Annotated in this window: 98 protein-coding genes, 1 tRNA gene and 1 pseudogene (2 of these 100 cut by a window edge); 55 read left to right on the forward strand and 45 right to left on the reverse strand. The window is 52.8% G+C overall.

The features are described 5' to 3' along the window. Positions 1–340 carry the 5' portion of a response regulator transcription factor gene (locus X965_RS10130; RefSeq protein ID WP_004236009.1) on the reverse strand. 290 nt of this gene lie to the left of the window's left edge, so only the first 340 of its 630 coding nucleotides appear in the window; it begins with the start codon at positions 338–340; the stop codon falls past the left edge of the window. A 144-nt stretch (positions 341–484) separates the two neighbouring features. Beyond that, positions 485–829, reverse strand: a complete 345-nt coding sequence (locus X965_RS10135; RefSeq protein WP_004236008.1) for a YacC family pilotin-like protein — start codon at positions 827–829, stop codon at positions 485–487. A 213-nt stretch (positions 830–1,042) separates the two neighbouring features. On the opposite strand from X965_RS10135, the gene cueO reads away from it, so the two are divergent. Both cueO and hpt read left to right on the forward strand, forming a co-directional pair. Next, entirely contained in the window at positions 1,043–2,647 is a 1,605-nt protein-coding gene (gene cueO / locus X965_RS10140) for a multicopper oxidase CueO (protein WP_015422487.1), read from the forward strand. 153 nt (positions 2,648–2,800) lie between these two features. Further along, positions 2,801–3,340, forward strand: coding sequence for a hypoxanthine phosphoribosyltransferase (gene hpt / locus X965_RS10145; RefSeq protein WP_015422488.1), 540 nt, complete (start codon positions 2,801–2,803; stop codon positions 3,338–3,340). 58 nt (positions 3,341–3,398) lie between these two features. Here hpt and can read toward each other — a convergent pair whose 3' ends face one another. Then, positions 3,399–4,058, reverse strand: coding sequence for a carbonate dehydratase (gene can / locus X965_RS10150; protein WP_004236004.1), 660 nt, complete (start codon positions 4,056–4,058; stop codon positions 3,399–3,401). A gap of 184 nt (positions 4,059–4,242) precedes the next feature. Here can and X965_RS10155 point away from each other — a divergent pair, with 184 nt between their 5' ends. The 7 genes from X965_RS10155 (at position 4,243) to X965_RS10185 (ending at position 12,506) form a co-directional block, all read left to right on the forward strand. Then, positions 4,243–5,169, forward strand: coding sequence for an ABC transporter ATP-binding protein (locus X965_RS10155; protein ID WP_004238932.1), 927 nt, complete (start codon positions 4,243–4,245; stop codon positions 5,167–5,169). Next, the gene (locus X965_RS10160; RefSeq protein WP_004236001.1) at positions 5,166–5,936 is read left to right on the forward strand and encodes an ABC transporter permease; all 771 of its coding nucleotides are present in this window, start codon (positions 5,166–5,168) and stop codon (positions 5,934–5,936) included. The genes X965_RS10155 and X965_RS10160 overlap by 4 nt, the downstream gene beginning before the upstream one ends. 295 nt (positions 5,937–6,231) lie before the next feature. Further along, positions 6,232–7,686: a serralysin family metalloprotease gene (locus X965_RS10165; RefSeq protein WP_032097810.1), complete on the forward strand. Its 1,455-nt coding sequence runs from the start codon at positions 6,232–6,234 to the stop codon at positions 7,684–7,686. Between the two features lie 52 nt (positions 7,687–7,738). Next, on the forward strand, positions 7,739–8,083 hold the full coding sequence (locus X965_RS10170) for an AprI/Inh family metalloprotease inhibitor (protein WP_036408608.1): 345 nt from the start codon (positions 7,739–7,741) through the stop codon (positions 8,081–8,083). A gap of 70 nt (positions 8,084–8,153) precedes the next feature. Next, positions 8,154–9,860 (forward strand): type I secretion system permease/ATPase, encoded by a 1,707-nt coding sequence (locus X965_RS10175; protein WP_036417967.1) that lies wholly within the window; start codon positions 8,154–8,156, stop codon positions 9,858–9,860. After that, positions 9,850–11,157 carry an HlyD family type I secretion periplasmic adaptor subunit gene (locus X965_RS10180; protein ID WP_015422490.1) on the forward strand — a complete coding sequence of 436 codons (1,308 nt, stop codon included), beginning with the start codon at positions 9,850–9,852 and terminating at the stop codon, positions 11,155–11,157. Before X965_RS10175 ends, X965_RS10180 begins: the two co-directional genes overlap by 11 nt. A 5-nt stretch (positions 11,158–11,162) precedes the next feature. Then, complete coding sequence (locus X965_RS10185) at positions 11,163–12,506, forward strand: TolC family protein (protein WP_036417969.1); 1,344 nt, start codon at positions 11,163–11,165, stop codon at positions 12,504–12,506. Here the strand turns inward: X965_RS10185 and panC are convergent. The 6 genes from panC to sfsA all read right to left on the reverse strand — a co-directional run bounded on the left by panC (position 12,478) and on the right by sfsA (position 17,844). Further along, positions 12,478–13,365: a pantoate--beta-alanine ligase gene (gene panC / locus X965_RS10190; RefSeq protein ID WP_036413930.1), complete on the reverse strand. Its 888-nt coding sequence runs from the start codon at positions 13,363–13,365 to the stop codon at positions 12,478–12,480. The genes X965_RS10185 and panC overlap by 29 nt on opposite strands. Before the next feature lie 34 nt (positions 13,366–13,399). Then, a complete protein-coding gene (gene folK / locus X965_RS10195) occupies positions 13,400–13,900 on the reverse strand; it encodes a 2-amino-4-hydroxy-6-hydroxymethyldihydropteridine diphosphokinase (RefSeq protein WP_036417971.1) in 501 nt (166 codons plus the stop codon). Continuing rightward, positions 13,897–15,432 (reverse strand): polynucleotide adenylyltransferase PcnB, encoded by a 1,536-nt coding sequence (pcnB, locus tag X965_RS10200; RefSeq protein ID WP_370686020.1) that lies wholly within the window; start codon positions 15,430–15,432, stop codon positions 13,897–13,899. The genes folK and pcnB overlap by 4 nt, the downstream gene beginning before the upstream one ends. A 100-nt stretch (positions 15,433–15,532) precedes the next feature. Then, positions 15,533–16,435 (reverse strand): tRNA glutamyl-Q(34) synthetase GluQRS, encoded by a 903-nt coding sequence (gene gluQRS / locus X965_RS10205; RefSeq protein WP_032097904.1) that lies wholly within the window; start codon positions 16,433–16,435, stop codon positions 15,533–15,535. Positions 16,436–16,490: 55 nt separating this feature from the next. Beyond that, positions 16,491–16,946, reverse strand: coding sequence for an RNA polymerase-binding protein DksA (gene dksA / locus X965_RS10210; RefSeq protein ID WP_004238923.1), 456 nt, complete (start codon positions 16,944–16,946; stop codon positions 16,491–16,493). Between the two features lie 187 nt (positions 16,947–17,133). After that, positions 17,134–17,844, reverse strand: a complete 711-nt coding sequence (gene sfsA / locus X965_RS10215) for a DNA/RNA nuclease SfsA (protein ID WP_004235992.1) — start codon at positions 17,842–17,844, stop codon at positions 17,134–17,136. A 92-nt stretch (positions 17,845–17,936) separates the two neighbouring features. Between sfsA and hrpB the strand changes: the two genes are divergently transcribed. The 3 genes from hrpB to X965_RS19555 all read left to right on the forward strand — a co-directional run bounded on the left by hrpB (position 17,937) and on the right by X965_RS19555 (position 23,322). Continuing rightward, on the forward strand, positions 17,937–20,387 hold the full coding sequence (gene hrpB, locus X965_RS10220) for an ATP-dependent helicase HrpB (RefSeq protein WP_015422493.1): 2,451 nt from the start codon (positions 17,937–17,939) through the stop codon (positions 20,385–20,387). 134 nt (positions 20,388–20,521) lie between these two features. Beyond that, the gene (gene mrcB / locus X965_RS10225; RefSeq protein WP_036417973.1) at positions 20,522–23,029 is read left to right on the forward strand and encodes a bifunctional glycosyl transferase/transpeptidase; all 2,508 of its coding nucleotides are present in this window, start codon (positions 20,522–20,524) and stop codon (positions 23,027–23,029) included. A 122-nt stretch (positions 23,030–23,151) separates the two neighbouring features. After that, positions 23,152–23,322, forward strand: coding sequence for a hypothetical protein (locus X965_RS19555; RefSeq protein WP_004235989.1), 171 nt, complete (start codon positions 23,152–23,154; stop codon positions 23,320–23,322). 23 nt (positions 23,323–23,345) lie between these two features. Here X965_RS19555 and X965_RS10230 read toward each other — a convergent pair whose 3' ends face one another. From X965_RS10230 to X965_RS10255, 5 genes are all read right to left on the reverse strand, one after another. Further along, entirely contained in the window at positions 23,346–23,936 is a 591-nt protein-coding gene (locus X965_RS10230; RefSeq protein WP_004235988.1) for a Fic family protein, read from the reverse strand. 129 nt (positions 23,937–24,065) lie between these two features. Further along, on the reverse strand, positions 24,066–24,722 hold the full coding sequence (fdnI, locus tag X965_RS10235; RefSeq protein ID WP_004235987.1) for a formate dehydrogenase-N subunit gamma: 657 nt from the start codon (positions 24,720–24,722) through the stop codon (positions 24,066–24,068). Further along, positions 24,715–25,605 (reverse strand): formate dehydrogenase subunit beta, encoded by an 891-nt coding sequence (gene fdxH / locus X965_RS10240; RefSeq protein ID WP_004235986.1) that lies wholly within the window; start codon positions 25,603–25,605, stop codon positions 24,715–24,717. The genes fdnI and fdxH overlap by 8 nt, the downstream gene beginning before the upstream one ends. 9 nt (positions 25,606–25,614) lie before the next feature. Continuing rightward, positions 25,615–28,662: a formate dehydrogenase-N subunit alpha gene (fdnG, locus tag X965_RS10245; protein ID WP_139144829.1), complete on the reverse strand. Its 3,048-nt coding sequence runs from the start codon at positions 28,660–28,662 to the stop codon at positions 25,615–25,617. A gap of 271 nt (positions 28,663–28,933) precedes the next feature. Next, on the reverse strand, positions 28,934–29,719 hold the full coding sequence (locus X965_RS10255) for a helix-turn-helix domain-containing protein (RefSeq protein WP_004235983.1): 786 nt from the start codon (positions 29,717–29,719) through the stop codon (positions 28,934–28,936). A 388-nt stretch (positions 29,720–30,107) separates the two neighbouring features. On the opposite strand from X965_RS10255, the gene X965_RS10260 reads away from it, so the two are divergent. The 5 genes from X965_RS10260 to X965_RS10280 all read left to right on the forward strand — a co-directional run bounded on the left by X965_RS10260 (position 30,108) and on the right by X965_RS10280 (position 35,003). Beyond that, the gene (locus X965_RS10260; protein WP_036413944.1) at positions 30,108–32,528 is read left to right on the forward strand and encodes a DMSO/selenate family reductase complex A subunit; all 2,421 of its coding nucleotides are present in this window, start codon (positions 30,108–30,110) and stop codon (positions 32,526–32,528) included. After that, positions 32,525–33,166: a DMSO/selenate family reductase complex B subunit gene (locus X965_RS10265; protein WP_004235981.1), complete on the forward strand. Its 642-nt coding sequence runs from the start codon at positions 32,525–32,527 to the stop codon at positions 33,164–33,166. Before X965_RS10260 ends, X965_RS10265 begins: the two co-directional genes overlap by 4 nt. Further along, positions 33,163–34,065 (forward strand): DmsC/YnfH family molybdoenzyme membrane anchor subunit, encoded by a 903-nt coding sequence (locus X965_RS10270; protein ID WP_004235980.1) that lies wholly within the window; start codon positions 33,163–33,165, stop codon positions 34,063–34,065. The genes X965_RS10265 and X965_RS10270 overlap by 4 nt, the downstream gene beginning before the upstream one ends. A gap of 11 nt (positions 34,066–34,076) precedes the next feature. Then, positions 34,077–34,649: a molecular chaperone TorD family protein gene (locus X965_RS10275; protein WP_004235979.1), complete on the forward strand. Its 573-nt coding sequence runs from the start codon at positions 34,077–34,079 to the stop codon at positions 34,647–34,649. A gap of 117 nt (positions 34,650–34,766) precedes the next feature. Further along, positions 34,767–35,003 carry a hypothetical protein gene (locus tag X965_RS10280; protein WP_004235978.1) on the forward strand — a complete coding sequence of 79 codons (237 nt, stop codon included), beginning with the start codon at positions 34,767–34,769 and terminating at the stop codon, positions 35,001–35,003. A gap of 57 nt (positions 35,004–35,060) precedes the next feature. Here X965_RS10280 and hemL read toward each other — a convergent pair whose 3' ends face one another. After that, positions 35,061–36,341, reverse strand: coding sequence for a glutamate-1-semialdehyde 2,1-aminomutase (gene hemL, locus X965_RS10285; RefSeq protein WP_036417975.1), 1,281 nt, complete (start codon positions 36,339–36,341; stop codon positions 35,061–35,063). A 239-nt stretch (positions 36,342–36,580) separates the two neighbouring features. Between hemL and erpA the strand changes: the two genes are divergently transcribed. From erpA to X965_RS10320, 6 genes are all read left to right on the forward strand, one after another. Continuing rightward, complete coding sequence (erpA, locus tag X965_RS10290; protein ID WP_004235975.1) at positions 36,581–36,925, forward strand: iron-sulfur cluster insertion protein ErpA; 345 nt, start codon at positions 36,581–36,583, stop codon at positions 36,923–36,925. A 714-nt stretch (positions 36,926–37,639) separates the two neighbouring features. Continuing rightward, the gene (locus tag X965_RS10300) at positions 37,640–38,989 is read left to right on the forward strand and encodes a radical SAM protein (protein WP_004235971.1); all 1,350 of its coding nucleotides are present in this window, start codon (positions 37,640–37,642) and stop codon (positions 38,987–38,989) included. Beyond that, complete coding sequence (locus tag X965_RS10305; RefSeq protein ID WP_015422495.1) at positions 38,979–39,665, forward strand: molecular chaperone; 687 nt, start codon at positions 38,979–38,981, stop codon at positions 39,663–39,665. Before X965_RS10300 ends, X965_RS10305 begins: the two co-directional genes overlap by 11 nt. 32 nt (positions 39,666–39,697) lie before the next feature. Continuing rightward, positions 39,698–42,277 (forward strand): molybdopterin-dependent oxidoreductase, encoded by a 2,580-nt coding sequence (locus X965_RS10310; protein WP_036417977.1) that lies wholly within the window; start codon positions 39,698–39,700, stop codon positions 42,275–42,277. Positions 42,278–42,288: 11 nt separating this feature from the next. Then, the gene (locus tag X965_RS10315; protein WP_004235968.1) at positions 42,289–42,831 is read left to right on the forward strand and encodes a DMSO/selenate family reductase complex B subunit; all 543 of its coding nucleotides are present in this window, start codon (positions 42,289–42,291) and stop codon (positions 42,829–42,831) included. Positions 42,832–42,842: 11 nt separating this feature from the next. After that, positions 42,843–43,697 carry a DmsC/YnfH family molybdoenzyme membrane anchor subunit gene (locus tag X965_RS10320; protein WP_036417979.1) on the forward strand — a complete coding sequence of 285 codons (855 nt, stop codon included), beginning with the start codon at positions 42,843–42,845 and terminating at the stop codon, positions 43,695–43,697. Positions 43,698–43,747: 50 nt separating this feature from the next. Here X965_RS10320 and X965_RS10325 read toward each other — a convergent pair whose 3' ends face one another. The 3 genes from X965_RS10325 to mtnN form a co-directional block, all read right to left on the reverse strand. Next, positions 43,748–44,575: a macro domain-containing protein gene (locus X965_RS10325; protein ID WP_371257983.1), complete on the reverse strand. Its 828-nt coding sequence runs from the start codon at positions 44,573–44,575 to the stop codon at positions 43,748–43,750. Between the two features lie 347 nt (positions 44,576–44,922). Next, positions 44,923–45,729, reverse strand: coding sequence for a vitamin B12 ABC transporter substrate-binding protein BtuF (btuF, locus tag X965_RS10330; protein WP_036417981.1), 807 nt, complete (start codon positions 45,727–45,729; stop codon positions 44,923–44,925). Then, positions 45,726–46,427 carry a 5'-methylthioadenosine/S-adenosylhomocysteine nucleosidase gene (gene mtnN / locus X965_RS10335; RefSeq protein WP_004235964.1) on the reverse strand — a complete coding sequence of 234 codons (702 nt, stop codon included), beginning with the start codon at positions 46,425–46,427 and terminating at the stop codon, positions 45,726–45,728. The genes btuF and mtnN overlap by 4 nt, the downstream gene beginning before the upstream one ends. A 115-nt stretch (positions 46,428–46,542) precedes the next feature. On the opposite strand from mtnN, the gene dgt reads away from it, so the two are divergent. The 8 genes from dgt (at position 46,543) to X965_RS10375 (ending at position 59,187) form a co-directional block, all read left to right on the forward strand. After that, positions 46,543–48,054, forward strand: a complete 1,512-nt coding sequence (dgt, locus tag X965_RS10340) for a dGTPase (protein WP_036417983.1) — start codon at positions 46,543–46,545, stop codon at positions 48,052–48,054. Between the two features lie 209 nt (positions 48,055–48,263). Beyond that, positions 48,264–49,385, forward strand: coding sequence for a glutamate-cysteine ligase family protein (locus X965_RS10345; RefSeq protein WP_004238890.1), 1,122 nt, complete (start codon positions 48,264–48,266; stop codon positions 49,383–49,385). A 347-nt stretch (positions 49,386–49,732) separates the two neighbouring features. Further along, complete coding sequence (rlmD, locus tag X965_RS10350; protein WP_004235960.1) at positions 49,733–51,115, forward strand: 23S rRNA (uracil(1939)-C(5))-methyltransferase RlmD; 1,383 nt, start codon at positions 49,733–49,735, stop codon at positions 51,113–51,115. 9 nt (positions 51,116–51,124) lie between these two features. Next, a complete protein-coding gene (gene relA, locus X965_RS10355; protein WP_004238882.1) occupies positions 51,125–53,359 on the forward strand; it encodes a GTP diphosphokinase in 2,235 nt (744 codons plus the stop codon). 86 nt (positions 53,360–53,445) lie between these two features. Next, positions 53,446–54,234, forward strand: a complete 789-nt coding sequence (gene mazG, locus X965_RS10360) for a nucleoside triphosphate pyrophosphohydrolase (protein ID WP_004235958.1) — start codon at positions 53,446–53,448, stop codon at positions 54,232–54,234. Positions 54,235–54,457: 223 nt separating this feature from the next. After that, positions 54,458–56,095, forward strand: a complete 1,638-nt coding sequence (gene pyrG, locus X965_RS10365; RefSeq protein ID WP_004235957.1) for a glutamine hydrolyzing CTP synthase — start codon at positions 54,458–54,460, stop codon at positions 56,093–56,095. 73 nt (positions 56,096–56,168) lie between these two features. Continuing rightward, complete coding sequence (gene eno, locus X965_RS10370) at positions 56,169–57,467, forward strand: phosphopyruvate hydratase (RefSeq protein WP_004235956.1); 1,299 nt, start codon at positions 56,169–56,171, stop codon at positions 57,465–57,467. 334 nt (positions 57,468–57,801) lie between these two features. Then, positions 57,802–59,187 (forward strand): DASS family sodium-coupled anion symporter, encoded by a 1,386-nt coding sequence (locus tag X965_RS10375; RefSeq protein WP_036413963.1) that lies wholly within the window; start codon positions 57,802–57,804, stop codon positions 59,185–59,187. Positions 59,188–59,414: 227 nt separating this feature from the next. On the opposite strand, the gene mltD is transcribed toward X965_RS10375, so the two are convergent. Together mltD and gloB are read right to left on the reverse strand one after the other, a co-directional pair. Then, complete coding sequence (gene mltD / locus X965_RS10380; protein ID WP_004238878.1) at positions 59,415–60,812, reverse strand: murein transglycosylase D; 1,398 nt, start codon at positions 60,810–60,812, stop codon at positions 59,415–59,417. 83 nt (positions 60,813–60,895) lie between these two features. Then, a complete protein-coding gene (gene gloB / locus X965_RS10385) occupies positions 60,896–61,651 on the reverse strand; it encodes a hydroxyacylglutathione hydrolase (RefSeq protein WP_036418042.1) in 756 nt (251 codons plus the stop codon). Between the two features lie 40 nt (positions 61,652–61,691). On the opposite strand from gloB, the gene X965_RS10390 reads away from it, so the two are divergent. Continuing rightward, the gene (locus tag X965_RS10390) at positions 61,692–62,423 is read left to right on the forward strand and encodes a methyltransferase domain-containing protein (protein ID WP_004238874.1); all 732 of its coding nucleotides are present in this window, start codon (positions 61,692–61,694) and stop codon (positions 62,421–62,423) included. A 3-nt stretch (positions 62,424–62,426) separates the two neighbouring features. Here the strand turns inward: X965_RS10390 and rnhA are convergent, their stop codons facing one another. Next, positions 62,427–62,897 carry a ribonuclease HI gene (gene rnhA / locus X965_RS10395; RefSeq protein WP_004238873.1) on the reverse strand — a complete coding sequence of 157 codons (471 nt, stop codon included), beginning with the start codon at positions 62,895–62,897 and terminating at the stop codon, positions 62,427–62,429. A gap of 61 nt (positions 62,898–62,958) precedes the next feature. Here rnhA and dnaQ point away from each other — a divergent pair, with 61 nt between their 5' ends. The 8 genes from dnaQ to fbaA all read left to right on the forward strand — a co-directional run bounded on the left by dnaQ (position 62,959) and on the right by fbaA (position 71,802). Beyond that, on the forward strand, positions 62,959–63,693 hold the full coding sequence (gene dnaQ / locus X965_RS10400; RefSeq protein WP_024472710.1) for a DNA polymerase III subunit epsilon: 735 nt from the start codon (positions 62,959–62,961) through the stop codon (positions 63,691–63,693). Continuing rightward, a complete protein-coding gene (locus X965_RS10405; protein WP_172794089.1) occupies positions 63,675–63,947 on the forward strand; it encodes a YkgJ family cysteine cluster protein in 273 nt (90 codons plus the stop codon). The genes dnaQ and X965_RS10405 overlap by 19 nt, the downstream gene beginning before the upstream one ends. A gap of 166 nt (positions 63,948–64,113) precedes the next feature. Then, a tRNA-Asp gene (locus X965_RS10410) sits at positions 64,114–64,190 on the forward strand. Positions 64,191–64,444: 254 nt separating this feature from the next. After that, positions 64,445–65,782, forward strand: coding sequence for a uracil-xanthine permease family protein (locus X965_RS10415; RefSeq protein WP_036417985.1), 1,338 nt, complete (start codon positions 64,445–64,447; stop codon positions 65,780–65,782). 349 nt (positions 65,783–66,131) lie between these two features. Further along, positions 66,132–68,126 (forward strand): transketolase, encoded by a 1,995-nt coding sequence (tkt, locus tag X965_RS10420; RefSeq protein ID WP_015422500.1) that lies wholly within the window; start codon positions 66,132–66,134, stop codon positions 68,124–68,126. Positions 68,127–68,390: 264 nt separating this feature from the next. Next, the gene (gene epd / locus X965_RS10425; protein WP_004238866.1) at positions 68,391–69,413 is read left to right on the forward strand and encodes an erythrose-4-phosphate dehydrogenase; all 1,023 of its coding nucleotides are present in this window, start codon (positions 68,391–68,393) and stop codon (positions 69,411–69,413) included. Positions 69,414–69,482: 69 nt separating this feature from the next. Continuing rightward, positions 69,483–70,646, forward strand: coding sequence for a phosphoglycerate kinase (gene pgk / locus X965_RS10430; RefSeq protein ID WP_004238864.1), 1,164 nt, complete (start codon positions 69,483–69,485; stop codon positions 70,644–70,646). A gap of 79 nt (positions 70,647–70,725) precedes the next feature. Beyond that, positions 70,726–71,802, forward strand: coding sequence for a class II fructose-bisphosphate aldolase (gene fbaA / locus X965_RS10435; protein ID WP_004235943.1), 1,077 nt, complete (start codon positions 70,726–70,728; stop codon positions 71,800–71,802). Positions 71,803–71,857: 55 nt separating this feature from the next. Here fbaA and X965_RS10440 read toward each other — a convergent pair whose 3' ends face one another. From X965_RS10440 to X965_RS10465, 6 genes are all read right to left on the reverse strand, one after another. Beyond that, positions 71,858–72,340, reverse strand: a complete 483-nt coding sequence (locus X965_RS10440) for a hypothetical protein (RefSeq protein ID WP_036417986.1) — start codon at positions 72,338–72,340, stop codon at positions 71,858–71,860. A gap of 163 nt (positions 72,341–72,503) precedes the next feature. Next, the gene (locus X965_RS10445) at positions 72,504–73,451 is read right to left on the reverse strand and encodes an HpcH/HpaI aldolase/citrate lyase family protein (protein WP_036417987.1); all 948 of its coding nucleotides are present in this window, start codon (positions 73,449–73,451) and stop codon (positions 72,504–72,506) included. Beyond that, positions 73,448–74,527 carry a cysteine protease StiP family protein gene (locus X965_RS10450; protein WP_036417989.1) on the reverse strand — a complete coding sequence of 360 codons (1,080 nt, stop codon included), beginning with the start codon at positions 74,525–74,527 and terminating at the stop codon, positions 73,448–73,450. The genes X965_RS10445 and X965_RS10450 overlap by 4 nt, the downstream gene beginning before the upstream one ends. Next, the gene (locus tag X965_RS10455; RefSeq protein WP_036417994.1) at positions 74,520–75,305 is read right to left on the reverse strand and encodes a hypothetical protein; all 786 of its coding nucleotides are present in this window, start codon (positions 75,303–75,305) and stop codon (positions 74,520–74,522) included. The genes X965_RS10450 and X965_RS10455 overlap by 8 nt, the downstream gene beginning before the upstream one ends. Next, complete coding sequence (locus tag X965_RS10460) at positions 75,295–76,437, reverse strand: phosphoribosyltransferase domain-containing protein (protein WP_036417996.1); 1,143 nt, start codon at positions 76,435–76,437, stop codon at positions 75,295–75,297. The genes X965_RS10455 and X965_RS10460 overlap by 11 nt, the downstream gene beginning before the upstream one ends. A 7-nt stretch (positions 76,438–76,444) precedes the next feature. Then, positions 76,445–77,503 (reverse strand): ATP-grasp domain-containing protein, encoded by a 1,059-nt coding sequence (locus X965_RS10465; protein WP_036417998.1) that lies wholly within the window; start codon positions 77,501–77,503, stop codon positions 76,445–76,447. A 294-nt stretch (positions 77,504–77,797) separates the two neighbouring features. On the opposite strand from X965_RS10465, the gene X965_RS10470 reads away from it, so the two are divergent. From X965_RS10470 to X965_RS10495, 6 genes are read left to right on the forward strand one after another with little or no spacing between them, the layout of a single operon-like run. Then, positions 77,798–78,385: a TerD family protein gene (locus tag X965_RS10470; protein ID WP_004238857.1), complete on the forward strand. Its 588-nt coding sequence runs from the start codon at positions 77,798–77,800 to the stop codon at positions 78,383–78,385. Then, entirely contained in the window at positions 78,385–79,548 is a 1,164-nt protein-coding gene (locus X965_RS10475; RefSeq protein WP_004235934.1) for a TerD family protein, read from the forward strand. Before X965_RS10470 ends, X965_RS10475 begins: the two co-directional genes overlap by 1 nt. A gap of 19 nt (positions 79,549–79,567) precedes the next feature. After that, entirely contained in the window at positions 79,568–80,023 is a 456-nt protein-coding gene (locus X965_RS10480; protein ID WP_004235933.1) for a tellurite resistance TerB family protein, read from the forward strand. Positions 80,024–80,045: 22 nt separating this feature from the next. Then, the gene (locus tag X965_RS10485; protein ID WP_036418001.1) at positions 80,046–81,080 is read left to right on the forward strand and encodes a TerC/Alx family metal homeostasis membrane protein; all 1,035 of its coding nucleotides are present in this window, start codon (positions 80,046–80,048) and stop codon (positions 81,078–81,080) included. Between the two features lie 42 nt (positions 81,081–81,122). Next, positions 81,123–81,701 (forward strand): TerD family protein, encoded by a 579-nt coding sequence (locus X965_RS10490; RefSeq protein WP_004238854.1) that lies wholly within the window; start codon positions 81,123–81,125, stop codon positions 81,699–81,701. A 60-nt stretch (positions 81,702–81,761) separates the two neighbouring features. Next, positions 81,762–82,337, forward strand: a complete 576-nt coding sequence (locus X965_RS10495; protein WP_036418003.1) for a TerD family protein — start codon at positions 81,762–81,764, stop codon at positions 82,335–82,337. Positions 82,338–82,420: 83 nt separating this feature from the next. On the opposite strand, the gene ggt is transcribed toward X965_RS10495, so the two are convergent. The 4 genes from ggt to X965_RS10515 all read right to left on the reverse strand — a co-directional run bounded on the left by ggt (position 82,421) and on the right by X965_RS10515 (position 88,451). Further along, the gene (gene ggt, locus X965_RS10500; protein ID WP_036418005.1) at positions 82,421–84,184 is read right to left on the reverse strand and encodes a gamma-glutamyltransferase; all 1,764 of its coding nucleotides are present in this window, start codon (positions 84,182–84,184) and stop codon (positions 82,421–82,423) included. A gap of 244 nt (positions 84,185–84,428) precedes the next feature. Continuing rightward, complete coding sequence (dtpB, locus tag X965_RS10505) at positions 84,429–85,898, reverse strand: dipeptide/tripeptide permease DtpB (RefSeq protein ID WP_015422504.1); 1,470 nt, start codon at positions 85,896–85,898, stop codon at positions 84,429–84,431. Between the two features lie 408 nt (positions 85,899–86,306). Continuing rightward, positions 86,307–86,831 (reverse strand): 4-hydroxyphenylacetate 3-monooxygenase, reductase component, encoded by a 525-nt coding sequence (gene hpaC, locus X965_RS10510; protein ID WP_015422505.1) that lies wholly within the window; start codon positions 86,829–86,831, stop codon positions 86,307–86,309. A 147-nt stretch (positions 86,832–86,978) separates the two neighbouring features. Then, positions 86,979–88,451, reverse strand: coding sequence for an NAD-dependent succinate-semialdehyde dehydrogenase (locus X965_RS10515; RefSeq protein ID WP_036418007.1), 1,473 nt, complete (start codon positions 88,449–88,451; stop codon positions 86,979–86,981). A gap of 238 nt (positions 88,452–88,689) precedes the next feature. Here X965_RS10515 and hpaR point away from each other — a divergent pair, with 238 nt between their 5' ends. Continuing rightward, a complete protein-coding gene (gene hpaR / locus X965_RS10520) occupies positions 88,690–89,121 on the forward strand; it encodes a homoprotocatechuate degradation operon regulator HpaR (RefSeq protein WP_036418009.1) in 432 nt (143 codons plus the stop codon). Between the two features lie 42 nt (positions 89,122–89,163). Here the strand turns inward: hpaR and X965_RS10525 are convergent, their stop codons facing one another. Together X965_RS10525 and X965_RS10530 are read right to left on the reverse strand one after the other, a co-directional pair. After that, entirely contained in the window at positions 89,164–91,164 is a 2,001-nt protein-coding gene (locus X965_RS10525) for a choline BCCT transporter BetT (RefSeq protein WP_004235923.1), read from the reverse strand. A gap of 429 nt (positions 91,165–91,593) precedes the next feature. After that, positions 91,594–92,103 (reverse strand): hypothetical protein, encoded by a 510-nt coding sequence (locus X965_RS10530; RefSeq protein ID WP_004235922.1) that lies wholly within the window; start codon positions 92,101–92,103, stop codon positions 91,594–91,596. Between the two features lie 310 nt (positions 92,104–92,413). Between X965_RS10530 and X965_RS10540 the strand changes: the two genes are divergently transcribed. Beyond that, positions 92,414–93,091: a DUF421 domain-containing protein gene (locus tag X965_RS10540; RefSeq protein WP_036418011.1), complete on the forward strand. Its 678-nt coding sequence runs from the start codon at positions 92,414–92,416 to the stop codon at positions 93,089–93,091. An 11-nt stretch (positions 93,092–93,102) separates the two neighbouring features. On the opposite strand, the gene X965_RS10545 is transcribed toward X965_RS10540, so the two are convergent. From X965_RS10545 to X965_RS10595, 11 genes are all read right to left on the reverse strand, one after another. After that, positions 93,103–93,858, reverse strand: coding sequence for a DeoR/GlpR family DNA-binding transcription regulator (locus X965_RS10545; RefSeq protein ID WP_004238842.1), 756 nt, complete (start codon positions 93,856–93,858; stop codon positions 93,103–93,105). Positions 93,859–93,901: 43 nt separating this feature from the next. After that, positions 93,902–94,711 (reverse strand): Cof-type HAD-IIB family hydrolase, encoded by an 810-nt coding sequence (locus X965_RS10550; protein ID WP_036418013.1) that lies wholly within the window; start codon positions 94,709–94,711, stop codon positions 93,902–93,904. A gap of 42 nt (positions 94,712–94,753) precedes the next feature. Next, the gene (locus tag X965_RS10555) at positions 94,754–95,596 is read right to left on the reverse strand and encodes a hypothetical protein (RefSeq protein WP_004235917.1); all 843 of its coding nucleotides are present in this window, start codon (positions 95,594–95,596) and stop codon (positions 94,754–94,756) included. A 123-nt stretch (positions 95,597–95,719) separates the two neighbouring features. After that, a complete protein-coding gene (locus X965_RS10560; RefSeq protein WP_036418015.1) occupies positions 95,720–97,294 on the reverse strand; it encodes a PTS sugar transporter in 1,575 nt (524 codons plus the stop codon). 356 nt (positions 97,295–97,650) lie between these two features. Beyond that, the gene (lldD, locus tag X965_RS10565; RefSeq protein ID WP_004238839.1) at positions 97,651–98,793 is read right to left on the reverse strand and encodes an FMN-dependent L-lactate dehydrogenase LldD; all 1,143 of its coding nucleotides are present in this window, start codon (positions 98,791–98,793) and stop codon (positions 97,651–97,653) included. 46 nt (positions 98,794–98,839) lie between these two features. Further along, positions 98,840–100,420, reverse strand: coding sequence for an L-lactate permease (locus tag X965_RS10570; RefSeq protein ID WP_036418016.1), 1,581 nt, complete (start codon positions 100,418–100,420; stop codon positions 98,840–98,842). Positions 100,421–100,744: 324 nt separating this feature from the next. Next, a complete protein-coding gene (locus tag X965_RS10575) occupies positions 100,745–101,668 on the reverse strand; it encodes a LysR family transcriptional regulator (RefSeq protein ID WP_015422508.1) in 924 nt (307 codons plus the stop codon). Positions 101,669–101,759: 91 nt separating this feature from the next. After that, entirely contained in the window at positions 101,760–102,677 is a 918-nt protein-coding gene (gene rnz / locus X965_RS10580) for a ribonuclease Z (RefSeq protein WP_036418017.1), read from the reverse strand. Positions 102,678–102,719: 42 nt separating this feature from the next. Next, positions 102,720–103,283, reverse strand: coding sequence for a YiiX/YebB-like N1pC/P60 family cysteine hydrolase (locus X965_RS10585; protein WP_036418019.1), 564 nt, complete (start codon positions 103,281–103,283; stop codon positions 102,720–102,722). Continuing rightward, entirely contained in the window at positions 103,283–103,684 is a 402-nt protein-coding gene (locus X965_RS10590; protein ID WP_004235910.1) for a DUF4878 domain-containing protein, read from the reverse strand. The genes X965_RS10585 and X965_RS10590 overlap by 1 nt, the downstream gene beginning before the upstream one ends. A gap of 194 nt (positions 103,685–103,878) precedes the next feature. Continuing rightward, a complete protein-coding gene (locus tag X965_RS10595; RefSeq protein ID WP_004238832.1) occupies positions 103,879–105,087 on the reverse strand; it encodes an ROK family protein in 1,209 nt (402 codons plus the stop codon). A gap of 169 nt (positions 105,088–105,256) precedes the next feature. Here X965_RS10595 and X965_RS10600 point away from each other — a divergent pair, with 169 nt between their 5' ends. Further along, positions 105,257–106,075: a purine-nucleoside phosphorylase gene (locus tag X965_RS10600; RefSeq protein ID WP_004238831.1), complete on the forward strand. Its 819-nt coding sequence runs from the start codon at positions 105,257–105,259 to the stop codon at positions 106,073–106,075. Between the two features lie 129 nt (positions 106,076–106,204). Next, positions 106,205–107,458, forward strand: a complete 1,254-nt coding sequence (locus X965_RS10605; RefSeq protein ID WP_004235905.1) for a nucleoside permease — start codon at positions 106,205–106,207, stop codon at positions 107,456–107,458. Between the two features lie 63 nt (positions 107,459–107,521). On the opposite strand, the gene X965_RS10610 is transcribed toward X965_RS10605, so the two are convergent. Beyond that, positions 107,522–110,293: an autotransporter outer membrane beta-barrel domain-containing protein gene (locus tag X965_RS10610; RefSeq protein ID WP_036418021.1), complete on the reverse strand. Its 2,772-nt coding sequence runs from the start codon at positions 110,291–110,293 to the stop codon at positions 107,522–107,524. Positions 110,294–110,883: 590 nt separating this feature from the next. Between X965_RS10610 and X965_RS19750 the strand changes: the two are divergent. From X965_RS19750 to X965_RS10630, 5 genes and pseudogenes are all read left to right on the forward strand, one after another. Further along, positions 110,884–111,052 (forward strand): annotated as a pseudogene (locus X965_RS19750) (IS3 family transposase); the annotation flags it as partial. A gap of 157 nt (positions 111,053–111,209) precedes the next feature. Then, on the forward strand, positions 111,210–112,244 hold the full coding sequence (locus X965_RS10615) for a Fe(3+) ABC transporter substrate-binding protein (protein ID WP_032097909.1): 1,035 nt from the start codon (positions 111,210–111,212) through the stop codon (positions 112,242–112,244). Then, positions 112,228–113,928 carry an iron ABC transporter permease gene (locus X965_RS10620; protein WP_004237798.1) on the forward strand — a complete coding sequence of 567 codons (1,701 nt, stop codon included), beginning with the start codon at positions 112,228–112,230 and terminating at the stop codon, positions 113,926–113,928. Before X965_RS10615 ends, X965_RS10620 begins: the two co-directional genes overlap by 17 nt. A 21-nt stretch (positions 113,929–113,949) precedes the next feature. Beyond that, on the forward strand, positions 113,950–114,648 hold the full coding sequence (locus tag X965_RS10625; RefSeq protein WP_004238813.1) for an ABC transporter ATP-binding protein: 699 nt from the start codon (positions 113,950–113,952) through the stop codon (positions 114,646–114,648). A 256-nt stretch (positions 114,649–114,904) separates the two neighbouring features. Beyond that, a protein-coding gene (locus X965_RS10630) for a beta/gamma crystallin-related protein (protein WP_123805119.1) crosses the window boundary here: on the forward strand, positions 114,905–115,343 show its 5' portion. 140 nt of this gene lie beyond the right edge of the window; only the first 439 of its 579 coding nucleotides appear in the window; it begins with the start codon at positions 114,905–114,907; the stop codon falls past the right edge of the window.

Genomic DNA, 115,343 nt, shown 5'->3' on the forward strand with positions numbered 1-115,343 from the left:
CCTGAACCAGCTCTTCCGGGCCGCAGCGTTTGGTGAGATACGCACTGGCACCGGCGTCCAGCGCGCTCTGCACAAAGGCCGGGGTATCATAAATACTGAGAATGATGGTACGGAAGGAGGTTTTGCGCTCCCGCAGGCGGGCGAGCAGCTGTAATCCGTTTTCATCCGGCATGGAAATATCCATGATCACCACATCAATATCCGGACGGGTCAGTGCGGGCCAGGCTTCCGCGGCACTGGCATATTGTCCGGCGATGGTAATATCCGGCTCCAGTGTCAGGAGCTGGGCGAAACCGGATCGCACAACTACATGGTCATCGATGAGCGCTATTTTTATCATGTCCGGACAGCGTATTATCAGCAGAAAGGGATCAATTATTGACAGAGGTTATATCAATATAGCGGGTGATAATCGAGGATATTCATACAGAAATCCGCTCCCCGGCTGTTTTTTTACCGCTTAACCGATTCGGTTGCAGGTAAATTATTTCACATAGGCAAGCAACGGCAGTGAATCACGGGCCAGTGCGGTGCATTTGTAGTTTTCCGGCAGCTTTATATGTTTGATGTCGAAATAGTTCTCTTTATTCATTTCCGCCATCTGCCGGGTATCATAATTGCTCATATCCCAGCGGTTACTTTTGGCAAACAGTAAGATCGCTTTTTCGATGCGGGCATTCGGTAAATCCCCGTAGCCGCAATCATTTTTCAGATAAATAAAAACCGCAGTCAGTCCGGCGAGGTCTTCAGCCTGTGACGGCGTCAGCGCTTTCGCGGGCAGGGAAAGCAGCAGGGCACAGCTGAATAAAGCGTGAATGAATATTTTCATAGTAAGTAGTTTACCGGTGGCGCCTGTCAGTTTATGTGAAGATTTTAATAGTTTTGTCGCGAATGTCATCCGCTGACTAAAGTGGTGTAAAGCCCTTATTCCGGAGAAGGGAATACATTGACCTTGCCCTTAGGGCAGGGTTTAGCCTGCGCTATAACAGAACCCAATCATTTTGTCATAGCATATCACCACTGATGATAAAGGAAGCATATCATGCAACGACGCGATTTTTTGAAATATAGCGCATTCCTAGGTGCTGCCACGATGCTGCCGGCATGGAGCCGGTTTGCTTTTGCGGCACAGGAACGCCCGGCTCTCGGTATTCCGCCCCTGTTAACAGCGGATAATGCCCAAAAAATCACCCTGAATATTCAGCAGGGGAAAATGGCGTTTATTCCCGGCAAAACCACCCAAACCTGGGGATATAACGGTGATTTACTGGGCCCGGCACTGAAACTGCGGCGCGGTAAACCGGTGACGGTGGATATCGTCAATAAACTGCCGGAAGCGACCACGGTTCACTGGCACGGTCTGGAGATCAGCGGAGAGCAGGATGGCGGGCCGCAGGCCATTATCGCCCCGGGCGGCACCCGCACGGTCAGTTTCACGCCGGATCAGCCGGAAGCCACCTGCTGGTTCCACCCGCACACCCATGGCAAAACCGGTCATCAGGTCGCGATGGGACTGGCCGGGCTGGTGCTGATTGAGGATGACAATACCGCCTCAACCGGTCTGCCGGGGGAGTGGGGCATTGATGATATCCCGGTGGTACTGCAGGATAAGCGTCTGACTGCAGACGGCGAAATTGATTATCAGCTGGATGTGATGTCAGCGGCGGTCGGCTGGTTTGGTGACACTATGCTCACCAACGGTGCGGTTTACCCGCAGCATATGGCTCCGCGCGGCTGGTTGCGCCTGCGGCTGCTCAACGGCTGTAACGCCCGCAGTCTGCGGATGGCCGCCGGTGACGGACGTCCGCTGTATGTGGTCGGCAGTGACGGCGGTCTGCTGGCCGAACCGGTAAAAGTGCAGGAACTGCCGATGCTGCCGGGGGAACGGTTTGAAGTGCTGGTGGATACATCGGACGGAAAAGTCTTTGATATTGTCACCTTGCCGGTTCGTCAGATGGGGATGACCCTGGCACCGTTTGACGGCCCGCTGCCGGTGCTGTCCATCCGCCCGACTCTCGATGCCGCGCGTGGTAAGCTGCCGGATGTGCTGGCCGCCATGCCTGCCCTGATCGACACCTCCCGTCTGCCGGTGCGTGAGTTCCGTCTGATGATGGATATGCGCCTCGATATGCAGGGCATGATGATGCTGACCGACAAATACGGCCCGCAGGCGATGGCCGGGATGGGCATGCACGGCGGCATGGGTGGCCATATGAGCGGCGGGCATATGGGCGGAATGAATAATAATGGTATGGGACGCGGTATGCGCGGCGGCCACTGCGGCTCCGGTGAGGTTGATCTGATGAACGCCAACAGCATCAACGGCATCCCGTTCTCCATGACCGAAAGCGCTTTTGATGTGAAACAGGGACAGGCGGAGCGCTGGATTATCTCCGGTGTCGGCGACATGATGCTGCACCCGTTCCATATCCACGGCACCCGTTTCCGTATTCTCAGCGAGGGCGGACGTACACCTGCGGCCCACCGGCAGGGCTGGAAAGATATGGTGCGGATAGAAGGTAATGTCAGCGAAGTGCTGGTGAAATTCGATCATCCGGCCACCAATGCGCATCCGTTTATGGCGCACTGTCACCTGCTGGAACATGAAGATACCGGTATGATGACCGGCTTTACTGTCACTGCCTGAATATAAAATTAACCGGTGACAATCCGCGTCAGTCATGGCGCGGATACTGTTTATCTGTCCGTGGTATGCTAAACTAACGCGCTTTCTGACCGGTATTAAACCGGGTTTAATGCCGAACCACTGAAACAGCGTACCGTTGACGACAAAAAAATCATGAAGAAACACACCTTAGATACAATGATCTCCGAAGCTGAGATTCAGCAGCGCGTTGCCGATCTCGGCAGCGAAATTTCCGCACACTATCGTCACAGCAACAAAGAGCTGGTCTTAGTCGGGTTACTGAAAGGATCTTTTATTTTTATGGCCGACCTGTGCCGTAAAATTGATGTTCCGCATGAAGTCGATTTTATGACGGTATCCAGTTACGGCAGCGGCACCTCGTCCACCCGTGATGTGAAAATTGTCAAAGACCTGGACGAAGATATCCGCGGCAAAGACGTGCTGATCGTGGAAGATATCATTGATTCCGGCAATACACTGCACCGCGTGCGCGACATTCTGTCTCTGCGCGGCCCGAACTCTGTGGCTATCTGCACCCTGCTGGATAAACCGTCCCGCCGTGAAGTGGATGTGCCGGTTGACTGGGTCGGCTACGCAATCGAAGACAAATTTGTGGTCGGTTACGGCATCGACTACGCCCAGAGCTACCGCCACCTGCCGTATATCGGCCATGTGACACTGCTGGAAGAGTAATGTGTCCGGTTGTGAATATAAAAACGGCACCCGAAGGTGCCGTTTGCTTTTACGGTGATCAGGACGACGGCATATTTGAAAGTTTGGCCACGGCCTGGCGGTAAGCCAGTTCCATTTTTTCGCGGCTGTCAGAGCTGATATCCAGATCATGCAGCAGGCCGTTGTTAATCCCGTAGATCCAGCCGTGGATCATCACACGCTGGCCGCGTTTCCACGCTGCCTGCATAATGGTGGAGTGACCCAGGTTATACACCTGTTCCACCACATTCAGTTCACACAGACGGTTGATGCGGTCCTGTGGTGCGAGTTCGCCCAGCAGGGAGCTGTGCTGATACCAGATATCACGGATATGCAGTAACCAGTTGTTGATAAGCCCCAGTTCGGTGCCCTCAATCGCGGCCTGAATACCACCGCAGTTGTAGTGACCGCAGACGATAATATGTTCAACCTGGAGCACATCCACGGCATACTGGATGACGGACAGGCAGTTCAGGTCGGTATGGATGACAAGGTTTGCCACATTACGGTGAACAAACAGATCGCCCGGTGCTGCTTCGATCAGTTTTTCAGCGGGAACACGGCTGTCGGAGCAGCCGATCCAGAGAAAACGCGGCTTTTGAGCCTGTGCTAACTCTTTGAAAAATTCCGGATCTTTTTCGTTTACAGATTCGGACCACTGTTTGTTATTGGCAAACAGCTCTTCGATTTTTTTCATCATGACGGATAGCCTGTTGCAGATCCTTTAGCTAGAATCTTTTGTATAAAAAATTTAAATTTTAATAAATTGTTATTAAATAATTTCAGCAAAGAAGACAAATTGTCAAGAACCGATTCCGGTTCGCAGGTATTATTTCGGTTTATATTGCACCCAAATTTCTAAATTAAAAAGGTATTTTTCTGTTATGACCTATGCACTGGAAATATCACAATTAACCAAGCAGTATGCCGGAGGCGTGCAGGCTTTACGGGGAATTGACCTGAAAGTCAGTGCCGGCGATTTCTACGCCCTGCTGGGTCCGAACGGCGCGGGAAAATCCACCACCATCGGGATCATCAGTTCACTGGTGAACAAAACCGGCGGCAAAGTCTCCGTGTTCGGTTATGACATCGATACCGACCTGGTTTTAGCCAAACGTCAGCTCGGCCTGGTACCGCAGGAGTTTAACTTCAACCCGTTTGAGACCGTACTGCAGATTGTCTTACAGCAGGCGGGCTATTACGGGGTGCCGCACAAACTGGCGCAGGAGCGGGCGAAAACCTACTTAACGCAGCTGGATTTGTGGGAAAAACGTGATGAGCGCGCGATGCGTCTGTCCGGCGGGATGAAGCGCCGGCTGATGATTGCCCGCGCACTGATGCATCAGCCGAAACTGCTGATCCTCGACGAACCGACCGCCGGGGTGGATATCGAACTGCGCCGCTCCATGTGGGGGTTCCTCAAAACCCTGAATGCGCAGGGCACCACGATCATTCTCACCACGCACTATCTCGAGGAAGCGGAAATGCTGTGCCGCAATATCGGGATTATCCAGCACGGTGAACTGGTGGAAAACACCAGTATGAAAGCGCTGCTCGGTAAGCTGGAATCGGAAACCTTTATCCTCGATCTGGGCTCGAAAAACCCGCTGCCGCAGCTTGAGGGTTATACATTCCGGCTGACTGACACCTCAACGCTGGAGGTGGATGTCCGCCGTGAACAGGGGCTGAACGGTGTTTTTGCCCAGCTGAATGCGCAGGGCATTGATGTGTTAAGTATGCGCAACAAAGCGAACCGGCTGGAGGAATTATTTGTGCATCTGGTGAATCATGATTTGGAGGCTGCAAAATGATGTCGCTGTACTGGGTGGCGCTGAAAACAATCTGGCGCAAAGAAATCACCCGTTTTATGCGGATTTGGATCCAGACGCTGATCCCGCCGGTGATCACCATGTCACTCTATTTTATTATTTTCGGTAATCTTATCGGTAACCGGATCGGTGAAATGGGCGGTGTCGGTTACATGCAGTTTATCGTGCCCGGCCTGATTATGATGTCAGTGATTACGAACTCCTATGCCAACGTATCCTCTTCTTTTTTCGGGGCAAAATTCCAGAAAAGTATTGAGGAACTGCTGGTGGCTCCGGTGCCGACCCATGTCATTATCGCCGGGTTTGTCGGTGGTGGTGTGGCGCGCGGTGTACTGGTCGGGATCCTGGTCACATTAGTATCTCTGTTCTTTGTGCCGTTACAGATCCACTCCTGGTTTATGATCATTGCCACGCTGCTGATGACCTCGATTCTGTTCTCGCTGGCGGGGCTGCTTAACGCACTGTTTGCGAAAAGCTTTGATGATATCAGCATTATCCCGACGTTTGTCCTGACGCCGCTGACCTACCTGGGCGGGGTGTTTTACTCCCTGACGCTGTTACCGGCGTTCTGGCAGGCGGTGTCCAAACTGAACCCGATTGTCTATATGATCAGCGGCTTCCGTTATGGTTTCCTTGGTATCAGTGATGTCTCCCTGACCACCACTCTCGGGGTACTGAGCCTGTTTATTGCCGTATTTTATCTGCTCACATGGCGCCTGATTGAGAAAGGGCGCGGACTGAGAACCTGACCCTGCTTTCTGATAAAAAACCCGGCATATGGTTGCCGGGTTTTTTGTATCTGTCCTGATAATTTTCCTGCGCTATGTAATTATTTTTCCTCGGTTTATCCCCGATTAATACAGACCTTCTCCCGTTCCTGCGCCTGCCAAAGCTAAATCACAGAATTAGTATGCGTTTATCCTCCGGAATATAGATTAATTAAATTAATGTGTTTATCGTGTGCGGGCCGGTAAAAACCGGCTGTGTACTGATGTTTAAGGATAAATTTCATTCTGTTTCATTATTACATTCGGAGATATTTTTATGGGTATCGCTACATACGGCAGGGAAGACGGATGGTCGTTTATCGATGATGTGTTAAGCAGTCCGGGGCGGGGTAACGGACGCTGGATTAATAATAAAATTTCATATGATGCCTTTGAGGCCGGAGATTACATTGCCAGATCCAATACCGGCTGGAATGGTGTTGGTGTGACCGGGCAGCCCGCGGAAGTAACCTATTCATTCCCGACATGGGAGGGGATGTATTATAACGGCGCAGGAAACACCGGCCTGACGGGCTTTAATGATTATCAGAAAGATCAGGCCCGTTTATCACTGCAATCATGGGCTGATGTGGCAAATATTACCTTTAAGGAAGTGGACGCCGGCCGGGGGGAAATCTATACCAATATCACCTTCGGTTATATTAATGATAAATATACACAGGCTTACGCCTGGCTGCCGCACACCAAAAATTATTTTGGTGATCCGTACACCGACTCACGGGGCTTTGATGTTTCCGGCCAGTCCTGGTACAGCTCAGAACCCGGGGCACTGAATGTGACACCGGTGACCGGAAACTACGGCCGCCTGACATTTACTCATGAAATCGGTCATACCCTCGGGTTAAATCATCCGGGCAACTATAACGCCGGTCAGGGGCGTCCTTCCTATAAAGATGCGGATTATGCCGAAGATACCCGTCAGTACAGCGTGATGAGTTACTGGAGTGAGAAAATCACCGGTGCAGACCACAAAGGCTACTACGCTTCCGCGCCGCTGCTGGATGACATTACGGCGATTCAGAAACTGTACGGTGCAAATTATAACATCCGCACTGATGACACTGTTTATGGGTTTGGTTCCAATACCGGGCGCGATTATTACACCGCAAAGAGTATCACAGACAAGCTTATTTTCACCGTCTGGGACGGCGGTGGCAATGACACCCTGAATTTCTCCCGTTATAAGCAGGATCAGAAAATTTCCCTGCGCGAAGGGGATTTCTCGGATGTCGGCGGCCTGAGCGGAAATGTGTCAATTGCACACGGTGTGGTGATTGAAAATGCCTTCGGCGGGTGCGGAAATGATGTGATCATCGGCAATGATGCGGACAATATTCTGAAAGGCAATGCCGGGGATGATGTGCTGTACGGTGGTGCCGGGCAGGATCAGTTGTGGGGCGGTACCGGGAACGATATTTTCGTGTTCTCGGCGGTGACGGATTCCCTGTATGACCATCCGGATCATATCCGGGATTTTTCAACCGGCCTGGACAGTATTGATTTACAGGGACTGAATCAGAACAGCGCCGGGGAAAAATTCATTTATTTCACCGATGAATTTACCGGTGCGGCCGGTGCGGCCGAGCTCCGGTACAATGAAGGGCTGAACCTGACAGAGTTGCTGATTAATATCAGCGGAGATCCTTACAACTATGATTTCAGAGTGGATATCACCGGCCAGGTGAACGTTCACACTGACTTTATCGTTTAACACAGCAGGCGGGCGCGGCCGGTGCGGCGTCCGCAGTATTCAGGAATTCACTATGCAAATATCCCGGCCATTATTGTTTTCGTTGTTGCTATCTGGGCAGAGCGCGGCAATCAGCCAGAAAATTCCCGCTGCAGAAGCGCTTCAGGGGCCCTGGCAGTTTACGGAGGACGGGCAGACGCTGCCGGTCGGACTCACGGCGGTTCCCGACAGCACAACAGACGGGTTTCAGCTGCATTTCACGGCACAGCCGCAGATAACGGCCTGGCGTCCGGCGCCGGACGGCATTGCGTTTCTTACTGCAGACGGCACCACACGTTATTTCTTTTCCGCCGAAGCCCCCGGCCGTTACCGCGCGGAAATCTGGCATGAAAATGGCGCCTGTCTTCTGAAAGAGTAATTACCTCTCTTTTTTACCTGGTGAACAATATTATCAATCCCGGCAGACATGCCGGGCGGAGTCCCTGTATATGCTTTCCGGGAAAACCAGAAATGATATTACGGCATTTATTGCCGCCCGCAAGTCCCTGTTTACCTCACTGGCATTATTCAGCGGGCTGATTAATCTGCTGATGCTCGTGCCGTCTGTGTATATGTTGCAGGTGTACGACCGCGTTCTGCCCTCCGGCAATGAAATGACGCTGCTGATGCTGACGCTGATAATGGCCGGATTACTGGCACTGACCGGCGGTCTCGATTATCTGCGCAATATGCTGGTGATCCGCATGAGTAACCAGTTCGATCTGGCGCTGAATACCCGTGTTTATGACGCGGCGTTTCAGGCAAAACTGCACCGTACGCCGGGGCATCTGCCGTTACAGGCACAGACCGATCTGATGATCCTGCGCCGTTTTATCACCGGCAACGGTATTTTTGCTTTTCTCGATCTGCCCTGGTTCCCGCTTTATCTGCTGGTGATCGCCCTGTTTAATCCGTGGCTGGGATTGTTTGCCTGTGGCGGTGCCGTCGTGCTGATCGCGCTTGCGCTGCTCAATGAACGGCTTTCCGGGCCGCCGCTGACCGCTGCAAACCGCTCTTCCGCCGCCGCACAGGGCATGCAGGGCAGCCATTTTGCCCATACTGAACCCGCAGAGGCGATGGGAATGCAGCAGTATTTGCGTCAGCGCTGGCTGAACCGGCACTGCGACAGCCTGAAGAAACAGACACAGGCCAGTGATTATTCAGCAAAAATCATGACAATCACCAAAACCATCCGCCTGATCCTGCAATCCCTGATGCTGGGGCTGGGCGGCTGGCTGGCGCTGGATAATACCATCTCGCCGGGCATGATGATTGCCGGGTCGATTCTGCTGGGACGCGCGCTGTCACCGGTCGAACAGGTCACAGGCGTATGGAAAAGTGCCAAAGAGAGCAGGCTGGCGTATCAGCGGATTACTGCGTTGCTGGCGGCTCACCCGCAACCACCGCAGAAGCTGGCACTGCCGGTTCCGCAGGGTAATTTGTCCGTCTCCGTGATGCAGGCGGGTTATCCCGGCGCTGACACACCGCAGCTGCACAATTTGCATTTCAGCCTTGTACCGGGGGAGGTGCTGGGGATCATCGGTCCGTCAGGTGCCGGAAAATCGGCACTGGCAAAACTGCTCGCCGGGTTATGGCCTGCAACACGCGGGGCTGTCCGGCTGGACGGGGCAGATCTCTGTCAGCAGGACAAAGCGGTGTCCGGCAAATATATCGGTTATCTTCCCCAGGAAATCGCGCTTTTTCCCGGCACAATCGCCGATAATATCGTCCGTTTCGATCCTGATGCTGATCCGGAAAATATCATCCGTGCGGCGCAACTGGCACAGGTACATGAATTGATCCTGCAACTGCCGCAGGGCTATGAAACCCTGACCGGGGCAGACGGTACCGGCCTTTCCGGCGGTCAGCGGCAGCGGATCGCCCTGGCGCGGGCACTGTACGGCTCACCGGCACTGATCATTCTGGATGAACCCAATGCCGCGCTGGATGATGCCGGGCTCAGTGCGCTGTTAGCTGCCATGGATACGCTGAAAAAACAGGGAAAAACCATTGTGCTTATTACTCACCATAAACCGCTGCTGTCCGTGACGGACAAGCTGTTGCTGCTTGCAGGCGGACGGATGCAGCTTTTTGGTCCGGCGGAGAAGGTCATTGAAACACTTAATAATCAGGCGGGTAAAAATAATGATCACTAAATGGTTGTCCGCGGCGCCGGGGGTAAAAACCGATACCGGCGGGTATCAGCGCGCGGGGAAATATGGGGTTGTCCTGGGCCTTGCCGGTTTTTTGTTGTGGGCGGGATTTGCACCGCTTGATCAGGGCGTTGCCGCATCAGGAACGGTTGTGATTGCCGGTAATATCAAGCAGGTGCAGTCTCCGGCGGATGGCGTGATTTCTGAGATTTATGTGCAAAACGGCCAGCGGGCGGAAAAAGATCAGGTGCTGGTACGGCTGCGTCCGGTGCAGTCTCAGGCTCAGGCAGTATCGCTGGCAGAGCAGCTCGACAGCACACTGCTGATACAGCGGCGGCTGGAGGCAGAGCTGCGTGGTGAAGCGGCATTTACCCCGGCGGCGGATGATGTCTTTTATGCGCCGCCCGCGTATGGCCGGGCACAGTTACAGGCGCAGAATGCACTGCTTACAGACCGGCGGCTTGAACTGGAGAGTGAGATTCAGGCCCGCCGGGTCACGGTCGACGGCCTGACGCAGCGGCTTATCACTCTGCGGGAGATTGCCCGCAGCACTGCGCAACAGGCGGACAGCCTGACGGCACAGGCGGCAAATCTTAAATCGCTGGCGGATGAGGGGTATCTGCCGCGCCATCGCTATCAGGAAATTCGCCGGGAAAGTGCGGCACTGCGCAATCAGGCGGATGACACCCGGTTACAGATAAGCCGTGCAGAGGAAGAAAAAGCCGCGCAGACAGAGCAGATCACACAGCGGCGGGCAGCTTTTCACAGCGGGATCCGCGAGGAGTTATCGCGCCTGTCAGTTCAGCGCAGTGAGCTGAAAAAACAACAGATTATCGAAAACGATCGGCTGGAACAGCATGTTATCACCGCGCCGGTGACCGGCACTGTTATGGATGTGTCCGTGTTTACCGCAGGCGGTGTGGTGCAAGCCGGGGAAAAACTGATGTCAGTGGTGCCGGCGCAGCAGACGCTGATTATTGAAGGCAAATTATCACCACAGTGGATAGATAAAGTCGCTCCCGGTCAGAGTGCTGATCTGCTGTTTACTGCATTCAATCAGAACCTGACCCCAAAACTGCGCGGCGAACTGACAATGATCTCCGCCGATCGTCTGATAAATCCGGCAAACGGGGAACCTTACTATCAGATCCAGATCGCGGTGCCGGAAATGGCGGCGGCTCAGGTGATCAAACCCGGTATGCCTGCTGAGATTTTTATCCGCACCGGTGAACGGTCACTGCTCAGTTATCTGTTTAAGCCTGTGACTGACCGGTTCTTTTTCGCGCTGACCGAGGAGTGATCCGTATGCATTCTGCAAAACACCTTTTTGCGGCACTGTTGTGTCTGTTGTCCGCCGGTGTGCAGGCGGTGACCTTGTCTGAACTCGGTCAGTCCGCACTGAACAATGATCTGTCATTCCGTGCTGCGGGTAAGGCTTATGAGGCGGAACAGGCAGAGGCTGCCGCCGGGAAATCGCACCTGCTGCCGTCCGCCGGGCTGAGTTATCAGAACACGCCGTATAACCGGCTGACACAGCGGGCACCGGTGACCTCTCAGCGACATTACAGCAGCCATTCCCTTAATCTGGTGGTGACGCAGCCGCTGTTTGATTACACAGCATACCATCAGTACCGGGCAGCACAGATACGCGGTACTGCCGCAGAGAGCCGCTTGCAGATACAACAGGCAGAGCTTATCAACCGGCTGGTTTCTGCGTATCTGAACCTGGCTTGTGTTCTGGAAATACAGAAAACAGACCGGCTCCGGCTGGCGCTGAATACCGCTCAGCTGGCGGCTGCACAGCGCCTTTTGCAGCTCGGGGAAGGAACCGTGACGGAGGTTGAATCCGCCCGTGCCCGTCTGCGGCAGCGTCAGGCGCAGATCGCGGAAACAGAAGCGGAAAGTCTGAATGCGTTGCTGATATTGTCTGATCTTACCGGCCTGGCGCAGTTGCGGATGCAGGATCTTCCGGCACTGAAAGCGGGGGATTTCCGGCTGCCGTACCTGAATGACGGCGACTATGCGGATCAGGAACAGCAGATGCTGGCGGTGCATCCGGAAATCAAAGCGGCACAGCAGGAAACCGCGCTGGCAAAAGCGGCGGCAGAGGTACAGCGCGGGGCATTTATGCCATCAGCACAGCTCTTTACCGCCTGGTCGGATACCCAATCGGACAGCAATGATACTGTCGGTCAGCGCTACCGTAATCTCAGTGCCGGGATTCACATTTCCGTTCCGCTGTTCAGCGGCGGAAAAGATCTGGCGGGGATGCGTAAGGTATCTGCTCAGATTCAGCAGGCGCAGTATGAACAGGATGCACTGATACAGACACTCCGGCGTGACCTGGCACGTCAGTATCAGGTGTTCCGCCACAGCGGCATACAGCTGGCGGCGCTGGAGCAGGCCGCAGCGGCTGCGCGGTTACAGGTAACGGCGGCGGAAAAAGGGTATGCGGCGGGGCAGAACAGTCAGCCGGAGGTGGCACATGCCCGGGATCAGTATTATCAGGCGGAGCAGGAGCTGATAAAAGCCCGCTATGACGGGCTTCTGGCCTGGTTCCGGCTGCGTCATTACAGCAGCGCGCCGGAAACCGGGCTTTTCAGGCAGATTGAGGACTATTTTACAGTGACGGAGAGGCCGTCTCACTGACCGCCGGGTTCGGCATGTTGACATGCAGGCAGTCGATCAGGCGGATATTTCCCAGCCAGGCGGAGGCCAGAATCACGGCTTTTTCGCTGTTGACGCGCACCGCTTCTAGGTCATCAGCATCACAGATTTCCAGGCTGATATCGCGGAATCCGGCACGGCTTAAATCGTCACGGGCATTATCCAGGCTTTCGGCAATAGCACTCGGGCGTTCACGGATCATATCCGCGAGGGTCTGCATAACCTGATACAGACGTGGTGCCGCCTCTTTTTCCTCTTTATTCAGCAGGGTATTGCAGGAGCTGAGTGCCAGCCCGGTTTTTTCCCGGACGGTCGGAATGGTGGCCAGTGCGATATCATAATTCAGGTCACGGATCAGACGGCGGATAGTCAGGAAACGCGGATGGTCATTGGTGCCGAAGAAAACGATATCCGGCTGCACCAGATTGAACAGCTTGCACATCACGGTGGCGATACCGCGCAGACGGGTGCGCTGATGCGGCTCATCACACTGACTGAGCAGCGGCGGTACCATCACCTGAGTCTGGTGAGCCAAACCGTGCGGATAGACATCACTGACCGCCGGGGCATACACCAGATCCACCTGCGCTTTGCTCAGTTTTTCGCAGTCTGCCTGGAGAGTGCGCGGGTAGCGCTGCAAATCATCTTCGCGGGGGAACTGGAGCGGATTCACAAAGACAGACACCACGACAACATCCGCCTGGTTACGGGCTTCTTTTATCAGTGCCAGGTGGCCGTCATGCAGGTTTCCCATTGTCGGGATAAACGCAACACGTTTGCCGTCAGTCCGCAGACGGGCAATCTCTTTGCGCAGGATCAGCGCAGTTTCAATAATCCGCATCAGTGTCTCCTTGTCTGTCTGTTGAGCAGAAAGTTCAGCGTACCGGCTCTGATGATGACCAGAGGCCAAGCCCGTTTTCCGGGGTGCGGGCAACAACCGCCGCAAGTGGTTCGCCGTCCGGCAGAATCAGCCCGGGGGCGATTTCGGCCAGCGGGTACAGCATAAATTCACGCACTTTCAGGCCGTAATGCGGCACGGTCAGCCGCGCATCACTGATGACCATATCACCAAACAGCATGATATCTAAGTCTAACGTGCGGGGACCCCAGCGCTCATCCTTGCGGATACGGCCGTGCGCCAGTTCGATAGCCTGGGTGGCATCGAGCAGCTGGTGCGGTGTCAGGTCAGTTTCCAGCAGAACAGCCGCATTAAGATAATCAGGCTGTCCGGCAGGTCCCATCGGCGCGGTGCGGTAAAAAGCGGAGTGGCGCACCAGGCGGCTTTGCGGGACAGCTCCCAGCGCGGCAATCGCCCGGTTGACCTGGTCAAGCGGATCGGCAAGATTACTGCCGATCGCAATATAGACCGGAATCATGATTCACTGTTTCCGTTACCCTGACGGGCACGCGGATGACGGCGGCGCGGGCGCGGACGGCGTTTGACCGGATCACTGCCCAGTTCAGTCACCATTGAGCGCTGCTGCGGGGCATTCGCCTGCTGGAAATCCGCCCACCAGTGAGCCAATTCCTGTAACTCATGACGGCCTTCCACATTCGCACGCAGTTCGAGCAGATCAAAGGCGGCGCGGAATTTCTGATTTTCCATCAGACGGATCGCGCGTTTACCCTGACGGCGCGGCAGACGTAACTGTAACTGCCAGATATCACGCATGGTGGTGGTCAGGCGTTTCGGAATAGCAATCGCGCGGCACTGTTCATCCAGGATGTCATTAATGGCAATCGCGAAGGCTTCGTAATAGGCGAGCCCGCTCTCCTGGGTCAGTTTTTCCGCATGTTCGCACAGCGGATACCACAGCATCACGGCAAACAGGAAGGCCGGATTGACGCGCTGATCGTTATGAATACGGTAGTCGGTATTTTTCAGTACCTGATCCACGATACGGGACAGCGGGGTGTCCGGGTTCTCTTTCAGCGGCCCGGCAACCAGCGGGAACAGCATATCCAGCAGATCGTATTCACGTAATAATTCAAACGTACGGTGTCCGTCACCGGCCTGTAATAACTTGAGAACTTCCTCGAACAGACGCGCAGGCGGGATATCACGCAGCAGTGTGCTCAGCGTGCGGATAGGCGCGGCGGTCTCCGGTTCGATGGTCATATCCAGTTTTGCGGCAAACCGGATGGCGCGCAGCATACGCACCGGGTCTTCGCGGTAACGGGTTTCCGGATCGCCGATCAGACGGATAATGCGCTGCTGTAAATCCGCCAGCCCGCCGACGTAATCACGGACGGTAAAATCAGCCACGCTGTAATAGAGGCTGTTAATGGTGAAATCGCGACGGACGGCATCTTCTTCAATGGTACCGAAAATATTATCGCGCAGCAGCATGCCGTTTTTGCCCTGCTGAGAGCGGGCTTTGCCGTCATCAGCCGGTTCGTTATTGTCATGTGGGCCACGGAAGGTCGCGACTTCGATAATATCTGGGCCGAACATAATGTGAGCCAGACGGAAACGGCGGCCGACCAGACGGCAGTTGCGGAACAGTTTTCTCACTTCGTCCGGCGTGGCATTGGTCGCGATATCGAAATCTTTGGGTTTGCGCTCCAGCAGCAGATCACGGACACCGCCGCCGACCAGATAGGCGTCAAAACCTGATTTATTCAGGCGGTACAGAACCTTCAGCGCATTCTCGCTGATGTCCTGACGGGAAATAGAGTGACTGTTGCGGGGAATTACCGTTGCGCTGACTGTCCCGCTGTTATCCATATTTTTTGCCGGTTTTTTGCGTTTAGCGGCAGGACGCGCGGGGGAAGCCTCACGGGGTGACGGATTCTGCGGCGTATGGTCAGCATTCGGGGCCGGCCTTTCACTGGCAGCCTCTGTGCAATCTGCCTTATTCTCGCGGGAAATCAGACTGCGACAGAACTTTGCGACTCGGTTTAAAATGGTACACCTCTGTATAACAATTAAATGATCTAAAAAATAAGCGACTAATAATATCGTACACTTGGTTTTTTGAGAATGCCTTAGCCCGGATATTGCGGAATTATTCCCTGTCCGTCACCACATCATCACGCGGTACGGCCGTAATATCCCAGTTCCGTACACTGTATGCCAGCAGTTCAGTCAGGGAAAGCGACAGCGGGTCCGTTTCCGGCAGCGGCTGCCGGAGCACCTGCAACGCCTGCCATAACAGCGGGCGCGGATCACTGAGCGGCACCGGGGTGGCATGATTTTGCTTGGAGAGTTTACGCGCCGCCGGGCCCAGCATCAACGGCAAATGCAGATAATGCGGCTCCGGCAGCCCGAGCTGGCGGTATAATGAGAGCTGATGTGAGGTGGGATACAGTAAATCCGCGCCTCTGACCACCTCTGTCACACCCTGATAATCATCATCGAGCACCACCACCAGGTTATAGGCAAACAGCTTATCTTTGCGGAAGATAATGATATCTTCCTCTGCCGTGGCGTTATCCGTAAACACATCGCCCCGCAGGCCATCGGTAAAATGGTACACCGGATGCGTCCTGATAAGCCGCAGTGCGGCGTTATCCGGCGGCAGTCCGCGCTGACGGCAGGTGCCGGGGTAATGGCCGCCGCTGTCATGGACATCATGCCGTGTGCAGGTGCAGTAATAACACAGCCCGGTGGCTTTCAGTTGCTCAATCACGTCACGGTAAGCATCATGGCGGCGCGACTGATACAGAACACCGCCGTCCCAGTGCAGGCCGTAATGGTCAAGAATACGCAGAATGGCATCCGCAGCACCCGGGACTTCACGGGGCGGGTCGATATCATCAATACGGAGAAGCCAGCGTCCGCCGAGGTGACGGGCCTGAAGATAACTCCCCAGTGCGGTCACCAGAGAGCCGAAATGAAGTGCACCGGAAGGTGAGGGTGCGAAGCGGCCGGTATAACCGGGCGCTGAGCCGGCAGAATATTCCGTCATCTGTAGTGGCATAAAAACGGACGGCGCTGTCAAAGCGCCGTCTGTGGTGAATCTGTCAGCCCGCCATCTGCTTTTCGCGGATTTCAGCCAGCGTCTTACAGTCGATACATAAATCTGCGGTCGGACGCGCCTCTAAACGGCGGATACCGATTTCAACCCCGCAGGACTCACAAAAACCAAAATCGTCGTCCTCAACCTTTTTGAGGGTTTTTTCGATCTTTTTGATCAGTTTGCGTTCGCGGTCACGGTTGCGCAGTTCCAGGCTGAATTCTTCTTCCTGAGCGGCACGGTCAACCGGGTCCGGGAAGTTAGCTGCTTCATCCTGCATGTGCGTGACAGTGCGGTTTACTTCATCCCTGAGTTGGTTGCGCCATGCTTCAAGTATCAGCTTGAAATGGGCCAACTGGGCTTCGTTCATGTATTCTTCGCCTGCCTTCTCGTGATACGGCTCCACGCCGGCAATGGCAAGAATGCTCAGGGACGAGGTTTTACGTTTTTGCCCTTCTTGCATAATGCTTCTCCTACACACGCATGTCTGACAATATCCCTTAGAGGGGAAAAATAGGCCGCTATAGATAGCAGATGATTATGGATAATGCAACCCTTGCTTTCATTAGTTTTGTAAGGTGTGAAGAACAGCGTGTTTATTCACCCCGCAACTCACAAAACATCCTATTTATTATTAAAAAAATTGATATTCACCCCATGAATGCAAAGGGTATCTTTTCTCCGGCAGTGATGCCGTCCGGTGTCATCCGCATTCTGTAACAAATTACTTCAGTTCCGGACTGTGATGCCTGCTGCAAAAGTGATGAATATTTTTTATCAATGTGTGCTGCGTCCGATACGGCCTCAATCCCTGAATGCAGTACAGCAAAAAACAGAACAGCACGATTTCCCGCTTCAGCAATTGCTTGTAACTCACGTAAGTGTTTTTGTCCACGTAAAGTTACGGTGTCGGGAAAATAACCGTGTCCGTTTTCCAGCAGCGTGACGGATTTCACCTCGACATAACAGGGCTTTTTCTGCGGATCGGTCAGTAAAAAATCGACCCGGCTGTTTTCACTGCCGTATCTTACTTCCTGTGCCAGCGTCTGATACCCGGCAAGTTCCGGGATTCGGTTCTGCGCAATCGCCTCAGCCACCACCCGGTTCGCCTGCATTGTATTCACACAAATCAGATGCCCGGCCTGTGTCTGCGTCAGTTCCCAGCTGTGCGGATACTTGCGCTTTGCATTGGCGGATTCGGAATACCAGACGGTATCACCCGGCGTGGCACAGCCTGTCATCGCGCCGGTATTAGCACAATGAATGGTGATGGTGCGCCCGTCCTGCGTGATAATATCCGCCAGAAAACGTTTATAACGCTGCACCAGCGTGCCCGCCTGTAACGGGGGATGAAATTCCATCGTAACTCCTGTCAATGTGACTGCACTTTTCAGGGGGCGGCAATGCTACAATGTTGCGCGTCGAAAGTTAAGCAGATAATGATGAGGTTTTTGTGACATATTCCCCCGTTTGTAACATTTATCCGGCACTCAGTACGGCACTGAAAAGTGCCCCGCAGGTGTTGTTACAGGCTCCGACCGGCAGCGGGAAATCCACTATTCTGCCGTTGCTGATGCTGAAAGACGAATCTGTCACCGGACGGATTATCATGCTGGAGCCCCGCCGTATCGCGGCCCGCAGTGTGGCGCACCGGTTGGCATCGCAGCTCGGGGAGCGTCCGGGGGAAACCGTGGGTTACCGGATGCGCGGTGAAACCAGGATCAGTGCAGCCACCCGGTTTGAGGTTGTTACAGAGGGAATTCTGGTCAGAATGTTACAGCAGGATCCGGAATTATCCGAAGTAAGCATCATTATTCTGGATGAATTCCACGAACGTAATTTGCAGGCTGATCTCGCCCTTGCACTGCTGCTGGATGTGCAGTCCTCACTGCGTGATGATTTGCGTCTGCTGGTGATGTCCGCGACCTTAGATAATGAACAGCTGCTGTCCCTGCTGCCGCAGGCGGAGGTGATCACAGCGGAGGGGCGGGCTTTCCCGGTGGAGAGACGGTATCAGCCGCTCAGTGCGCATCAGCCTTTTATCAGTGAGGTGGCCCGGGCGGTGTTGCAGCTGTATCAGCAGGAGGAAGGCTCTGTGCTGGTGTTTCTGCCGGGACAGGCGGAAATCTGCCGGTTACAGGAACAACTGACCGGTAAAACGGATGCGGATACTCTTATCTGCCCGCTGTACGGCGCACTTTCCCTGAAAGAACAGCAGCAGGCGATTGAACCGCCGCCGCCCGGTATGCGCAAAATCGTGCTGGCGACCAATATTGCCGAAACCAGCCTGACGATTGAAGGTGTGACGCTGGTGGTGGACAGCTGCCTGGAGAAAACCGCGCAGTTTGATCCGCGCAGCGGACTGACCAGGCTGGTGCGCAGCCGCATCAGCCGCTCATCGATGACACAGCGTGCTGGTCGCGCCGGACGTCTGGCGCCGGGGATCTGTCTGCATCTGTGCGGACAGGCGGAAGCCGAACGCGCTGCGGCTCACAGTGAGCCTGAAATCTGTCACAGTGATCTCGCCGGGCTGGTGCTGAACCTGGCGCAGTGGGGCTGCCGTGAGGTCTCACAGCTTGCCTGGCTTGATACCCCGCCTGCCGTGGCGGTACAGGTGGCGAAAAAACTACTGACAGAAATGGGCTGTCTTCTGCCTGACGGCGGACTGACTGCCAAAGGTGAGGCAATGGCCGCTTCCGGGACAGAGCCGCGTCTCTCTGCGTTGTGGCTTTATACCCTTAATGAAGAACCGGCACAGATATACTATGCTGCCCGGCTGATTGCCGCGCTGGAAGAGCCTTCCCGCGAAGGTAACGGTAATCTGCTGCATGATCTGACACATCCGTCCGCACGATGGGATAAGCGGGCGCAGCAGCTGTTACAGGCTGCCGGTCAGCCGGTCAGAAAACCGTCTCATGATCCGGACAACGGCTGGCTGTGCCGCACCTTATTACAGGGCTTTCCGGACAGAATCGCCGGGAAGCGCGGGCGCTCCGGCACATTTTTACTGGCAAACGGTACCGGTGCGGTAACAGATGAAAGCAGCCCGCTCAGCAATGAAGCCGGGCTTATCGCCCCGCTGATCCTGCAAAATGAGCAGCAGGCTAATGCACGGATCCTGAAAGCGGTGCCGTTTGAATTATCACAGCTGACAGAAATGGCACCGCACCTGCTGAAAAAAGAAAACCGCCTGACCCGTGATGAAAACAAAGGCAGCTGGCAGGCGTGGCAGGCGGTTACCTGCGGGCAGCTGATTATTGAGCGGAAACCACTGGCGGCACCGTCTGATGAGGTTGTCCGCGACGCGCTGCTCAGTTGGATCCGCGAACAGGGTTTATCCGTTCTGCCGCTGAATGAAGCCTGTGAGCAGTTACTTATCCGCCAGCAGCTGGCAAATGATCTGTTTCCGGAACAGCCGCTGCCGGCGGCGGATAATGATACACTGCTCGCCGGGCTGGGATCCTGGCTGTCGCCGTATCTGACCGGTGTGCGCAATCAGCAGCAGCTGGCAAAACTGGATTTATACGGCGCGCTGCGTCAGCGGATGGACTGGTCGCAGCAGCAATGGCTTGATGCACAATTCCCGCGTCATTTTGAAGTACCCACCGGCACCCGGATCCCTGTAGAATATGCGGCGGATAAACCGCCGGTGATGGCAGTCCGCATTCAGGAGATGTATGGTGTGCGTGAAACGCCGGTGGTGGCGCAGGGACGGCTGCCGGTGACGGTCAGCCTGTTATCGCCCGCACACCGCCCGATACAGGTGACAGCAGACCTGAAAGCCTTCTGGGGCGGGAGCTACCGGGAGGTGCAGAAAGAGATGAAAGGGCGCTATCCCAAACATTTCTGGCCGGACGATCCGGCAAATGCACAGCCGACAAAGCGTGTAAAAAAGTTTATGTAAATGCAAAGATAGTCTTTGTTTAACGGATTTTTACTGTGTCTGTTGCCGGAATCGGCGACAATAGCAACTGATGAAATAACCGCCTGTCCCGCCCGGCACATGATTGTGCGGCAGACAGACTGACGGGAGAGACCATGTCTGATTTTGATCGTGAACCCACCGGCCGCAGGGGCAGCAAGGCTTCTGCCGGCAAAAAAAGAGGGCGCTCAGACCGCCGTCGCCGCCGGGATGAGGATTATGACGATGATATTGAATACGATGATGAATTCGGTGATGACGAACCGGATGATGATGATTATGACGATGAAGAGGATAGTCCGCGCATGAGTAAAAAAGGGCGCAAAAACAAGCCGCCCAAACGGCGCTGGCGCTGGTTCTGGTTCCTGGTCAAACTCGGCATTGTGATGGCTATCCTGCTGGGGATCTACGGCGTTTATCTGGCCGGAAAAATCAGTGACCGCCTGGACGGTAAAGTCTGGGATCTGCCTGCTGCGGTCTACGGACGTACCGTAAACCTCGAACCGGGCATGGATTACAGCCTGAATGAGATGGTGAAACTGCTTGAAGGTATGCAGTACCGCAAAGTCACCAAAATCACCCGTGCCGGCGAGTTTTCTGTGACCGGTAATACTATTCAGATGCTGCGCCGCCCGTTTGATTTCCCGGACAGTAAAGAAGGGCAGATTAACGCCCGCCTGACTTTCGGCAGCAGCGGACTGGAAAAAATTGAAAACGTGGATAACGGTCGTGAATTCGGTTTCTTCCGCCTCGATCCGAAACTGATCACTATGCTGCAATCCGCAAATGGTGAGCAGCGCCTGTTCCTGGCCCGCAGCGGCTTCCCGGATGAGCTGGTCAAAGCCCTGCTGGTGACCGAAGACCGCAATTTCTATGAGCATGACGGTATCAGCATCACCTCCATCGGGCGTGCCCTTCTGGCAAACCTGACGGCGGGACGTGCGGTTCAGGGCGGCAGTACCCTGACACAGCAGCTGGTGAAAAACCTGTTCTTATCCAATGAACGGACACTGGTGCGTAAAGCCAATGAAGCCTATATGGCGCTCATTATGGATTACCGTTACGACAAAGACCGTATTCTGGAACTGTATCTCAACGAAGTGTATCTGGGACAGAGCGGGGATGAGCAAATCCGCGGCTTCCCGCTGGCGAGCCTCTATTACTTCGGCCGTCCGGTGGATGAGCTGAGCCTCGACCAGGTGGCACTGCTGGTGGGGATGGTAAAAGGTGCGTCGGTCTATAACCCGTGGCGTAACCCGCAAAATGCCCTTGAGCGCCGTAACGTGGTGCTGAAACTCCTGCAAACCCAGGGCGGTGTGATCGATCAGGAAATGTATGATGTCCTGAGTGCGCGTCCGCTGGGTGTGAAAGAGAAAAGTGGCGTGATCACCCCGCAGCCTGCATTTATGCAACTGGTCCGTCAGGAACTGCGCGAGAAGCTCGGCGATAAAGTGGATGATCTGTCCGGCGTGAAAATCTTCACCACACTGGATCCGGTTTCCCAGGATGCGGCTGAAAATGCCGTTGAGGAAGGCGTGAAAGCCATCCGTGCAGAGCGTAAAAAACCGGAGCTGGAAGGGGCGATGGTGGTGGTTGACCGCATCAGCGGCGAAGTCCGCGCGATGGTCGGCGGCTCCCAGCCACAGTTTGCCGGGTTTAACCGCGCTATGGCAGCGGAACGCTCTATCGGCTCGCTGGCAAAACCGATGACTTATCTCACCGCGCTTGGTATTCCGGACACTTATCGTCTGAACACCTGGCTGGACGACCAGCCGCTGACCATTAATGTTCCGGGCGGCGGCGGTACCTGGTCACCGCGTAACGACAGCAAAACCTTCAGCGGCCGTGTGATGCTGGTGGATGCGCTGGCGCGCTCTATCAACGTACCGACGGTTAACCTCGGTATGGCGGTTGGTCTGGATGCGGTGGCGGATACCTTTGTCCGTCTCGGCGCGCCGGCGAAAAATATCCAGAAAGTCCCGGCGATGCTGCTCGGTGCGGTAAACCTGACACCATTGCAGGTCTCTCAGCTGTTCCAGACCATCGGCAGCGGCGGTAACCGCGCGACACTGTCCGCACTGCGCTCGGTGATTGCGGAAGACGGCACGGTGATTTATCAGAGCTTCCCGCAGGCACAGCGCGCGGTGGCTCCGCAGGCGGCTTATATGACGCTGTACGGCATGCAGCAGGTGGTAGAACGCGGTACCGCGGCCCGCCGTCTGGGATCGAAATTCGGTAAATACCATCTGGCCGGTAAGACCGGGACTACTAATCTGATGCGCGACAGCTGGTTTGTCGGTATCGACGGCAAAGAAGTCACCGTATCCTGGATGGGGCTGGATGATAACAGCCCGTCCGGCCTGTACGGCGGCTCCGGTGCCCTGGTGCTTTATGGCCGTTATCTGGACAATCAGCCGCCGCTGGCACTGAACCTCACTCCGCCGGAAGATATCGCAGAGATGTCTGTCAATGCGGACGGCAATTTTGTCTGCAACGGCGTGGGTGTCACCCGGGCATTACCGGTCTGGACAACGGACGCACAGGCGCTGTGCGGACAGCAGGCACCGGCTCAGCAGCAGGGCGAAGAAGCCCCCGGCTGGCTGAAAGAGATGTTCGAACAGTAATCCCCTGTTCTGCGAAAAGCACTGAAAACCCGCCGCAAGGCGGGTTTTGTTTTTTTAGTGACCATTGCGGATTAGGTGTAATGGCATTATGATCAAGTATGCGATATAGGTCCGGAGGAAAAATGAAAAACAGTAAGAAAACGCCACAGACGCTGATAATGCCTGATAGTGAACAGTTAATCCGGGCTGTTGTAACATCTACAGCGGTTGAAACCGGACAGGAGCCTCAGAAACTGGCTGAGGCTCTGAAAGAAAAACGTGAAAAATATGCCCACCTCAGACTGGCTGTTTAGTTTTTGCTGAGTGCCTGATTAACCTAATATTTCATTGGTTCATAATTCAGATTTAATGCTGCGTGGATAGCAGCAATATAATGTGCCGGATGTTGTTTCCAGCAGCTGTAATCCAGAGGCGGTAACCCACTCTGAACTGCCATAACATCAGCGATAAGGCGGGACAAACGGCCATTTCCTTCACGAAACGGATGAATCAGAATAAACTCAGTGTGTACGACTGCGATGGCTTCAGTTAGTTGTTCTCTGGTCATTCCTGTACAGGGCGTGTACCTGCTCAGAAATTCTTTTTCGAATTGTGAAAGCAACCCCGCAATTCTGCCTGCAGGCGCGAAGATGAAGTTATCTTTGCTGATATTAACAGTCCGGATTTGCCCGGCCCAGTCATAGATATTCCCCAGCCACTGACGGTGCCATTGTTTTATTAGTGGTACGGTAATTTTTCCGGCAGGAAATGCAGTACTGAAAACAATCTTATAAAGCTTTTCCAGCAGTACTAATTCGGCATCATTAATATCATTGGTTTCAGACAACTGAAGCTTGTTTTCCAAAACATCATCACCTGAACCGGCAGCAAATTTCCCTTCACTGTTTGATACATGATACTTATTCATTCTGCTGATTTATCCGTTTTACTGTGTGGTATGTTTTATCCCGGACAAAAATTAAACCATAAAAAAACTGCGCCGAATTCGTTGCATTGAACGTTTGCGGCGCAGTTCACAGTTAAAAGCCGGTGACGATTACTTCTTCTGCTTCGCTTCCTCAGCAGCTTCTTCGGCTTCCACTTCTTCATACCAGCGCGGGTGATGTTTCTTCGCCCAGCGGCGGCTGACTTTACCTTCCACCATACCTTTGATCGATCCTTTCACCCAGAAGGCCATATACATATGGATCAGGATGGCGTGGATCAGGACGATAGCCGCCGTTGCGTGGATCAGCAGACTCCAGCGGATCATCCACATCGGGAAGTAGTGTGCAAAGTACGGACGCCAGATGATGATCCCGGTGGCAAGCAGGACGAAGATCATGCTCATAATGCTCCAGAACATCATTTTCTGTCCGGCGTTGTATTTACCGACACGCGCCACATGATGCTCATTGCCTTTCAGCACTTCGATAATGTTTTTAATCCAAGGCAGATCTTCTCTGTCCGGGATGTTGTGCTTAACGAAGCGGAAAAACATAAACATCAGCACGACGAAAATCAGCACACCAAAGAACGGGTGCAGAATACGCCCCATTGCCGGCGTCCCGAAAGTTTCCGTCAGCCATTGCAGTGTCGGGAAGAACAGCGCAATACCGGATAAGGAGACCAGGAAAAAGCAGATCACCACTGTCCAGTGACAGGCACGATCAATAAACTTCGTGCGGACGATCATTTTGCTTTTCTTACTCATGGTGAGTTTCCTCCTCTTCCTCATCGTCCGTCTCTTTGTTCGGGCCGATCCCCACATAGTGGAATACCAGTCCGGCAAAGGTAGCGATGAACCCGATAGCTGACAGCGGTTTCAGTACCCCTTTCCAGAGATCAATCGGTGTATCAATCTGCGGATCTTTCGGCAGCCCGTGATAGAGCTCCGGATTATCCGCGTGCTGCAGCACATACATCACGTGTGTGCCGCCGACACCGTCCGGATTGTAGACTCCGGCATTGGCAAAGCCGCGTTTTTTCAGCTTCTGTACGCGCTCGTCCGCCACTTCCAGCATGTCTTTTTTGGTGCCGAAATGGATAGCACCGGTCGGACAGGTTTTCACACAGGCAGGCTCCTGGCCCACGCTGACCCGGTCAACACAGAGTGTGCATTTGTACACCCGGTTATCTTTCGGATTCAGACGCGGAATATTGAACGGGCAACCCGCAATACAGTAGCCGCAGCCGATGCAGTGTTCTGACTGGAAATCAACAATACCGTTGGCATACTGAATAATCGCACCGGCAGACGGACAGGCTTTCAGACATCCCGGATCCGAACAGTGCATGCAGCCGTCCTTGCGGATCAGCCATTCCAGTTTGCCGTTCTCTTTGGTTTCGCTGAACCGCATGACAGTCCAGGATTTGGCGCTGAGATCAGTCGGGTTATCATAAACCCCGGTACAGAACCCGACCTCATCACGGATGTCATTCCATTCGGAACAGGCCACCTGACAGGCTTTACAGCCGATACAGGTGGACACATCGATCAGCTTGGCGACTTCAAACTTGTCGTCACGGGCCTGAGGAGGCGGCGTTATGCTGTTGGTCGCAGAACGTTTGATAATGTCTTGAGATTGCATGGACATAATTCCTCCTTACGCCTTCTCGATGTTGACTAAGAACGCTTTGAATTCAGGCGTTTGCGAGTTGGCGTCACCGACTCCCGGCGTCAGTGTGTTGGTGATAAAGCCTTTTTGGGCAGCACCTTCAAAACCCCAGTGGATCGGGAGCCCGACCGTTTCGACCGGTTTACCGTCCACCATCAGTGTCTGAAGGCGCGGTGTCACTACCGCAACCGCGCGGATAAAGCCGCGTTTACTGCTGACTTTTACTTTATCGCCGCTGCGTATCCCTTTGGCTGCGCCCAGGGTTTCACTGATTTCCACAAACTGTTCCGGTTGTGCGATAGCATTGAGCCGCGCATGTTTGGTCCAGGTATGGAAATGCTCGGTCAGGCGATAGGTTGTGCCCACATACGGGAATTCCGTGTGACTGCCCAGACGGTTTTTGTCGTCCTCAAAGATACGGGCGGCCGGGTTGGATATCACCTCCGGATGCAGCGGGTTAGTACCAATCGGCGTTTCAAACGGCTCATAGTGTTCCGGGAACGGTCCTTCCGCCATTTTATCGATGGCAAACAGACGGCCTAAACCTTCCGGCTGCATGATAAACGGCCCGGTACCGGCTTCCGGCGCAGAGGCGTTGAAGTCAGGGATATCGTTACCGACCCACTTCTTGCCGTTCCACTCGATAAGCACGCGGTTTTTATCCCACGGTTTACCCTGCGGATCGGCTGAGGCGCGGTTATAAATAACACGGCGGTTCAGCGGCCATGCCCATGCCCAGCCGAGGGTGTTACCGATGCCGGACGGGTCACTGTTATCCCGTTTCGCCATCTGGTTGCCCTGTTCCGTCCAGCAGCCGGTGTAGATCCAGCAGGAGGACGCAGTTGAACCGTCATCACGCAGCAGCGCAAAGGAGCTGAGCAGCTCGCCTTTTTTGGCCTGTAAATTGCCGTTGGCGTCATACAGATCTTCAAGGGCCACGCCGTTGTTCTCTTTGGCGACTTCATCGGATTCCGGATTGAACGGCTGCTTGTAATCCCAGGACATTTTCATCAGCTGGTCAACACCCTGACCGCCTTCCTGCTGATACAGTTCGCGCATTTTCCACAGAATACCGGCAAGGATCTGACCATCGGTACGGGCTTCCCCCGGGGCATCCGCTGCTTTCCAGTGCCACTGTAACCAGCGGCCGGAGTTGGCAATCGAGCCGTCTTCTTCCGCGAAACAGGTGGACGGCAGACGGAACACTTCGGTCTGAATGGATGCCGGATCCACATCATTCATATCACCGTGGTTCTGCCAGAAACTTGCGGTTTCAGTGCTCAGCGGATCAACGGTTACCAGGTATTTCAGTTTGCTCAGGCAACTGACCACTTTGTTTTTGTCCGGGAAGGACGCGACCGGGTTAAAGCCCTGACAGATATAACCGTTGATTTCGCCTTTGTTCATCATGTCGAAATACTTCAGCACGTCATAAGCCTGATCCCATTTCGGCAGCCAGTCATAGCCCCACTGGTTCTCTTTGGTTGCTTCATCGCCGTAGAAGGATTTCATCAGGCTGACGAAGAACTTCGGATAGTTGCTCCAGTAGTTGACCTGGCCCGGCAGCGTGGCTTTCGGCGTATTGGCTTTCAGATAGCTGTCGATATCAGTCTGTTTCTCAGACGGCAGGGTCAGATAACCCGGCAGACTGGTGGAGAGCAGGCCCAGGTCTGTCAGACCCTGAATGTTGGAGTGACCGCGCAGGGCGTTCACGCCGCCGCCTGCCACACCCATGTTACCGAGCAGCAGCTGGATCATTGCCATGGTACGGATGTTCTGCGCGCCGACGGTATGCTGCGTCCAGCCGAGGGCATACAGGAAGGTTGCCGCACGGTTGGCCGGGCTGGTGGAGGCCAGAATCTCACAGACTTTGAGGAAATCCGCCTGTGGCGTGCCGCAGATTTTTTCCACCATCTCCGGCGTATAACGGCTGACGTGTTCTTTCAGCTTATTCCACACACACTGCGGGTTCTGCAGGGTGTCGTCACGCAGCGCATAGCCATCTTCACCGAACTGGTAATTCCAGGTGGTTTTGTCGTAACGGCGTTTTTCAGCATCGTAGCCGCTGAATAAACCGTCTTTGAATGTGTAATCCTCACGCACCAGTAACGGTGCATTGGTGTAATGGCGCACGTACTCGTCGTGGAATTTTCCGTTTTCCATCAGGTACAGGATCACGCCGGAAAGGAACGTAATGTCGGTCCCGGAACGGATAGGGATGTAGTGATCCGCCACGGAAGCGGTCCGCGTAAAGCGCGGATCGATAACGATCAGTGTGGCATCATTGTTGTTTTTCGCTTCCATCGCCCAGCGGAAACCGACAGGATGTGCTTCCGCAGCATTCCCGCCCATCACCACAACGACGTTGGCGTTTTTGATATCAACCCAGTGGTTGGTCATGGCACCGCGACCAAATGTCGGAGCAAGACTTGCTACCGTTGGTCCGTGTCAGACACGCGCCTGGTTATCGACTGCCAGCATCCCGAGGGAACGGGTAAATTTCTGGGTTAACATCCCGGTTTCGTTGCTGGCGGCAGAGGCGCAGAGCATCCCGGTGGTCAGCCAGCGGTTTACCGTGGTGCCTTCGCTGTTTTTCTCAATGAAGTTGGCATCACGGTCGGCTTTCATCAGACGGGCGATACGCTCAAAAGCGTCATCCCAGCTGATGCGCTGCCATTTATCCGAGCCCGGCGCGCGGTACTGCGGATAACGCAGACGGCTTTCACTGTGAATATAATCAAGCAGACCGGCACCTTTCGGGCATAACGCCCCGCGGTTGACCGGGTGATCAGGGTCGCCCTCGACGTGGAAAATCGCTGATTTGGCATTCATGGCACCATCACCCATGCTGTAAATCAGTAATCCGCATCCGACGGAGCAATAGGTACAGGTGTTACGGGTCTCTTTTGAACGGAGTAATTTGTATTCCCGGACATTAGACATTGCTACTGACGGCATAAAGCCTAAAGCGGCGGCAGTTGTTCCGGCGAGACCGCCGGCACAAACCTTAAAGAACTGTCTGCGGCTGAAATTCATCGCATCCTCTTTTTTATTTATTTGTAAAAAATCGTGAGGAGAATATCAGCAAAGGTTGAATTTATATTGCCTGAAATCAATGAAAGTGAACTTTGATGTTTAATAATTATCAATTGGGGTTTTTAGTGTTTTGTAAATAATCACAAAGTGGTAGAGAAAATTAAGAATATTGATTCAGATCAATTAAAAAAATAAGCGTCCGGAGAAAAAAGAAAAATAAGTCAAATTTCACCGGCGGCACATAATAAGATTATATTTGTTAAAAAACAATTTAAAAATGGCGGATATCCGAATCATCATTTTTAAAATGGGAAGGGGATTGCCCCATCTGTTTTTTAAACATAATTGAGAATGCCCCCGCACTGTTGTAACCCAGCTCATACGCCACTTCGGTAATCGATTTTCCGGACAGAATATGAGACAGCGAGTTCAGAAGACACGCCTGCTGCCGCCATTCTGAAAATGACATCCCGGTCTGGGTGCGGAAAAAACGGCTGAAAGAGCGCTCGCTTTTGTGCAGCTGTTCCGCCCATTCCCCCGGTTGTGAGGTGATAACCGGTTTGCGCATAAACTCACGGCACAGACGACCGAGCTTCTCATCACGCGGGATCGGCGCGAAAAACGGCAGCGGGGGCATACGCGCCAGCTCGCAGAGGATCAGCTGCATAAGCACACCGTCACGCCCCTGAATATCATATTCCGCCGGGCTATCCACCGCCTCCAGCAGCAGCTGGCGCAGCAGCGGGGAGACACTCACAACTTCACAACTGACGGCGTGACGCGGCTTTGCTGCCGGTTCGATATACAGACTGCGCGTGCTGACATTCAGCATCCGGGTTTCATGAGCGACCTGTTCCGGGATCCACACACCACAGGACGGCGGGATCACCCACTCGCCGTCTGCGGTACTGACTTCAATCAGCCCGGTGGCCGGATATAAAAACTGTGCCCGGCGGTGAGCGTGGTATTCCAGCAGGGTATCGGGCAGATAATCGGTGCCGAGCGCAATGACATCCCGCGCGATATTATCCACGCTTTTTAACGGAATATTTCTCATGAGTGCTGTGCTCCGTATCTGACTGAAAGTAAAAACCGGCGGGTGTTATATCAGATCCCGCCACCGCAAAACAGGGCTTTTGTGACAATAACAGACGCGGATGCCACATCTGTATTATTACGGTAACAAACATAAAACGTTCAGTTAACAGTAACCGGAAACAGGCCGGAATTCAAATGTCGTTGTCTGATTTGCGCATGGCGGCAATATATTAATCCATTACTATTTTGCTGCCGCCATTCTGTTTATACAGATTTTAATTATTTCCGGTTATTAAGCGATTACCGGTGGCGTGAAGTTATTTCCGGTCATTTAAAATTAAATAATATTTATTATTTCCTGATGTTTTAAATACCGCACTCTGTTTCTCACCCGGGGTAAATCCATTATGAGTCATCAATCCGGCCACGATAATGAAAAATCCGGCGCTCCCGGCGAAATAAGCCGCCGCCGCTTTATACAGGTCAGTTCTGTATTATCTGCGGTGCCGTTTCTGGCATCCGAAAGTATTGCATCCGCGCCGGCTGATCCGGCACATATTCCGGTTCATCAGACGGATGACGGCGTGCGCATTGTACCGACCTGCAGCAGTTTTGACTGCGGCGGGAAATGTGATATCCGCGCTCATATCAAAGACGGAAAAGCTATTCGCATCACGACCCGGCCGGATGCGGAACTCAATGAAGAGATGCCGATCATGCGGGCCTGCGTGCGCGGACGCGGCTACCGGAAATTTATTTATCATCCTGATCGCCTGAAATACCCGATGAAGCGGGTCGGTAAGCGCGGTGAGGGTCGTTTTGAACGCATCAGCTGGGAAGAAGCGACCAGCCTGATTGCCGCCGAATGGCAGCGCATCAGTGACAAATACGGCCCGGCATCACGGTTTGTCAGCCTGAGTACCGGGGTGACCGGCGGGATTTTTTCCGGCGCGAATATGCTGCGCCGCCTGTTTAATCTGACCGGCGGCTTTCTGGAAAACTATCATTCCGTCAGTAACGGCAACACCATGGCGGCCACGCCCTATACCTACGGCACGGCGGCCAGCGGCAGCACACTCGATACCCTGGAAAATACGCCGCTGGTGATCCTGTGGGGACATAATCCGAACGAAACGATTTTCGGGCACAGTAACCACTATTTCCAGAAGATGAAAAAAAACGGCACCAAATTTATTGTCGTTGATCCGCGCTATTCCGATACCGCCTCTTCGCTGGCGGATCAGTGGATCCCGCTGCTGCCGACCACCGACAACGCGATGATGGATGCGATGATGTATGTCATCGTGACAGAAAATCTGCACGATCAGGCATTTATTGATAAATACACCCTGGGTTTCAGTGAAGATCAGATGCCGGAAAGCGTGGCGGATAATGAATCGCTGGTGGCGTATCTGACCGGCCGCAAAGACGGCATGGCCAAAACCCCGGAATGGGCAGAGAAAATCACCAAAGTCCCGGCGGACACTATCCGTCAGCTGGCGCGTGAATATGCCACAACCAAACCGGCGGTGCTGATGCAGGGCTGGGGGCCGCAGCGTCATATCTGCGGTGAGCGCAGTGCGCGCGGGGCCACGCTGCTGGCAACGATTACCGGTAATGTCGGTGTGCGTGGCGGCTGGGCAGCGGGTTACGGCATGGCGCTGAATCCGGAATTGCGTAAAACCATCGCCGGACCGGTGCTGTTTGATAACCCGGTCAAAGCCAAAATCAACATCACCAACCAGGTGCAGGCGTGCGAAGACAAAAACCTGGTGACGCCGGATAACGGACTGAAAAATGCAGACAAACTCGACACCGAAATCAAAATGATTTTCTCGATGGCGGGTAACTACATGACCAACCAGAACACCGATATTCTTCATGCCGCAAGCGTGCTGGAGGATGAATCAAAAGTCGAATTTATCGTCTGCAGTGACCTCTATCTCACTCCGAGTGCGAAATATGCTGACCTGCTGCTGCCGGAAACCAGTTTTCTGGAACGCTGGAATATCGGCGGCACCTGGAGTTACGGCGATTATCTGATCCTGTCTGAAAAAGCCATTGAGCCGGAGTTTGAACGCCGTACTGATTATGACTGGCTGTGCGAAGTGGCAGAGAAACTGGGTGTCCGTGATGCTTTCACCGAAGGCCATGAAACAGATCGCGACTGGATAGAGTTTCTCGTCAATGACGCGGCACAGAAGCGCCCGGAAGATAACATTCCAACCTTTGATGAGCTGCTGGTCAAACGCCGCCATTTATTAACGCATCGTCCGCATACGCAGAATGTCGCGTTTGAGCAGAATATTCAGGATCCGGAAAACAACCCGTTCCCGACCCCGTCCGGCAAAATCGAGATTTTCTCCAAACGCCTGTATGACATGCACAATCCGGAGATCCCGGCGCTGTCTCACTATGTTCCGGCAACAGAAGGACCGGAAGACAGTCTGACCGCGAAATATCCGTTACAGCTGATCACCTGGAAAGGGCGCAACCGCGCGAACTCCACGCAGTTTGCCAACCCGTGGTTACAGGAAGTGCAGCGCCAGGAGTTGTGGATCAACCCGGCGGATGCGGCTGATCGCGGCGTCAGTGACGGTGAGAAAGTGAAAGTGCATAACGATCGCGGTATCACCATGATCCCGGTGAAAATCACACCGCGCATTATGCCGGGCGTGGTGGCATTACAGGCCGGCGCCTGGTGGCAGCCGGACAGCAACGGCATTGATCAGGGTGGATGTGCCAACGTGCTCACCTCGTCACGCAGTACCGCGCTCGCCCACGGCAACGCGCACCAGACACTATTAGTTGAGGTGGAAAAAGCATGAGTAAATTCATTGTTTATCCGGCAGTCAGTGACAAACAGTTAGGTTTCTATATTGATTCCGCCCGCTGCTCCGGCTGCAAGGCGTGTCAGGTGGCGTGCAAGGACAAAAATAATCTTGATGTCGGCCGCCGTTTCCGTCGCGTGTATGAAATGACCGGCGGCGGCTACAGCCGCAATAAAAACGGTGCGCTGATTAATAACGTGTTCGCCTGCACACTCTCCATCTCCTGTAACCACTGCAAAGATCCGATCTGCGTGCGCAACTGCCCGACAATCGCAATGCATAAGCGCGAAGGGGACGGCATTGTGATGGTCAATACCGATAAATGTGTCGGCTGCGGTGCCTGTGCGTGGTCGTGTCCGTACGGCGCACCGCAGATGAATCCGGAAACGAAACAGATGTCGAAATGCGATTTCTGTATTGATCTTCAGCAGAAAGGTGAGCAGCCGGTATGTGTCAGCACCTGTCCGCTCGGGGCGATTCAGTTCGGACCAATTGAGGAACTGCGGGCGAAATACGGCTCACTCGATTACGTGACAGGTTTGCCGGATCCGTCAATCACGCATCCGAATCTGGTGATCAATCCGCATCAGGGCGCAAATTTTGATGACATGAACAGTGAGAGAAAAGAAAAATGAATGAGTGGTCACTTTTAATTTTCACTTACATGATGAATGCGGCGGCGGGGCTGTGCGTTATGAGCGGGGTGTTTGCCGTGCATCTCAGCCGCTGCCTCCCGGCGGACAGTTTCAAACGCTTTATGATGCTGACGATTTTTATTATCTGCACCATTGCGGGGGCTGGCTCGGTCGCATCAATTACCCACCTCGGCGTGCCGCTTAATGCGCCGAATGCCGTTAATAATGTGTTCAGTGCCTGGCTCAGCCGTGAAGTGGTGGTAACGGCCGCGTTTGTCGGTGCGCTCGGTGTCAGTTTTCTCTGGCTGTGGAAGACAGGAAAATTCTCTTTTCTGTTATACGGTGGCGCCATGGCTGTCGGGCTGGCTGATATTTTTTGTATGGCATCGATTTACCGTTACACCTCGATTCTGACCTGGAATGACATCAACACCTATCTGATGTTTTACGGCACAACACTGACACTCGGTGCCGTCCTGTTTGTGCCGGTGGTGATGGTGATCCGGAAAGCCGGACACCGGGCCGGGATTACACTGCCCGCAGACACATTATCATTATCACAGCTGTGGCTGCTGTGGGGAGTGATGGCGGTAAGTCTGATCGGGCGCCTGCTGTATCAGCCGTTTTATGCGCATTACCTGACCCGTACACAGCTGACACACAAATCAATCACATTCCCGCTGTCACCCATTGAAGCGTATGACAGTATTGCCGGGCTGCGGATTGGTGTCTGGGGTGCGGCGGTGATTGGTGTGGCACTCTGCGGTATCTCTCTGGTGCGGGCACAGAAAAAAGCACGCAGCGGTTTACCGGTCTGCGCCGGGTTTATCAGCGGCTGTCTGCTGACCATCGCGGCAGAGTTTATGCTGCGTTATGTGTTCTATTACATTCATATCTGACGGGGGATGTAATGAGTAAAACAGCTCACTATGCGGCCGCGTTTAACGTACTGGGGATCTGCTATCTGTTCCCGCCGGATGATGACAGCAACCGGGCCGCTATGCGCCTGTTTACCCTGCCGGGATTTGCACAGCAGTGGCCGTGTGAGGTGGACAATACACTGTGTTCACAGCTGAGCCGCACGGCTGCGGAGGGCACAGAGGTACTGAAATCCGCATGGCAGTCTCTGTTTGCCGGGCCGGGAGCGTTACCGGCTCCGCCCTGGGGCTCAGTGTATCTGGATGCGGAGGGATTACTGCAGGGGGATTCGACCCTTGCACTGAGCGCATTCTTAAAACAGGAGCGGCTGAAACTGAAGACGCCGTATCCGGAACCGGCTGATCATATCGGGCTGATTTTATTCCAGGCGGCGGTACTGGCATCTGAAATGCGGAGCGCGGCGGTTAACACACTGCTCAGTCAGCATCTGATGAACTGGCTGCCGCGTTATGCGCAGCGTCTGGATACACACGGACACAGTCCGTTTTATTCCGCGCTGACCCGGCTGGCGCTGACCACCGTGCAATCATTTATAAAAGCATAATATTCACAGTTATAAGGTTTGATTACATTGCCCGTATCTTATACGCCTCTTTCTCCGGAGTCGTATTTTTTTATCTGTTGTATTACGTATTTCTTTCTGCATCCACCGGCCGGGGAATTGCTGATTTCTCAGCTTGCACAGGAAACCTATGATTCCCTGACAGATAAATCCAAAAGCTCACCGGAATCCTATAAAAAACTGTTTTCTGTTAATCCGCCGTATAACCTGGTTTTGCGGATCACGTATGTGAATAAAGATAATAAGAAGAATATCTTTATCGCCTCCGGACTGGCTGACAAAGATGAGTGCTCGGTGCACTTTAACGGCTGGCTGACAGAGCAGCGGGAATTCTGAGGCCGTCATAAACAAAAACACCCGGACCGATGCCGGGCGTGACTGGTTATGCGGGCATTACAGCTCAGAGAAAGCGTAAGCGGCCGCATCAATGGTTTTGCGGATATCTTCGTCGCTGTGCGCGACAGACATAAATCCGGCCTCAAAGGCGGATGGCGCCAGGTAAATACCCTGTTGCAGCATCAGGTGGAAGAATTTCTTAAAGCGCTCAACGTCGCAGTTCATCACATCCTGATAGCAGGTGACCGCCGGGGCATCGGTAAAGAACAGGCCGAACATCCCACCGACATGGTTAACCACAAACGGAATACCCGCTTCACGGGCTTTTTCGCACAGACCGTCTGCCAGCATATCCGTCAGTTCGGTCAGGCGCTGATGCACACCCGGCTGGGCGATTTCATGTAAGCAGGCAAGACCCGCCGCCATCGCGATCGGGTTACCGGACAGCGTTCCTGCCTGATAAACCGGGCCGGTCGGAGCGAGTTTTTCCATGATTTCACCACGGCCGCCGAAGGCACCTACCGGCATTCCGCCACCGATAATTTTACCCAGGCAGGTCAGGTCCGGCTCAACATCATAATGTGCCTGAGCACCGCCGAGGGCGACACGGAAGCCGGTCATCACTTCATCGATAATCAGCAGCGCACCGAACTCATCACACAGAGCGCGCAGGCCCGGCAGGAAATCCGCTGACGGCGGTATACAGTTCATATTCCCGGCGACCGGCTCGACAATGATACAGGCGATATCGTGCGGATGTTTTTCAAACGCCTCACGGACAGAGCTCAGGTCATTGTAGGTGCAGGTCAGTGTGTGTCTGGCAAAATCTGCCGGCACACCCGGTGAATTTGGCTGGCCGATGGTCAGTGCGCCGGAACCGGCTTTGACCAGCAGGCAGTCTGCGTGTCCGTGATAGCAGCCTTCAAATTTGATGATTTTATCGCGGGCGGTATAGCCGCGTGCCAGACGAATGGCACTCATGGTGGCTTCGGTACCGGAGTTCACCATACGCACCATATCCATGGACGGCACCAGTTCGGTGACAAATTTCGCCATTTCCACTTCGTCGGCAGTCGGTGCGCCGAAACTCAGCCCTTTTTCCACCGCTTTGATGACGGCGGTGCGGATGGCCGGGTGATTATGCCCCAGCACCATCGGTCCCCAGGAGCCGACATAGTCGATATAGGCTTTGCCGTCGACATCATAAATATAGGCCCCGTTGGCGCGCTCGATAAACAGCGGCGTACCGCCGACACCGTTAAAGGCACGAACCGGTGAGTTCACACCACCCGGGATAAAATGTTGTGCTTCAGTATAGAGATTTTCAGAACGGCTCATGCAGGACTCCTGTCAGTCGGTGAGCGGGAAATTGCGGCTATTGTAAAGGAGAGCGGCGGTGAATCCAACTTATCGCATTATCCTCATGATAACTATATCCTTATTAATAGTGTGGACACTGTGCTTTCTGTGTGGCGAAACTTGAACGATTGCCGGAGGTGGTGGATAATCAGCAGTAGTGTCCGGAAGCGGTCAGCTTCTGCGTGTGTTTACTGGTTGCGGCCAGTCTGGAGTAATAAATGAGCGATGATTCAGCAATGCCTCTGCAATTTACTGATGCGGCAGCTAAAAAAGTAAAAATCTTAATCGCGGATGAAGAAAATCCGAACCTGCGTCTGCGTGTGTATATCACCGGCGGCGGTTGCAGCGGTTTCCAGTATGGCTTCACGTTTGATGATGCCATCAATGACGGCGACATGACCATCGAAAAAGAAGGCGTGGCGCTGGTGGTTGATCCGATGAGCCTGCAATATCTGGTCGGCGGTTGTGTGGATTATACCGAAGGGCTGGAAGGTTCGCGGTTTATCGTCACCAACCCGAATGCCAAAACAACCTGTGGCTGTGGTTCTTCTTTCAGTATCTGATTTATCCGCAGACAAAAAACGGGCGCTTTTGCGCCCGTTTTGTTTTTATGCCGATAAGTATCATTAAAGAAAGAAGGGTTATTTTCTGCAACCTGTATCACATACAATAAAAGAGGATAATTGTGTATATCCGGCCTCAGATAGAGAAAATCGGTCATTCAGGATGATTTTATTCCGCTGCACTGCAAAAACCAGGATCTCCGGCTGAAACAGGAGCATATAAATACGGCGGACTATATTATATAACGGTGTAATACTAATATTATTTGTCAGATAAACTGATGAGTTAATAAAATGAAACAAAAATATATTATTTAATATTTTTAATCCAGGTTTTTTATTGTCATATAGTTTTTAATTTAATTATTTATTAAATATCAATCGCATTTACGGCATTTTAACATAGTGCTGAGGTTGGTTTATTTCTTTGATTTGTAATGATTTTTATTTATTCGCTCAGCTCCATTATATTCATCATTGTCTGATTATATTATCGCTGCATGTTTATATATATAGCGGCAAGTTGATTTCATCTTGATCCCGCTCAATATGCCGGTATTTCACTCATTTACACTGAACATGTAAAAATATTACCTGTTCACATCGGTCACACCTGAAATATGAGAAATAAATGCAGGAATATACCGGACTATTTTATCTCAGCCAGTGATACCCGCCGGAGAGTTTCCGGCAGCGTACGTTAAGGAATCTTCTATGATTTACCCGCTGACAGAACAGACCCCGGTTTTACAGCATAATGCGGCGTTGCAGCGGTATGTCCGGCGTTATGCCGATATTGAAAAACAGACACAGCAGGCCATCGCACAGTACGGATTGTCTTTTGAATCGCCGTACCGGCGTCAGGCCGAAACGGACGCGCTGCGCCTTGAGGTGAAAGCACTGGGTGCGGTTTTTGCCAACAACGGTAAAAGCATCCACAGCCGCTGGCTGTCATCCGCCTGTGTGCAGTGCCGCACCGGCGAGGGCAGTTACACCACGTTTTTATCCCTGAAATGTCACCGTGACTGCTATTTCTGCTTCAATCCGAATCAGGAAAATTACGACGGTTTTCAGAATGAGATGCGGGATGCCATTGGTGAGGTGAATGCGATTGCCGCAGAAGGGTATCCGCTCACCCATATTGCCCTGACCGGCGGCGAGCCGTTGTTGTTTCGTCAGGAGAGTATCCGCTTTTTTGAAACAGTGCAGGCGAAACTGCCCGGCGTTCATACCCGGCTGTACACCGCCGGTGATCCGCTGGATCGCAATACTGCGCTGGCACTGGCGAAAGCCGGTCTGAAAGAGGTGCGTTTCAGTATCAAAATTGATGATCCGCCGGAGAAAATTGAAAAGGTTCTCAGCCGGATAGCGCTGGCACGGGAGATTTTCCCGGATGTGATGGTGGAAATGCCGGTGATCCCGGGTAGCGAGGAGCAGATGTATGACCTGCTGCTGAAGCTGGATGCTATCGGCGTGGACGGCATCAATCTGCTGGAATTCTGTTTCCCGCTGACCAACAGCCCTGCCTATCAGGAACGGGGCTTTGCCCTGAAAAATCCCCCTTATGAAGTCTATTACAACTACTGGTACGCAGGCGGTCTGGCGGTGGCAGACAGTGAGCTGGCCTGTCTGCGGGTGCTGAAATTTGCCCTCGGAAATCAGCTTTCCGTTGGTGTGCATTACTGCTCGCTGGAGAACAAACACACCGGCCAGGTGTATCAGAGTAATGCATTTATCAGCGCGGAGCCGTATTACCTGTTTTCTTCCCGTGATTACTTTTTCAAAAGCGCCAAGGTGTTCGGTGAGGACTGTGCTGCCGTCGCGGCAGCATTGCGTAAGGCGGGTGTCCCGTTCCGTGAGGATCTCCTGCACGGTTTTTTACAATTCAGTCCTGAATCGATTATGCGCCTGACAGACATCCCTGAACTGCCTGTTCTGCTGACATCCCACATTGCGGAAGCCGATGAACAGGGCAATCCCCTGATTAAAGAAGTGCGGGTGGAATTCACCACACCCGCTGAATTTTCGCCCGACGATATCCACGGAGGTATGTGTGAACAGTGATAACCGGGATCCGGATTATCTGTATGCGCGTCAGTTTGCTTATGACGTCCTGCGCCGTCTGCTGACGGACGAACCGACAGCGGAACTGCTGGTTTATCTGCGTGATGAGGGGCTGTCACTGTTTCCGGCAGATGACGCACTGCCCGCCATGCAGAGTGCGCTCGATGCCATGCAGGATGATCTGAATACCCGCATGCTTAAACGCGGTGCCGCCGATTTTGAGGCGCTGCACTGGGATTTCACACGCCTGTTTATCGGGCCGGAATCGCCGCCTGCACCGCCGTGGGAGTCAGTTTATGTCTCCCGCGACAAACTGCTGTTTCAGGAAAGTACCCTGAATGTGAAAACCTTTTATCAGCAGAACGGTTTTCATCTGCCGGAAAAGGAGTATGAGGCGGCGGATCATATCGGCTATGAGCTTGATTTCCTCTGGAAACTGAGTGAACAGGCGTCACAGGAGCTCGACCGGGAACAGGCGATGTGTGAGCGCATTACTGCGCCGCTGGCCGTTTCCTCTGACTTTATGCAGGCACATCTGCTGGCGTTTATCACGCCGTTTTGCCGTGAACTGAATAATCACGCGGAGACCGCGTTTTATCGTCAGCTCAGCACACTTCTGGAAGTCTTTGTCCGGAGTGATTATAAGAAAATCAATGAATTAATAAACTTACAATAATAATTTAAAAACCTGATGATGAGGTAAGAGCAATGTCAGACAGACAGAAAACCGGCGTAACCCGCCGTTCATTTCTGAAATGGACGTCGGCGGCATCCGCCATGGCGGCACTGCCGTTAAGCAGACAACTTCACGCGGCCACCCCGGCACCGGCACAGACCACCCCGGCGGCGGCACCTGCCGCCAAAGGGCAGTGGAAACCTGTCGCCTGCTGGCATAACTGCGGCGGGCGCTGTGTTAACAAAGCATTGGTGGCCGATGGTGTGGTGGTCAGACAAAAAACTGATGATGTGGTGGCGGATTCCCCTGACTTCCCGCAGCAGCGCGGGTGTCTGCGCGGGCGTTCCCAGCGTAAACAGGTGTTCGGGGCCGACCGCCTGAAATACCCGATGAAACGCAAAAACTGGGCGCCGGGCGGCGGGGACAAAACCCTGCGCGGACGTGACCAGTGGGTGCGTATCAGCTGGGATGAGGCACTGGATATTGTGGCCTCCGAAACCAAACGCATCACCGGACAATACGGCAATGAATCCCTCTGGGTTACCGGCGGTAACGGTACGGATTTCCAGAGTGTGTTCTCCGCCGCCGGGGGCTTTACCGGTGACTGGGGCACCACCTCCTGGGGCGCATGGTTTGAAACCCCGGCCCATCTGGGCCTCCTGGAAGGGTTCTACACCTTCGGCACCAATGACCGTTTTGATATGCGCAACTCACAACTGATTGTGATGTGGGGCGCAAACCCGGCGTGGTCCAGCCCGGGCAGCCCGACTTATAACTATTATCAGGCGAAAAAAGCCGGGGCACGTTTTATCAGTATTGACCCGAGTTATACCGCCACCGCAGAGCTGATGGATGCGGACTGGTATCCGATCAACCCGGGTACAGACCACGCGCTGGCGCTGGGGATTATGCATGCACTGCTGGAGATGGACAGCCCGGAAAATCCGCTGATCGATTGGGAATTCCTGCGCCGCTGCACTGTCGGTTTTGATGAGAGCAATATGCCGTCAGGGGCGGATCCGAAGAAAAACTTTAAGGATTATCTGCTCGGCACCTACACCGGCAAACCGACCACGCCGGAATGGGCGGCGGATATCTGTGGTATTTCTGCATCGGACATCCGCTCGCTCGCGCGTCAAATCGGCGGCACACAGCGTGTGGCGCTGTTAACCGGCTGGGCACCGGCGCGTATTCATAACGGAGAGGGATGGGTTCAGGCATTCTCAACACTCGGATTTATGACCGGGCACATGGGCCGTCCGGGCCGCATGACCGGTGCGTGTTGTCACTATGCCGCCGGGAACAACGGTACCCGTCTGGTGATGGCCGGTGCGAACGGCTTACCGGCAGTGAAAAACCCGGTCACTCTGAAAATCAACCACAACGAACTGAACCGTGCCCTGCTGGAGAAAAAATTCCGTCAGCGCGGCGTGGGGGATGTGGACGCTAATATTCAGATGATTTTCCATCCGTTTAACGCCACTTTACAGACCCGCGCCAACATTATGCAGGGAATTGAGGCTTACCGCAGCGGTGTGGAATTTATCGCGACCGCAGCGTATGTCCCGCATACCTGTGCGAAATATTCCGATGTGATCCTGCCGGTGACAACCGAGTGGGAGCGCGAGGGAACCATTCTTAACCCGAGTAACCGTGAAGTCATCATTGCTGCGGTGAATGTGACTCAGCCGCTGTATGAAGCGAAAAGCGACCAGTGGATCGCCAAAGAGCTGGGTAAACGTCTGGGTGTCAATGTGGATGAGATCTTCCCGATCTCCGAAAAACAGCAGTTCTTCAATAAACTCAACGGTGCAACCATCATTACTGAGGATGGTGTCACCAAAGCGCCGCTGTTTACCATCACTCAGGCGGATATTGATGAGTGGCAGGTGACCGGTACGCCGCAGGAAGGGCGCATCACGCTGAATGAATTCCTGACCAAAGGGAAGTATCAGGTGGAGCGCACGCCGGATGATAATTACGGCTATATCGCGTATGAGGACTTTATCCGCGATCCGGCGGCGAATCCGCGTCCGACGCCAAGCGGTAAGTTTGAAATCTACTGCGAAACCCTAGTGGAGAAAGCGAAAGAGTGCGGCTGGACAGAATTACCGCCGATCGCCGAATACATCCCGTCAGCGAGCGGCTATGAAGCCAGCTTTAAAGATTTCAGCAAAAAAGAGAAAGGGGATTATCCGTTCCAGGTTTATAACCCGCACTATCTGCGCCGTTCACACAGTACCCTGGATAACGTGCCGTGGCTGCGCGAACAGTGGCCGAGCCCGATCTACATTAATACCTCTGATGCGAAACGTCTGGATATTAAACAGGGCGAAACCGTTCTGGTGACCAGCCCGCAGGGTAAAATTCTGCGTCCGGCGCTGGTGACCCAGACGATGAAACCGGGTGTGGTTGCACTGCCGCACGGCAGTTGGACCAATGTGGATGAAACCACCGGGATTGATATGGCCGGGGCGGATAACACCCTGACCATTCAGGTACCGACCGGACTGGGTACCTCCGGGTGGAACACGATGCTGTGTAACATCGAAAAATGGCACGGTGAGCAATTAACTGACGATGCGCGTCTGCCGCAGCGGATTATCGGATAAGGGGCACAGACATGGATAACCAAGTTGGATTTTATATAAATGTCGCCGCCTGCATCGGGTGCAAAACCTGTGTTGTGGCGTGCAAGGATAAGAACGATCTCGAAGTCGGGCGTAATTTCCGCCGTGTGTATGATATCGAGGCCGGGGAATATCCGCGCCCGCGCCGCTGGCATCTCTCCATTGCCTGTAACCATTGTGACGATCCGCAGTGCGTCAGTCATTGCCCGACAACCGCGATGCATAAGCGGGAAGAAGACGGAGTGGTGCTGGTGGATCATGATAAGTGTGTGGGCTGCCGTTACTGTACCTGGGCCTGTCCGTATGAAGCACCGCAGTTTGATCCGGCGATCGGTATGATGACCAAGTGTGATACCTGTCTGGATCTGCGGGAGCAGGGCGGCAATCCGATGTGTGTGGATTCCTGTCCGATGCGCGCCATTGAGTTCGGCCTTATCAGCGAACTGCGCAAAAAATACGGCACCAATGCCGATATCGGCGGTCTGCCGAGCTCATCCATTACCCGGCCGAACCTGGTTGTCGGCACCAAAGGATAAGGAGAATTATCATGCATGAACTGCCTCTTGTTATATTCACCTTATTTATGCAGGCTTCGGTCGGCTGCCTGGTGATCACGCTGCTTTGTTATTTCCGTCTGTTCGGCTGCACGGATGCCCGCACCGGGATGAAATGGGTGCGTGTTCCGCTGGTTGCTTCTTTCCTGCTGGGCTGTGTCGGGTTACTCGGCTCCCTGTTCCATATGGGGAATCCGTTCCATATGTTTTACACCATGCTGCACGTCTCGACCTCGTGGATGAGCCGTGAAGTCTGGGCGACTGCGATTTATATGGCGCTGCTGTTCTTCAGTGTCGCGCTGCTGCTGTTAAAACAGAAGGTGAACGGTTTCCTGCTGCTGTTAAGTGCGGCGGCGGGGCTGGTATATATGTATGCGATGTCCGCACTGTATGCGAATACCCTGTTTAACCTGTGGGGCGGGCTGTTTACCTATGCCGGATTCTTCGGCACAGTGCTGCTGACCGGCGGGATGATCGCAGGTCTGCTGCTGGTGACAGCGCTGGGCTTTGCCCGTGAGGATGTGCTGATTCAGCGTGTGGTGAAGATTTCCCTTGCCGCCGGTGTGGCCGGGCTGCTGCTGATGCTGCTGGGCGCATTATCTCTGCTCGGTAATATCGGTGAGCCGATTTACGCCGGGATGACACCGCGTACCATGCCGGAAGGGCTGCTGAACCTGAATATCATCCGCGTGGTGCTGATCGGGCTGGGGATGTTCTTTGCCGGTCGTCTGCTGTGTCAGAAAAACGAACAGGTCACTAACGGTACACTGATGATGGCTCTGGCGGCCATCTGTGTATTTGCCGGTGAAGCGGTTGGTCGTGTGGTGTTCTTCTCACTCGGCGCATAACACGCAGTATGAAACAGAAAATCCGGACGTGAGAGCGTCCGGATTTTTTATCAGCGGGTCAGAATCACATCCCCTAAGATATTGTCTTTCAGCAGGCCGCCGTTTTTCGCCCGGAACAGCACAAAATCAATATCCCGCGCCTGATAGCGCTCACGCAGAATGGTGGTGATCTCTTTGAGCGCCTTACCCTGCAGTAATCCGTCAATCATCATCGCCGGCAGCAGCGACTGGTCACTGTAGGTCAGCGGATTGAGCGATCCCATAACCCGGTTGAGATAGTGATCAAAGACCGGCAGCGAGTTTTCCGGATGTTCGCGGTTCAGTTTAATCTGCACGTCGATCACGGTATTAAAATCAATACCATAATGAGCAATCCGGTCGCGCAGATCATTAACATAGCGATCAACATCATCGGAATAGAGGGTACTGATGGTGCCGCTGAAATTAAACAGATTCATGTCGTTCAGGCGTTGCAGAATATAAATGGCAATATAAAGATTGTAGCGTGACGGGATCAGCAGACAGTTATCAATCCACCAGACCAGCACATGATGCGGGCTGATGCTGTCATCAATATATTTGACCGGCGGATAGATCATTATTTCTGTATCACTTAATTCACCGAGGTGCGTCTGGATCAGATTATCCACTTGACGCCACTCCAGTCCGCCGCTGCCGCAGCCGAGTGCCGGAATTGCCACGGATTTCAGCCCCTGTTTTTTAATCAGAGCTTTCAGTTCACGCAGACCACTTTCGATAAATTCATAACCGGAAGGTGAATCCCATTTATTCCGGGTCGGGAAATTAATAATTTTATGGCCGTGTTCATCGGTCACTGATAACTGGCCGGCACCTATTTTCTTTGCATAAAGCTTCATAGGCGCGCGCATTTACCGGATAATCCAGTCTGAACTGATAGGCAATTCCTTTTCCCATAACGCCCTGACAATTAACGGCATTTACCAGCGCCTGAGCATCAGATCTCAGTAAATCACCTTTGAGGTATTTAATCATCGTTACAGTCCGTTTCTTTATTCAGTCTGTAACATTGTCGCCTGCTCCGGCGCTGACGGGTATCGGAATCTTCTCGGGTTTACGGAATAATAATAGTCGCGGGGAAATAAGTAATAATAACAGGAAAAATAAAGCTGAATTAAATACAGAAAAATAAAAAAAAGAATATGCCACATAATAAGCGGCATATTATTAACATGATATATTCATATCAGGTGTTATTTATTTTCTCACATAATTCTTCCGCAGCTTTTAACAGCCGGGGCGTGCCGCGCTGGAACCAGTCGGCATTAATCGTAATCACCGGCACATCAAGCTGCGGAGACCAGAAGCGCTTTACATTCTCCACTTCGCGGTTATCCCCGGAGATAAGGATCATGTCCGGTCTGCGGGTCAGTACCTGCTCACGGTTGACCTGCGGCCAGGGCACCGGGCTGTCGGCAAACACGTTTTTACCCCGGCACAGGGTCACCACTTCACTTTGCAGGGTGGTGCCGGACGCGGTGAAAATCGGGTTCTGACCAAACTGGAGAAAAATCAGTTTCTCCGGTTTATCGCTGTAGCGGGTTTTCAGGGCGTCAATCCCGCTGCGCATATCGGCAGCCGCTTTTTCCGCCAGTGCCGGTTGCGGGCTGTAAGGCGCGAGGCGATCCAGATCATCCGCAATTTCATCAAGATTGCGCGGATCGAAATACTCGACTTTGATCCCGAGATGCTCCAGCTGGCTCAGCGGGCGCTGCGGGTTGCCGCCGCGCCAGGCCATGATCAGATCCGGTTTCAGGGCAATAATGCGCTCAAGGTTCAGTCCCTGCCAACTGGACACCTGCTCGATGTTTTTCGCTTCCGGCGGGTAATCAGCATTGGCGCTGACACCGACCAGGTTCTCCCCCAGACCGGCGGCATACGCCATCTCCGCCAGTGACGGGGAGAGTGCGATCACCCGCTGTGCCGCGGCCTGAGCCCCGCAGGCTGCCAGCAGAAGCAGTAGTCCGGCGAGGCGCAATGACGATTTTATCATTTCAGTGAATCAATATTGGCGAGGATTTCCGCCACCATCAGAGATGATTGCTTTGCTGCCAGCGGCAGAAACTCATCAAAGCTGAGGTGCGAGGCTTTATCCGCCACGTCAGAGATAGCGCGGACCACCACAAACGGTACCTGATACTGATGGCACACATGGCCGACAGCCGCACATTCCATTTCCACGGCTATTACTGACGGGAAGGTGGTACGGATACGCGCCAGCGGCTCTGCGCCGTTGATAAAGGCATCACCGCTGCAAATCAGGCCGCGCACGGCGTTCAGTCCGAGGGTCTGAATGCATTTTTCAGTCAGTGCGATAAGACCGGCATCAGCAATAAAGGCCGGCGGGCATTGTGCCATCTGGCCCGGTTCATAACCGAAGGCAGTAACATCAGCATCGTGATAACGGACTTCCGAGGAGACAACAATATCGCCGACATTCAGATGCGGGGCGAGGCCACCGGCAGAACCGGTATTAATCACCACGTCCGGTTTGCACAGCTCCAGCAGCAGAGTGGTACCGATCGCTGCGGCGACTTTGCCGATACCGGATTTGAGCAATGCAACATCAACACCGTTAATCTGACCGGTATAGATTTCGCAGCCGCCGTGGCGGAGGGTCTGCATGTTGGTAATCTGATCACGCAGCAGGGTTACTTCCTGCTCCATCGCACCTATGATACCGACTTTCATTATGTCATACTCCCTGAATAGAAATTGAACTGCATATTAACGGATTAGCAACAGTTTATCACCGAATCCCGGCGGGTGGTGTCTTTTCCCGTGCGGATAAGAAGACGGAGGCGACGTGCCGGTTATTGATTTTAAAAAGAAGCTGAATTTTCACCGCCAGTTTGGTGCTTCTGCGGAGGAATCTGCACAAGAGTTTCTGGTGAATCAGGCATTTGAAAGTGATCGCGGCCGTATTATCAATTCTGCCGCTGTCCGTCGTCTGCAACAGAAAACTCAGGTGTTTCCGCTGGAGCAGAATTCCGCTGTCCGCAGCCGTCTCACACACTCCCTGGAAGTGCAGCAGGTCGGGCGCTATATCGCCAAAACGATCCTCAGTCAGCTGAAACAATCACAAAAACTGGAAGAATACGGCCTGGATGAGCGTACGGATGCCTTTGAAAGTGTGGTTGAAATGGCGTGTCTGATGCATGACATCGGCAACCCGCCGTTCGGGCATTTCGGGGAGGCGGCGATTCAGAAATGGTTCAGTAATCTGCTCGGCGAGCCGCAGACCGGAGATGAGGATAACTGTCAGATTGCCGCACTGCGCCTGACCGGCTCACCGCAGGCGGATCATCTGCGCCGTCAGCTGCGCCGGGATTTGTGCCTGTTTGAGGGCAATGCCCAGGGAATGCGGATGGCACACCATCTGCTGAAACTGAATCTGACATTTGCTCAGATAGGCAGTGTGCTGAAATATACCCGTCCCGCATGGCAACTGGAGCCGGTGCCGGAGGAGTTCGATTATCTCACCAAAAAACCGGGCTATTACTGGTCTGAAAATACCCTGATTCAGCGGCTGCGTGATGAATTACAGCTCGGCGAGTTCTGCCGTTTTCCGCTCAGTTATATTATGGAAGCGGCGGATGATATCTCGTATTGCATTGCGGATTTGGATGATGCGGTGGAGAAAGGTATTCTGACCCCGGATACCCTGGTGACCTATCTGCGCCAGGAGTGGCAGGCGCTGGAAGGCTCTGCGGATTCCGCGCTGTTCCGCGATACCGTTGAGCAGGCGTATCAGTCGCTTACCCGCAGTCAGCACCGCAGCCCGCAGGATCAGTTTTTTATGTATCTGCGGGTCTATATCACCAATAAACTGGTGCCGTATACCGCGCAGCGCTTTATCGATAATCTGCCCGCCGTGTTTGCGGGTACTTACAATCAGGCGCTGCTGGAAGATAAAAGTGAAGAGCACCGTCTGCTGAAAACCCTGAAACGGGTCGCGTTTAAATATGTGTTTACCCATCACGAAGTGGAAGAGCTGGAATTACAGGGATTCCGGATCATCAACGGCCTGCTGGATTTTTACCGGCCGCTGTTAATGATGCCGCAGGCGGATTTCGCCGATCTGGTCCGTGAAAACTTTCACAAACACTATTTTATCGAAACGCGGCTGTTACATAAGCTGTCACGCAAGCAGCGGGCGGCTTACGGGGAAGCTGTTGCCGCACTGGCAGATAAACCGCAGGAAGAGCAGACCATCCTGGAATTTTATTACCGCGCCAGGCTGATTCAGGATTATATCAGCGGTATGACCGACCATTACGCTTATGAAGAATTCCGGCGTTTCTCCGTTTGTCAGTAAGCTGCTGATTAATGACAGCACTTTCGCACAAATGACATGACAATTCCGGTTCAATATTACCGGAATTGTTGCTACGATTAATCCGCAGGTGTTGCTGAAATAGATTCACTGTATTCGGCGGCGGATCTGTTCATCATATTGTCGCAGCCTGAATTCGTTTCAGGGGCTATACCGTCGCACCAAAAGTATTAACCGGGATTACATCACGTATGCAAAAAGAGTATCGGGTCGGGATTGAATTTGAATATTGGCTGACACAGTACCGGAATAAAAGTGCCGCCGGTATTAAATCCTTTGACAATATTACCCTGTCAGAGCTGGCACCTGCACTGAATAACCGCCCGGGGATGGATGATGCCTCGCTGCATAAGGGTGATGCGGGTATTAAAGCCGGTTACTGGTATGTTGAGGGCGATGAGCGGTTTTCACCGGAAGGCAAACTCATTGCCCAGGTTATCAAAGGGATAGAAATCCGCACGCCACCGGCAAAGTCGGTGACAGCGGCACTGGATTCCCTGCAGATTATTGAAGCGCAGCTGAGTGAACGTCTGAAAGCGTGCGGGCTGGGGCTGGCAATCAGTGCTTATCATCCGGTTTCGCCGCGCTATCAGTTTAATCCGCCGCTGAATGCATGGGAAAAAGCGTTCCGTGAGGAGCACGCTGCTTTCCGCCACGCGGATCTGGTAATGCAGACCTGCGGGCCGGATATCAATATTTCCGTGCCGGAAATGAGTGACGCCCGTGTTGTGCACGCGGTTGAAAAACTGACGTTCTTTGCACCGTACCTGGTGGCGCTTTCGCTGAACGGTCCGCTGGAAAACGGGCAGTTATGGGGCGGTTTATCCCGCCGTACCGCACTGCGCAGTTGTCACCGTCCGGCCTGTAAAGGGTTCCTGACCAACTCGGCGGTGTATCCGCATGACTTTATTTATCCGGCACGTAACGAGGGTGAGCACGGTCGGATTGAATTCAAAGCGTTCGATGCGGTTCCGGACCCGGCGCTGATGGGCGCATTCTGTGCGTGGATCCTCGGGCTGGTGCTGGATGACACCATTTCCTTTAATTACAGCGTGCAGCCGGACGCCCGCTTTAATGCGATTGCCCGCGAGCCGTTTGCCGACCTGACTGTTTCCACGGTGGTTGAGACACTGCTTATCGCCGCCCGGCGCGCGCTGGAGCAGCATGGCCTGCTGAATGAAGCGGCGCGGCTGCAGTTACTCAGTGAACGTCTGGCAAACAGAATGACCCCGGCGGATGAAATGATCACCCGTTTCCTGGTCAGCGGGGAGTTAATGCATTTCGGCGGATTGTGGCCGGAGCAGGATGCATAACGCTGTCATATCAGGATACATTTTTATTGCCGGTAACAATAAACCGTTATTTTTTAAATAACGGTTTTTTTTGTGCCAAAAAAATCAGCACCGGTAAGTTCATGTAAATTTATTATTTATCAGTGGCTGATATTGCGTATTATTCAGCGGGTGGTGCGGTATCAGGCATTATAAATAATGAAACCGGCAGCACTGATGTGTAACGATAAATATCATTTATCCTTTTAACAAATAGTGCTGAGGCACTATCCGGCAGTATGGTATAATCAGCGCCATGCATTTTTTACCGGTCCATGACGTGTTATTTGCAGTGTATCCGAAGAATCCGTTGGTCAATACGCTGCTTTATGGGAAAATCACCGGCCTCACAGACAACGTTTTTTATCATTATGGCGCAATTTTATTCTCAGCCCCGTCAGACCCCGCGGCAGTCCCGGACTGTCACAGTCACCGCTGACTCTCTCGATGCCCTCGGGCAGGGCATTGCCCGCCTTCAGGGAAAAACTGTTTTTATCCCGGATCTGATGCCGGGTGAGTCCGCACAGGTCAGGCTGACGGAAGAAAAGCGTCACTATGCCAAAGGCAGTGTGGTGAAACGCCTGTCTGATAACCCGGCGCGCCGCAAACCAGCCTGCCGTCATTACGGACAGTGCGGCGGCTGCCAGCAGCAGCATATTCCGGTTGCCATGCAGCGGGAAACCAAAGCGGCGTATCTCGCGTATCTGCTGACCCGCGAAACAGGTGAGGCGTGCGGGGAGATCCCTGTTCTGAGCGGGGAAGAGTACGGCTACCGCCGCCGGGCGCGGCTGGCGCTGGTGTATTCCCCGAAAACAAAACAGCTGACCATGGGATTCCGTCAGGCGCAGAGCAAATCAACGGTTGCTGTCACACAGTGTCCGGTGCTGGTTCCGCGTCTGGAGGCATTACTGGTACCCTTACAGCGCTGTCTGTCGTCTCTGGCCGCCGCACCGGAACTCGGTCACGCGGAACTGGCAGATACCGAAAGCGGACCGCTGCTGGTACTGCGTCATCTGGCACCGCTCAGTGATGCGGATTTGTCCGCACTGACGGCGTTTTGTGCTGAACACAATACCGCGCTTTATCTGCAGGGCAGTGCCGGTGCACCGCCTGTGGCAGTTTGTGCGCCGTATCCTCCGCATTACGCGGTAGCCGGGTTAAAATTACAGTTCAGTCCGCAGGATTTTATCCAGGTGAACGGTGCCCTGAATGAGCTGATGGTGGCACAGGCGCTGAACTGGTTGGAGCTGACAAAACACGATCGCGTGTTAGATCTCTTCTGCGGGATGGGTAATTTTACGCTGCCGGTGGCGGAACGCGCCGGTGAGGTTGTCGGGGTGGAAGGCGTGGATGCGCTGGTCCGCACGGCACGGGAGAATGCCCGTCTCAATAATCTGGCGAATGCCGCATTTTATCACGCGGATTTGTCGCAGGATATTACCGGGGAGCCGTGGGCGGCTTCCGGGTTTAACAAAGTATTACTGGATCCGGCGCGTGCCGGGGCGGCTGAGATTATGCCGCATATTGTTGCGCTTTCCCCTGAGCGCATCGTTTATGTTTCCTGTAATCCCACAACACTTGCAAGGGATAGTCAGGTTCTGCATGGTGCCGGGTATCACCGGAATGCTGTCCGTATGCTGGATATGTTTCCGCAAACCGGCCATTTGGAGTCGATGGTGCTTTTCACAAAGACACCACCGGTCAGTCAGTAGGGAGAATGTATGGTCGCGGTAAGAAGTGCGCATTTAACACCGGCCGGTGAGTTTGACCCGGCACACTGGATTAACAGCCTCGGGCTGCATAACCCGGTGACGGGTGAAAAACTGGAAGAGGTCTGGCATTACTGTCATCAGAAGGTTGATGGACATCAGGATGCGGCGCTGTTGCTCGGGCGCGGTATTGAGATGGTGGAGATTTTATCCACCCTCAGTATGGATCTTGACAGTCTGCGCGCAGCGTTGCTTTTTCCGCTGGCCGAAGCGGAGATCCTCGGAGAGGAAGAGATAAGCGAAGCCTTTGGTTCCGCTATCTGGCTGCTGGTCAAAGGTGTGATGGATATGGATGCTATCCGTCAGCTGAAAGCCACCCATAACGACGAAACCAGTTCGGTGCAGGTGGATAACATCCGCCGTATGCTGCTCTCCATGGTGGAAGATTTCCGCTGCGTGGTTATCAAACTGGCAGAGCGGATAGCCCATCTGCGCGAAGTGAAAGATGCCGGTGAGGATGAGCGCGTTCTGGCCGCCAAAGAGTGTTTCAATATTTATGCCCCGCTGGCGAACCGCCTCGGGATCGGGCAGCTTAAATGGGAGCTGGAGGATTACTGCTTCCGTTATCTGCACCCGGATGATTACAAACGCATTGCCAGCCTGCTGCATGAGCGCCGTCTTGACCGCGAAGAGTATATTGATAACTTTGTCACGACCCTGCGCAACGACATGAAAGAAGAGGGCATTCAGGCCGAGATCTACGGACGGCCGAAGCATATCTACAGTATCTGGCGCAAGATGCAGAAAAAATCGCTCTCCTTTGATGAGCTGTTTGATGTCCGTGCCGTGCGGATTGTGGTGGAGCGTCTTCAGGACTGCTACGCCGCGCTGGGGATTGTTCATACCCATTTCCGTCATCTGCCGGATGAGTTCGATGACTATGTGGCGAACCCGAAACCGAACGGCTATCAGTCGATTCATACCGTGGTACTGGGGCCGGCGGGTAAAACCCTGGAGATTCAGATCCGCACCCGGCAGATGCATGAGGATGCGGAACTCGGCGTTGCCGCGCACTGGAAATACAAAGAAGGTACCGCAGGCGGCGGCAAAACCGGCAGTTACGAGAACCGTATCGCCTGGCTGCGTAAACTGATCGCGTGGCAGGAAGAGATGGCCGATTCCGGCGAAATGCTGGATGAAGTGCGCAGTCAGGTATTTGATGACCGCGTTTACGTTTTTACCCCGAAAGGGGATGTGGTGGATTTACCGGCAGGCTCCACGCCGCTCGATTTCGCCTACCATATCCACAGCGATGTGGGTCACCGCTGCATCGGCGCGAAAATCGGCGGCCGTATTGTGCCGTTCAGTTACCAGTTGCAGATGGGCGATCAGATTGAAGTGATCACCCAGAAACAGCCGAACCCGAGCCGTGACTGGCTGAACCCGAACCTGGGGTATGTCACCACCAGCCGGGGCCGCGCCAAGATCCATAACTGGTTCCGCAAGCAGGATCGCGATAAAAATATTATCGCCGGGCGGCAGATGCTGGACAACGAACTGGCCGCGCAGGATATCAGCCTGAAAGAGGCGGAAAAACTGCTGATCGCCCGTTATAACGTTCACTCGCTGGATGAAGTGCTGGCCGGTATTGGTGTGGGTGATATCCGCATCAACCAGCTGTCGAACTACCTGCAAAGCAAACTGAACAAGCCGACTGCGGAAGAAGCTGACCGCGAGGCCCTGAAAACCCTGGAAAAAGCCCCGCCGGCCAAACCGGCACCGGCTCACCAGAGCAGCGGCCGTATTGTGGTTGAGGGCGTCGGTAACCTGATGCATCACATCGCCCGCTGCTGCCAGCCGATTCCCGGGGATGATATCGTCGGCTTTATCACCAAAGGCCGGGGAATTTCTATCCACCGCGCGGATTGCGAACAGCTGGCGGAATTGCAGGAGCAGGCACCGGAACGTCTGGTGGAAGCGGTCTGGAGTGCGAGTTACTCCAGCGGCTATTCCCTGGTGGTGCGGGTGGTGGCAAATGACCGCAGCGGCCTGCTGCGCGATATCACCACCATTCTGGCCAACGAGAAAGTGAATGTTCTCGGGGTGCGCAGCCACAGTGATGTAAAACAGCAGATTGCCACCATCGATATGGATATGGAAATCTACAATATCCAGACCCTCAGCCGTGTGCTGGCAAAACTGAACCAGCTGCCGGATGTGATTGAGGCAAAACGTCACACTCAGTAAAACGGCCGGAAATCGGTTACACTGAAAAGCAGACTCCGGTCTGCTTTTTTTATCACTCCCGGAAATCATATTCAGGAATTAATCACATGTCTGTATCAGTTGAGCGCCTGCTGGCGATCATGTCGCAGTTACGCGACCCGGAAAACGGCTGTCCGTGGGACAAAGCGCAAACCTATGCCACTATCGCCCCTTACACCCTGGAAGAGACCTATGAGGTTCTGGACGCTATTGAGCGGGCGGATTTTGACGATCTGAAAGGTGAGTTAGGTGACTTATTATTCCAGGTGGTGTTTTACGCGCAGATGGCGAAAGAAGAAGGGCGTTTTGATTTTGAGGATATCGCCGCCGCTGTCAGTGACAAACTGACCCGCCGCCACCCGCATATTTTTGCCCGTGAGCAGGGGATCGGCGCGGAAGCGGCCATTTCCGGCTGGGAGCAGCGAAAAAGTGCCGAACGCGCTGAAAAATCACAGTATTCCCTGCTGGATGATATCCCGGCAACACTGCCTGCCCTGATGCGGGCCTATAAAATCCAGAAACGCTGTGCGTCTGCCGGATTTGACTGGGACACACTTCCGCCGGTGCTCGGCAAGGTGTATGAGGAACTGGATGAGGTGATGGAGGAAGTGAATCAGCCGCAGGTGAATGATGAGCGCGTGGCTGAAGAGCTGGGTGATTTGCTGTTCGCAGTGGTGAATTTTTCCCGTCATCTGGGACATAAACCGGAAATGGTGTTACAAAAAGCCTGCCGTAAGTTTGAGAACCGTTTTCGTCAGGTGGAGAGCGATATTGCCGCCCGCGGACTGACCATGGAATCAGCAACACTTGATGAAATGGAGAAAAGTTGGCAGGATGTTAAATCCCGTGAGGGGTAAGCTTAATGCTTTCAGCTAATGATTTTACCGGAGAATGAAAAGTTTTTTATAAAATGTAAGACGTTGATTAGTTAGTGTAAAAAGGCGGTTTTTACCGCCCCGGGAGCGACGGATAACCGAAAAGAGGTGACGAGATTATTTGTCGCCAAAATAAGGTTAGGGTATACTATTTTCCCGTCCTGTTATATCCATCATCTATTACACCTAAACTTTCAGGTTCAGCATGAAAACTAATTATATTTTTGTGACCGGCGGGGTCGTATCCTCTCTGGGTAAAGGCATTGCCGCAGCCTCTTTAGCGGCTATACTCGAAGCCCGTGGACTCAATGTCACCATGATGAAACTGGATCCGTACATCAACGTCGATCCGGGAACCATGAGCCCGACCCAACACGGGGAAGTTTTCGTCACCAACGACGGCGCTGAAACTGATCTCGACTTAGGTCACTACGAGCGCTTCATTCGCACCAAAATGACCCGCCGCAATAACTTCACCACCGGACGTGTTTACTCTGAAGTTCTGCGCAAAGAGCGCCGCGGCGACTATCTCGGTGCCACCATTCAGGTTATCCCGCACATCACCAACGAAATCAAAGATCGTATCATCCGTGGCGGTGAAGGTCATGACGTGGTGCTGGTGGAAGTCGGCGGGACTGTCGGTGATATCGAATCATTGCCGTTCCTGGAAGCTATCCGTCAGATGGCGGCGGAAGTCGGCCGTGAACACACCTTATATCTGCATTTGACTTTGGTTCCGTATCTGGCGGCTGCCGGTGAAGTAAAAACCAAGCCGACTCAGCACTCAGTGAAAGAATTATTATCCATCGGTATTCAGCCGGATGTGCTGATTTGCCGTTCAGACAGAGTGATTCCTGCTAACGAACGCGCCAAAATCGCGCTTTTCTGTAACGTTCCTGAAAAAGCAGTGATCAGTCTGAAAGACGTAGATTCCATTTATAAAATCCCCGGCCTCTTGAAATCCCAGGGATTAGATGATTATATCTGTAAACGATTCAGCATTAATGCTCCTGAGGCAGATCTCTCAGAATGGGAGCAGGTGATTTATGAGGAAGCCAATCCGTCAGGTGAAGTTACCATCGGGATGGTCGGCAAATACGTTGAACTGCCGGATGCCTATAAATCCGTTATCGAAGCACTGAAACACGGCGGCCTGAAAAACCGCGTCACTGTGAACATCAAACTGATTGATTCTCAGGATGTGGAAACCCGTGGTACAGAACTGTTACAGGGTCTGGATGCGATTCTGGTGCCGGGCGGTTTTGGTTCCCGTGGTGTGGAAGGTAAGATTATGACTGCCCGCTATGCCCGCGAGAACAACATTCCGTATCTGGGCATTTGCCTGGGAATGCAGGTGGCACTGATTGACTTTGCCCGTAACCTGGCCGGTATGGATGACGCGAACTCCACGGAATTTGATGCTGATTGTAAGTACCCGGTCGTTGCGCTTATCACCGAATGGCGCGACGAAGACGGCAATATTGAAGTCCGCAGCGAAGAGAGTGATCTCGGCGGTACAATGCGTGTCGGCGGTCAGTTATGCCACCTGACGAACAATTCCCTGGTTCGCCGGTTGTACGGCAAAGATGCGATTACTGAACGTCACCGTCATCGTTATGAAGTGAACAACATGTTACTGAAGCGTCTTGAAGATGCGGGTCTGCTGGTTGCGGGCCGCTCAGTGGACAACAAACTGGTGGAAATCATCGAGAACCCGAACCATCCGTGGTTTGTGGCCTGTCAGTTCCATCCGGAGTTCACCTCTACCCCGCGTGATGGTCATCCGCTGTTTGCAGGTTTTGTCAAGGCAGCCTCTGATAACCAGAAAGGTCTGCTAAAATAAGATGTGAGGTGAGTGACCGGCTGTAAGTGCCGGTTACTTATCTGAAAATTTAACTTGTACTGAGGAAAACCTAATGTCCAAAATCGTTAAAGTGATCGGCCGTGAAATCATCGACTCCCGCGGTAACCCTACTGTAGAAGCTGAAGTACACCTGGAAGGCGGTTTTGTGGGTATGGCGGCTGCTCCGTCAGGCGCATCTACCGGTTCCCGTGAAGCGCTGGAACTGCGTGACGGTGATAAATCACGTTTCCTGGGTAAAGGTGTTCTGAAGGCAGTCGGCGCGGTAAATGGTCCGATCGCACAGGCGCTGCTGGGTCAGGATGCCAAAGATCAGGCAAAAGTTGACCAGATCATGATCGACCTGGATGGCACTGAAAACAAATCCAACTTCGGTGCAAACGCGATTCTGGCTGTGTCTCTGGCAAACGCCAAAGCCGCTGCCGCATCAAAAGGTTTACCTCTGTACGCACACATCGCAGAACTGAACGGCACTCCGGGCAAATACTCTATGCCGCTGCCGATGATGAACATCCTGAACGGTGGTGAGCACGCTGATAACAACGTGGACATCCAGGAATTCATGATCCAGCCTGTCGGCGCGCCATCTCTGAAAGAAGCTGTCCGCATGGGTTCTGAAATCTTCCATCACCTGGCAAAAGTGCTGAAAGCTAAAGGCATGAACACTGCGGTGGGTGATGAAGGTGGTTATGCACCAAACCTGGGTTCTAACGCAGAAGCGCTGGCTGACATCAAAGAAGCCGTTAAAGCAGCAGGCTACGAGTTAGGCAAAGACGTTACCCTGGCGATGGACTGTGCAGCATCTGAGTTCTACAACAAAGAAACCGGTATGTATGAACTGAAAGGCGAAGGCCGTACCTTTACCTCTCAGGAATTCACTCACTACCTGGAAGAGCTGACCAAAGAGTATCCGATCGTTTCTATCGAAGATGGTCTGGACGAATCTGACTGGGATGGATTCGCGTATCAGACTAAAGTCATGGGCGATAAAATCCAGCTGGTCGGTGATGACCTGTTCGTGACCAATACCAAGATCCTGAAAGAAGGTATCGAAAAAGGTATCGTTAACTCCATTCTGATTAAATTCAACCAGATCGGTTCACTGACCGAAACACTGGCTGCTATCAAAATGGCGAAAGACGCCGGTTACACTGCCGTTATCTCTCACCGTTCCGGTGAAACCGAAGATGCCACAATTGCCGACCTGGCTGTCGGTACCGCAGCAGGCCAGATCAAAACCGGTTCTATGAGCCGTTCTGATCGTGTTGCCAAGTACAACCAGCTGATCCGTATCGAAGAAGCGCTGGGCGAACGTGCTCCGTTCCACGGCCGCAAAGAGATCAAAGGTCAGTAATTGTTACTGTAAATGTTAAAAAAGGTGTGTCCGGCGGACACACCTTTTTTTATGTCCGCGTTATCTTATCTTACGAATATTTCCCCGCTTTTTATCCGTTCCCTCAATGACTAAAACTGGTTGTTTACCATGCTATGACAAGTTTTTTTACTTATTCTGTTGCCTCAGATCGCAAAACGGACGATTTGTGATGTATTTTGTTATTAATACTTTTTATATTTCACATGAAGATAAATTGTTTAACATTTTTAGCATTCACGCAAAAATGCCGGTTATTAAACTATGACAGCAATCGGTTTCGTGAATACTTTTTCATCCTACTGAGGGAATTATCATGGACGCTTCAGAAACGCTCACCCAATCCACCGGGCTGGGTTCTTTTAATACAAAGGGACTCATCATACTGGCTCTGGACATTGTGCTGCTGATACTGCTGCTGAAATATCTGCCCTACAGCGACAAAGAGAATGCCGGGCTGGCGCTGATGGTGTTCGTCGCTGTTTTATGGCTGACTGAGGCGATTCATGTCACGCTGACCGCGTTACTGATCCCGATTCTGGCTGTATTTCTCGGATTACTGGGCGCAGGTAAGGCATTACAGTCTTTTGCCAGTCCGACCATTTTCCTGTTCTTCGGCGGTTTTGCACTGGCGACGGCGCTGCATATTCAGGGGCTGGATCGCCTGATTGCTAACCGCCTGCTGCTGATTGCCCGCGGTCGTTTATGGGCGGCAGTGATTCTGCTGTTCAGTGTGACCGGCGCGCTGTCCATGTGGATCAGTAACACCGCTACCGCCGCGATGATGTTACCGCTGGTGCTGGGTATTCTGGGGAACCTCGATATCCGTCACGACCGTAACACGTTCGTATTTATGCTGCTGGGCGTGGCCTACAGCGCCAGTATCGGCGGCCTGGGAACGATGGTCGGCAGCCCGCCGAACATTATTGCCGCAAACCAGCTGGGAATGGACTTCTTCACCTGGATGAAATACGGCATTCCGATGGTGCTGATCCTGATGCCGATTATGTTCGGTATTATGTACCTGATGTTACGTCCGAAGCTCGGTGCCCGCTTTGAAATTGAAGTGGAGCAGGTTCAGTGGACACCAAAACGTCTGCTGACACTGGCGATTTTCGGTCTGACCGTTATCTGCTGGATCGGCAGTGCACCGCTGAGTGATCTGCTGGGTAAAATCAAAGATTTCGATACTATTATCGCCCTGAGTGCCGCTGCGCTGATTGGTATTACCGGGGTGGCCAGCTGGTCACAGATTCAGAACAACACCGAGTGGGGCGTTCTGTTCTTGTTCGGCGGCGGTCTGACACTGAGTATGATCCTGAAAGATTCCGGTGCCAGTGAAGTGATGGCGGACTGGATGAAAACCTCCTTTGGTAACAGCAGCTGGCTGGTGATTATTATCGCTGTCACCACCTTTATTATTGTGCTGACGGAGTTCACCAGTAACACCGCGAGTGCTGCACTGCTGGTACCTATCTTTGCCGGTGTGGCAGATGGTCTGGGAATGCCGGTGATGGCACTGACCATGATTATCGGTATCGGTGCATCCTGTGCCTTTATGCTGCCGGTGGCGACGCCGCCGAATGCGATAGTGTTCGGGACCGGGTTTATCAAACAGTCTGAGATGGTGCGGGTCGGTGGTGTGCTGAATATCGCCTGTATCATTGTTATCTCAGCCTTTGCCTGGTTGTTCTGGGTATAACAGCACAGCTGATAATAAACACGAAAGCAAAGTTCAACACAGAAAACCTGCTGATTTATCAGCGGGTTTTTTTATACCGGCAACAAAGAATATCGGTGCGGATGTACTGATATCGCAGAAGTGCGGGAAAGAAGAAGAGCAGCCGGAAAGACATTCAGGTATCACCGGATATGAAAAAGCCCTGCGTCATGCAGGGCTTCAGATAAAGCGTGGTGATTCAGTGATTATCAGCCGCGTTTATTGGCAACATAAACCGTTAGCTCAATACCCGGATGCAAGTCCTTCATTTTGACTTTACTGTTCCAGGACATCAGCTCTTTCAGTGTCACACCATGGCGCTGCGCAATACTGTAGTAAGAATCACCCTGACGCACTTTATACTTCGCCAGACGCATAGCATTTTTGGTGGCGGCTTTAGATGGTTTCACCACCGGGCTGCCTTTCACCTGCAACGTTTGTCCCGGTTTCAGAACCGCAGCGCTTTTCAGTCCGTTCAGCTTTTTCAGTTCAGCGACGGTCATCTTATGGCGGTTGGCAATGGCGTAGAATGAATCGCCACTTTTCACTTTGTACTTCGCGGCCTGCGCACGGCCTGCCGGTGAACTCAGCTGTTCAGTACGCTGATTGTTTCTCGCGACCGCTGTGCGGATATCATTAAGTACCGCGTCATCAGATAATGCGCTCATCAGCTGGTCGACTTTGGTTTTCGGCAGCATCAGATAGTGAGGACCGGCCGGTGAGGTTACACCGCGTTTCAGGCTCGGGTTGTAATCTTTCAGTCTGGAAACCGGCATATCCAGCAGTTGTGCCGCGACATCCAGGGAAATCTGCTGACCGATATTCACCCGTGCCAGGGCGCGCTCTGCATCCGGTACCGGTAAATTCACACCGTTACGGTCACTGTTGCGGATAACATTGCTCAGGGCAAAAATACGCGGCACATAATCCATGGTCTCTTTTGGCAGGGATAATGACCAGTAATCTGTTGGTTTTCCGGCGGCAGCATTGGCTTCCATCGCGCGCAGCACGCGGCCTTCGCCGCTGTTATACGCGGCCAGGGTCAGTGCCCAGTCTCCGCCGAACATATTATTCAGGCGCTCCAGTAAATCCAGCGCGGCAGTGGTGGAGGCAGCCACATCACGGCGGTCATCAACCCACTGGTTCTGGTTCAGCCCGCTTGCTTTGCCGGTACTCGGGATAATCTGCCATAACCCGGCAGCCTGGGCCGGTGAGGTGGCATGCGGATTAAAAGCACTCTCCACTATGGGCAGCAGAACCAGTTCCATCGGCATGTTACGTTCATCGATTTTACCGATGATCCAGTACATGTAAGGTTCTGCGCGCAGTGTCACATCGTGGAGATAGCTCTTTTTGGCGAGGTAAGAAAGTTCTTCGGCGCGTATGCGGTCATTGTCCGGGATGTTCATTTTCATTTCATCGCGGATATAACCCCAGATATCATCTTCGGGACTGACGGAGGATGCCTTTGCTGCGTTCATCTGCCGGGCAGTCAGTAAAAAACCGTTACCGGAAGGATAATGAGGGTCCTGTGCAGTTTTCTGCGGCGCAGTCTGACACCCCGCCAGCAAAATTGCGGCGGCAAGGAGTGTAGCTTTGATTTTCATGTTGGCGGAATCAGCATTATTATTCTTCAGTCTGTAGGTTTTGCAATCATACTGGTGTTATTCCGCCCTGACAACGATTACGGCTAAAATTGATCTTTTTTTGCGCGTAAAGACGTAAAAGTTTCCTCAGCCGTCGCCGTATGTTTACTTACTGATAAATTATGTTGCAGATCAATATTATCACAGTTAAGAAAAACATTAATTTTCCTTTCTGTTTTCAGTGTGACGGGCAGTGTAGCTTCATGATTCTGACGTAATTCAGAAATATATTGCTGATATGCCTGAATATCGTTGTTTTCCGGCCAGACAGCGTGCGCAAAGGCGAGGTTAGACTGTGTATATTCATGCGCACAGCAGACCAGCGTCTCATCCGGCAGCGCTGCAAGGCGGCTGACCGAACGGAACATCTGTGCCGGTGTGCCCTCAAAAATACGGCCGCAGCCACCGGAGAAGAGCGTATCGCCGCAAAACAGATAAGGTTCGCAATAATAAGCCACATGACCGAGTGTATGCCCCGGCACTGCCATGACCTGAAATGTCAGCCCGCCGCAGGTAATCGTGTCATTATCCTGCACGCAGTGATTTGCGCCTTTCGGCAGGGTTTCGGCGGGACCGTAAACCGGCAGGCCGGGATAATGTGACACAATCTCCGCCGTGCCGCCGGTGTGATCCGCATGGTGGTGTGTCAGCAGGATGGCTGAAGGGGTCAGTCCCCGCTCCCGCAGTGTATTCAGTACCGGCTCACTGACGCCGGGATCAACGATGACACAGGTGTGCGCATTATCCCGTAATAGCCAAATGTAGTTATCTGATAACGCGGAAATTCTGATAAGCTCCATAGATACCTCACCTTTCTGAGTGTGAACCAAGGATAAAGCCATGTTTTCTGCACGAGCGACAAAAACTCTGACGATGCCGGACTCGTGGTGCGATATTCCCTGCGGACGCCGCTTCCGGCAATCGCTGGAAGCACAGCTGGCGCCCTGGTGGCCGAAAATGTTTGGTTTTCATCTGATTAAGATCGGCGCGCTGAGCTGTGAAATTGACAGCAGCAGCTGCATGATCCCGCATCAGGTGAATGTGGCACCGCAGGGTAACACCTTACAGGTATTCGGGGAGGCGGCGCAATTGCCGTTTCTGGACAAATCCGCGGATGTCTGTGTGCTGGCACATAATCTGGGCTACAGCAGTGATCCGCACCGGTTGCTGCGGGAGGCTGACCGTGTCCTGATTGAGGACGGCTGGCTGATTATCAGCGGATTTAACCCGCTGAGCCTGCTGGGGGCGCGTAAACTGATCCCGTGGCGTCTGAACCGGGAGCCGCAGTGCAGCCGGATGTTTTCACAGTTCCGTATGCTCGACTGGCTCAGCCTGCTCAATTACGAAATTATGTATCACCGGCTGACCACGCCGATCCCCTGGTGTGATCCGGCAAGTTTCGGCAACCGGCATGCGCGGATTTTCGGCTGTCTGGGGGTGATTGTGGCCCGTAAACGCACGGTGCCGCTGACGTTCACACCGCAGAAGCTGCGCCTGCTGCGGCCGAAACTGAACAATGTGGTGGGCGCGACACGCCAGCAGACGCCGCCGCGCTGTCTGAAACGGCGCTGAGGATTATTCCGCTGCCGGCTGATAACCGGTATCGTCCTGTGACGGAGATTCTGCCGCTGCACGGGCGAGTTCATCACAGCGCTCGTTTTCCGGGTGCCCTGCGTGGCCTTTCACCCACTGCCAGTCAATCTGATGGCGGGTGATGGCGGAATCCAGGCGCTGCCACAAATCGACATTCACCACCGGAGATTTATCCGCTTTGCGCCAGCCGCGCCGCTTCCAGTTATGGATCCACTGCGTGATGCCCTGACGGACATATTGGCTGTCGGTGGTCAGCACGATATTACACGGACGTTTCAGGGTTTCCAGCGCCACAATAGCGGCCAGCAGCTCCATCCGGTTATTGGTGGTAAGAAAAAAGCCCTCACTGAGTGCTTTCTCATGGCCTTTATAACGCAGCAGCGCGCCGTAGCCGCCGGGGCCCGGATTTCCGAGGCAGGAGCCGTCGGTGAAAATTTCTACCTTGTCACTCATCTCTGGTAGACTCTTCCTCTGATTGATTGGCAATTACCTGAGTCTGACACAAAACGCCATTATGAGCACTGATATTACACGACAAATTGTTCTCGATACCGAAACCACCGGTATGAACAAACTGGGTGCCCACTACGAGGGGCACAATATTATTGAGATCGGTGCGGTTGAAGTGATCAACCGGCGCCTGACCGGCCGTAACTTCCATCTCTATATCCGGCCTGACCGGCTGGTGGACCCGGAAGCCTTTGGCGTGCACGGGATCAGCGATGAATTCCTGATGGACAAACCGGTTTTTGCTGACATTGCGGATGAATTTATTGAATTTATCCGTGGCGCAGAACTGGTTATTCATAACGCGCCCTTCGATATCGGCTTTATGGATTATGAATTCCGCAAGCTGAACCGGGGGATCCCGCCGACCGCGGAATTCTGTACCATCACTGACAGCTTAACGCTCGCCAGACAGCTTTTCCCCGGCAAGCGTAATAACCTCGATGCCTTATGTGATCGCTATCAGATAGATAACTCAAAACGTCTGCTGCACGGCGCGTTACTCGATGCCGAGATTCTGTCGGATGTTTATCTGGCAATGACCGGCGGCCAGACATCACTGGCTTTTTCAGCGGATAATGAGAGCAGCGGCGAAGAGAACGTTCAGACTATTCAGCGCGTTACCCGCCCGCAGAGCGGTCTGCGGGTGGTATATGCCACGGATGAGGAAATTGCCGCGCACGAGGCGCGTCTGGATCTGGCGGAGAAAAAAGGGGCGAACCCGTGCATCTGGCGGAGCTGACTGCCTGCCGCAGTGACTGTGGTGCCTGCTGTACTACGCCATCCATCTCATCACCGATTCCGGGGATGCCGGACGGTAAACCTGCCAATACCCGCTGCGTTCAGTTATCGGAGCAGAATTTGTGCCTGATTTTCGGCTCACCGCTGCGTCCGGCGGTTTGCTGCGGACTACAGCCCTCGCGGGAAATGTGCGGGGATAGCCGGGATGAGGCCATGATTTATCTGCTTGATCTGGAAAAACAAACCGCGCCCTGAAACCGGATGAGCGCGTTGCGGGAGACCGTGTGTCGTGTGCGGTGACCCGTATAAAACAGTATATTCAGGTGAAAAACTGTGCAATTGCATGGATTTACACAAATCAGGTATTGACGAACGGGAACCGGCATCGTATTATCCGCACCGTTCCCGAAAAGGAACACACGGAGCGGTAGTTCAGTTGGTTAGAATACCTGCCTGTCACGCAGGGGGTCGCGGGTTCGAGTCCCGTCCGTTCCGCCAGATTACAGAAGCCCTGACAGTAATGTCAGGGCTTTTCTGTTTTTACACTGCACAATCGCCCTGTATCATTATCATCCCCCGGTATTACCTCTCTTATCATTTTGATAATGCGTTGTGACCACACGCATACTTTATGTGAATAAATAATGTTCAGGTGCTGGCACATATCTTGCTGTTTGTTTTCCGTAACCGGTTGCGCGGCCGTCGCCGCTGTGCCGGTAAAAACAATAAAACCAATCACAGAGGTTGTATTTATGAAAACAAACACCGGGAGTGATGAAGTCAATGAAATGATGCCGATGCGGAAACTGTTTCCGTATGCTGTTCAGCATATTTTTGCCATGTTTACCGGCACCATTGCCGTGCCGATAGTGATTTCCCAGGTTCTGAAACTATCGCAGGAAGATACCACCCTGCTGATTGCCGCCGCGATTTTTGTCTCCGGCGTGGGGACACTTATCCAGTCACTGAGTATCACCAAATACGTCGGCGTCAGTCTGCCGCTGATCCTCGGCACCTCGTTTGTGGCGATGCCGCCGGTTTTTATTATCGCCTCGCGGTTCGGCGGGGGGCTTGAATCGCTGCCTTATGTCTTCGGCGGAACCCTGGCCTCCGGGGTGCTGCTGTTCTTCCTCGCGCCGCTGTACGGAAAAATCGCTTTCTTATTCAAACCGATAGTCATCGGCTGTTATCTTATAATGCTCGGTGTTTCCCTGCTGCCGGTTTCGTTTTCCGGCATTGTCGGCTATCCGGGGGATGCCTCCTACGGCGACCCGGCCGGTATTTTTCTCGGTGTGCTGACTATCGCGGTAATTGTGCTGTTAAACCGCTTCGGTAAAGGCGCGTTGCGGGAAATGTCGATTCTGATCGGCCTGATCGTGGCCACTTTGGTCGCGGTGGTGATGGATATGGTCAATTTCGGCCCTGTGAGCAGTGCCGGGTGGTTTTCGTTTGTTCGTCCCGCCCATTACGGCATTCAGTTTGATCTGACCGCCATTATTCTGATGTTCCTCGGTACCTTTATGGCCACTCTGGATTCTGTCGGTACTTTCTCCACTGTCGGCCGCCTGTGTAACCGCTCTATGGAAGGTAATGCCCTGAACTCTCCGATGCGCGGGGAAGGGGTGGCGGTGACCATTTCCGGGCTGTTTAACTGTACGCCGCTGACCTCTTTTATTAACAATGCGGGGGTGATTATTATTTCCGGTGTGCGCAGCCGTTATGTAACCGCGTGCAGCGGTGTGATCCTGATTATCCTCAGTATTATTCCCAAATTCTCCGCAATTGCGACCATGATCCCCGCTTCGGTTTTCGGTGGTGCGACCCTGGTGATTTTTGCCTTTATTACGGTGGCGGGGATAGATACACTGACAAAATCTGTCGATATGACCAAAATGGGCAATATGATGGTGGTCGGGATTTCAGTCAGTGTCGGGCTGATGTTTAACGGTCAGGGGGAAGCCCTTTCTCAGCTGCCGGAAATGCTGCGGATTATTCTTTCCCAGGGCGTGATAGTGACCTTTGTTCTGGCTATCGTGCTGAATCTTTTATTCAATTTTGACAGTGTCGTCGGTAAAAAAGAGAAACCGTAATATCTTCGTCTGCCGGTAAGCGGAATTTTTCCGCTGCCGGCAGGAAACTCCCGCCATCCGCCGGATAAGCGCACAGAATGCGGTATTTCCGCTTGCTATTCATTGCGGTAATCGGGTTTAATAGGTCACTTCCGCTGTTGCGCAATACCTGGTGCTAAAACGATTTAGTCAGCGAAAATGCCGCCTGTGCGAAGTATTGTTTCTGTCCTCAGACACGCCTCGCCTGACGTCTCATTGTTGCCTTTTCAGCCCCGACCCTTTGCCTCTGACCGGTGATAAGGATTGCCATCCGTGCGCGGCACTGCGAAAATAGCCTGTATCTGCTTTTTATCCGAACCTGGAGTAGACAATGACCTCTCGTAAAACTCTTGCTAATGCGATTCGTTTCCTGAGCATGGACGCGGTGCAAAAGGCAAATTCCGGACACCCCGGCGCACCAATGGGCATGGCTGATATCGCGGAAGTACTGTGGCGCGACTATCTGAAGCACAACCCGGCCAATCCGCACTGGAGTGATCGTGACCGCTTTGTGCTGTCAAACGGCCACGGCTCAATGCTGATTTACAGCCTGCTGCACCTCACCGGCTATGATGTATCGATGGATGACTTAAAAGCCTTCCGTCAGCTGCATTCCAAAACCCCGGGTCACCCTGAATACGGCTACACACCGGGTGTGGAAACCACCACCGGCCCGTTAGGCCAGGGTATCGCAAACGCAGTCGGTTTTGCTGTTGCGGAACAGACACTGGCGGCGCAGTTCAACCGTCCGGGGCACGATATTGTTGATCATCACACCTACGTCTTTATGGGCGACGGCTGTATGATGGAAGGGATCTCCCACGAGGCCTGTTCTCTGGCCGGTACCCTGAAACTGGGTAAACTGGTTGCCTTCTATGATGACAACGGCATTTCTATCGACGGTAATGTTCAGGGCTGGTTCACTGACGATACCGCCAAACGCTTTGAAGCTTACGGCTGGCACGTCGTGCGCGGCATTGACGGTCACAACCCTGACCAGATCAAAGCAGCCGTTGAAGAAGCCAAAGCGGTTACTGACAAACCATCCCTGCTGATGTGCAAAACCGTTATCGGTTTCGGTTCACCGAAGAAAGCCGGTACTGCGGATGCACACGGTTCTCCGTTAGGTGATGCGGAAATCGCCGCTACCCGCGAAGCACTGAACTGGCCGTATGCGCCGTTCGAAATCCCGCAGGAAATCTATACTGAGTGGGATGCGAAGAAAACCGGTGCCGCTGCTGAGTCTGAGTGGGATGTGAAATTCGCTCACTACGAAAAAGCCTTCCCTGAACTGGCCCGTGAATACCGCCGCCGTGTAAACGGTGAGCTGCCTGCGCAGTGGGAAGCGGATGCAAATGCCTTCATTCAGAACCTCCAGGACAACCCGGCCAGCATTGCCAGCCGTAAAGCATCACAAAATGCACTGGAAGCGTTCGGTAAAGTGCTGCCTGAATTTATGGGCGGTTCCGCTGACCTGGCACCGAGTAACCTGACCATGTGGTCCGGCTCAGCGCCAATCAATGAAGACAAAGCGGGTAACTACATTCACTACGGCGTGCGCGAGTTCGGCATGTCTGCCATCATGAACGGTATCGCCCTGCACGGCGGTTTCATTCCTTACGGCGCGACCTTCCTGATGTTCGTTGAATATGCCCGTAACGCGGTGCGTATGGCGGCACTGATGAAGATCCGCAGCATCTTCGTTTACACTCACGACTCTATCGGTCTGGGTGAAGACGGCCCGACTCACCAGCCGGTTGAGCAAATCGCCAGCCTGCGCGTGACACCAAACATGAGCACATGGCGTCCGTGTGACCAGGTGGAATCTGCGGTAGCCTGGAAATACGCGATTGAGCGTAAAAACGGCCCGACATCCCTGATCTTCTCCCGTCAGAATCTGGCACAGCAGCCGCGTACCGCGCAGCAGCTGGCAGATATCGAAAAAGGGGCGTATATCCTGAAAGATTGCGCTGGTCAGCCGGAAGTGATCCTGATTGCCACCGGTTCTGAAGTGGAACTGGCCGTGAAAGCATACGAGCAGCTGACAGCCGAAGGCCGTAAAGCGCGTGTGGTTTCCATGCCGTCCACCGATGCATTCGACAAACAGGATGCTGCTTACCGTGAATCTGTTCTGCCGTCAGCCGTGACCGCGCGTGTTGCTGTCGAAGCGGGTATTGCGGATTACTGGTTCAAATACACCGGTATGCAGGGTGCCATCGTCGGCATGCATTCATTCGGTGAATCTGCACCAGCCGGTCAGCTGTTCAGTGAATTTGGTTTCACTGTTGAAAACGTGGTTTCTCAGGCGAAAGCTCTGCTGAAATAATCTGCTGATACAGATTCTGAAAGCGCATTCCGGTTTTTTTGACCGAATGCGCTTTTTTTATATCTGCTCCTCTGACTGTCTTGCGATCTTTTTTCATTTAGCATAACCTGTCTTTATTGAGCTGAATCGTTTCAGTTTCGAGGGGTGCTGAATGTGCCGCAGAGGATAAAAAAGATTGCGGTTTCTATGATAAATACCCCGTACAAAAACCCGTGAGTCCGTTATTCTTAGTCCGCTGATAATTTGGCTATTTCTGAGGATACTATGACAATAAAAATTGCAATCAACGGGTTTGGGCGAATCGGGCGGAGTGTGCTGCGGGCGTTGTATGAAACCGGGCGTAACACGCAGATTACCGTTGTTGCTATTAATGAGCTGGCGGATTCCGAAGGTATTGCACACTTACTTCAATATGACACAAGCCACGGACGCTTTTTTAAACCGGTACAGCTGAAAGAAAAAAATGTGCTGAAAGTCGGTGATGACACTATCCGCATCCTGCATGAAGCGGATATTCACCAGCTGCCCTGGGCAGAGCTCGGTGTGGATGTGGTGCTGGACTGCAGCGGCGTGTACGGCTCCCGTGATGACGGGCTGGCACATATCGCCGGCGGCGCGAAAAAAGTGCTGTTTTCCCATCCCGGCGGTAATGACCTGGATGCCACCATTGTCTACGGTGTTAACCATGACACACTGACGGCGCAGGATAAAATTGTATCGAATGCGTCCTGTACCACCAACTGCATCATTCCGGTGATAAAATTACTGGATGAGGGATTCGGTATCGAGTCCGGTACAGTGACCACCATTCACGCGGCGATGAATGACCAGCCGGTGATTGATGCATATCACAGTGATTTGCGGCGCACGCGGGCGGCCGGGCACTCCATCATTCCGGTGGATACCAAACTGGCTGCGGGGATCCGGCGGATTTTCCCGAAATTTGAAGATCATTTTGAGGCGATTTCAGTCCGGGTGCCTACAATTAATGTGACGGCGATTGATTTGAGCGTCACCGTAAAAAGTAATGTCACCACGCAGGATGTAAACCGCCTTCTGCAAAACGCAGCGACGGGGGCATTTCGTGGTATAGTGGACTACACAGAGTTACCGTTAGTCTCGGCGGATTTTAACCATGATCCGCACAGTGCTATCGTTGACGGCACCCAGACCCGCGTCAGCGGACAGCATCTGATAAAAATGCTGGTCTGGTGCGATAACGAATGGGGCTTTGCGAACCGTATGCTGGATACCACTCTGGCAATGGCTGAGGCTGGTTTTCACTGAGGGACGGCGTGCCCCGGCAGAAAATTGAACACAATTTAACTGATAAGAGAATCAACAAGAGGATTCACCATGTCCGTAATTAAGATGACCGATCTGGATCTGGCGGGTAAACGTATTTTTATCCGTGCTGACCTGAACGTTCCTGTCAAAGATGGCAAAGTTACCTCTGATGCACGTATCCGTGCCTCGCTCCCGACAATCGAAGCCGCACTGAAACAGGGTGCCAAAGTCATGGTGACCTCTCACCTCGGCCGTCCGGTTGAAGGGGAATACAACGAAGAGTTTTCACTGAAACCGGTTGTTGATTATCTGGCAGATAAACTGAGCTGCCCGGTGCGCCTGGAAAAAGATTACCTCAATGGTCTGGAGCTGAACGCCGGTGAGCTGGTGGTGCTGGAAAACGTCCGCTTTAACAAAGGCGAGAAAAAAGACGACGAAACCCTGTCAAAACAGTATGCATCTCTGTGTGATATTTTCGTGATGGATGCATTCGGGACTGCACACCGCGCCCAGGCATCGACTCACGGCGTGGCAAAATTTGCCCCTGTCGCCTGTGCCGGTCCGCTGTTATGGGCGGAACTGGATGCACTCGGCAAAGCGCTGGATAACCCGGCACGCCCGATGGTGGCGATTGTCGGCGGTTCTAAAGTCTCCACCAAACTGACCGTACTGGATTCTCTGTCCAAAATCGCGGATCAGATCATTGTCGGCGGCGGTATCGCCAACACCTTTATCGCAGCGGAAGGGCACAATGTCGGCCGTTCACTGTATGAAGATGACCTGATTCCGGAAGCGAAAAAATTACTCAGCAGCTGTGATATCCCGGTACCGGTTGATGTCCGTGTGGCGACTGAGTTCTCAGAAACCGCAGAAGCGGTGCTGAAATCAGCCAATGACATCAAAGATGACGAGCAGGTTCTGGATATCGGTGATGAATCCGCACTGCACCTGGCTGAAATCCTGAAAAATGCCAAAACCATTCTGTGGAATGGCCCGGTCGGCGTGTTTGAGTTCCCGAACTTCCGTAAAGGAACTGAAATCGTGGCTAACGCCATTGCTGACAGCGACGCATTCTCTATCGCAGGCGGCGGTGATACCCTGGCTGCTATCGATTTATTCGGCATTGCTGACAAAATCTCTTACATCTCTACCGGCGGCGGCGCATTCCTGGAATTCGTCGAAGGCAAAAAACTGCCTGCCGTTGTCATGCTCGAAGAACGTGCAAAACAGTAACAGTCATAATCAGATGACAATAACGGGCGGTGTGAGCTGCCCGTGACAACTTCCGAAAGACCAATACAGGAAATTTGACATGTCTAAAGTTTTTGATTTTGTAAAACCCGGTGTCGTCACTGGCGATGATGTTCAGAAAATCTTTGCGGTAGCCAAAGAGAATAATTTTGCACTGCCAGCGGTAAACTGCGTCGGGACAGACTCGATCAACGCCGTATTGGAAGCGGCGGCCAAAGTCCGTGCGCCTGTTATTGTTCAGTTCTCAAACGGCGGTGCCGCATTTATCGCCGGTAAAGGTTTCAAAGGCGAAGGCCAGCAGTCCGCTGTTCTGGGTGCCATCTCCGGTGCGCATCATGTGCATCAGATGGCGGAACATTACGGCGTGCCGGTCATTCTGCACACTGACCACTGCGCGAAGAAATTACTGCCGTGGTTAGACGGCCTGCTGGATGCCGGTGAAAAACACTTTGCCGCAACCGGTAAACCACTGTTCTCTTCTCACATGATCGACCTGTCAGAAGAGTCACTGGAAGAAAATATTGAGATTTGCAGCAAATACCTGACCCGTATGGCGAAAATCGGTATGACCCTGGAAATCGAACTGGGTTGCACCGGTGGTGAGGAAGACGGCGTGGATAACTCCCACCTCGATAACTCCGCGCTGTACACCCAGCCGGAAGACGTGGCGTATGCCTATGAAAAACTGAATGCCATCAGCCCGCGTTTCACTATTGCGGCGTCATTCGGTAACGTACACGGTGTATACAAGCCGGGTAACGTGCAGTTAACACCAAAAATTCTGCGTAACTCTCAGGACTACGTCTCTGAGAAATATAACCTGCCGCACAACAGCCTGGATTTCGTTTTCCACGGCGGTTCCGGCTCTACTGCGGAAGAAATCAAAGAAGCAGTGGGTTACGGTGTGGTGAAAATGAATATCGATACCGATACTCAGTGGGCGACCTGGGAAGGTATCCTGCACTACTACCAGAAAAATGAAGGTTATCTGCAGGGCCAACTGGGCAACCCGGAAGGCGAAGACAAGCCGAACAAAAAATACTATGACCCGCGTGCATGGTTACGTGCCGGTCAGCAGACAATGATCGAACGTCTGGAAAAAGCATTCAAAGAACTGAACTGCGTTAACGTTCTGTAATTTGTTGCGTGAATAATAAAATCGCCCGGTATTGCCGGGCGATTTTTTTTACGGATTATTTTTTCTGCTGGCTTTCATTCCGCCGGATTATCGATTCAATTAACTCATCGATATGAAGATTGACCAGCATCTCTACCGCGTCACTGCGGGTTTTGCCGGAGAGCATAGATAAATGCGCTATTTTCCGGACGGTTGTGCCGGTCAGTGACAGCGAAACCGCCTTCTTCTTCTCTTTATCCAGTGACACTTTCCCGCTGTAATACACCGATTTCTGACCGTTATGGTTTTCCAGCTCTTCGTTCATCTTTTTCAGTGTTTTGCGATCCAGTGTGCCGGAGTCAGTCATTTCATAGGTATGTGAGGCTTTGCGGTAGCGGATTTCCGCTGACCAGGTATCACGTAACTCTTTGAAAGTACGGGTCAGAGTTGCCTCTGAGCAGCGGAGTGTCGCCAGGATTTCATCTGACGGAACCGGTTTTCCGGTACCGAGCAGGGTTGCCAGGGTGAATAAACGAACCTGTCGTGTGCTTAATTGCATAGTCTGGGGACACCTGTATAAAAACAAAGAGACAAAGCCGCTGTTATGCCGGAAACGGCTGTTCCGCATAACAGTTCTATTTAATCAGCTGATCAGGATATATCAAGGCATTCAGATATAATAGTGCAGGATATTCAGTCTGATGATATTTCTGTCCTCAGTTTCACCCGTTTTGTGTTTTAAACGGCTGTCCGTCTGTTTTCCGCTGTGCGATCCCGTACACCCGTGCACGGGCCAGAATGGCAGATGCCCAGCGCCGGTGTGTCGCCGGTTCGCACATAGCTCCCAGTGACTTGAATACCGCCTGTGTGGAGTTGAGGATCCGCAGTGCATCCGCGTGCTCATCAGCGGAGACCCGCAGCGCCTGCTCAATCACTGCCACCTGATTCGGGTGGATAGCAGTTTTACCCACCAGTCCGTGAGCGATATCCAGCGCCAGTTCCCGTGTCATGACATCGTGATCATCAATATGCTCGCAGACCGGTGCGGTCATGGCGAAATCGTGCGGGGCGAAAACAGAGACCAGCATTTTAATCACATAACCCATCGGGCCGTCATACAGGGTGAGATGACGCGGGCGGCGCAGGGAAATCACATTCATCAGATCATTGCCGCCGATACGCAGTGCGATGATTTTGTCATGGCAGGGATGGGATTTAAGTACCTGCGCCAGTTTCCGCATCTGCACCACATCACAGACTTCTTCTGTTTCCAGGGTCGGCATCATACACAGCGGGGTGTTTTTCACCACCAGCCACCAGACCGGCAGCGTTTTCTGTGTGAACTTAGGCAGCACCAGCCCGTCAACGGCACTGAGATCGCAGTGCTCGCGCAGCCACAATCCCATTTCCGGGTGACGCGGACGGATAAACACCAGCGGCCAGTTCTGGTTTCCGGCACGCTGTTTTTCCGCTGTCAGCGCGGCCAGGATGCCCTGTAAATTCTCCAGTGCCTGCGGGATATCCGCCTCACTGACCGCATCTTCCAGACAAATAATCAGTGAACGCAGTCCGCTGATTTTATTACTGATAATCGCATCCGTGATATCGGTGCGGGTGGCGGGCATATAGAGTGAGGCCCCTAAATTCCACGGGGAGAGACGTCGGGTCATGGTGATACCTTCCTGATAATAGTGACGGCGCGGTACTGCCCGAGGGCATCGCCGGCTTCCGTGATAGTGATCCCTTTCTGACGGGCGAGATAAAGCAGCAATTCCACATCCGGCTCTGTGCAGTCGCGCACAAAGACGTGATCCGGCACCCGGCGCAGGACAGCACGGGTGGCTTCGGCAATACCGGGTTTGATTCTGTTCAGATCGTTGACACCACAGCGTTCAGCCAGTGCAGTGATCACCGCACGGCTTTTTTTCCGCAGTGCTGTTTTGGTGTCCGGCTCCGGGAAGGCCGCAGCCGGAGCCGCGGTTTCCTGACGGCGCAGCGCGGCAACAGTATCGGTGAGTGTCCGGCTGCACTCATAAGGTTGTAAATGCTCACAATGCACACAGCCGTGCGGACCGGTATCTGACCAGACAGAGCGGGAGATCAGCCCGGAAACCGGCGCCCCCATAATCCCGGAGGGGATCAGCCAGTCATCATCAGCAGCGGAAAGCCAGGCGCATCCGGCAGGATCGGCCAGCACCACCAGGCGCGGATCGGCCGGGTAGCCGGGTCTGTCTTTCAGGGAGCGGATCAGTTCACCGGTGATGGCGCCTTTACCTGTCCAGCCGTCAACAAACACAATACCGGCGGTGCCGTGATGGTGTTCGATCCACTCCAGCGCCGCCGTATCAATACCGCGATCGCGGATAATACTGATGCCGTAATGGTGTGAGATTTTTCCCGCATCACGCAGCGCCTGATGCAGCATCACCCCTAACGGCACACCGGCGCGGACCAGGCTGACCAGCACAACCGGCTGATCTGCAAAATAGTCACCCAGTGTACGGGCGAGGGCGCTCACATCCCGCGCCAGACGCGGTGCACCTTTTTTCAGTGCGCGGTTAAACAGATCAAGATGCCAGTCTGTGGGAGCGGGCTCCTGGCTGAGCATATCGGAATAGTGTTTCTGTCCGGACTGAATAAGCTGCTCTTTCAGTTCCACCGGGGTCATATCAATGGTGACCGGCCGAAGCAGAAACTGCACATCATCCGGCAGATAACTGCCTGAGAACGGCAGGAAATTATACATCGGATACCTCACTGAAAATCCGGGCGGCGACTGCCTCCGCAAACTGACTGCGGGACGGCATCCCGAACCAGGTACAGTGTTTCATAAAGCGGTAATCACTCAGGCTGTCGCCGAGGCCGATAACCGGAAAGGTGCCGCGCTCTGCCCGTAATAACGTCAGCAGGTACGTAACAGCATGGCCTTTTTCTACCGGATCCGGCAGCCAGGCGATATTGTTGCCGTTGCGGTGGATGTAAAATCCGTCTGCCGGAAACTGTTGTTCAATCTCTGCGGCAACGGCATAGAGTTCCGCTGTGCGGGTACTGTCAGTGTGTTTCATCACCAGATAGACCGGCACATCATCGTATTCATAATTAATGCGCGCCCATGCATCAATACCGCGCTCTGTCATCCGCTCAGTACAAAACTGCTGTAGTGACAACAGCCGTTCACAGTAAGGGCCGAGGGCGGTCAGCATTTCAGACTGCCAGCCGGGTTCCGGCGAACCGTCCGGTCGCAGGATCACCGCGCCGTGCGTGGTTATCGCATAAGAGCGGAACGGGATAGTGACGCGGCGGAGTTCCTCCGTACCGCGTGCCGTAACCGGAATGAGATCGGCATGCGCCAGCAGCCAGTCTGTCAGCATGGCCTGTTCTTCCGTCATAAAACTGCGCGGTTGTAATGTGCGGTCAACCGCACCGGTGCGAAACGGCGTAAGTGCCTGCTCCTGTGTCATTTTGCGTTTTGTCTGGAACAGGGTGTCATCCAGGTCGCTCAGGATCACCGGTTTAGTCGTCATAAATCACCTCCGTCAGCGGCGCACAGCGGGCCAGCGCCTGTAATAACTGCGGATCAAACGCCGCCGGATCCGTTTCTGTGCACAGCAGAATGCGGTCAAATGACTGATGTGCCACATTGTAGAGATAATTGGGGATCCCCAGCCCGTAGTTATCCGTGAAGGAAATAACGGATTCAATGGCACCGCCCGGGGCTATCGGGGAGCGGGTCAGGGCGCTGAATTTTACATCCGCTCCGGCCTCTGCCAGCCGTTCGGCCAGCAGGAACGGCTGCCAGACAAACTCCCCGGAGCCGAGCACCAGGAGCCGCTCACCGGGTGCGGTCGTCACCGTACTGCCAAAACCGGTGTGCGGATCATGCAGACCGAGCCGCACCCGCGTCAGCGGACGGCGGATTGGCACGGCTCCCGCAGCGCTGACATTCACATCCGGCATCTCCGGCAGGGCCGCATCCGGATCAGCTTCCCAGCGCCAGCTGCCGCTGATCAGAGAGACATGCCGCAACGGCAGCCCGTGCTGAACAGTGGCCGGATCCTCACGCCAGTCCGTCAGTGTGACAGTCACAACCTGTTGTAAATCAGGCAGCTGACCGCTTTCATGCAATGCAGTCAGCAAATTGGTAAACGTATTGCCGGTGGTCGCTTCATCATCTGCCAGCACCAGGGTTTTTGCCTGTTGCAGCCGGGTTTTCAGCTGCGGATCGGCCGGGAAATAGAGCAGATGATCCGTGGCGTGGCTGTGATTTTCTTTAAATTCACACAGCAGTTCACCGTCCGCCGGATGGCGGGTGGAAGAGAGATACAGGGATTCCGGGTACTGACGGCGGATTTCGCTGTATACGCCGGCTCCCAGACCGACAGCGGTTTCCGCCATACCGATAACCAGCAGCGGCTGCGGCAGATCCTGCGGAAACTGCTCACTGAGGCGGCGGTAAACACCACGCATGATTTCCGGCTCGACCGGGATATGGCGGCCCAGCACTTTGCTGACAAACAGAAATGCCCGTTTCGGGTTACGCCGCTCTGCGATCCCGAACAGCGCATCCAGAGTTTCCGGTGTGGCATCGCTGCGGACTTCCAGCGTGCCGGTTGTCAGTGTGAACCGGTGGTGACCGGGACGGGAAAAACCGGGCATAGTGACCTCAGTGTATTACATTGTTCAGGGAAGACGGGTAGCTGACGGCTTCGGTCAGCGGGCGGACAATTGCCGGACGGAATGCAGTGCGGTTATATTCTCTGACCTCATCCGCACTGAGCAGCCCGGTACTGTACAGGGCAAACAGGCCCGGCAGATTCACCCTGCTCAGCGCGGTATAACCGATACCACCGGACGGCCGCATATTGATTTCCAGCAGTAGCGGCTGCCCGTGATGGTCATGGCGGGTCTGCACATTCACCAGTCCGTCGGCTTTCATCACCCGCGCACAGGCGCAGGCCAGCTCAAATGCAGCACCGTCATGTTCAAGGTATTGCAGGGAGCCTTCTTTGCGCCGTGCAACAGCAGCCAGCACCTCACCGTTATCCGCCAGAATATCCACGGAATACTCCGGGCCGGGCAAATAAGGCATCAGTACCTGCGCGGGGCATTTGTCAGCGCTTTCAAGGGCGGACAAATACTGCTGCGGTGTGGTGATCCGCCGTTCAGGGTTTGTGAACATGGACATCGGCGGCGTGTTGTCATCAAACTGCCAGAAACCGGCACCGTAAATGCCCTGAACCGGTTTAATACACAGCGGCAGCCCCGGAAACGGGGAACGGGTGAGTGCATCACGCAATTGTGCCGCAGAGGTGATCTGCACAGAAGGCACAACCGGCAGGCCGTGTGATGCCATCTCAGCAGCAAAGCGGACTTTATCATCCGCCACGGCGTAATCGGACAGAGAGGCGACGCCGGTTATCAGCCGGGTGCCGGAAGCCGTGATAGTGTTTCTGTGCGTTTCAAACCACGGGATATTCCGCCCGGCGTGGATTACCTGAATACCGTATTTCTCCGTAACAGACAGGATAAACGCCAGCCGCTCATTTTCATCAGCCGGTTCAGTCAGGGAAAAATCGGCTTCTGACAGGATCTCATGACGGGGCTGCCGGTGAGAGGCAAAAATCGTGAGATCAACCTGTAATGTCTGTGCGAACAGCCTGATATTCCGGATCAAGTCACGCTGAGAAGAGAGTCCTTCCGTCAGCCAGATCGCATGCACCATTATTGTTTATTCCTGTTCTGTTTTATCCGATAGATTAGGAGCGAGTTTATTTAGGATTAATCAACATGTCAATCATATTATGATTATGTTTAAATTGACAATCTACTGACTAAACCTGACATTTCCTGTAACTATTAATGTCATCATTTATGTTTTAACTATATGTTTAGATTGTATTATTAATTTAATGTGAAATATATCTTGCCAAAGAACTCCGTCATGATATGATTTTTTAAAATTCATTATCACCAGCACCTGTTGCCGGGTTTTATCTCCCGTTTAAGGAATGAAAATATGGTTTCATTGACGAAGAATCAGACGGTATCTCTCAGCAAGGCATCTGCCGCATTAAATCAGCTGCATTTCGGTCTCGGCTGGGATCCTGTTCAGAAAAAGAAAGGTTTTCTCGGTTCGCTGTTCGGCGGCGGTAACGACTCCATTGATCTGGATGCCAGCTGTATCCTGCTGGATAAAGACGGCCGTATTCTCGACACTATCTGGTTCCGCAAACTGAAATCAGACTGTAAATCCGTAATCCACGAAGGAGATAACCTGACCGGTGAGGGTGACGGCGATGATGAAGTGATCCGCGTGGATCTGAACCGTCTGCCGCAGAATACTGAATACCTGGCCTTTACGGTGAACAGCTTCCGTGGTCAGACATTTAACGATGTGGAAAATGCCTTCTGCCGTGTACTGGATCAGAGCGGTAAAGAGCTGGTGCGTTATCAGCTGAATGAACAGGGCTCACACACCGGTATCGTGATCGCTTCCCTGTGCCGCAGCGGCGGTGAGTGGAACTTTACCGCACACGGTGCTGCATGCCGCGGCCGCACGATTGATGACATGTCTTCTGACATCGTCAGTACGGTGGTGCGCTGATGAACATGACGCCCGGGGCGAATGCGCCCGTACCGCTGAAAACACTGCGGATTACGGTGCTGTCCGGTGCGGCGGCGGATGCCTCTGCGTTCCGTCTGTATGCTGACGGCAAAGTGCAGGGCGATCCGGACATGGTCTTCTACGGCCAGCCGCAGAATGATGACAACACCATCAGCTGGCAGCAGAACGGCAATAATACCGTCTTTACGGCGGATGTCAGCCGTCTGCGTCAGGATGTGCAGAAAGTTGCGTTTGTGGTCACCTGTGACGGCGGGCAGACTGTTGCCGGTCTGCGCAGCCTGGAAGTTCAGGTTGAGGCGGATCATGAAAAACTGCTCAGCGGCATTGTGGACACCGCCGGTCGTCAGGAAGCTGCACTGATCCTCGGTGAACTGTACCGCCGTAATAATGAGTGGAAATTCCGCTTTGTTGCCCAGGGTTTCAACGGCGGACTGAAACCGCTGGCGGAGCACTTCGGGGTGGATGTGGCGGCAGAATCTGCACCGGCAGCAGCGCCTGCACCAAAACCGGCAGAAAGCAAAATCAGTTTAAGCAAGATATCGCTGAGCAAAGAAAAGCCGTCAATCAGTCTGAGCAAGCGGGATAACTTCGGTGAAATCCGCATTAATCTGAACTGGCACCGGGACACTCAGAGCAGCAACTCCGGGGGCTTCCTCAGCAATGTGTTCGGTGGCGGCAACAAGGGAATTGACCTGGATCTGGGCGCATTCGTTGAGTTACAGAATGGTCAGAAATCGGTGATTCAGGCACTGGGTAATGCATTTGGTGATTACCGGCGCGAACCGTTTATTCAGCTGCAGGGCGATGATCGCACCGGCGCGGTTTCAGAAGGTGAGTGGCTGCATATCAACGGCGGCGAGTGGAAACACATCCGCCAAATTCTCATCTACGCCTTTATTTATCAGGGCGTACCGAGCTGGGACAAAACAGATGGCGTGGTGACGGTCTTTGTACCGGAACAGCCGCCGGTGGAAACCCGGCTGACAGAAGGGGACGACCGCCGCACCATGTGCGCGATTGCCCGCCTGGTCAATGAAAACGGGGCGATAAAAGTCGAACGTCTTAACCGTTTCTTTAAAAATCAAAGCGATATGGATGAAGCATTCGGGTGGGGTTTCCGCTGGAAAGCCGGCTCGAAATAATTTAAGTGAGGATACAGCAATGAGTATACTTAACCGGGTCAAAAGTGCGTTTAATTCAGGCCGCGAAGAGCTGACAAAACAGGTCAGCCGTTTCAGAAACCGTAAGTTTATGGAAGGTACAATCGCTGTCTGTGCCCGTATTGCGGTTTCCAGTGACGGGGTCAGTGCGGAAGAAAAACAGAAAATGATCGGTTTTCTGAAATCCTCTGAAGAACTGAAAGTATTTGAAACCGAAGAAGTCATTACATTTTTCAACAAATTGGTCACCAGTTTCGATTTCGACATGGAAATCGGCAAAGGTGAAACCATGAAATATATCCTGGCGCTGAAGGATCAGCCGGAAGCAGCGCAGTTAGCGGTGCGTGTCGGGATTGCAGTCGCGAAGAGTGACGGTAACTTCGATCAGGATGAGCAGAAAGCAGTAAAAGAGATCGCCGCTGCTCTGGGGTTTGACCCGGCAGAGTTCGGTCTCTGATTTTTATACCTAAGGGTTAATTATGGAATCAACACATATCGGTTTTCCGATGGAAACAGTCACCGTTTTCGTCATCCTCGCAATCGGTGCGATTTTTATTGATTTGTTTATGCACCGGGGCGATAAGCCGGTTTCACTGAAAAATGCGGCAATTTGGTCTGTTTTCTGGGTGGCTGTGGCAATGGGTTTTGCCGGGTTTCTCTATATCCACCACGGTTCGGAAGTTGCGAGCCTGTTCGTCACCGGTTATGCGCTTGAGAAAGTGCTGTCGGTCGACAACCTGTTTGTGATGATGGCGATTTTCTCCTGGTTCTCGGTTCCGGATCGTTTCCGCCACCGGGTGCTGTACTGGGGCATTATCGGGGCTATCGTTTTCCGCGGGATTTTCGTGGCGATAGGTACCGGTCTGCTGAGCCTGGGGCCGTATGTGGAAGTGATTTTCGCCCTGATCGTCGCCTGGACCGCTGTCATGATGCTGCGTAACCGCGAAGAGAAGGAAGAGATTGAAGATTACTCGCAGCACATTGCTTACCGGATGGTGAAAAAACTGTTCCCGATCTGGCCGAAACTGAGCGGACACGCCTTCCTGCTGACCCAGAAAGAAGTGGATGCCGAACTGGCAAAACCGGAGAACAAAGACGTCACTATCGGACGCGGTAAAAAAGCCGCTCTGTATGCCACACCGCTGATGCTGTGTGTGGCCGTGGTGGAACTGTCCGATGTGATGTTTGCGTTTGACTCCGTACCGGCGATTATCGCGGTGAGCCGTGAGCCGCTGATTGTTTACAGCGCCATGATGTTCGCGATCCTCGGCCTGCGTACCCTGTATTTTGTCCTGGAAGCACTGAAGCAGTATCTGGTTCACCTGGAAAAAGCGGTTATTGCGTTACTGTTCTTTATCGCGGTGAAACTGGGTCTGAATGCGACAGACAGCCTCTGGGGTCACGGATTACATATTTCGGCCACCAGCAGCCTGTTCGTGGTGCTCGGGGTCCTGGCACTGGGTATTGTCGCCAGCTTTGTTTTCCCGGAAAAAACGGAAAGTGCGGATAAGTAATTATCCGCCACCCGTCACTGATTTAACTAAGGAGTAAGTGAAATGAGCGTTTCTCTTTCTAAAGGTGGTAACGTGTCGCTGAGCAAAACAGCCCCTTCAATGAAAAACGTCCTGATTGGCTTAGGCTGGGATGTTCGTTCCACAGATGGTCAGGATTTCGACCTTGATGCCTCTGCCTTTCTGCTGACCGCCGCCGGTAAAGTGCGTGGCGATGCAGACTTTATTTTCTATAACAACCTGCGTTCATCTGACGGTTCAGTCACCCATACCGGCGACAACCGCACTGGCCAGGGCGATGGTGATGATGAATCTCTGATCATCAAACTGGATATGATTCCGGCGGAGATCGACAAAATCGTCTTCGTGGTCACTATCCATGACGCGCAGACCCGCCGTCAGAGTTTCGGCCAGGTATCCGGCGCATTTATCCGCCTGGTCAATGATGATACCAATACCGAAATCGCCCGTTATGACCTGACTGAGGATGCCTCCACTGAAACCGCGATGCTGTTCGGTGAACTCTATCGTCACGGAGCCGAGTGGAAATTCCGTGCCGTCGGCCAGGGTTATGCCGGTGGTCTGTCATCAGTCTGTGCACAGTACGGTATCAACGCGTCCTGAGTATTTTTTTCAGCGGGCTGATAACCAGCCCTCTTTATAATCCGCAGCAGGAGTCCGAAAATGGCAGTTTCTCTTACAAAAGGTGGTAACGTCTCCCTGACCAAAGAAGCCCCGTCAATGAGCGTGGCGATGGTTGGTCTGGGCTGGGATGCGCGTGTGACTGATGGTCAGGATTTTGACCTCGACGCATCTGTATTTATGGTGGGTGACGACGGAAAAGTATTATCCGACAGCCATTTCATCTTCTTTAATAACAAAATCAGCCCGTGCGGCGCGGTGGAGCACCAGGGCGACAACCGCACCGGTGAAGGCGACGGTGATGATGAGCAGGTTAAAATCAGCCTGAACACCCTTCCGGCAGATGTGAAAAAACTGGTCTTCTCCGTCACGATTTATGATGCGGAAGCACGTAAACAGAACTTCGGTATGGTCAGCAACAGCTTCATCCGTATCTGTAACAATGATAACGGCAGTGAAATTGCCCGTTTCGACCTGTCTGAAGATGCATCAACAGAAACCGCGATGGTCTTCGGTGAGTTGTACCGTCACGGTACAGAGTGGAAATTCAAAGCCGTCGGCCAGGGCTTCGCCGGTGGTCTGTCTGCATTAGCGTCTCAGCACGGTGTTAATATTTAATTATTGATATCAGCTGGTTGCCGTAAAAAATGCCCTGTCCGTGACGGACAGGGCATGCTGCGTTTACAAATCCGGCCGGGAGATTACTCGACTCCTGCTGCCTCCCCGGCCGGACGGCGCACATCGTTGGCACCGTATAAATAGCCTTCCCGCACCTTACCGGACACGGCGGCATCATTGCCGGAAGAGTCCGCACTGACTCCGGCGGCACCCGGTAACCCCACCATAATCAGCTCGGCGGCACCCCACGGTGTCTGTTCAACCATCTTATAACCCATTTTATCCAGCAAATTCAGTGAGTCTTTTGACACACCGCGCTGCTCGTAATACACCTCATCCGGCAGCCACTGATGGTGGATACGCGGTGCATTCACGGCCTCCTGCGGTGCCATACCGTGATCGATAATATTCAGTGCGGTTTGTAAGGTGATAGAGATGATCCGTGAGCCGCCCGGCGAACCGAGCACCAGGAAAATCTTACCGTCTTTGGTGACAATGGTCGGGCTCATGGAAGAAAGCGGACGTTTGCCCGGGGCAATCGCGTTGCGCTCACCCTGAACCAGACCGTACATATTCTTCTCGCCGATTTTGGTGGTGAAATCATCCATTTCATCATTGAGGAAGAAACCGGTACCCAGCGGGATCACCACCGCACCGAAACGGCCATTGATGGTATAGGTGGTGGAAACCGCATTGCCTTTGTTATCCACCACGGAATAGTGTGTGGTTTCCGGTTTTTCATGCGGGCCTGTACCCGGCTGCACCTGAGCGGAAGGTGTGGCTTTACCCGGAATGATTTCTTTGCGCAGCTCTTCCGCATAGGCTTTGCTGGTCAGTTTTTCGGTCGGGTTTTTCACAAACGCCGGGTCACCGAGGAAGGTGTTGCGATCCATATACGAATGGCGCATTGCCTCTGTCAGAGTGTGAATATAATCCGCTGAGTTAAAGCCCATTGCTTTCAGATCATAACCTTCCAGAATATTCAGGGTCTGGCAGATAGTCACACCGCCGGAGCTCGGCGGCGGGGCGGATATAAATTCATAGCCGCGATAGGTGCAGGTGACCGGCGCAACCTCAGAAATGGTGTAATCCGCGAAATCTTTGGCGGTCAGCTTACCGCCGCCTGCCTGAGAGGCCTTTTCCACGATTTGCGGGATGTCACCTTCATAAAAAGCGGGAGGGCCTTCTTTGGCGATGCGTTCCAGGGTATTGGCCAGATCGGATTGAATCAGGCGGTCGCCGGGCTGGAATGCGGAGCCGTCAGGTTTAAGGAAAATCCGCGCTGCTTCCGGATCCTGCTTAAAGCGGGCGGTGGTGGTGTCCAGCACATCGGTATCTGCGCGGGTCAGGATAAAACCGTCACGGGCCAGTTTTATCGCCGGAGCCATCACCTGCTCCCGTTTCATGGTACCGTATTTTTCCAGGGCATAATCCAGCCCTTTCACCGTTCCCGGCACCCCGGCGGCGAGGTAGCCGTACAGGCTGGCATCTTTGATCAGATTGCCGTCTTTATCGAGATACATATCCGCAGAAGCGGACGCCGGGGCCGTTTCGCGGAAATTGATGAAAATATTTTTTCCGTCTGCCAGATGCAGGGTCATAAAGCCGCCGCCGCCGATATTACCGCAGCAGGGATTCACCACCGCCTGAGCGTAGCCGACAGCCACTGCCGCATCCACCGCGTTACCGCCGGCTTTCAGAATATCAGCCCCGGCCTGTGACGCCAGATGCTGGGAAGAGACCACCATCCCGTTGCGGGCTTCAGCGGCGGGTTCGGAAGCGGCATACAATTGCGGGGAAAGCAGCAGAGAGAGCAGAAGAACAGGTGTTCGCCATGGGGTTATCATTATTATCTCCGTTGAACGTGCAGGGTTTTGTATGAGGGATTGATTGACTATTTGTTAATTAATAGTTAATTAACGTATAGCAGGGATACCAATATTTGAGAAATGGCGTGCGGGAAAATGTGAAACCGGGCAGAAAAGCAGGATGGGGAGATAATAAAAAACCCGGATAGCCCGGGTTATGCAGAACAGCGTGTCATTACGCAAACGAGACGGAAAACCGGTGCCGCCGCACCGGTTAACACAATCAGGCTGTTTTTTCTTCTTTCATGATTTTGTTCAGTTTCGGTACGATAGCCCACATAATCAGGCCGGCAACTGCCGTTGCGATACCGATTTTACCGAACACATCAGTGTAGATACCGAGAGTCTGAAGCGGATCAGTCACGCCTTCCGGCGGTGCGGTAAAGGTCGCCACGTAACCGCCCAGCAGTGTTGCCATTGCCTGGGTCAGGAACCACATCCCGAGAATAAAGCCCATCAGGTACTGCGGAACGAACGCAGCCACCATCGCCAGACCCAGCGCACTGATCATCAGCTCACCGACGGCCTGGAAGAAGTAGACCAGGACGATAAACCATGGTGATGTCAGACCGGACGCATCGGCAAACCACATACCGGATGCAGCGGCTGTCAGGAAGCCGGCGGAGCAGCAGAACATACCGATGGTGAATTTACCCGGCATGGAGAAATCTTTGCCGCGTGCGCCCATCTTGCTGTAGAAGTAAGCCAGAACCGGGCTCAGCACGATGATCCAGAACGGGTTCAGTGCCTGGAAGCTGACCGGATGCACATCAATACCCATAATGGTGTGATGCACGTTATAGATAGCGAAGAAGTTCAGTGAAGTCGGCATCTGGGCATACAGCACATAGAAGATAACCGCTTCCAGCATCAGAACAAACGCCACATACATCTTGTTCCGCTCAACACCTTTCAGTTTGAAAGCTTCGCGGAAGAAGAAGAAGATAACCACAGCGGTGACGCCGAGTAACACATAGTTGGCAATAATGACGTTGTGCAGTAACCATGCACACAGGAAAACAGTTGCCACACTACCGGCGATGACGACCAGCAGGCTGCCGAATTTTATTGGTTTGTGATCCGGCTCGGAACCGATATTACGCACCATTTTCTGACAGAACAGGAAGACCGCCAGGGCGATCAGCAGGCCGATACCACAGATGTTATAAGTAACGGTATAGCTGTATTTGTCCGCGATAACCGGTGCCAGTGACAGGGAAATCAGAGAGCCGATGTTGATCGACATATAGAACAGGGTGAATGCCCCGTCCAGACGCGGGTCTTTCGGCGGATAGCATTTTGCCAGCAGACTGGCCGGGTTGGCTTTGAATAAGCCGTTACCGACAGCAATGGTACCCAGTGCGTAGAAGATCAGGTCCGGGTGCATGATAGACAGGCCGGTCATAAAATAACCGACAGCCATCACGATGGCCCCTAAGATGATGGTCCGTTTGGTCCCGAGGACGTGGTCACCGACGTAACCACCGATGGAGATCAGACCGTATACCAGCGCGGCGAATGCCCCGAAGGTGATGAATGCCTGTTCCTGACTGAATCCCAGTTTCTGAACAAAGTAGACGGCCAGGATGCCTTGCACACCGTAATAGCCGAAGCGTTCCCACAGCTCCACGATAAAAATCATGAAGAATGGCTTGGGTTGGTTAAACAAACCAACCTGCGCGGGTTTACTCATGGTTTAATGCCTCTTATTAATAATTATTCATCACGCAAAAGCCTTCCCGGCATCGCGGAGGCAAAGCTAAAAGATAAACTCTTGCGTAAGGTTGAGTGTTTGCGTATTTGTCAGGGTATTTGCCAAAGGGCTCAGACTAATATATTGCTGTCTGAGCATCTCAAAGACAGATCACACTTACTGCAATAATTAATATCATAATTGAAATAAAATTCATTAGATTGACATCAATAATTAGTCCGCAATGGTTTTGTTGATGGCGTATTGAGCAGATTGATGGTTATTTATTCTGTTGTCCGGAGGGGGGCGGAATTAAATATGACAAACTGTAACAGGTATTTTTCTGATGAATAATGATTCGTTAACACATGATGTGTTAACGAATATTATGACAATAATGAAAGAGGATCAGGCAACTGCAGCAGCGGGGATATCACCGGTTTCGACAGTGCGGAAATCGCGGCGGAAGTAAATCAGGCCGTGACCTTCGTCGCGGACATCAATATTGCTGATCTCTGCCATAAAGATATTGTGTGTGCCGATTTCCTGCACCTGAGTCACCACGCCTTCCAGACAGGCCAGTGAGCCGTGCAGACAAGGTTGTCCCAGCGCTCCCGGCTGCCAGTGATCACCGGCAAAACGCGCGTCCATACTCAGGCCGGTCATCCCGGCAAAATCACACGCCAGTGCCTGGTGTTCATGGGTGAGCACATTGACACACAAACGTCCGTTGGCTCTGAACACCTCACTGAGCGCACTGCTGCGGTTGATGCACACCAGCAGGGTCGGCGGCGTATCCGTGACAGAGCAGACCGCGGTGGCGGTCAGCCCGCCGCGCCCGGCGTCGCCGTCGGTGGTGACGATATTGACGGCAGCGGAGAGTGTCGCCATTGCGTCGCGGAACAACAGACGCTGTGAATTATCCAAAGACATACCAACTCCCGGTGGGATAAAAAATGTGACGCAATTGTTGCTTATTTGCGAATGATACGCAGTCTAATGATAGCCGGGGAAAAATACAAGGGAGAGTCAGAAAATGCGGCTGCCGGAAGGACAGCCGCAGGCGGTGGTCAGCGGGGATTAACGGATCCCGCCGAAGCAGAGGTATTTGATTTCCAGATAGTCATCAATACCGTGGCGGGAGCCTTCACGGCCGAGGCCGGATTGCTTGATACCGCCGAACGGTGCCACTTCCGTGGAAATAATCCCTTCATTAATACCGACCATTCCGGCTTCCAGGGCTTCAGCCACGCGGTAGACCCGGCCGATATCGCGGGAATAGAAATAAGCGGCAAGACCGAACTCACTGTTATTTGCCGCGCGGATGGCTTCTTCCTCATCGCGGAAACGCACCAGCGGTGCCAGCGGGCCAAACGTCTCCTCACGGGTCACCAGCATGTCTGAAGTCACACCGGTCAGGACTGTCGGCTCAAAAAATAATCCGCCCTGTGCCGCCGGTTTCCCGCCGCTGACAACAGTCGCACCTTTGCTGACCGCATCGGCGATATGCTCACTGACTTTGCGGATAGCGGCCTCATTAATCAGCGGCCCCTGTTGTGCTTTTTCGTCGGTGTACGGCGCAACATGCAGGGCACTGACAGCCTCCGCCAGTTTCCCGGCAAAGGCATCATACACACCATCCTGCACATAGAGACGGTTGGCGCAGACACAGGTTTGCCCGCTGTTACGGAATTTGGCGGCCATGGCACCGGCAACCGCCGCATCGAGATCGGCATCATCAAACACAATAAACGGTGCGTTACCGCCCAGTTCGAGAGAGAGCTTTTTAACCGTCTCCGCACTCTGCGCCATCAGCAACTTGCCGACACGGGTGGAGCCGGTAAAGGAGATCTTGCGCACGACCGGGCTGGTGGTCAGTTCGCCGCCGATAGCCGCCGCATCAAGCCCGGTGACAACATTGAATACCCCGGCCGGAATACCGGCCTGTTCCGCGAGTGCCGCCAGCGCCAGAGCGGAAAGCGGGGTTTCCGCGGCCGGTTTCAGTACCATGGTACAGCCTGCCGCCAGTGCCGGAGCGGCTTTGCGGGTGATCATCGCATTCGGGAAGTTCCACGGTGTGATAGCACCGACCACCCCGATCGGCTGGCGTATGGTGGCGATCCGCTGTCCGCTCTGTGTGGCCGGAATGGTTTCGCCGTACACGCGCTTGCCTTCTTCGGCAAACCATTCAATAAAGCTGGCACCGTAGGCTATTTCCCCGCGTGATTCTGCCAGCGGTTTGCCCTGCTCCAGGCTCAGGAGTTGTGCCAGTTCCTCCTGATTCTCCATGACAAGAAAAAACCAGCGGCGCAGGATCTGCGCACGGGCTTTGGCGGTCAGGGCGCGCCAGCCCGGCAGGGCATTTTCAGCGGCGGCAATGGCAAGCCGGGTTTCGTGTGCGCCGAGGTCGCTGACGCGGGTGATCAGTCCGCCGGTGGCCGGGTTGGTCACATCAAACGTGGCCTTATCCTGTGCATCGGTCCACTGACCATTGATATAGCCGCCGGTGCGCAGCAGGGAAAAGGAAGGATTGGTTAACGATGAGGTGAACATAGAGAGCTCCGTTGCGTTTTCTCAAAAAAGTGATGAGGGCACTGAGATATCAGCAGAAGACCATTGATTTATTGTTAATATGGCGTTAATAAAAGGAGAGTCCTTTGGGTCTTCGTGACTGATATGCTTTTTATTCTAACAGAGGATGTCTGATTGCGCATTTTCCCGATAAAATTGCGCCTTTTTTTGATAACGTCGATGTTTATGATGTGAGTACATCGCGGAGAAATTACCCATTATGCATGAATCATTACTTATCGCCCTTTTGCAGGCCCGTGAAGTGGTCCTCGGCTACTTTCGCCCGACCCTGAAAGCACACCAACTGACGGAGCAGCAGTGGCGGATCATTCGCATACTGGCTAAGACCCCGTCGCTCGATTTTCATCTTCTGGCACAGAAAAGCTGTATTCTGCGTCCCAGCCTGACCGGTATTCTGACGCGGATGGAAAAAGCGGGCATTATCCACCGCCTCAAGCCCCTCAGTGATCAGCGCAAACTCTACCTCTCCCTGACTGACGAAGGCATGGCACTGTATCACCGTGTGCAGGCGGAAGTGGAGACCGGCTATCAGGCGCTGGAATTACAGTTCACACCGGAGAAGGTACGCCAGCTCTATGCACTGCTGGATGAGCTGGTTGCACTGCCGCAGCGCGACAACGAAGAAGAATAAAAAAAGGCCGCTCAGATGAGCGGCATTTTTACAGTGACAGGCTTACTTCTTGCCGAGCAGATGCAGGAAGTGAATATGTTTTTCGTACTGGTCAAGGATGTCATGAATAATCTGCTCCTTGTTCCAGCCCATAATGTCATAATCCTGTCCGCCCTCTTTCAGATGGATTTCCGCGCGGTAATAGCGGTGTTCCTCATCTTTTTCCTCGTCGGTCATACCGGAAAGGGCAAAGGACGGCTGATTGTAATAGCGCAGCCGGGTTTCATAGATAAAGTTCATATCATCCCCCAGATCGACCTCAAAGGTGATCCGGTCGTCGCGGCTGCGGTCGATATGGCTCGGTGTGCTCTGTTTTTCCAGCTCCTGAGACACCATGTCCATCGCCTCTGACACCACTTCATCAATAAAGCGTTTGACCAGCGAACGTTTCGGGAAATAGCCGATATTACGCAGACGGCGCTGCCACGGGATCGGGTTGCGGCTGGCGGTCGGTGCAATGGTCGCCAGTTGCTGACTGTCGCGTTTATGCACATCAATCCGCAGGGCTTTGATCAGTCCGTAAATCGAGAACAGCAGCACAACCGCAAACGGCAGGGCGCTGGCGATAGTTACGGTCTGCAGGGCGGATAATCCCCCGGCCAGCAGCAGAGTGATCGCCACCACGCCCATCAGTCCGGCCCAGAAGATCCGCTGCCAGACCGGCGTGTGGGTATCCCCGCCGGAGGCCAGGGTATCCACCACCATCGCGCCGGAGTCAGCGGAAGTGACGAAGAAGACAATCACCATCAGCATGGCAAAGAAAGAGAGCACCGTGGAGAACGGGAAATACTCGAGGAACTGGAACAGTGCCAGTGACACATCCTCTTTCACCACCGCGGCGAGGGCGGTTGCACCCTGATTTTTGATCAGATCAATGGCGGTATTACCGAAGAAGGTCATCCACAGCAGGGTAAAGCCCGCCGGGACAAACAACACGCCGAAAACAAATTCACGGATGGTGCGCCCGCGTGAAATCCGCGCGATAAACATCCCGACAAACGGCGACCACGACAGCCACCAGCCCCAGTAAAGCAGGGTCCAGCCGCCCAGCCAGTCGTCTGACTTCGGCTCATAGGCAAAGAGATTAAAGGTATTACTGACGATTTCAGAAAGATAGCCGCCGGTGTTCTCAACAAAGGATTTCAGCAGCAGCACGGTCGGGCCTAATACACCGACCATAATCAGCAGCAGAACCGCCAGGCCGAGGTTCAGCTCTGACAGAAAACGGATGCCTTTATCCAGACCGGACACAACCGACAGCGTGGCCAGTGAGGTGATCACCACAATCAGCACCACCTGAACAGTTTCTGTCTGCGGCAGGCCGAACAGATGATTCAGCCCGGCATTCACCTGTAACACGCCGAAGCCGAGGGAGGTCGCGACCCCGAATACCGTACCGACCACAGCGAAAATATCCACCGCGTGACCGGCTGCGCCGTAAATACGGTCACCGATAATCGGGTAGAGTGCGGAACGCAGTGTCAGCGGCAGGCCGTGGCGGTAGCTGAAAAACGCAAGGATCAGCGCCACAACCGCGTAAATAGCCCAGGCGTGTAACCCCCAGTGGAAGAAGGTCAGGCGCATGGCCTCTTTTGCCGCTTCAACCGTTTCCGGTGTGCCGACAGGCGGGGAAAGATAATGCATCACCGGCTCGGCGACACCGAAGAACATCAGCCCGATCCCCATCCCTGCGGAGAACAGCATGGCGAACCAGGAAATATAACTGTATGCCGGACGGGCGTGATCAGGGCCGAGTTTAATATCACCGAAACGGGACAACCCCATAAAGGTGACGCTCAGTAAAATCAGGGCGACGGCGAGGATATAGAACCAGCTGGCATTTTTAAACAGGCTGGTCTGAAGGGCTTTAAGGTGTATGTCCGCCGTCTGGGGAAACAGGGCGGCAAAGCCGACAATCAGAAGAATAACCAGGGCCGAAATATAAAAAACCGGCGGGTTAATCTTCATTTTTTTTGCGGATTGTTCAGTGTCCTGATGACTCATGAATTATTCCTTTTATCAGTTGCAGATAACGCCGGCAGTAAAAAGGGGAGAACTGCATCAAAGCGTCAGATTTTCCTTCTGAAAACGGTACGCGGCTGCGTAGCGGTAAATAGAAACCCCGGCAAAATAGTATCAGCGGGAGATCAGAAAAAACGGAGATAAATACAGGTTAAACCTGCGGAAAAAATGCGGTGATATTAGATTTTATTCCCCCGGTTGGTGAAAAAAAGAGGATTATAGTGCCAAAAATGTCACTCTGCGGCAAGTCACGGGGTATTTTTGAGGGAAAAAGAGATATTTTTATCTGTGAATTTTATTTGCGGTAATTGACAAATTGCCTGAAATAACACAATAAAAAAGCCGGAAACAGTCATTGTTTCCGGCTGACGGCTGTTTTACGGATTGATACGGGATATTACCTGTTCAGGTTTACTGAGCATCTGCGGGTTTTCCGCTGACATCCTGTTTCAGCTCATCAATTTTTTTATCAGCGGCGGCTTTGGCTTCATCCGCTTTCTGTTTCAGCTCTGCGGCTTTTTCTTCCGCGGCTTTTTTGGCATCTTCACCTTTATCTTTGGCATCAGCCAGCAGGGCATCAGCCTCTTTTTTCAGTTCATCCGCTTTGGCATCGGCACTGTCACGGATTTCGGCAGCTTTCTCTTTGGCGTCAGCCATCACCGCGCCGGCTTTTTCTTTGGCATCACCGGCGGCTTCAGTTGCATTCTGTTTCAGTTCAGCGGCTTTCTGCTCTGTTTTATCCGCTGCCTCTTTGGCATCCTGCTTTATTTCATCCGCTTTCTGCTCTGCGGCTTCCTTAATCTGCGCGGCACCTTCCTGTGCTTTCTGTGCGGCGGGATCCGTTTTGCTGCTGTCGTCACACCCGGTGGCCAGTGCAAATACCCCCGCAAGGATGAGTGAACTTAATAATGCTTTTTTCATGATTAACTCCTCTTCAGCAATACTGAGTAAAATAACCGGATAACATCGTGTCCGCGATTATTGATTATATAATAAAATCAGGCAGTCTGCTGACAGATATAATTTTCTGTCAGGGTTATCCCTTTCAGCATAGAAAATGAAGCGCCGGTTGTATAGTGCTGAGGGGGATTTATCAGTAACGGCATAAAATAATATCCCGCTGCATAAAAATATCCGGTAATATCAATACAGAATGCAGTCTTATAAGCGCAACATAGTAACATGTTTTATTTCAGTTGGTTAGCGTTGTTTGTCAGTGTAAGGAAATACCATGACATATTATCTGCTGGTTATCGTTAAATTTATCATCGGCTTTGTTATTGTGTTAACGCACATGAATATCTCCGGGAAAACCCAATTATCACAAATGACACCGGTTGATTTTATTGGAAACTTTGTACTGGGCGGCATTATCGGCGGTGTTATTTACAGTGATACTATTCCGCTGACGCAATATATTATTATTCTGCTGATGGGGGTGAGTTTTATCAGCATAATCAATTGGGTCAGCAAACATATCAGTGTGCTGCGCGCGGTGACTATCGGTAACCCGATCCCCATTATTAAAAACGGGGCGTTTATCATGGACAGCATTCATGAGAAGCGCAATAAAATCGATATTCTGAATATCACCTCCCGCATGCATGCACAGGGGATCTATTCATACCGCGATGTGTACTATGCGCAGATAGAGCCGGACGGCCAGCTGACGGTGATTTGTGACCAGTCACAGATGCCGTCAGTTATTGTGATGAAAGACGGCGTACCGCGTAAATATGAGCTGGAACAGATTGGTCATGATGAGGCGTGGCTGGCAGAGTGCCTGAAACAGCAGGGAATTGACGATCCTGAGACCGTATTCCTGGCGGAATTTTATAACGGCAACCTCAATGTGGTGATGAAGGACGGGCGGATGACCAGCCATCACAGCGAGCCGTCACAGCCGTAAGGTTTTTTCTCTTACGGCACGATAACGACTTTTTCCGGATATTTCTCACGGAATTCGTGCGCTTTCTGCCATTTATCGTCACAGATAATTTTATCGATAACGGCAATCTCCGCGATCTTTAAAATCCCCTGCTGGCCGAATTTGCTGGAGTCGGCCAGAATAATTTTCTGCTTACTTTTTTCCAGCATTTTCCGCGCAATCATGCCTTCTTCAACGCTTTTGACCAGAATACCTTCATCGCGCACACCGCCTGCACCAACAAAGGCGAAGTCCGCATAAATATGATCGATTTCATGCAGGGTTTTCGCGCCGAGATTGGCCCGGAATTCATGGCTGTATTCACCGCCCAGCACATACACTTTCGCCAGCGGGTTCTGCGAGGCGATTTTATCCGCGATAAGGGCGGAGTTGGTGAAAACGGTAAATGCAATCGCCGGTAACTGCGCGGAAAACAGCAGCGTTGTCGAACAGGAATCGATATACAGTGTGTCGTGCTCGGAAATCAGCCCGGCAGCGTAGCGCGCGAGGGTCATTTTTTCCTCGCGGTTCAGTTCCAGCCGCTGTTCAAAGCTGCCTTCGCTGACACTCTTTTTCTTCATCGCCCCGCCGTGAATTTTGATGATCTCGCCTTCTTTCTCCAGAATGGAGAGATCACGGCGGATCGTCTCAGAGGTGACATTCAGTGTATCAGCAAGATCCTGCACACTGACTTCCCCCTGCTGATTCAGCAGATCGAGGATGTATTCCTTTCTTTTTATCGGATTCATGACCGTTCTCATCACACTCGTAAACATGAACAATATTAGCGCATTATGTGTCGTTGCGGAATGCCGCTCTGTAATGATGAAGTGCGGCAGCAACGCCATCCTCCCGGCAGTCAGCCGTAATATACCCGGCGGCCTGCTTCAGTGCCGGTACGGCATTGCCCATTGCCACGCGCAGATCCGCTGCGGCAAATAAAGAGAGATCGTTTTCCTGATCCCCGATGGCCATGATGGTTCCCGGCCGCAGAATACCGCGCTCCGCCAGTATTTGCAGGGTACTGCCTTTGCTCACGGATGCGGGAACCAGTTCAAAATAGTGCTGATCGGTAAAGAATGCGCTGACCTTTGCCGGTAACTGCGGGCGAAGGTTTTCAGCCCGTTGCCGCAGGGCTTCCGCTTCCCCGCACAGGGTGATTTTAATGATATTTGTCCGGCTGAAAATATCGTCTGCCGCGAGTGTCTGTATTGGCAGGCCGAATAATTCAGCTTCATGAATTGTGTATTCTGATATTTCCCCCGGCGGACAGAGCAGAGCATCCTCCCCGAAAGCATGCCAGCCGGTGGTGAGCAGGTTTTGCAGTGCGGATAACACGGCCGGAGAGAGGGTTGCCCGGTTGAGAACGGATTGTGTGCGGCAGTCATAAATCACCGCGCCGTTACAGGCGCCGATAGCGCGGAGCACCGGAAGCAGCCCGGCGCTGTCCGTCAGAGACAAAATCGCCCGCAGCGGGCGGGCAGAGCAGATAACAATATCCGTTTCCGGCGGCAGCGCCAGCAGTGCCCGGCGGTTGCCCTCTGAAATACGGTTATCCGGATGTAAAAGCGTGCCGTCGAGATCGATAGCCAGTGTGGTCATAAAAAGCCTCAGCGGGAGCTGTGCCCCCGCCCGGGAATACCGTCAGTTATGATGAATAAAGGATTGGGTGACCTGTGCGGCCGCCTGACATACCACGTTATCAATCGCGGTGCCGACCACTAAAATATTCACACCGGTTTCTTTAAACGCTTTGGCATTGGCGACGTTAATACCGCCTTCCGCCAGTGTCGGAACACTGACCGCGCCCACCAGCGCTTTCAGCCGGGCTTTAATCTGTTCCGGAATTTCACCGGCGGCCACGCCCTCGTAGCTCATACCGGTCATCAGGCCGATCATATCCACGCCGATGGCTTCCATTTTCTTCGCCACTTCCGCGACCTCTTCCGGGGTTTCCGCCGGGATGCCGAAGGTATGCAGATCGTCCGGGTGGCCGATGTAGGCATCCACGGTCAGGCCGAAGCGGTGCGCAAGACTGACAATATCCGCCAGATCCTCAAAAGTGGATTTATGGGTGTGCAGGCCGTCAGCTCCGGCACGGGCGATCTGTAAAATATCCTCTTCTGTCACCGGCACCGGGATGGTTTCGGTGAATCCGCCGGCGATCCCGACCGTAATAAAAACATCATCCGGGATCACATTACGGATACCGTTGACGGCTTCCGCCATCTGCGCGGTGGAGATCTCATGGCGGATCTGCTCGGCGGCGTGCATGTTATTCACGCCTCTGTGTCCGCGTGCCAGCGCCAGCGCCGGATGGTTCGGCTCCAGCATTTTGACCCCGGCATCACACACTGCTTTCGCCAGTCGCGCGTCATCACCGGTGATACCTGTGCTGAGCAGAGTCTGCCCGTTGTGCAGCGCAATAGCATTTCTGACTTTCGCCATGGCCTGTTCACGTTTTTTATTCATATCACCTATAAACATATCAACCTCTTATTACTTTTTTTGTGTTTTTGTATGACGGCACCCGGAGGTGCCGTTTTTATAAAGCCCTGGTGTTGGCGTGTGATATTTTTCACACTTATTCATTGCTGTGTTGTCTTTGCATCAGCCTGCGGCTTTCGCGGTTGTCACGGCACTGAAACGGTTGGCGATGACAGTAATGGCGCAGGTTAAAACCAGAATCACGGTCATGGTCAGCGCCATGTAAAGTGCGTTACTGGATAAGAACGGAGAGGCAAACGCCGGGACATACGCCACCCCTTTGACATTAAACATGCCGAGCATCATGCCGCCGATCCCGGCGGAGAGAATGGCACCGCCGAACACGATTTTGTTGGCAAACATGAAGGGATACGCCGATTCCACAAAGGTGCCGAATCCCAGATTGATAAGCAGTCCCGGGGCGGCGACAGCGGCCTCACTGCGTTCACGCGGGGCAATGACGTTTGCTAGGTTAATACCGGCGGCAACCATCACCAGCCCGACCATATCCACCGCGCCGAGGAAGCTGACACCGGTTTTTTCCATCTCGAGCAGTACCAGCGGCAGGATCACCGCGTGATACACACCGCCGAGGATCGCAGGCCAGATAACCAGACCAGCCAGCAGTCCCGCCAGAACCGGACTGAAGGCGAGGGTGCTTTCCAGCGCCAGTTTGATGTAGTTACCGGCCAGCAGCGCCAGCGGACTGAGGAAATAGAACATGATAAGACCGGCGGCCAGACCGGAAATCCCGCCCGCCACGATGTTGACGGTGGTCATCGGAAATTTCCAGCTGATGCACAGGGCAAACAGGTAACGGACAAAAATACCCGCCATGATCCCGCCGGCGATCCCGCCGATCAGACCACCCTCGACCGAGAGCACCCCGGCGACAACCCCGGAAACAATCGAAACCTCATCCAGTTCGGAGACCTGTTTGGCGGCAATCACCGCCACAATCACCGGCAGCCCTTTGAGCAGCAGCTGGAAAATCGCATCCAGGCTTTCCAGTCCCGGGATGTGGCTCAGCGCCAGTACAATCGCCATGGCAATAAAGCCGGGCAGCGCGGGGATCATAATGCCGCGGATATTCATCCGCTTAAGCAGACTCTTATCGGATGGCCCGCCGGTGCTGCCTGCACTGCCCAGAACCGGACGGAATTTAATACCCCAGTGTTTACACAGGGAGGAGATAAACGAGATAGCCCGGGTTCTGCTGGTGGTGCCGGTGGTACCCGAGGTGGCAATCACATTGGCACCGGCGGCGGCGATATGGGCCATCGAGGTGCCGCCGGTACCGGCGATCGGCACTTTCTTTTCCGCTGCGGCCTGAAGTGCCAGGCGGTTGGCGTTGTGCGGATCGCCGCTCATAATAATGATGCCGTCGATATCGCCCTGTTCTATCAGCCGGGTAATCTGTTCATCACTGCCGCGCACGGCATCATTGACTTCTGCGAGGGTGCCGGAGAACGTCACCGCTGGCACGGCATCTGCTTCTGTCAGGGTGTAGACCGCGGCAGCGGTAGAGGGTTTGGCAACATCCATCGACGCCTGTGCTGCAATAAACTGCACTGCAGCAACAGAAACACCGGCGGACTGACATTGTGTGTAGATTTCGCTCAGAAGTTTTTCAGGATCTGCACCACCGAGGTTGTACAGGTTCCCGCCACTACTGCCCAGTATGACAATTTTTTTCATAATCGGACCTCAGGGGATTCAGGGTAAGTAACGACTTATTGTTGTTTTTTGTTGATATTGCTTGGTATAACAACGTAAATCAACACATCAAAATAGGGCGTATTGTTTATGAAATAATCACTGAATTGATTCGTTTCGGGTAAAATAGTGTGGAAATGTGATTTTTGTAGTGTGATTAGCTGGTAATGTCGGGATTTTATTTTATTTAATGCTGTTTAATTATTAGCTAATTATTTTGCTTTATGTTGTTTTGTGTGAGTTTGATCATAATTAACCGTGTCAATCACACAGAGAAACCACATAAAACAAAAAAAGCCACTCTGGGGAGTGGCTTCAGAATAAAGATAAAAAACGGATCAGCCCGGCAGATTAACCAGTGAGTCGCGGGTGATATCGCGGATGGTTTTTGCTCCGGTCAGTGTCATTGCCACGCGCATCTCTTTATCAATCAGATCCAGCAGGTTTTCGACTCCCGCCTGTCCCTGCGCCGCGAGGGCATAGACAAAAGCACGGCCGAGCAGGACAGAATCTGCCCCCAGCGCCAGCATCCGCACCACATCCAGCCCGTTGCGGATCCCGGAATCACTGAGAATAGTGATGTCTGATTTCACCGCGTCGGCAATAGCAGGCAGAGCACGGGCGGTGGAGAGCACGCCGTCCAGCTGGCGGCCGCCGTGGTTGGAGACCACAATACCGTCCGCACCGAAACGCACTGCATCTTTCGCATCTTCCGGATCCAGGATCCCTTTGATAATCATCGGGCCTTCCCAGAACTCGCGGATCCATTCGAGGTCTTTCCAGGAAATGGACGGATCGAAGTTTGCCCCCAGCCAGCCGATATAATCTTCCAGTTTGGTCGGCGCGCCGCGATAGACCGAGATATTACCCAGATCATGCGGTTTGCCCAGCACGCCGACATCCAGCGCCCAGCGCGGGTGAACCATCGCCTGTAACACACGGCGCATGGCGGCATTCGGGCCGCTCATCCCGGAATGGGCATCACGGTAACGCGCACCCGGCACCGGCATATCAACAGTAAAGACCAGGGTTTTGACCCCGGCGGCTTTGGCGCGCTCGAGGGCATTTTTCATAAAACCGCGATCGCGCAGTACATAGAGCTGGAACCACATCGGGCGCTCAATCGCCGGAGCAACTTCCTCAATCGGACACACGGATACCGTGGACAGGGTAAACGGAACGCCTTTATTGGCTGCCGCTTTCGCCGCCTGCACTTCACCGCGCCGTGCGTACATCCCGGTCAGCCCGACCGGCGCCAGGGCAACCGGCATCGCCAGTTTTTCCCCGAACAGTTCAGTTTCCAGACTGAGAGACGACATATCGCGCAGCACCCGCTGACGCAGGGCGATATCCGCCAGATCCGCCGTATTGCGCTTCAGGGTATGCTCGGCATACGCCCCGCCGTCAATATAGTGAAACAGGAAGGGTGGCAGTCTGGATTCGGCAGCCGCCCGGTAGTCTGTTGAAGCGGAAATAATCATCTTAAGTACCTGTATATGTATGTAACAAACTCAGCACTGTGCCCGGTTACAGGGTCAGTATCAGTGCCATCACGGCGGCAATCACGCCGTAGATAAACATCGGAACCACTGTCTTTTTGATAATGGATCCTTCGGCGTTGGTAATTCCGAGGATGGTGCAGACAGCGATAATATTATTCAGACACACCATGTTCCCCATGGCACCGCCGACAGACTGGAGCGCGAGGGTTAAATTGACATTCAGGCCGGTGGTCTGGGCAATGGATTGCTGGATCCCGCCGAAGGTCAGGTTGGACACGGTATTGGAGCCGGAGAAGAACGAGCCGAGTGCGCCGAGATAAGAGGCGAAATAGATCCAGCTCTCACCGGTGGCTCCCGCCAGTGAGCGGCCGATAATGTAAACCGGCGCATTTTCGCCGCCCTGCATCATCAGGTTTACCATAATCAGTGCACCGAACAGGGCAATAAACGGCTTGTTGGTCTGCTGTGCGGTCTGCACAAACATGGTTTTTACCTGAGTCCGTTTCAGGCGGAACAGGAAAATACCGATAAACACCACGAGGAAGAACGGGATCAGCGCCGGGACATACAGCGTTTTATAATCTGCCGCCGCCGGGGTGCCGAATACGTTGCTCAGGCGGACAATCAGTGCATCACTCAGTGTGATATGGCCGAGGAAACCCAGAGTGCCTTCCCAAATCACGTTAGTGCTGTTGAGCAGCCCTTTCAGGCCGAGCTGGTGGATGCGGGTAACAATCAGAATACCGATCAGCAGCAGGGTCGGGGTCATCGCTTTGATAACCTGCCCGAACGGGATCACTTTTTTCTCTGTTTTTTGTTCAGTGCGGGTCAGGCCGATACCGGCACGGGCGGTCACGACAGAAATCCCGAGGCCGATCGCCCCGCCGAGCAGCGCCGGGAACTCATAGTTGACCTGAGCCAGCAGCAGATACGGCACGGTACAGGCGAGCACGCTGATCAGAATAAACACGATATTACGGCGGATCTCCTGCCAGCTGACAATAAAACGCAGTGCCAGCATCGGGATCACAAATGCAGCCACAAAGTGGATCAGCGCTGAGTAGTGGCTTATCTGATAAACACTCTCTTCATTCAGCCCGAGGTTGGCAAAACCAAACCAGGTCGGTGTACCGACGGCGCCGAACGAAACCGGCACGGAGTTCATCACCAGCGTCAGCAGGGCAACCCGCATGGCCGGGAAACCGAGACCGACCAGGATCGGTGCGGCGATAGCGGCAGGCGTTCCGAACCCGCTTGCGCCCTCAATGGTAAAGGCGAATGCCCAGCCGATAATCATCAGCTGTGCCACCGGATTGGGGCTGATATTTTCCAGCCAGCTGCGCACCACGTTTTCTGCGCCGCTCACCTGCATCAGCTTATTGAGCATAATCGCCCCGGCAATGATGGTGATCGGTGTCAGCACAGAAATAAAGGCGGTGACAATATTGGCGCTCAGCAGTGTGAGATCCGTTTTAAACCAGAACAGCTGGATACAGAACACCACAGCGGCCGTGAAAGGTAATGCAATGTAGGAAGGGATACTGCGGCGTTTTGTCATCATCCAGATTAACATCACGATCGGTGCAAGACTGAAAAAAATAGCCATAAAGCCCTCTGACATTATTATTGTTTTAAAAATAAATGTTGTATGCAGGATTCGTTAAATTTTCATTACGGAATTATTTTAATCACAACCAAAAAGAATTATCTATGCTGCATTTTTTTAACAATTGAATGCGGACGGGAAATGACGAAAAACGCAGAAAATCAGGTGAAAAAAGGAAATAAAAAAATGTTATTTATCAGTAAATTAATGGGTTAATTTGTATGATAAAAGGACAGGGTCACATTAATTAGGCCACAATGGTCAATAGAGAAATTCCAAAAATCGACTAATCAATATCACAGATAGATAACAATCCTGAATCTGTCAGCCGAAATAAGGACTGATTGCCTGATATGACGCCTGAATATGATCGATCAGCAGGCGGATTTTGACCGGCAGATGGCGGGTGTACGGATACACGGCATACACGCCGAGTTTTTTGCCGCTGTAACCCGGCAGGACTTCCGTCAGCAGCCCGGCTTCCAGATCTTCATGCACCATACAGCGCGGCACCATGGCGATACCGTGGCCGCTGAGCAGCGCTTTGCGGATGGCACGGGCATTATTGAAAGCGATATTACCGCTTACCTGCAATTCATAGATTTCACCGGTATCCGGGCGGCGCATCAGCCAGTTTGAGGTACCGCTCTGCTGATAGGTGTAAGTGAGGCAGTTGTGTGTCAGCAAATCTTCCGGATTCTGCGGCGCAGGGTGTTTTTCCAGATAGCGGGGGGAGGCGAGGATCACCCAGTGAGAATCAATCAGCGGACGGGCTATCAGGCTGGAGTCACTCATCATCCCGGTGCGGATAGCCAGATCAATCCGTTCATTCACCAGGTCAACAAACCGGTTCTCCAGATGCATTTCCACTTTCACATTCGGGTATTTTTCACAGAATTCCGCGACGCTGTCGCTGAGAACCAGTTCTCCGGAGATAGTGGGTACTGACATACGTATAAGACCGGTCAGCTCATCACTGTTGGCACTGACTGCCTGCAGGGCGCTGTGAACCTGGCCGGTAAGGGATTTGGCATGCTGATACAGTACGCGGCCGTTTTCCGTGACAGACAGGCTGCGGGTGGTGCGGTAGAGAAGACGGGCACCGAGGGCTTTTTCCAGCCGTCCTACCCGCTTGCTGAGCACAGAGCCGGTGACACCGGCCATTTCCGCCGCTTTACTGAATGAGCCGCAATCCACAATCAGCGCAAATAAAATCAGATCATTAGCGTACTCGTGGGCGGGCAGCATGGTAAAACCTCCGGCAGTGAATGAAATAATAAACAGCATTCACTATATCAAAATCTGTGTAACAGTGATAATCACGCCGGAGACAGACAGGTTAAAGCGGGTACACCATGTGGTCAAAGGCAAACACTGTGGCCGGGAAAATCGCCTGACACCCGCGAAGTAAACGCTCACAATCTTCTTCGCTGTAGCGCCCGCTGAAATGGGTGGCGATCAGCGTACCAACCCCGGCATCACGCGCCAGAGTGGCGGTCTGCACGGTGGAGGAGTGTCCGCGGCTGTTGGCTTTTTCTGTCATAGTGCCGTCAAGTGTGGCTTCCAGCACAATCACATCTGCATTCTGTGCCAGTTTCAGCGCATTTTCACACGGCGCGGTATCTCCGAAAATCACCAGATGACGTCCGCGCTGCGGTTCGCCGAGATAATCCGCCCCGCAAATCACCCGGCCATCGTCCAGTGTCACTTCGCCGCCCTGTTTCAGAGTCTGCATCCACGGGCCGCCCGGTACGCCTTCGGCTTTCAGGCGCTGTGCATCCAGTGCGCCGGGTTTGTCATGTTCTTCAATCCGGTAACCGTAGCTGATCACCGGATGCTCGAGTGAGTAAGCGCTGACTTTCAGTTGTCCGTCATCGTAAATCACCCCTTCCTCATCTATCTCAATGATCTCCAGCGGAAAGGTCAGATACGAGCCGCTGAGTGTTAGTGCAGTTTCAACAAACTGCGCCAGCCCCTGCGGGCCAAAGAGAGTAAGTGGGTCCTCACATCCGCCCATGGAGCGGCTGCATAACAGGCCGGGCAGGCCGAAAATATGGTCGCCGTGCAGGTGGGTGATAAAGATTTTTTCCAGTTTCGGGATTTTGACCGGACTTTTCAGGATCTGATGCTGAGTGCCTTCGCCGCAGTCAAACATCCACAGGCCGCGCTGTAATGATTTGAGATCCAGCACCAGGCTGCTGACGTTGCGGTTGTTCGACGGAACACCGGCACCGGTGCCCAGAAAAATTAACTCCATGTTGTTCCCTGTATTGCAGTTGCCGCCGCGCGGAGGCCGGTATTACGGAATACGGCGCAGTTGCGGCGAGCGGGTAATATTTTCCGGTAAGATTAACGGTTCTTCCGCCAGCGGTAAACTCAGACGGGTTTTGCCGGTGATGATCGTGACCCCGGCCGACTGCCAGGTATCTGCTGCCAGTTGTGTGCAGTACAGCCCGTCCTGCGGGTTGATGCTGAAAGGCGTGCCGAGCTGCGCAAGGGCATTATCTCGGGCGCGGCGGTGATTTTCGCTGTCTGCCTGTACGGCATACCAGGCAACCTGTCCGTCTTTGGCGTGTTCAATAAAGAAATCAAGGGGATCGCGGTTCACGCCGCTGATACCGTCCGGGTGCTCCTGCGGGGTGGAGTGGATAACATAAGTCCCTTCCGGTGTGATATCAACAATACCGACATGGCTGAAACCGCTGTTATCGATACTTCTGACAATATCACTGATGGCTTCGCCGCCGTCACGGAAAACCAGGTCACCGCTCTGAATGCCGGGCGGCGGTACTGCTGCCTGCAGCGGCAGTGCGGCTGTCAGCAGCGCCGGGAGCAGAAACCCGGCGCAGAGTGTATGTCTCATCAGCGCAGGATGATTTTCCAGTCGCCTTCATCTTTTGTCAGCATGAAACGCTCATCTTTCTGTTTGCCGTCTTTGAAATTGACTGTCAGGATGACGGTTGCGCGTTTTTTGCTTTCATCAATATCGACGGATTTCACTTCTGTGCTTTCCACGCCGCCGTTGCCTTCAATGCGGCGCGCCATATCACCGACAATCATCTGTACTTTGCCTTTGATTTCCATCTCATTTTTCTGTTTATCTTTTTCCGGGATGGCGAGCAGATCATAAGCTTTATCCGCATCTTTTTTCTCAACAGCACTGTAGAACTGTTTAACAACATCCTGCGGGGAATCACTGCCGCAGGCGGTCAGCATCATACTGCCGGCCAGCAGCATCAGGGTGAGGGCGATTTTTTTAAACATAGTTTTTCCTTTAAAAGACAACAGGTGTTTTTATTATTTTCTGATGAAAATACCGGCAGTATACGGACATCCGGCGGCTTGGCAATCCTGTATATAACGCTGACGGCGGATTCAGGGAAAGATAGCGCAGTGAGGGCGACACTGCGCAGGTTATTATGCGGATACCTGTTCAGGAAAACCCCGGCAGAGGATTATCAGGGCGTATCACTGAGCAGGCTCTCCAGCACCATCGCGCCGGCTCCCTGAGAAACCACTTCATAGGAATCAAACGCAGGCACTATCCGGGTGTTAATCTGCGGGAATCCGGCCAGTTTTTGCGCCACGGTTTTCTGCACAGTGGCGAAGAAAGTGTGTTTCGGGGTCAGCGTCCCGCCGCAGACCACCACATCCGGCTGGAAGGAGAGAATGGTATTGGCGATTGCCAGACCGTAATAATAAGCAGCCTCTTCGAGTGCATCGGTACAGATTGGATCAGCCAGCTCAAGGGCTTTAAAAATCACATGGTAATCAATCTCCTGCTCATCACTGACCAGCGAGGTGATGACGGAGGGTTTGCCGCGCCGCAGATGCTGAATCACGGTTTTGCGGATAGCTTCCAGTGAACTGTACTGATTAAGACAACCAAACGAGCCGCATTCACAGGTGCGGCCGTGGAGATCGAGCGTCATATGCCCGAACGCATTTTCCGAGCCCGGCGGCATAAAGCGGACAGGCTCGCTGAGAATGGTACTGCTGCGGATCTCCGCGTCACAGGTGGTGAAAAACAGGCGGCGGCTCTCTTTGTGGCGCAGCCGGTATTCTGCCAGTGCGGCAAAATTCACCCCGCTGCCGATAGTCACCTGACATCCGGTACGGCTTTCCGCCATCTCACGCAGTAACGGGATCAGATAATCATTCATGGCGCGGCGGTCACTGCCGGGAGGCAGGGTGTAATCCGCCGCAATGCCGATACCGAGCAGATCATCCGTACTGAGGTGATGTTCCTCCAGCAGTGATAACAGCCGGGTGAGCAGACGCTCCAGCAGCACCTGCGGCGTTTCCTGTCCGGCAGCTTTGATTTTGCAGGTCGCCAGCACATCCAGCTTCAGGTTTTGCAGCACAATCGTGGAATAGATATTGCTGATTTCAATCCCGGCGAGCCGCCCTCTGTCCGGATTGACACTGTAGAGAATCGGTTTGCGCCCGCCGGTGGATTGCCCCAGTTCTGCCGCGCTGATAAGGCCCAGCCTGCTCAGCTCATCCAGCAGCCGCGCACAGGTGGCGCCATTCATGTTGGCTTTTTCTGACAGCGTTTCCGCTCGGATAGGCCCGTCATTCAGAATCAGCTGCCAGAGGGTTTTCAGTTTCCGGGTTTTGGAGTTTTTGGATGACCGGAATTCACTGAGTATGCCGGATAACGTCATAAGCCCGAATCTCCTTTTATCACGGGGCACTGTCTGTTATTCATCATTGTATCCGGATCCTTTTTCTCATATTGAGAAGAAGATCCTGTTTCCGTGTTTACATCTGATCTACAATCGCGGCATACATTTCATCAATTGTTACATCCCGGATAAATTCAGGAGATAAATAATGCATCTCACCGCTGATATCGCAGAAAGCAAAGCGTTCGTCGAAGCGCAGATCACTGTTAAACCGACTATCGGTATCATTTTAGGCTCCGGCCTGGGACCGTTTGCCGATACCCTGGAGAATGCTGTCCGCATTCCGTACAACGATATTCCGCATTTCGCCAGCTCTTCCGCTGTCGGCCATGCCAATGAGCTGGTTATCGGCACGCTGGGCGGCAAAACCGTGGTGGCGATGAAAGGCCGTTTCCACTATTACGAAGGCGTGTCGCTGGATCAGGTTACCTTCCCGGTGCGTCTGATGAAAGCGCTGGGTGTCGAAAAGCTGATCATCACCAATGCCTGTGGTGCAGTAAATACCGGTTTTGCCCCGGGCGACCTGATGCTGATCACGGACCACCTCAATCTGACGGCAAATAATCCGCTGATCGGGCCGAATAATCCGGATCTCGGTGTGCGCTTTCTGGATGTCAGTGAAGTGTACAGCAAAAATCTGCGCGGTATCGCCAAAGCGGTCGCCGCAGAGCAGGGTGTGACTATGCGCGAAGGTGTCTACGCGTGGTGGACCGGCCCGGTTTATGAAACACCGGCAGAAATCCGGATGATCCGCACACTGGGTGCGGATGCGGTGGGGATGTCCACCGTTCCGGAAGCACTGGTGGCGCGCCACGCCGGGATTGAAACCCTGGGGATTTCCTGCCTGACGAATATGGCGTGCGGTATTCTCGACCAGCCGCTGAGCCACGACGAAGTGATTGAAACCGCTGAGCGGGTGAAAAGCACTTTCCTGAAGCTGGTTACCGGTATTATTTCCCGTTTTTAATCAGATAATCATCAGCTAAGCGTGGTTTTCTTTTTCTCAGTATAACATTAAGAAAACCGTCGTTCAGAGGCCGCCCTGACATCATGGGACGTCGGCGGCCTTTTTTTCTTTATCTCAGCGGAGATACCCATGGATATAAAAGTCAGACTGAAAGCGATGCTGTTCCTCCAGTATTTCATCTGGGGCGCGTGGTTAATCACCCTCGGCTCGTATATGATGGCAACCCTCAAATTTACCGGGGCTGATGTGGGCTGGATCTACAGCACCAAAGGGCTGGCGGCGGTGATTATGCCGGGCCTGGTCGGGATTATTGCCGATAAATTTATTCCGGCGAACCGGCTTTACGGCCTGTGTCACCTGATTTGCGCCGGTGCACTCTTTTATGCCGCAACTGTCACCGATGTGAATGTACTATTCTGGGTGATGCTGCTGAATGCGATGGCCTTTATGCCGACCATTGCCCTGTCAAACTCCGTCAGTTACGCAAGCCTGCAAAAATATAACCTCGATCCGGTTACGCATTTCCCGTCTGTCCGGGTGTTCGGTACTGTCGGTTTTATCGCGGCGATGTGGGCGGTCAGTCTGATGAAATTCGAGCTGAGCAATATGCAGCTTTATATTGCCGCCGGCGCATCATTGCTGCTCGCACTGTATTCACTGACACTGCCGGCAATTCCGGTGGTAAAACAGACCGGTACGACCACCTGGGCACAGCGTTACGGCCTGGATGCCTTTGTGCTGTTTAAACAGCCGGTCATGGCGGTGTTTTTCCTGTTTGCCATGCTGCTCGGCGCAGTGCTGCAAATCACCAATACATTCGGTAACCCGTTTCTGCATGATTTCGGCCGTATCGCGGAATATAAAGACACGCTGGTGGTGCAGTATCCGTCTGTGCTGCTTTCTGTCTCACAGATGGCTGAAGTGGTGTTTATCCTCGCGATCCCGTATTTCCTTAAACGCTACGGCATCAAAACCGTGATGCTGATCAGTATGATTGCCTGGACACTGCGTTTTGGTCTGTTTGCCTTTGGTGAGCCGGTATCAATCGGTTTCTTCTTCCTCGTGCTGTCGATGATTGTTTATGGCTGTGCATTTGATTTCTTCAATGTCTCCGGCTCGATTTTCATTGAAAAAACCGTCAGTTCCAAAATCCGCGCCAGTGCGCAGGGACTGTTCATGATGATGGTTAACGGTGTGGGAGCCTATGCCGGTGCGATTGTCAGCGGTAAGGTTGTGGATATGTTCACGGTGGACGGCGTGAAAGACTGGCAGTCAATCTGGCTGATATTCGCCTCTTATACTGTGGTGCTGGCGATTATTTTCCAGTTCACTTTCCGCTATGACCATAGGACTGAAAAAGCCGCAGAAAAAGCGGTGGTATAAAGAAACAGCATAAAAAAAACCGGCCTTAAGGGCCGGTTTTGTCATTCTGTACTGTATGGGTTATCAGAAACTGTAACGGATACCCAGGTTGCCGCTGTAAGGGGTTTCCACATGGCTGCCTTTGGCATAGTTGAACTCTGCATAGGCGGACCACTGATTATTCATCTGCGCTGTCAGACCCACGCCGTATTTACCGACGGTTCCGGACATATCATTGCTGAATGATTCAGTGTCATTAATCACCACATCATTGTTCTTTTTGAACTCGTGGCTGACCGCCAGGCGGGCATAAGGTTTAATCAGTCCGCCGTTTTCAGTGACAAACGTCTTACCGAAGGTGGTACCGATTTCACCTTTAACAGATTCAGCAGCATCCGCTTTCACTTTCATATCGCTGCTGAAACGGTAGGCCGTTTTTTCGCCGCGGAAGTAAGATCCCAGCACATAAGGCTCGATAAAGTAACTGCCTGCGGTGATGTGTTTACCACCTTCCACAGAGAAACCGATGCCGTTGGTGTTATCTTTGGCGGTGGTTTTTCCGTCATTAAACTGCGCGCTGTTTTTGGTTCTGAAATGGTTGGCTTTCAGCACGCCATCCACATAGTAACCGCTGTTGTGCATCCAGGTGGTGTAGACACCAAGACCTAAGCTGTCCACCTTGCCGTCACTGGTGCGGGCATCCAGTTCTGAATGGGTATAGGAGAACATTCCCCCGACCAGAAGGCGGCCGTTTTCCAGCGCAATCGCGTGGTCGCCGCCCAGCATCAGCCCGTTCATATCCTGGGTGTAACCGACATTACTGGTTGAGATGCGGTTACGGCTGCCGATATATTTGCCCCACACACCATCCTGTGCCGTCTGGTTATCACGAAGATCGCCCAGCCGGGTTCTCAGTGTGGATAATTCGCTGTTCCAGATAGTTGGCGTCACGTTGGCCATCGCGATAGCGTTTTTCCCGCTTTCGGAGATTTCAGGTTTCGGATCGGGACCCGGCTCCGGATCCGGATTTGGTGCCGGATCGGTTGCTTTCGGTGATAAATACCAGTTATCGCTGTCCTGCTCATCACCCTGTACCAGGTAATATTTATAAGCACCCAGGTCAACACTGCCGTTCACCAGTGCAAAGCTGTTGCTGTCACTGCCGTTGGCAAAGATCAGATGATGAGGATTCACACCGCCGCGGCTTTTCAGCTCCTGACCGGAATCCATTACTCTGACATTAAACTCACCGCTGATACTGTTGCTGATATTCAGGAAATCACCGGTACCACCGTTAATATTGGTGTTCATCACAAAGGTGCCGGAACCGGTCAGATCTGAAATCTGTAACCGGCTGTATTTACCGGCGTCAGTGCCGTCGCTGCTGCCGAATATCACGGTACCGTTGTTAGCCAGTGTTTCAATCGTTGCTTCGGATTCGCTGGTGGTGTCATTATGCTTCAGATACATAAACGCATTGTCACCGGCCAGATTAAGACGGGTAACATAAGCGCCTTTGCCGTCCAGAGCTCCGGTCCAGCTGTGAAGACTACCGCCTTCCATCGTTACTGAACCGTCATTAACATTCAGGTCACCGGTGGAGTAGGCACCGTAAGCGATAACGGATGAACCTCCGTTCTCAACGGTAGTATCCTGAATATGACCAAACTCCTTGACCAGCTGTGTACCGCCGTTAACCAGCGTACCAACCGCATCGGCATAGTATTCAACAATCTGTTCACCGCCCTGGTGGATCACTGAGCCGGTGGCAACCTGATCTTTGCCAATCCAGGCGTCCTGCTCAACCCATTGTCCGCCGCTCCAGCCGCCTTTTTTGCCGCTGACAATCTGCTGTCCGTAAACCCGGGTATCAATGGCTTCGCCAGTCTGAATACGCTGCACACCGCCGGCATAAATGGTGGCATTTTTGGCTGTCTGATCATCAATCCGGAAAGAATCGTCGGATGTCCACTCGCCGTTTTCCCATTCCCCGTCAACACCGGTAATAATCTGGGTACCGTAAACACGGGTATCTTCTGTATTACCGTGGGTCACAAACTGTAATGCACCGTGGTTAACGATGGTATTGCGGTCAGTCACACCATCTTTCCCGGCATAAATCTGCTGAACTGCACCGTCATACAGCACGGTATCTATCGTGTTGCCGCTGCTCATCTGATAGCTGCCGCTGCCGATATGGCTGTTGGTTGCCGTACCGCCGTAGATAATATGCTGTCCGCCATTCACGACAATCACATCTTTGGTATTTGAGGTGCTGGTAACGGATTGCTCCAGATAACCGCCGTCGATCAAAATTGCCTGTGCATAGCCCCGTGTACCGACAACCATTCTGCCGCCGGTATTCACTGTGGTGTTATACGCTTTGGCGTCATTCCCCAGGCTGAGGCTGCCGTTATCTTCAACAATAGTGTTATACGCTATGGAGTCTTCCATCATCGACATAAATCCGCGATAGACTTTGGAAGGATCGGACGGATTGGTAATTCCGCCTTTGACTATATTTCCGATAGCGACACTGCCGCTCCGGAATGTGGTCTGGAAGGAATCAATGGTGTTATTCAGGCTGTAAGAATTATTCTCAACATAAAGAAATTGTTCCGGGAACCAGGTTCTGGTTAATGTCTGACCATTAATATATTGGTTACCGGTGATAATTGACTGATATTTATTATCCCACTTATCTTTTGCGGTCGGCCAGCCATCAGTGGCACTGCTGAGAATGGTATTAATATCAGGAACTTCAACTTCTGACTGATAAGGTGGTGGTGGTTCCGTGGCATAAGCGCTGAAAGAAGCGGAAAACAGTGCAATCAGCACTGAATTATTAAATGTCATATCCAAATCCTTGCTTTAAAAAGCGAATTAAAATTATTTATCAGATTGAATGTGGTGCTGTGAGCTGTAAGAAAATCGTCCGGAAATAAAACGGAATATTATTTTTTAACAGGTGATAAAATAATGAAACAGCCGGTAAATACCGTCTACCGGAATTAATTCAGATATACAGCTCGTTAATAAGAAAAATACCACTCAGACGCGTATGTCTCTACTCACCTGTGTTGTAATAAGGCGGTAATGTGTAACAATTTGAGAATAGTAAGGGAATAACAGTGACAGGTGAAAAATACGGGATGGTTTATCAGACTGTATCTATTTTAATAAATTACTTTCAGAGGCAATGAAAAATATTCCGGTTCGGATATTGAATGAAGTAAGGTGTTTTATGGTGCACATTACAAGTGCTACGTTATTTCTATAATATTCGTTGCGGCGGAGTAGTGTTGAGGATATCTTTTTGTCAGGACCCACAATATGCCCCTTTTTATACATTGACCGTTATGTTCTGAGCTGACACCCCACCACAGCAAATAATTCAGCCCGGGTGAGGGGGGCTATGGAACCTACCCTCTCACGCAAACTGGCACTGGCTGCGCTTCTGCCGGACCAACAACCTGGTACAGAGTATCAGCCGGAGTGGCAACTGCCGCGATAATGCTTTGATCTAATCGTTTTACTGAAAAAAGAGCGCATCAGAAAGCGTATTTATAAGGCCGGAGTTTGGCCCGAACAGAGATCTTCGATTACCTTAGAATGCATTCATTTTAGTTATAACTTAACTTTACTATTTTTTAATGAAACTAATTTGCAAACGAGACTCATTATCATGTATACTTTTTACAGCCTGCAAGATATTCAATAGATTATATTAAGCATCACTTCACTATGGAGAAGATCGCAACATGTTGAAAAAATGTTTTTTTTATGTAATAAGACTCGTTTGATTACGTTGGCATCATCGCTTATGGTTACCTGTGCATTACCAGCGATGGCAAAAGATTCCCTCACTTTATATACCACACGTGAACCGGGCTTAATTCAGCCTCTTCTCGATGCCTTTACGAAAGAAACTGCCATTGATGTAAATACTGTCTATATCAAAGATGGTATGTTAGAACGAGTAAAAGCCGAAGGTAAAAACTCTCCGGCTGACTTATTAATGACAGTTGATGCAGGTAACCTCATCGATTTAGTTGAAGCAGGTGTAACTCAACCTGTTCAATCCGAAGTATTAACAGAAGTTATTCCGGCTTCTTTACGTGATAAAGACAACCAATGGTTTGGTTTGTCAATGCGTGCACGTGTGTTGTATGCAGAAAAATCCATACCATTAAACAGCATCACGTATGAAAACCTGGCAGACCCGCAATGGAAAGGCAAAATCTGTATTCGTGCGGGACAACACCCTTATAACACAGCATTAGTAGCCGCAATGATTGCTCATGATGGTGAAGCGAAAACAGAAGCGTGGTTACGTGGCGTGAAAAATAACTTAGCCCGTAAAGCTGCTGGTGGCGATCGTGATGTTGCCCGTGACATCCTCGGTGGTATCTGTGATGTTGGCTTAGCGAACTCCTACTATGTTGGTCATATGAAAAATGCGAAAGAAGGCACTGATGCCCGTCAGTGGGGGGATGCCATTAAAGTCGTTCAGCCAACCTTTACCAGTGGCGGAACGCACGTCAATATCACTGGTGCTGCAGTTGCCCGCAATGCGCCACATAAAGAACAAGCTGTGAAATTGATGGAGTATTTAGTTTCAGTTCCTGCTCAGCAGCTGTATGCGCAAGCTAACTACGAATATCCAATCCGTAAAGGGGTTCCTTTGGATGCGACGATCAACAGTGCGATTGGTGAAATCAATGTTGATAACATTCCACTGGCTGAAATCGTTAAACACCGTAAACAAGCCAGCCAGTTGGTAGATAAAGTTGGATTCGATCAATAAAACAGGCTTATCTGATTTACGTGGCGCCGCAGGAGCGCCGCGTTTCGGTTTTTCGCCTTTAAGTCTTACTGTGGTGGTCATTACGCTTGGTGTAATGACCCCTTTGTTATTCCTGTTATGGCTCGCGGTAAGCTCAGGTGTCAGTCATTGGGAACATTTACTGAAGTATGTGTTGCCTGATGCGATACTCAATACCCTGATTTTATTACTTGGTGTCGGCGTACTGGTCATGCTTATTGGTGCGGGTTGCGCCTGGTTAGTCACTGCATTCGATTTCCCGGGAAAGCGGCTATTTAGTTGGGCATTGCTGCTTCCCCTCGCCATGCCAACCTACATAGTGGCATTTGCCTGGCTTGATTTACTGCATCCCATCGGGCCGGTTCAGGAAGTCATTCGCAGCCTGTTGGGCTATAGCAACCCCCGTGAGTTCAGGCTTCCGGATCTTCGCTCCATGACCGGCGCGATTTTGTTATTGGGTCTGGTGTTATATCCGTATGTTTATCTCACCATGCGGGCTATGTTTATGAGCCAGCCGGCGCATTTACTGGAAGCAGCCCGCACACTTGGTTTAAGTTCAACCGGCTCATTTTTCCGGGTGGCGCTGCCAATGGCACGTCCCGCACTGGTGGTAGGAACAAGCTTAGCATTACTGGAAACACTGAATGATATTGGCGCATCCGAATTCCTTGGCGTGAATACTCTGACAGTCACAGTGTATACCACGTGGGTGACGCGTTCTGATTTGGCGGCAGCAGCGCAAATTGCGTGCTCCATGTTGACGGTAATTATTCTGTTGCTGGCCCTGGAATATTATGGGCGCAAGAATCAGCGTTATAATTCCGGCCGGCAAATGCGGGGGATTTTACCGGCACGATTAACGGGAATTCACGCATGCCTGGCGACTTTATTGACTTCTCTGCCTGTTTTACTGGGCTTTGTTGCCCCTGCACTATTTCTGGGTTGGGAAAGTATCAGGCGTTTTAGTGATAGTATGGAAATTTCTGCCAGCCTCCTGCAATCATTACAAAACTCATTATTATTAGCGGCAGGAGTTACCCTTGTGGTGACTTTTGTCAGCCTGATTGTGGCGTGGTATGCGAGATCAAGTGCGATTTCGGGGGGGGCTCCGGAGGCCAGACGTACATTGATGAAAGTTGCCTCACTGGGCTATGCGGTGCCGGGAACGGTATTGGCCATCGGGTTATTAACACCGGGTATGTCGTTGGATAATATACTGGCCGAATTGTTCAATTATCGCGGTTTACCGCTGCTCTCTTCGGGGGTTTTATTAGTTATCTGTTGTTCTATCCGCTTTATGGCGATTTCAGTCGGGGCGATTGATGCCGGGTTAACCCGTATTCCGCCGGGCATGGAACAGGCCTCAAGATTACTTGGTGAAAGTGAGTCGGGAACCTTTTTCCGCGTACATTTACCGTTATTGCGTCCGGCATTAGTGACAGGTGCTTTGCTGGTTTTTGCTGATGTGATGAAAGAGTTACCGGCTACTTTATTACTTCGTCCGGTTAACTTTGAAACATTAGCAACATCTTTGTATGCAGAAGCGGCGAGAGGTACCTATGAGGAGGGGGCTGTTGCAGCATTACTGATTGTATTGGCCGGAACGCTCCCGGTAATACTATTAGCACGTAGTCAATTATCTTCATCCGGGCCAAAACAACGATAATCAGAAGGGAGTCGTCATCAGGTGTCAGACACAACGTTAGTTCTTGATAATGTGCATGTCTCTTACGGGAGTAAACATCAACGTAATCATGTTCTGAAAGGCTTTTCTTTGCACATTAATGCAGGGGAGATCGGCTGTCTTCTCGGTACTTCCGGCTGCGGAAAAAGCACTGCATTACGTGCTATTGCAGGGTTTGAACGTACAGAGCAGGGAACCATCCATGTTGGTGGCCGCTGTGTTGCAGGAGAGGGCCTTCATCTTCCGCCGGAACAACGCAATGTGGGAATGGTATTTCAGGATTACGCGCTGTTCCCCCATTTAACCGCAGCGCAAAATATTGCTTTCGGTCTGAGAAAACAACCGAAAGGATATCAGCAAACACGAGTTCAAACACTGCTGGATTTAGTAGAATTAAAAGAACTTGCCGGGCGTTATCCACATGAAATGTCTGGTGGGCAACAGCAACGTATTGCTTTAGCACGTGCATTGGCGACACAGCCGGCAGTATTGTTGTTAGATGAGCCTTTGTCGAGCTTAGATCCGGATAGCCGTAAACGTTTAGGGCTGGAAGTGAGAGATATTTTACGGGAAGCCGGGCAAACAGCACTGTTAGTGACTCACAGCGAAGATGAAGCACAATTGATGGCTGACAAAATTAACTACCTGAAAAATGGCAGATTAATTCAGAATGATGAGAAAACCAAAATCAGAAATACTTAAAATAAAAAATGAGATAAATAGTGCACGGGAAGTTGATACTACGATTTTATTTTTTGTACCATCTGACCGTTCTTTTCCCTGTGTTGTTCTGGTTTGCCGCAACGGGGCATATGTGCTATTTATCTTTACAGGATAGTCTTTTAGGGAAGATTTTCAATTGAAAGCTGCAAAGCATATGGGGAAGACATCTGATTCCGTATAGCCCGGATACAGACCCTTTTGATCCGCAGTGGTAAAAATAGATTTGGAATTTAATATGAAAAAACGAGTTATAGGTTTGTTTTTATTGATAGGACTACCTTTGGTTGCTATAGCTGATAATATTCACGTGACGGTGAATTCCCCTGTGTACTCTTACCCTGATAATCGGGAGTTTAAAGAAAGTGTATATGTATGTGTATTAACCCCATTTAACAAGATGTATGCCGGTGTTGATGTGAAAAAAACACAAGCACAATTCAACGCCAGTCAGTCTTGTCAAAATAAAGAGGGTAGTAATAGTATTTTTTGTACGCCAAAAGATGCCATGTGTACTACAGCAACGGTGATACTGAGTAATGGAGATAGTCGTCACCAGGGGCTCTCTGCTATTGTATTATTTAATGGATTTGATCAAACAGGTCAGCATTTGCTGGTCAATGAAAGTATTGATGATTTTAGTACATATAATTTTGATAACAAGATCATGTCGTTTG

Origin of the sequence: Morganella sp. EGD-HP17 (assembly GCF_000512315.2) — a bacterium.
GTDB classification, from domain to species: Bacteria; Pseudomonadota; Gammaproteobacteria; order Enterobacterales; family Enterobacteriaceae; genus Morganella; species Morganella morganii.

Excerpts from the sequence above, each read along its gene's own strand:
- X965_RS10530 (WP_004235922.1), bottom strand. The coding sequence starts at position 92,103 with ATGAAAAAAGCATTATTAAGTTCACTCATCCTTGCGGGGGTATTTGCA.
- X965_RS10325 (WP_371257983.1), bottom strand. The coding sequence starts at position 44,575 with ATGAAGCTTTATGCAAAGAAAATAGGTGCCGGCCAGTTATCAGTGACC.
- X965_RS10165 (WP_032097810.1), top strand. The coding sequence starts at position 6,232 with ATGGGTATCGCTACATACGGCAGGGAAGACGGATGGTCGTTTATCGAT.
- rlmD (WP_004235960.1), top strand. The coding sequence starts at position 49,733 with ATGGGAAAATCACCGGCCTCACAGACAACGTTTTTTATCATTATGGCG.
- X965_RS10525 (WP_004235923.1), bottom strand. The coding sequence starts at position 91,164 with ATGAGTCATCAGGACACTGAACAATCCGCAAAAAAAATGAAGATTAAC.
- X965_RS10605 (WP_004235905.1), top strand. The coding sequence starts at position 106,205 with ATGGATATAAAAGTCAGACTGAAAGCGATGCTGTTCCTCCAGTATTTC.
- pgk (WP_004238864.1), top strand. The coding sequence starts at position 69,483 with ATGTCCGTAATTAAGATGACCGATCTGGATCTGGCGGGTAAACGTATT.
- relA (WP_004238882.1), top strand. The coding sequence starts at position 51,125 with ATGGTCGCGGTAAGAAGTGCGCATTTAACACCGGCCGGTGAGTTTGAC.
- fdnI (WP_004235987.1), bottom strand. The coding sequence starts at position 24,722 with ATGAGTAAGAAAAGCAAAATGATCGTCCGCACGAAGTTTATTGATCGT.
- X965_RS10515 (WP_036418007.1), bottom strand. The coding sequence starts at position 88,451 with ATGTTCACCTCATCGTTAACCAATCCTTCCTTTTCCCTGCTGCGCACC.
- X965_RS10135 (WP_004236008.1), bottom strand. The coding sequence starts at position 829 with ATGAAAATATTCATTCACGCTTTATTCAGCTGTGCCCTGCTGCTTTCC.
- X965_RS10175 (WP_036417967.1), top strand. The coding sequence starts at position 8,154 with ATGCTTTCCGGGAAAACCAGAAATGATATTACGGCATTTATTGCCGCC.
- erpA (WP_004235975.1), top strand. The coding sequence starts at position 36,581 with ATGAGCGATGATTCAGCAATGCCTCTGCAATTTACTGATGCGGCAGCT.
- eno (WP_004235956.1), top strand. The coding sequence starts at position 56,169 with ATGTCCAAAATCGTTAAAGTGATCGGCCGTGAAATCATCGACTCCCGC.
- panC (WP_036413930.1), bottom strand. The coding sequence starts at position 13,365 with ATGCGGATTATTGAAACTGCGCTGATCCTGCGCAAAGAGATTGCCCGT.
- hpaR (WP_036418009.1), top strand. The coding sequence starts at position 88,690 with ATGCATGAATCATTACTTATCGCCCTTTTGCAGGCCCGTGAAGTGGTC.
- fbaA (WP_004235943.1), top strand. The coding sequence starts at position 70,726 with ATGTCTAAAGTTTTTGATTTTGTAAAACCCGGTGTCGTCACTGGCGAT.
- pyrG (WP_004235957.1), top strand. The coding sequence starts at position 54,458 with ATGAAAACTAATTATATTTTTGTGACCGGCGGGGTCGTATCCTCTCTG.
- rnhA (WP_004238873.1), bottom strand. The coding sequence starts at position 62,897 with ATGAGTGACAAGGTAGAAATTTTCACCGACGGCTCCTGCCTCGGAAAT.
- X965_RS10270 (WP_004235980.1), top strand. The coding sequence starts at position 33,163 with ATGAATGAGTGGTCACTTTTAATTTTCACTTACATGATGAATGCGGCG.
- X965_RS10595 (WP_004238832.1), bottom strand. The coding sequence starts at position 105,087 with ATGACGTTATCCGGCATACTCAGTGAATTCCGGTCATCCAAAAACTCC.
- X965_RS10170 (WP_036408608.1), top strand. The coding sequence starts at position 7,739 with ATGCAAATATCCCGGCCATTATTGTTTTCGTTGTTGCTATCTGGGCAG.
- X965_RS10585 (WP_036418019.1), bottom strand. The coding sequence starts at position 103,283 with ATGAGACATACACTCTGCGCCGGGTTTCTGCTCCCGGCGCTGCTGACA.
- X965_RS10260 (WP_036413944.1), top strand. The coding sequence starts at position 30,108 with ATGAGTCATCAATCCGGCCACGATAATGAAAAATCCGGCGCTCCCGGC.
- X965_RS10155 (WP_004238932.1), top strand. The coding sequence starts at position 4,243 with ATGACCTATGCACTGGAAATATCACAATTAACCAAGCAGTATGCCGGA.
- X965_RS10375 (WP_036413963.1), top strand. The coding sequence starts at position 57,802 with ATGGACGCTTCAGAAACGCTCACCCAATCCACCGGGCTGGGTTCTTTT.
- X965_RS10480 (WP_004235933.1), top strand. The coding sequence starts at position 79,568 with ATGAGTATACTTAACCGGGTCAAAAGTGCGTTTAATTCAGGCCGCGAA.
- X965_RS10570 (WP_036418016.1), bottom strand. The coding sequence starts at position 100,420 with ATGGCTATTTTTTTCAGTCTTGCACCGATCGTGATGTTAATCTGGATG.
- X965_RS10610 (WP_036418021.1), bottom strand. The coding sequence starts at position 110,293 with ATGACATTTAATAATTCAGTGCTGATTGCACTGTTTTCCGCTTCTTTC.
- X965_RS10180 (WP_015422490.1), top strand. The coding sequence starts at position 9,850 with ATGATCACTAAATGGTTGTCCGCGGCGCCGGGGGTAAAAACCGATACC.
- X965_RS10575 (WP_015422508.1), bottom strand. The coding sequence starts at position 101,668 with ATGCTGCCCGCCCACGAGTACGCTAATGATCTGATTTTATTTGCGCTG.
- dnaQ (WP_024472710.1), top strand. The coding sequence starts at position 62,959 with ATGAGCACTGATATTACACGACAAATTGTTCTCGATACCGAAACCACC.
- X965_RS10310 (WP_036417977.1), top strand. The coding sequence starts at position 39,698 with ATGTCAGACAGACAGAAAACCGGCGTAACCCGCCGTTCATTTCTGAAA.
- X965_RS10185 (WP_036417969.1), top strand. The coding sequence starts at position 11,163 with ATGCATTCTGCAAAACACCTTTTTGCGGCACTGTTGTGTCTGTTGTCC.
- X965_RS10555 (WP_004235917.1), bottom strand. The coding sequence starts at position 95,596 with ATGTTTATAGGTGATATGAATAAAAAACGTGAACAGGCCATGGCGAAA.
- lldD (WP_004238839.1), bottom strand. The coding sequence starts at position 98,793 with ATGATTATTTCCGCTTCAACAGACTACCGGGCGGCTGCCGAATCCAGA.
- X965_RS10160 (WP_004236001.1), top strand. The coding sequence starts at position 5,166 with ATGATGTCGCTGTACTGGGTGGCGCTGAAAACAATCTGGCGCAAAGAA.
- X965_RS10345 (WP_004238890.1), top strand. The coding sequence starts at position 48,264 with ATGCAAAAAGAGTATCGGGTCGGGATTGAATTTGAATATTGGCTGACA.
- cueO (WP_015422487.1), top strand. The coding sequence starts at position 1,043 with ATGCAACGACGCGATTTTTTGAAATATAGCGCATTCCTAGGTGCTGCC.
- can (WP_004236004.1), bottom strand. The coding sequence starts at position 4,058 with ATGATGAAAAAAATCGAAGAGCTGTTTGCCAATAACAAACAGTGGTCC.
- X965_RS10390 (WP_004238874.1), top strand. The coding sequence starts at position 61,692 with ATGTTTTCTGCACGAGCGACAAAAACTCTGACGATGCCGGACTCGTGG.
- mrcB (WP_036417973.1), top strand. The coding sequence starts at position 20,522 with ATGTCTGATTTTGATCGTGAACCCACCGGCCGCAGGGGCAGCAAGGCT.
- X965_RS10490 (WP_004238854.1), top strand. The coding sequence starts at position 81,123 with ATGAGCGTTTCTCTTTCTAAAGGTGGTAACGTGTCGCTGAGCAAAACA.
- epd (WP_004238866.1), top strand. The coding sequence starts at position 68,391 with ATGACAATAAAAATTGCAATCAACGGGTTTGGGCGAATCGGGCGGAGT.
- tkt (WP_015422500.1), top strand. The coding sequence starts at position 66,132 with ATGACCTCTCGTAAAACTCTTGCTAATGCGATTCGTTTCCTGAGCATG.
- X965_RS10540 (WP_036418011.1), top strand. The coding sequence starts at position 92,414 with ATGACATATTATCTGCTGGTTATCGTTAAATTTATCATCGGCTTTGTT.
- X965_RS10460 (WP_036417996.1), bottom strand. The coding sequence starts at position 76,437 with ATGCCCGGTTTTTCCCGTCCCGGTCACCACCGGTTCACACTGACAACC.
- X965_RS10230 (WP_004235988.1), bottom strand. The coding sequence starts at position 23,936 with ATGAATAAGTATCATGTATCAAACAGTGAAGGGAAATTTGCTGCCGGT.
- btuF (WP_036417981.1), bottom strand. The coding sequence starts at position 45,729 with ATGATAAAATCGTCATTGCGCCTCGCCGGACTACTGCTTCTGCTGGCA.
- ggt (WP_036418005.1), bottom strand. The coding sequence starts at position 84,184 with ATGATAACCCCATGGCGAACACCTGTTCTTCTGCTCTCTCTGCTGCTT.
- X965_RS10590 (WP_004235910.1), bottom strand. The coding sequence starts at position 103,684 with ATGTTTAAAAAAATCGCCCTCACCCTGATGCTGCTGGCCGGCAGTATG.
- X965_RS10445 (WP_036417987.1), bottom strand. The coding sequence starts at position 73,451 with ATGACCCGACGTCTCTCCCCGTGGAATTTAGGGGCCTCACTCTATATG.
- X965_RS10275 (WP_004235979.1), top strand. The coding sequence starts at position 34,077 with ATGAGTAAAACAGCTCACTATGCGGCCGCGTTTAACGTACTGGGGATC.
- X965_RS10465 (WP_036417998.1), bottom strand. The coding sequence starts at position 77,503 with ATGGTGCATGCGATCTGGCTGACGGAAGGACTCTCTTCTCAGCGTGAC.
- mazG (WP_004235958.1), top strand. The coding sequence starts at position 53,446 with ATGTCTGTATCAGTTGAGCGCCTGCTGGCGATCATGTCGCAGTTACGC.
- X965_RS10440 (WP_036417986.1), bottom strand. The coding sequence starts at position 72,340 with ATGCAATTAAGCACACGACAGGTTCGTTTATTCACCCTGGCAACCCTG.
- X965_RS10495 (WP_036418003.1), top strand. The coding sequence starts at position 81,762 with ATGGCAGTTTCTCTTACAAAAGGTGGTAACGTCTCCCTGACCAAAGAA.
- X965_RS10455 (WP_036417994.1), bottom strand. The coding sequence starts at position 75,305 with ATGACGACTAAACCGGTGATCCTGAGCGACCTGGATGACACCCTGTTC.
- X965_RS10475 (WP_004235934.1), top strand. The coding sequence starts at position 78,385 with ATGAACATGACGCCCGGGGCGAATGCGCCCGTACCGCTGAAAACACTG.
- folK (WP_036417971.1), bottom strand. The coding sequence starts at position 13,900 with ATGATTCCGGTCTATATTGCGATCGGCAGTAATCTTGCCGATCCGCTT.
- dtpB (WP_015422504.1), bottom strand. The coding sequence starts at position 85,898 with ATGAGTAAACCCGCGCAGGTTGGTTTGTTTAACCAACCCAAGCCATTC.
- X965_RS10470 (WP_004238857.1), top strand. The coding sequence starts at position 77,798 with ATGGTTTCATTGACGAAGAATCAGACGGTATCTCTCAGCAAGGCATCT.
- X965_RS10300 (WP_004235971.1), top strand. The coding sequence starts at position 37,640 with ATGATTTACCCGCTGACAGAACAGACCCCGGTTTTACAGCATAATGCG.
- hpaC (WP_015422505.1), bottom strand. The coding sequence starts at position 86,831 with ATGTCTTTGGATAATTCACAGCGTCTGTTGTTCCGCGACGCAATGGCG.
- gloB (WP_036418042.1), bottom strand. The coding sequence starts at position 61,651 with ATGGAGCTTATCAGAATTTCCGCGTTATCAGATAACTACATTTGGCTA.
- mltD (WP_004238878.1), bottom strand. The coding sequence starts at position 60,812 with ATGAAAATCAAAGCTACACTCCTTGCCGCCGCAATTTTGCTGGCGGGG.
- X965_RS10560 (WP_036418015.1), bottom strand. The coding sequence starts at position 97,294 with ATGAAAAAAATTGTCATACTGGGCAGTAGTGGCGGGAACCTGTACAAC.
- X965_RS10415 (WP_036417985.1), top strand. The coding sequence starts at position 64,445 with ATGAAAACAAACACCGGGAGTGATGAAGTCAATGAAATGATGCCGATG.
- X965_RS10265 (WP_004235981.1), top strand. The coding sequence starts at position 32,525 with ATGAGTAAATTCATTGTTTATCCGGCAGTCAGTGACAAACAGTTAGGT.
- sfsA (WP_004235992.1), bottom strand. The coding sequence starts at position 17,844 with ATGGAATTTCATCCCCCGTTACAGGCGGGCACGCTGGTGCAGCGTTAT.
- X965_RS10545 (WP_004238842.1), bottom strand. The coding sequence starts at position 93,858 with ATGAATCCGATAAAAAGAAAGGAATACATCCTCGATCTGCTGAATCAG.
- X965_RS10615 (WP_032097909.1), top strand. The coding sequence starts at position 111,210 with ATGTTTTTTTTATGTAATAAGACTCGTTTGATTACGTTGGCATCATCG.
- X965_RS19555 (WP_004235989.1), top strand. The coding sequence starts at position 23,152 with ATGAAAAACAGTAAGAAAACGCCACAGACGCTGATAATGCCTGATAGT.
- hpt (WP_015422488.1), top strand. The coding sequence starts at position 2,801 with ATGAAGAAACACACCTTAGATACAATGATCTCCGAAGCTGAGATTCAG.
- mtnN (WP_004235964.1), bottom strand. The coding sequence starts at position 46,427 with ATGAAAGTCGGTATCATAGGTGCGATGGAGCAGGAAGTAACCCTGCTG.
- gluQRS (WP_032097904.1), bottom strand. The coding sequence starts at position 16,435 with ATGACGGAATATTCTGCCGGCTCAGCGCCCGGTTATACCGGCCGCTTC.
- X965_RS10550 (WP_036418013.1), bottom strand. The coding sequence starts at position 94,711 with ATGACCACACTGGCTATCGATCTCGACGGCACGCTTTTACATCCGGAT.
- hemL (WP_036417975.1), bottom strand. The coding sequence starts at position 36,341 with ATGAGCCGTTCTGAAAATCTCTATACTGAAGCACAACATTTTATCCCG.
- fdxH (WP_004235986.1), bottom strand. The coding sequence starts at position 25,605 with ATGTCCATGCAATCTCAAGACATTATCAAACGTTCTGCGACCAACAGC.
- rnz (WP_036418017.1), bottom strand. The coding sequence starts at position 102,677 with ATGGAGTTAATTTTTCTGGGCACCGGTGCCGGTGTTCCGTCGAACAAC.
- X965_RS10320 (WP_036417979.1), top strand. The coding sequence starts at position 42,843 with ATGCATGAACTGCCTCTTGTTATATTCACCTTATTTATGCAGGCTTCG.
- X965_RS10255 (WP_004235983.1), bottom strand. The coding sequence starts at position 29,719 with ATGAGAAATATTCCGTTAAAAAGCGTGGATAATATCGCGCGGGATGTC.
- X965_RS10315 (WP_004235968.1), top strand. The coding sequence starts at position 42,289 with ATGGATAACCAAGTTGGATTTTATATAAATGTCGCCGCCTGCATCGGG.
- X965_RS10485 (WP_036418001.1), top strand. The coding sequence starts at position 80,046 with ATGGAATCAACACATATCGGTTTTCCGATGGAAACAGTCACCGTTTTC.
- dksA (WP_004238923.1), bottom strand. The coding sequence starts at position 16,946 with ATGCAAGAAGGGCAAAAACGTAAAACCTCGTCCCTGAGCATTCTTGCC.
- X965_RS10450 (WP_036417989.1), bottom strand. The coding sequence starts at position 74,527 with ATGTATAATTTCCTGCCGTTCTCAGGCAGTTATCTGCCGGATGATGTG.
- X965_RS10600 (WP_004238831.1), top strand. The coding sequence starts at position 105,257 with ATGCATCTCACCGCTGATATCGCAGAAAGCAAAGCGTTCGTCGAAGCG.